The sequence below is a fragment of the Streptomyces sp. NPDC107528 genome, from assembly GCF_055639295.1.
In genome coordinates, this window is sequence record NZ_JBVKAV010000011.1 from 305,951 (window position 1) to 421,293 (window position 115,343).

Sequence of the window (115,343 nt, forward strand, 5' to 3'; positions counted from 1 at the left end):
CTCCACGAGGGACGGCGCCGGCGACGGGCGGAGTCTCGACAGGGCGTACAAGCCCGGTCAGTCCGTGACGGGACATCTCATCCTCGACGTCGGCGACGAGGGCGGGACCGTCAGCTACAACGGGTCGGAGGACCCCGACGCTGACGGCCCGGTGTTCTCGGTGAACCTCCCGGAGTAGCGGCGGCTTGGTGTCGCGCTGCCCGATCTTCCGTGTGGGCCGGTACTGAGCGCATCTGCGTCACCGCGCGACCAGCAGCACCCCGGCGTACGAGACACCTGCCACGACCAGCCATGCCGAGAGGCCCAGCAGGGCCGTCCGCGCGCCGGTGCGTGCGAGTGAGGGGAGGTCGACCGCGCTGCCGAGCCCGAACAGGGCTGCGGCAAGCAGGAGTTCCTGCCCGGTGTGAGCGGCCTCCAGGAATTCGCCCGGCAGCAGCCCGGTGCTGCGCAGGGTCACCGCCGCGAGGAAGCCCACGATGAAGAGCGGTATCAGCGGCGCCCGTTTGCGGCCCGGCTCGCCCGGCCCGACCACGTCACGGCTCGGGCGCCGCGAGCACAGTGCGACGGCGGCGACGAGCGGCGCGAGCAGCGCGACCCGCACCAGCTTCACCAGCACTGCCTCGCCGAGGGCCGCGTCCCCGGCTGTCTGCGCCGTGGCGACGACCTGGCCGACATCGTGCACGCTCGCGCCGACCCAGCGCCCGAACTCGGCGTCGCTCAGTCCCAGTGGCCCCTGGAGCAGTGGCAGTACGGCGATGGCGAGCGTCCCGCAGAGGGTGACCAGGGCCACCGAGGTGGCCGCGTCTCGCTCGTCGCTGCCCCTGGCCTCACCCACGGCGCCTATGGCCGAGGCGCCGCAGATCGCGTAGCCCGCGGCGATGAGCAGGGGCTGGTCCCTCGGCAGTCCCAGACGCCGTGCCAGCCACCAGGTGCCGGACAGCGTGGCCAGGACGACAGCCAGGGTCATGACGACCGTCGCCCAGCCGAGACGGGCCACGTCGTCGAGGCCGAGCTGGAGCCCGAGGAGGACGATGCCGACACGCATCAACCGCCTGCCCGCGTAGGCCAGTCCGGGGCGGGCGGATCCCCGCACCACCCTTCGCAGCCGGGGGAGGTGCGCGGCCAGGATCCCGAGTACCACGGCGACGGTGAGCATCGGCATGGCAGGAACGAGCCGGTGGATGGCGAGAGCGAAGGCGAGGCCGCATGCCGCGAGGAGGAGCCCCGGGTGCAGGGCGGGCGCTTCACGCTCCCTGCTCCGTTGCGCAGGACGTTCCCTGAGGAGAGCCATCAGCAGTCGGCGGGCAGCTGGTAGACCCGCCGGACGCTGCTGCCGAGGCGGGAGATGTCCGCGCCGTAGACGTGCAGTGAGATCGCCGTGGATGGGCCGGCGTTCCAGACCCGGTGGATGTCTCCGGGAGGGGCGAAGCCGCAGAACTCGCCCTGCTTGTTGAGTACGTCGGTGGTGGCGACGAGCCTGGCGGCGCCGTCCGCCGCCGGGAGGAGCCGGTAGCGCCGCTCGCGTTCCTGGCCCTGGTGCACCCCCGTGGTGCACCAGGACACATGGTCGTGGACGGAGGTTCCCTGGCCAGGCAGCCAGACGAGCGCGACGACGGAGAAGCTCCCGTCGTGCTCCGCGTGCAGCAGGTGCTGCCGGTACTGGGTCGGGTCGGCCTGCTGTTGCTCGTCGGTGAGCAGATCGGGCGCGCCCAGGTGGGGGGCGAGGCGTTCACCGACGAGGTGAGCGGTCAGGTCGGGCGGGAGGCCTCGCCCGACGTCTTCTCGTAATCCGGCGAGCAGCGCTTCAAGACGGTCGGTGGTGCGGGCCGCCGTGAAGGCGCCAGGAGCGGTCGAAGCAGAAGTCATACGCAGAGCGTCCGACCGCTCCTGTCATCACGTCCAACGACAGTTTCTTCGCATGTCCCAAGGAGCGCTTATGGATTGAGCGGTCAACAACCCATCTTGCTCGCGGCCACGGCCTTCAGTTCTTGGAGAACCAGCGCCGTTGCGGGGATGCGCAGATGCTCCCGCAGGACGTAGGCAGAGACCTTGCGCCGGGAAGCGGGCTGAAGCGGCCGGCCGGCCACCTTTGCGCGGTGCATGAAAGCCAGCACGAGTGCGGGAACCATGGCCACGCCGAGCCCTTCCGCCACCAGGCTCTGCACCGCCATGTTGTCGTCCGTGGTGAAGGCGATGTCAGGTACGAAGCCCGCCTCCTCGCACTCGTGCAGCAGGTTGGCCCGGCAACGCGGACACCCGGCGATCCAGCGTTCCCCTGCCAGGTCGGTGAGCTGGACGACCCTGCGCCGGGCGAGCCGGTGTCCGCTGGGCAGCAGTACGGTCAGCTGGTCTTCCAGGAGCGGGGTCTCCACCAGATCGTCCGGGACGTGCTCGTGCAGTCCCGGGTAGGTGAACGCCAGGGAGATGTCGCACTCGCCCTGCGCCAGGCGGCGAAGGGATTCGGGCGGCTCGTTCTCCAGCAGATCGATGCGGATACCCGGGTGGGCAGCCGCGAGACGGGCCAGAGCCTCGGGCAGGAGCGTGGAGTTGGCACTCGGGAAGGAGCAGACACGGACCCGTCCCGCATGCAGCCGGGCGAGGGCGTTCATCTGCTCCTGCGCCGCCGACAAGGAACCGAGTATGTCGCTGGCGTGCCGCGACAGCGTCTCGCCCGCCTCGGTGAGCCGTATCCCGCGGCCCACCCGGACGAACAGCGGTATGCCGACGTCCCGTTCAAGAGCCTTCATCTGCTGGGTGATCGCCGGTTGGGTGTAGCCGAGAGCGCGTGCGGCAGCCGAGTACGAGCCGGTCCGCACCACTTCGTGAAAGGTTCTCACGTACCGGGAATCGAACACCGCTGCATCATAGGGAATACGAGGGCGCTGCGCTGCCGTCACCGTGCGGGCACCCCATAACAGGAGCGCCACATTCTGTCGGCTCGTGTAGTAGACGGTGCTGGTCCTCTTCTCCGGGTGGTGTGGCTCGCCGGCGTGGAACCGTGATCCAGTCTCTCCTGGACAAGCTCTTCGTTGACGCCGATGGGATCGGTGAGGGGCACGGCAAGAGTCTCTGACGAAGCCGACCGCCGAGCCATCCTGGGCGCTGGGACCTGGCCGGCGAGGGCGAGGTTGCGCATCCGGCGAAGCCGGGCGTGGCGTGGTGGACTCCGTCGCCTATGAGGCGGCAGTCGCGGAGGCTCGTCCACGTTTCCATGCGGGCGAAGACGTGGACGACGCGGGCTCGGACCTGCTTGTGGGACTTGTTGCGTTCCTCATTCCGGTCCGGGAGTTCGCGATGGCCGCGACCGTAAGGGTCTGGCCGACGTAAGGGTCTGGCCGACGGGAGTCGGCGGAGTGCTCAACCCCCGGGAGCGGCCGTGTCCAACCACGGCCGCACAGCTTCGAAGTACAAGTGGCGGGATCTCCAGTCCAGGGATGAAGGACGGCGTGGTCATGCCGGGCAGACTGCCGTAACGGCGTCCGGCCAGTCGAATGCGGACACGGCCCAGCGCCGAAGTGTTGCGTGCAGTCGCGTCTTGGCGTCGTGCCGGATCGGACGAGCGCCGCCGCGCGGAAGGGCCGCGCGGCGGTGGTTTCGTCGCCGCGGGAGCCGTCAGGGATGACTGGTGAGGTACCCGCCCATGGAGGTGAAGTACTCGGTCGCACCCAACTCGCGGCCGTCCTCGGTCCGTACGCGTGTGATGGCCAGGCCGTGGTTGCGGCCAGTGCGGGCGTCGGCTCCGGTGACGATCACCACGCCGTCGCCCTCGCGGTAGAAGATGCGGCCGGGCGTGCCGCCGTAGCGGGCCTCGGAGACCACGGCGGCGAGGACCTCAAGTCGCTTGCCCTTGTGGAAGGTGAAGGTGCTGGGGTACGGCTCGGACTGGGCGCGGATCAGGCGCTGGAGGTCCTCCGCCGGCCAGGTCCAGTCGATTCGGCTGTCCTCGATGGACCGCTTGTGGAAGAAGCTGGCCTGGGACCGGTCCTGCTTGGTGAATTCCGTCTGTCCGGCGGCGATGAGGTCGAGCGCGCCGATCGTGACGGGGGCGATGAGGTCCACGGTCTTGTGGAAGAGGTCGGTGGCGGTGTCCGTCGGTCCGACCGGCACCGCCTCCTGACGGACGATGTCGCCGGCGTCGAGTTCATCGTTCATCATGTGCGCGGTGACGCCCACTTCGGGTTCGCCGTTGATCAGGGCCCAGATCAGCGGGGAGAAGCCGGCGTACTTCGGCAGCAGCGAGTCGTGCACGTTCAGGGTGCCGTTGCGCGGGAGGTCGAAGATGCGCGGAGGGATCCACGTCCGCCAGTTGTTGGCCACGATGATGTCCGCGTCGGCCTCCTTGAGGCGCTCGAACAGCTCGTCGTCGTCCGGGCGGTTGCGGATCACCACCGGGACGCCGTGTTCCTCCGCGAGGTCCGCGACGGAGTCGCTCCAGATCTTCTCGTACGCGTGCTCACTCTTGGGGTGCGTCACGACCAGGACCACGTCGTGTTCGGAGTCCAGGAGGGCTTGAAGGGTGCGATGCCCCCAGGTCTGGTAGCCGAACATGACGACCCGCATGGGCTTCCTCCTCGAGGCAGGGATTTACCGAGGTCAAGTAAAGCAAGGCTTGCCTTAGTGCACAACGGGGCTATGTGGCCCGCCACTTGAGTCGCCACTGATGCTCCGATAGCCGCCTCGCCCCTATCGACAGCTTCAAAGGATTAGCTTAGGCTCACCTAAGTTCCCGGTTTGCCGCTCCGCCGGCGTGCCCGCTCCTCGTACTTTCCCCACGCCTGACAGGCGACTGCCCCGCACGATGGGAGAGACATGTCACAGGTTCTTCCTGGTGACGCAACACCGGTTCACGACCTCATTGGCATCGGCTTCGGACCGTCCAATGTCGCCATGGCGATCGCCCTCAGCGAGCACAATGCACGAGCCGCAGGACAAGAGGTGATCACCGCTCACTTCTTCGAACAGCAGCCCTCCTTCGGCTGGCACCGTGGCATGCTCATCGACGACGCGACCATGCAAGTGTCGTTCCTCAAGGACCTGGTGACGCTCCGGAACCCGGCCAGCGACTACAGCTTCCTCTGCTACCTGAAGAGCAAGGGGCGGCTGATCGACTTCATCAACCACAAGAACCTGTTCCCGCTGCGGGTGGAGTTCCACGACTACTTCGAGTGGGCGGCTGCCAAGGTCGAGGACCTTGTCTCCTACGGTCATGAGGTCGTCGGCGTCGCGCCGGTCGTCCGTGACGGAACCGTGGAGTACCTGGAAGTGACGGTCCGTTCGGGCGAGGGGCTTCTGGTCCATCGGGCCCGCAACCTCGTCATCGGTACCGGCCTGCGTCCCCTCATGCCGGAGGGCATGGAGCGCGGCGAACGCGTCTGGCACAACTCCGAATTACTGGCGAAAGTCGATGAGTTGGAAGGCGCGCCTTCTCGGTTCGTCGTGGTGGGCGCCGGGCAGAGCGCCGCCGAGAACGTCGCCTACCTGCACCGCCGCTTCCCCGAGGCCGAGATCTGCGCGGTCTTCTCCCGATACGGCTACAGCCCCGCCGACGACAGCAGCTTCGCCAACCGGATCTTCGACCCCGCGGCGGTCGACGAGTACTTCGCCGCACCAGAGAACGTCAAGCGCCGACTGATGGACTATCACGGCAACACCAACTACTCCGTGGTGGACATCGACCTGATCGAGGACCTGTACCGGCAGATGTACCAGGAGAAGGTCCTCGGCACCGAGCGGCTCCGCTTCCTCAACGTCTCCAGGCTCACCGACGTCAAGGAGACGCCGGCCAAGGTCCGTGCCACGGTGACGTCCCTCGTCACCGGCGACGAGACGCCCCTCGACGCGGACGTCGTGGTCTTCGCCACCGGCTACAGTCCCGCCGACCCCATCGGCCTCCTCGGTGAGGTCGCCGATCACTGCCTTCGCGACGACGAAGGCCGCGTCCGCGTCGAGCGCGACTACCGCATCGCGACCGGCCCCGACCTGCGCTGCGGCATCTATCTGCAGGGCGGCACGGAGCACACCCACGGCATCACGTCGGCGCTGCTGTCGAACACCGCCATCAGGGTCGGCGAGATCCTGGAGTCCCTCGTCGACCGGAGCCTCAAGTCGGCTGCCGACGAGGCCCGGACGGTCGCCGATGGAACGGGCAGCACCGCCGCCCGCTAGTACGCCCACTTGCCGTAAGCCCCAACAGGGCTGAATGTAGGGCATGTTGTGGGTGTGATCCTTCCTGAACCAAAGGGATAACGTACGTCGAATGGGCACGACCGCAGTCGAGCGCCCCGCGCTCAGGGGTACAACACCGGCCCGTCGGCGACGGGTTGTGGGCTTGGGCACGCTGCTGCTGATCCTCGTGATCGCGGGGTTGGCGTCGTTGGCCGTCGGTGCGCGCGCGTTGAGTCCTGCCGAGGTGTGGCACGGACTGTTCGCGGCGCCGGACTCCGACCAACGGCTCACCGAGATCAGGCTCATCGTGCAGACCGTGCGGGTGCCCCGGACGGTGCTCGCGATCGTCGCGGGCATCGCCCTGGGCGTCGGCGGGGCGTTGATCCAGGGATACACACGCAACCCGATCGCCGACACGGGCCTGCTGGGGGTGAACACCGGCGCCTCGTTCGCCGTGGTGTCGGTGATCGCCCTGTTCGGGTTCAATGATCCCTTCCAGTACGTCTGGTTCGCCTTCCTGGGGGCTGCGGCCGCCGGTGTCGTCGTGTTCGGGCTGGCGAGCATCGGCAGGGGGGCGGGCAACCCGTTGACCCTCGCGCTGGCCGGGCAAGGGGTCGCGGTGTTCCTCATGGCGATGACCACCGCGGTCGCGCTGGCGGACAAGGAGTCGCTGAACGCGCTGCGATTCTGGAACGCGGGCTCCGTGGCCGGCGTCGGCTTCGACGTCATCTGGCCGGTCACCGGATTCATCGTGGTCGGGCTGGTGCTGGCGCTGACCACGTTGCCCACCATCAACCTGCTCAACCTGGGGGACGACGTGGCGCGAGGGCTGGGCGTGAACATCGCGCTGAGTCGGACCATCGGCATCACGGCCATCACCCTGCTGGCCGGCGCGGCGACGGCCGCGTGCGGCCCCATCGCGTTCCTGGGGCTCATGGTGGCCCATGTGGCCCGCTATCTGACCGGGCCGGACTACCGCTGGCTGGTGCCGTACGCCGGTCTGCTCGGAGCGGTGATCCTCCTCGTCTGTGACATCGTGGGCCGCTTGGTGGTGCGGCCGAGCGAGCTGGACGCGGGTGTCCTCGTCGCTCTGCTCGGCGCCCCGTTCTTCGCGGTTCTGGTGTGGCGCGGAAAGTTCAAGAACGCATGAACGGGGAGGACTTGAGGGCGAACGGGCCGGACTTGAAGCCGAGCGGGGCAGACGTGCAGTCGAACCGGACAGCCATGAAGTCCGCGGTGACGCCTGGCGTGCGTCTCGGAAGCGTGTCGTTCGTCTGGCGCCCCTGGATCGTCCTCGTCACGCTGCTGCTCGCCGTGGCGACCTTCCTGGTGTTCTGCCTGTCCATCGGCGTCGGGGACTTCCCCATCGGGCTGGACCAGGTGATCGCCACTCTTCTCGGCCGGGGTGAGCAGGTCGACGAGTTCGTCATCATGGACCTGCGGATGCCGCGTGCCCTGGCCGGGCTCGTCGTCGGGATCGCGCTGGGGGTGTCCGGGGCGATCACGCAGTCCATCGCCCGCAATCCGTTGGCCAGCCCGGACATCCTGGGGATCACCGGGGGCGCCAGCGCGGTCGCCGTCTTCCTGGTGACGGTGTCGGGCGGGACCGCCGCGGCGATCGTCGACTCAGTGGGCCTGTCCGCGGCGGCGCTCGCGGGCGGGCTCGGCACGGGTCTCCTGGTGTACTTCCTGGCGTGGCGGCGCGGGATCGACGGCTTCCGGCTCATCCTCATCGGCATCTCGGTGAGCGCCGTGATGGAGGCGATCACGACCTGGCTGCTGGTCTCGGCCGACATCAGAGACGTGGCCCGGGCTCAGGCGTGGCTGGTCGGATCGCTGGACGACCGGTCGTGGGACGAGGTGCGGGTGGCGATCTGGGGCACACTCGTCCTCATGGTCGTCGTGGCCTGTGTGTCCTTCCAGTTCAAGCCGCTGCATCTCGGGGACGACGTCGCCGCGGGCCTGGGCGTCCGGTTCACGAGGGTGCGTGCGGTCCTCCTGCTGTGCGCGGTGCTGCTGGCCGGCGTGGCGGTGAGCGCGGCGGGCCCGGTCCCGTTCGTCGCGCTGGTGGCGCCGCAGGTGGCCATGCGACTGGCGAGGTGCCCGACGCCGCCGATGGTGGCGTCCGGTGTGACGGGCGCCCTGCTGCTGATCGGCGCGGACCTGGTCGCGCGCACGGCGTTGCCGATCAGCCTCCCGGTCGGCGTGGTCACCGCCGCGATCGGAGGCCCCTTCCTTGTCTATCTGCTGGTGCGGGCCAACCTCAGATAGCCGGAGCAAAGGTCAGGAAGCGTGAACGGAGGGGGCATGGTGGGCGCTCAGCAGACAACAACCAAGACCGAGACCGAAGTCGTCGACGACGCACGGCTGGCAGCCAAAGGCATCACGGTCGGGTACGGCGCCCGGACGGTCATCGAGGATCTCGACGTGGCGATCCCGTCCGGCGTCGTCACCACGATCATCGGGCCCAACGGCTGTGGGAAGTCGACCCTGTTGCGGACGTTGTCGCGGCTGCTCAAGCCGGTCCATGGGACGGTCGTGCTGGACGGCGACGACATCGCACGGCTCAGGACCAGGGACGTGGCGAAGAAGCTCGGCCTACTGCCGCAGGCGCCGGTCGCGCCGGAGGGGCTGACGGTGGCCGACCTGGTCGCCAGGGGCCGCCATCCGCACCAGAGCTGGCTGCGGCAGTGGTCGTCGGACGACGCCGACGTCGTGGAGCGCGCGCTGGCCATGACCGGGGTGGCCGACCTGGGCGACCGCCCCGTCGACTCGCTGTCCGGCGGCCAGCGTCAACGTGTCTGGATCTCCATGACGTTGGCACAGGGAACCGACCTGCTGCTGCTCGACGAGCCGACCACCTACCTCGACCTGGCGCACGCGATCGACGTGCTCGACCTGGTGGACGATCTGCACGAGTCGGGGTGCACCGTGGTCATGGTGCTGCACGACCTCAACCTGGCCACCCGCTACAGCGACAACCTCATTGTGATGAGGGACGGTTCGATTCTGGCGCAGGGGCACCCACGCGACGTGATCACCGCCGAGCTGCTGCACGAGGCGTTCGGTCTGCGTGCCCTGGTGATCGAGGACCCGGCGGGCGACAGGCCGCTCATCGTGCCGATCGGTCGCACTCACGTCCAACTCCCGTAGATCCCGATAAAGTTGGAGAAGTTAGGCTAGGCTTACCTCATCTGCTCACGCTAAGGTTTGCCTGCCCTTAGACGGGGGTGCAGTGGAAAGCGCGAAAGCAAGGGGAATGCGGATGCTCCTCACCAGAACGACGCGTATGAAGCCCTGGCGGCGGCTGCCAGCCGCATTGTCCGCAGCGGCTCTCGGCGTCGGCCTCCTCGCGGGGTGCGGTTCAGACTCCTCCGACTCGGCGGACAATGCGAGCGACAACAACTCGACTGCAGCCGCCGGCGTATTCCCGGTCACCGTGGAGCATGCATTCGGATCCACGAAGGTCACCAAGTCTCCCGAACGGGTCGTCACCGTCGGCTACACGGACGACCAGACCGTCCTGGCATTCGGCATCAAGCCGGTCGGCATGACCGACCAGTACCCGAACCCGGCAGGCCAGAGCCCCGACATCAACACCCAGTGGCCCTGGGTGAAGGACAAGTGGGGCGACACCAAGCCCGAGGTCATCATGAAGAACGGTGACTCCGGCCCCAACTACGAGAAGATCGCCGCCCTGCGCCCCGACCTGATCATCGCGGTCTACTCCGAGGTCGACCAGGCCGCCTACGACAAGCTCTCCAAGATCGCTCCCACCGTCGGTCGTACCAAGACCGAGAAGGAGCCCTTCAGCGCGCCCTGGCAGGACAACGCGCTGCAGATCTCCAAGGCCCTCGGCAAGGCCGACGAGGGCGAGAAGATGATCGCGGACGTGCAGGACAAGCTCGACACGGCCAAGAAGGCACACCCCGACTTCGGGAAGGAGACCGCCGTCGCGCTGTCCTGGTACGAGAACTCGGTGGCACCGTTCACCTCCACCGACGTACGCGGACGGCTGGTGTCGGGCATCGGCTTCAAGTACCAGACCGAGATCGACAAGGTCGCGGACGGCAGCTTCTACACCAAGCTCTCACCCGAGCGCATCGACCTGGTCGACGTCGACCGCATCTTCGTGATCAACGACAAGGCGGACACGGAGGCGCTGAAGAAGTTCAAGCTGTTCACCAACCTGGACGCGGTCAAGAACGGCAAGGTGTCGTACCTGCTGGACAGTGAGGGCCCGGCAGTCGGGGCGGCCATCTCCCAGGGCACCCTGCTCTCCATGCCGTACGCGATCGACGAACTCGTCAAGTCGGCCGGCTAGGTGTGAGCATCACCGACACGCGAGTCGCCCCGGCAACACTGCGCACGGCGACCGGACGCGAGGCCACCCGATGGGTAGCGGCGCACTGCCGCGAAGTGTCCTGGCTTTCGGTCGCCACCGTGCTCACCACGGTGGCCGGGGCGGCGCTCCAGGTGCTCCCTGTGCTCCTGCTCGGCCGCGTGGTCGACGGGGTGGTCGAGGGCGATGAGCGTTCGATCCTGGTCACGATCGGGGCGTTGATGGTGGCCGCCGCACTGCTCGGCGCGGCGGCCACCGCGGTGTCGACCTACCTGATCGGGCGGCTGGGGGCGGATCTGCTCGCGCGGTTGCGCGAGGGCGCCGTCCGGGCGGTCCTCGGGATGCCGAGCGCCCGGATCGAGCAGGTCGGCCGGGGAGACGTACTCTCCAGGGTCGGTGACGACGTGGCCGTCATCTCCAAGGGCATCCGTACGGCCATCCCCACGGTGTTCTCGGCGGGCGTGCTGGTCGTCATCGCCACGGTAGGCATGTTCGGACTGGACTGGCGGCTCGGCCTGGCCGGCGCCGGCGCGCTGCCCGCCTACGTGCTGGCCCTGCGCTGGTACCTGCCCCGGTCCGCCCCGCTCTACCAGCAGCAGCGGATTGCCCAGGCCGACCGCGCTCAGGCGTTGATCAGCGGTCTGAACGGGATCGACACGGTCCGGGCGTACCGCCTGGAGGACGCCTTCCGCGAGAAGGTCACCAGCGAGTCGTGGCGGGTGCGCAATCTCGGCATCGAGGTGTTCCGGTTCTTCGGCCGGTTCGTCGGCCGGGAGAACCGCGCCGAGTTCATCGGGCTCACCCTGATCCTCCTGGTCGGATACGCCTTGCTGGAGACCGATGCCGCCACCCTGGGCGAGGTGTCGGCGGCCCCGCTGCTGTTCCATCGGCTGTTCGTCCCGCTCGGCGCCATCATGTTCACCTTCGACGAGGCACAGAAGTCGGGCGCGAGCCTGACCCGCCTGGTCGGGGTGCTGGACGAGCCCACGGAGGACCGGCTGGTGGGTGACACGGCCGTTGCGGCGGCCGGCGCCGGGTCGTACCCGGTGACGGTGGAGGGACTGACGTTCCGCTACCCCGACGCCGAGGAGCCGGTTCTGCGCGATGTCAGCCTGACGATCCCGGCCGGCGGTTCGCTCGCCCTGGTCGGGGCGACGGGCGCGGGCAAGACGACGCTGGCCGCGCTGATCGCGGGCATCGGCACCCCGCAGTCCGGGTCGGTGTGCGTCGGGTCGACCGACCTGGCCGGTCTGGACGAGGCAGGGGCGCGCGCCTTGGTGAGCATCCTGACGCAGGAGACGCACGTCTTCTCCGGCCCGCTCACCGACGACCTGCGGCTGGCCGCACCGGACGCGACCGACACCGAGCTGACGGACGCCTTGCGCACGGTCGGCGCCCACGGGTGGGTCGACGCGCTGCCCGACGGGCTGAACACCCTGGTCGGGGAGGGGGGCGAGCGCCTGGACGTCACCAAGGAAGCCCAGATCGCCCTGGCCCGACTCGTGTTGGGCCGCTCGCCCGTCGTCGTGCTCGACGAGTCGACGGCCGAGGCGGGCAGCGAAGGCGCCGCGGAGCTGGAGCGGGCGGTGCTGGCCGCGTGCTCGGGCCGGACCACGCTGTTCGTGGCGCACCGGCTGACCCAGGCGATGGCGGCGGACCGTATCGCGGTGCTGGACGCGGGACGCGTGGTCGAGCAGGGCACGCACGAGGAACTGGTGGCTCTGGGCGGCCGGTACGCACGACTGTGGCGGGCCTGGCGCGAGGGCAGTTGAGCAACCCCTGATGTGAGTTGGGCCGACTTTCGTACGGTGGAAGGAACGCGGAGTCTTCGATGATGGAACCGAGCGCTCGTCACGTCCTGCTGTCCCCGGAGCAACTGGCCGCCGTATGCCGGCGAATCGGCGACCAATCCGACCGGACCATTGCCGAGGCGTGCGCCATCGGGCTGTCGTACTGGGCGACGGGCCTCGGCCTCGAAGGCATCGACCTCACCCCCGGCACGCTCTTCACCGAAGTCCTCGGATGGGTAGACAACGGAGGGGGCGGGCCCGGAGGTTGGGAGGTCGGCGCGGACGGTCGGAGCATCGCCGTCCCGGACGGCGTGGCACTCGCCGAGGCACAGCTCGCGCTGGACGACCTGGCCGACTTCCCGGACCGGCCACTCGGGACCATCGGCCCGTCCAGTGTGGCGGCGAGGCTCGCAGCGCTGGCCGAGTGGAACGACACCCAGGCAGAGCGGGTCCGCCCGACCATCGTGGAAATGTTCCACGAGCAGGCGAGGACCCGGCCGGACGCGGTCGCCATCGTCGACGAACACCGCTCACTGACTTACCGGCAGGCAGCCGAGCTCTCCGGGCAGTTGGCCCACCACCTGATCGATCGAGGACTCGCCGCCGAACAGGTCGTAGGCATATCGCTGGACCGCTCCGCCGACATGGTGATCGGACTGCTCGGCGTCCTCCAGGCGGGCTGCGCCTTCGTACCGCTCGATCCGCAGTGGCCCGCCCCGCGCCGGGCCGTCGTCATCCAGGACGCCCGCGTCGTGGTGCAGCTCAACGCCTCGGGGGAGCACGACCCGGACGAACCGGAAGCCGTGGCCATCGACTTGGGCGACTGGAGGTTCGGCTCCCGTCCCACCGAGGGGCCCGAGGTCGCCGTCCCCGGAAACGCGCTGGCATACGTGATCTTCACCTCCGGGTCGACCGGGCGGCCCAAGGGCGCGATGATCCGGCACGAGGCGATCAGCGAGCGTCTGCTGTGGCAGGTCAACGAGATCCTGGGCTTCGGTCACGACGACGCGTCGCTGTTCAAGGCGCCGTTGTCCTTCGACATCTCCATCAACGAGATCTTCCTGCCCCTGGTGAGCGGCGCCCGGCTGGTGGTGCTGCGGCCCGGCGGCGAACGCGACCCGCACCAACTGCTGAGCGTGATCGCCGAGCAGCGCGTCACCTTCACGTACCTGGTGTCGTCCATGCTGGACGTGCTGCTGGAGATCGCGGGCGACTCCGACCGGCTGGACAGCCTGCGGCACGTGTGGTGCGGCGGAGAGGTGCTGACCCCGGAGCTCTACGAGCGGTTCCGCACCAAGCTCGACATCCCCATGTACCACGGCTACGGCCCGGCCGAGACGACGATCGGCGTCTCGCACGTCATCTACCGGGGCGCGGCCGAACGCCTGTCGACGTCGATAGGCAAGGCCAACCCGAACACCCAGCTGTACGTACTGGACGACGAGTTGCGCCCGGTCCCGGTCGGCGTCGGCGGCGAACTCTATGTGGGCGGATTCCTCCTGGGGCGTGGGTACGTGGGCGCCCCGGGCCTCACGGCGTCCCGTTTCGTCGCCAACCCGTTCGCCGGCGACGGCTCCCGGCTGTACCGCACCGGTGACCTCGCGCGGTTCGCCCCGGACGGGTCGCTGGACTTCCTCGGTCGTGCCGACAACCAGATCAAGATCCGCGGTATGCGGCTGGAGATCGAGGACGTGGAGGTCGGTCTCGCGGAGCACCCCGGTGTACGGCACACCTGCGTCGTCGCGAAGAAGAACACGGCGGGCGGCACCTACCTCGTGGGATACGTCATCCCGGCCGCCGGGAGCGAGGACCTGCGAGCCGACGGGGTCAAGGCGTGGGCCACTGAGCACATGGTCGAGTACATGGTGCCCGCCCACATCGTCGTCATGATGGAGTTCCCGCTCACCGCGAACGGCAAGCTCGACCGGAGCGCACTGCCGGAGCCGGTGGTGGGAACGGGCTCGCTGACGCAGCCCACGACCGAGAACGAGCGCGCGGTGTGCGCCTCGGTCGCGGCAGTGCTGCGGCTCGAAGAGGTGGGCGTCGACCAGGACTTCTTCCAGCTCGGTGGGGACAGCATCCTGGCGATCTCGCTGCTGAGCGCGCTGCGCGATGCCGGGCTCTACGTCACGGCACGGCAGATCTTCACCAACAGCACCGTAGGGGCGCTGGCGGCGGTGGCGAGCCGTGAGGACACCTCCACGGTGGACCGCCGTGATGTCGCGACCGGTCCCGTCGTGGGCTCGCCCATCGTGCAGTGGCTCGGCCGGACCACGGACGCGATCGACGGCTTCGTGCAGTCGGTGGTCCTCAACACCCCGACGGACCTGACCGCCGACGCCCTCGACGAGATTCTCACCGCCCTGGTCCGGCGCCACGACATGCTGCGCGCCAAGCTGGTGCGCGGTGAGCGCTGGAGCTTCGACATTCCGGAGGCCGAGGAGGCCGTCGCCGGGTGGCAGGAGAGCGACCGGACCCTCGACGAGTGCGTCGCGCTCGCCACCACCGGGCTGGACCCGGTGGGCGGGGCGATGCTGCGGGCCGTCTGGCGCCGCACGGCACGACAACTGGTCCTGGTCGCCCACCACGTGGTGATCGACGGCGTGTCCTGGCGAGTCCTGATGGAGGACCTGGCCACCGCCTGGCGGCAGTTCGCGGCGGGTACGCCGATCGAGCTGCCCCCGGTGGGCACGTCGTTCCGGCGTTGGACGCAGATGCTGGAACGCGCCGCGTTCGACGCGGACAGCTCCTACTATCGGCGGGCCCTGCCAGGAGAGGACGGGCCGGTGAGCAGGCGTGCGCTGTCCGCGGCCGACACCGTCGCACGCGAGCGAATACGCACCGTCTCGGTCGGCCCCGACATCACGGCCAGGCTGCTGGGCGAGATCCCCGCGAAGTTTCACGCGGGCGTCAACGACATCCTGCTGACCGCGCTCGCCGTCGCCCTCGCCCGATGGCGCCGCGACCTCGGGCAGTCGCAGACCTTCGCGCACATCGAACTCGAAGGCCATGGCCGTGAGGGACAGTTCGTGGCGGGCTCCGCCGGTTTCGAGCCCGAGTTGTCACGGACCGTGGGCTGGTTCACCACGCTGTTCCCGGTGACCGTGGACCCCGGTGCGGCGGCCGACTTCACGGCACCCCACTACCTGGCCGCCGCGCTCAAGGCGGTCAAGGAGAATCTCGCCGAGGTGCCGGACAACGGGGTCTCGTACGGCGCGCTGCGCTACCTGACCCACACCGAGTTCGACGCCCCGGCACCGCAGGTGCTCTTCAACTACCTGGGCCGCTTCGACGCGGGTGCCTCGGGCGACTGGCAACTGGCGGGCACCACAGAACAGTTGGGGGAGAAGCGTGACCCGAGGATGCGCCTGCCGCGTCCCCTGGAGTTCAACGCCATCGCCGAACCCGCACCCGCTTCCACCGGCGAGTACGAACTCGTCACCAGCATCTCCTGGCCCGAGGGCATGTTCACCGACGCGGACATCTCGACCCTGGGCGATTACTTCCGGGTGGCCCTCACGGGTCTGGCCGCGCTCGAACAGGGCGGCCACTCGCCCAGCGACTTCGCCCTGCTCACGCTCACCCAGGCTGATGTCGACGACCTGGACAGCCCGGCACTGCGGGACGTCCTGCCGCTGACCCCGCTGCAGGAGGGCCTGTACTTCCACTCCGTCTTCGATGACGACTCCGCGGGCGCCTACGTCGAACAGCAACTCCTGACGCTCGACGGCGACGTGGACGCCGACCGGCTCGCGGCGGCGGCAACCCGCTTGCTCATGCTGTACCCGAACCTGGCGGCCAGGTTCGTGGCACTGGCCGACGGCCGTGTCGTCTCCGTGCTGGAGCGCGGTGTGGAGGCGCCCTTCGCCACGCTGGACCGCCCCGGCATCACCGACGCCGAGATACGCGAGTACGCCGAGCGGGACCGCCGCGCCGGGTTCGACCTGGCCACCGGCCCGCTGATGCGGTACACCCTCATACGCGCCGGCTCCGCCCGCACCGTCCTGGTGCAGACCGTGCACCACATCATCGCCGACGGCTGGTCGGTACCGCCGATGCTCCGCGCGCTGCTGGCCGAGTACCACGCGCCGGGCACCGTCCACCCGGTCGGCGGCTTCGCCGACTACGTTGGCTGGCTCGCCGGACAGGACGCCGCCGAGAGCGACCGCGTCTGGGGCGAGCAACTCGCCGAGCTGCCCGGCCCCTCGCTGGTCGCCGAGGGGCACACGCCGTCCGACCGGTTCACCGACATCGCCGTGGAGCCGGAGGGCGACATCGACGCCGCCGCCCGCTCGGCCGGCGTGCCGCTGAGCGTCGCCGTGCACAGCGCCTGGGCGGTGACGTTGGGCGGCATCCTGCACAGCACGGACGTGGTGTTCGGTTCGACGGTGTCCGGGCGGGACGCCGATGTGCCCGGCATCGCGGACATGGTGGGTCTGTTCATCAACACGATCCCCGTGCGCGCCGGTTGGGCCGGTACGACCACGGCGGGCGACCTTCTCGCCTCGGTGCGGGAGCATCAGAGCGCAGTACTGCCGCACCAGCACGTGTCGCTGGCGAGGATCGGCCGGCAGGCGCGCTCCGGCTCCCTGTTCGACACCCTGGTGGTGTTCGACGTCGCCACGGACGTGGAGGCTTTGCGGCGGCCCGGCGACTCGCTGATCATCGCCGACATGGTGAACGAGGGCGCTCCGCACTACCCCTTGATGCTGGTGGTGGAGCGAACCGTCGACGGCCGTCCGATCTTCAACCTGATCCACGACGGTGAGCTGCTGCGGAAGGCGACCGCCCAGGCGATCCTGCGCACGTTCTCCGCGACACTCACCGGCCTGCTCACCCGCCCGGACGCCCTCGTCGACGACCTGGCGCCCGAGAACGACCGGCTTCCCGCGGGGATCACTCCGACGACCCTGGGAGGACTCTTCGACGCCGCCGCGCACCGCGACCCGGCGGCCGTCGCGGTCACGCAGTGCGGTCTCGACGGTGGTACCCGGTCCTTGACGTATGGCGAACTGGCCGCGGCCAAGGACCAGTTGGCCTCGGCCCTGTGCGCGGCGGGGGTCGGGCCGGGCAAGCGGGTCGCCGTCGCCGTCCCGCGCTCCGTCGAGCAGGTCGTCGCGCTGGTCGCCATCGTCAGCGCCGGCGGCGCGTACGTCCCGCTGGACCTGGCGTACCCGGACGAACGGCTGGAGTACATCCTGGCCGACGCCGCCCCGCAGGTCGTCCTCGTGGACCGCGGACAGCGGGACCGCTTCACCAAGCTGCTGGCCAGGGCAGGTGCGCAGGCCCAGGTGCTCGTCCTGGGAGACGAGCTGCCGGCGGGGCACGCCGCTGAACCCGAGGTGAGCCGGCACGACCCCGCCTACGTGATCTACACCTCCGGATCGACCGGCCGGCCCAAGGGAGTCGTCGTCCCGCACTCCAGCGTGGTCACACTCCTCGCCAACACTCAGCCCGACATGGACTTCGGCCCGCACGATGTATGGGTCCAGTTCCACTCCTTCTCCTTCGACTTCGCGGTCTGGGAATTGTGGGGCGCTCTCGCGTACGGCGGTGAGCTGCTGGTGCCGGAGTACGGGCTGACCCGTTCCCCGGTCGAGTTCCACCGGCTGGTCCGCGAGCGCGGGGTGACCGTCCTCAACCAGACTCCGTCGGCGTTCTACCAGTTCATCGAGGCCGACCGGCATGCCGACGAGTCGCTGCCCGCCCTGCGTCGGATCATCTTCGGCGGCGAGGCGCTGGAGCTCGGGCGGCTGCGCGGCTGGATCGAACGGCACGGCACGGGCTCGCCCGAACTGGTCAACATGTACGGGATCACCGAGACCACCGTCCACGTCACCCACCGGGCGCTGACCGACGAGGACTTCGAACTCGGCGACGACGTCAGTCCGATCGGCGGCCCGATTCCCGGCCTGGCCACCTACTTGCTCGACGACCGGCTCCGGCCGGTGCCGCCGGGCCGGGTGGGCGCCATCTACGTCGCCGGTGACCAGGTGTCGCTCGGCTACCTGGGCAGGCCGGGGCTCACCGCGGGCCGGTTCGTGGCGAACCCTTTCGCGGGGGACGGCTCCCGCATGTACCACACCGGCGACCTCGCCCGCCGCACGCTCGACGGCGAGCTGGAGTTCGCCGGACGCGCCGACGATCAGGTCCAACTCAAGGGATTCCGGGTCGAGTTGGGAGAGGTGGAGTCGGCGGTCAGGGAACTCGCCGGCGTGGTCGACGTGGCCGTCACCGTGGCGGACAGCGGCGACCACCTGGTCGCGCACGTCGTGGGTGGGGTTCCGGGTGACTTCACCGAGTTGCTGTCCAGGAAGCTGCCGGTTCACATGGTGCCCGGTCGGGTGTTGCCGGTCGACGCCCTGCCGTTGACGGTCAACGGGAAGCTGGACCGCAAGGCTTTGGAGCTGCGCGCCCAGGACAGTGCCTTCACCGGTGCGGCGTTGTCCGCGGCCCTCGACGGACCTGGCGGTGACTCCGCGCTCGCAGCGCTCGTCGGCATCTTCACCGAAACCCTGCCCGGCACCACGGTGGACGCCGACACCGACTTCTTCCGCGCCGGCGGCGACAGCATCGTCGCCATCACGGTCGTCAACCGGGCCAGGGCGCTCGGCCTGACGATCGCGCCCCGCGACGTCTTCCTGCTCAGGACCCCCCGCGCGCTCGCCGAGCACGTCGCCACGAGCGCACCGCAGGCCGCCCCGCCCATCGCGGCCCGCCGGGACGACGGCCCCCTCATCCCGACGCCGATCATCCTGCGCCGACGCGAACTGGGGGGCTCTCTGGCCCGGTTCGCCCAGGCCAGGACACTCGTGGCCCCGGAGGGCACCGGCTTCGCCGACGCCGAGCGCGCGGCGAACGCCGTCGTCGCCGCGCACCCGGCCCTCCGGCTCCGCCTGCGAGCCGAGCACGAGGTCTGGTCCCTGCGCACCGAACCCCACCACGACGTCACCGTCGTACAGCCGGACACGCCCGATGCCACGACAGTGGCGAACGAGGCCGCCGAGCGCCTCGACCCCGAGTCCGGGGAGGTCATCGCGTTCGCGTGGCTGCAGTCGACCCGGACCCTGGTGGTCACCGTGCACCATCTCGCCATCGACTCGGTGTCCTGGCTGATCCTCCTGGACGACCTGGCCACGGTCCTGCGCGGGGAGCCACTGGCGCCGCCCACCACGTCCTACGCCGAGTACGCCGAAGCCCTGACGCTTCACTCGGCCCACGCGATCGGCGACCTCGGGCACTGGGTCACCACGCTCCACGCGCCCGCGTTGCTGCCCGCCGTCAATGGGCTGCGCGAGACGACGGTCGTCCTCCCGCCCGAGGTGAGCGACCGCGTCACCCGTACCGCACCCGCCGCACTCGGAGTCGGTATCACCGAGTTGCTGTGCGGCGCCCTGCGCACCGCGCTGACCCGCATCCAGCCGACGCCCACCGACCTCGCGATCGAACTGGAGCGACACGGCCGGGTCCCGGCCCTCGACCACCACGACTACACCCGCACCGTCGGCTGGTTCACCTCCATCGCGCCCGTACGGCTCACCGCGCACACCGACCCCGTCGCGGCGGCCCACGAGCTCGCCGACCGCCAGCCGGACGAGCGCGCACACGTCGCCTACGGGCAGCTCCGGTACCTCAACCCGCAGACGACCCCGCTGCTCACCGCCCGCCCACAGGTACTGTTCAACTACCTGGGCCGGGGCAGCGAGTCCCAGGCGCTGCGGATCACCGCTGGTGACCAGGGCAGCCCGTACGCCGTCGAGGTCAACGCATGGCTCGACGAGGCGACCGGTAGCCTGCACACGGCCTTCACCCTCGCCGAGGGCATCCCCGACGAGATCACCGAACACTGGCACAGCGCACTGGAACGCATCGCGCACGCCTCCACGACGGCCGAGCGCACCGCGCCCGTCACCCCGCTCCAGCGCGGCCTGTTCTTCCAGGCCCAGATGGCGGGCTCGGCCGGACACTACGTCGCGCAGAGCTGGTTCACCTTCGACCGGCGTCTGGACACCGACGCGCTGGCCGAGGCGATGGCATACGTGATCGCCCGGCACCCGGTCGTCGGCGCAGGCTTCACCACCGACGACGACGGCAACCCCGTCCAGACGCTCGCGGCGGGCCGCAGCGTCGAGGTCCGTACGATCGCCCTGTCCACAACGGCGGAGGTCGACGCCCTGCGCGTGCGTGACCGCGACACGGGATTCGATCCCGGCGAGCCGCCGCTGATCCGGATGACCGTGGTGCGGCTCCCCGACGACCGCGACGGCCTGCTGCTGAGCTACCACCTGCTGCTGTGGGACGGATGGTCCCGCGAGATCGTCCTCAGGGACCTGTTCGACGCCTATCAGGCCGTCCTCGCGGGCGAGTTGCCGGTACCGACCCCGGCCACGCCGAGCTTCGAGGATCACGCACGGGCGCTCGACGCCAGGGACGCCGCCGTATCGGAACGCTTCTGGTCGGATCAGCTGGCCGGCCTCCCCGGCCCGACACTGCTCGCCGGACCGACACCGACTCTCTCGGACGACCTGCCGCGCGCGCTCGTGCACACGCTGTCCGCCGAGCAGTCGGAGCTGCTTCGGGAAGCCGCCAGGGTGCACGGCGTCACCTTGAACTCGGTGCTGACCGGCGGGTTCGGCCTGCTGCTGGGCGGCCGCACGGGCCGCAGTGACGCCGTGTTCGGCGTGACCGTCTCCGGCCGGGAGGGCGAGGGGCTGTCCGACATCGTCGGCGTGCTGCTCAACACCGTGCCGATGTGGACGCGGGCGAAGCCCGAGGACACGGTCCGGGAGTACCTGTGGGCCGTGCAGACGGCCAGGGTCGAGGCGATGGAGCACGAGCACCTGGGGCTCGGCGAGATCCAGCGGGCCAGCGGGCACGACACGCTGTTCGACAACCTGTTCGTGCTCCAGAACTTCCTGGACATGGACGCGTTCGCGGAGATGAACGCCCGGCACGGCATCACCTCGGTGAAGGCGGATGACTCCACCCACTATACGTACACCTGGGTCGTGACCCCTGGCGACCGGCTCACGGTCAAGCTGGAGTACGGCGACGAGGACGACGAGAGCGCCCGGCGTCTCCTCGACGACTACCTGCGCGTACTCGAAGACCTGGCCCGGGCGACCGGAGCGGTCGGGGCGCTGCGAGGGCTGGGGCCGCGGCCCACGCCGGGCGAGCGTACGGACGTGGGCACGGACACCGTGGTCGACCGGTTCGACCAGGCGGCGGACCGTGCCCCGCAGCGGGTGGCGCTGGTAGCCCACGGCTCGAGCATGACCTTCGCCGCACTGCGGGACCGCAGCCGCGCCGTGGCCGGTGTGCTCGCCGCGCGTGGCATCGGCCCCGAGACGACCGTGGGTCTCGCGATCCCGCGCTCCCTCGACTGGATCGTCGCACTGTTCGCCGTCCTGCGCGTGGGCGCCGCCTACGTGCCGCTGGAGCTGGACCACCCGGACGAGCGGATCGCCGCGATCGTCGAGGACGCCCGCCCGGACGTGATCCTCACGGTGAGTGCCGTATCTCCCCGCCTGACGGGCGAGCTGCTCGAGCTGGACCGCCCCCTGCCGGCGGCCGAGCCGTTTGTGACGTTCGCGCCGGACGACCCCGACCGGCTGCGGCATCCCGCGTACACGATCTACACCTCCGGATCGACCGGGAAGCCCAAGGGCGTGGTGACCGAGTACGCAGGGCTCACCAACATGCTGATCAACCATCAGCGGCGGATCTTCGAACCGGTACTGGCCGAGCACGGGCATCGGATCTTCCGGATAGCGCACACCGTGTCGTTCGCGTTCGACATGTCGTGGGAGGAACTGCTGTGGCTCGCCGACGGGCATGAAGTGCACATCTGCGACGAGGAGTTGCGCCGCGACGCGCCCCGTCTGGTCGAGTACTGCCTGGAGCACGGCATCGACGTCATCAACGTGACGCCGACCTACGCTCAGCAGCTCGTCGCCGAGGGCCTGTTGGACAGTCCCGACCGGCGTCCGCCGCTGGTGCTCCTCGGTGGTGAGGCGGTCACGCCGACGCTGTGGCAGCGGCTCGCCGAGACCGAGGGGACGGTCGGCTACAACCTGTACGGACCGACCGAGTACACCATCAACACCCTGGGCGTCGGCACCTTCGAGTGCGAGGACCCGGTGGTCGGCGTGGCCATCGACAACACCGACGTGTACGTGCTGGACCCGTGGCTGAGGCCGCTGCCGGACGGCGTCCCCGGCGAGCTGTACGTCTCGGGCATCGGCATCGCGCGGGGCTACCTCGGGCAGCCCGCCCAGACCGCGCACCGCTTCGTGGCGTGCCCGTTCGGCGAACCCGGCGAGCGCATGTACCGCACCGGGGACCTCGTGCTCCGGCGGCCCGACGGCAACCTGACGTACCTGGGCCGCACCGATCAGCAGGTCAAGATCCGGGGACACCGGGTCGAACTCGGCGAGGTCGAGGCCGCCTTCGCCGCGCACCCGTCGGTCCGGTTCGTCGCCGCGGTCGCCCAGCCCGACCCGCAGGTCGACGGCGCGTACCGGCTGGCGGCCTACCTCGTGCTGGGCGGCGCGGACCTTGCGACGGTGGCCGCCGAGGTGGGCGCCGGGCTGCCGGACTTCCTGCGCCCGACGCACTACGCCCAGGTCGACAGCATCCCGCTCACGGTGAACGGGAAGGCTGACACGAAGGCGTTGCCGGAGGCCAAGCCGCTCGGCGCGTTGACCACGGCAGGGGAGCGCGGTCCCGAGACCGAGACCGAGATCGTGGTGTGCGAGTTCTTCGCCGAGGCACTGGATTTGGACGATGACGAGGTGAGCGCGGTGAGCGACTTCGTGTCCCTGGGAGGGCACTCCATGCTGGCGGTACGGCTCAACGGACTGCTCCGCCGCGAGTACGGTCCTGTGATCACGATCCGAGACCTGTTCACCTTGCGAACCCCGGAAGCGATTGCCCGCCACCTCGATGACAACTCCTGACACACAGCGACCCCGCGCGGGGTCCGACATCCTCCGGACCGCTCTGCGCCGCAACCTCGGCGCCATGGTCTGGGGCAGCGTCCTCATGGGCCTGTACCAGGCGGGCGAGACGGCCTTCCCGATCGCTCTCGGCCTGATCGTCGAGCACACGATGCAGGACCGGAGCCTCGGCTCGCTGGGCCTGTCGATCGCCGCGCTGGCCGTGATCATCACGACCGTGTCGCTGTCGTGGCGGTTCGGGATGCGCGTCCTGCAGAAGGCCAACACGACAGAGGCGCACCACTGGCGGGTGAGGGTCGCGGCCTGCGGACTCCAGCCGGTGGCCAGGGACGTCGACCTCAAGTCCGGCGAGGTACTGACCATCGCCACCGAGGACGCCGACCAGACCGCCGACATCATCGAGGTGGTGCCGCTGCTGATCAGTTCGCTGGTCGCGGTGGTCGTCGCGGCGGTCGCGCTGGGCCTGGCCGACCTCCGGCTCGGTCTGCTGGTGATCGTGGGCACCGTCGCGATCATGTCGATCCTGAGCGTCTTGTCCAGGCGGATCGGCTCCAGCACGCAGGAACAGCAGGCCCGGGTGGCGCGGGCGGGTGCCAAGGTCGCCGACCTGATCACCGGCCTGCGTCCGCTGCACGGCTTCGGCGGCAACCATGCGGCGTTCCGGTCCTACCGGAAGGTCAGCACCGAGGCGAAGGTCCAGGCGATCACCGTCGCCAAGGTCAACGGCGCCTACGCCGGCACCGGGCTGGCCCTCAACGCGGTCCTCGCCGGAGCCGTGACCCTGACGGCGGGCTGGCTGGCCTTCGACGGGCAGATCAACATCGGGGAACTCGTCATGGCGGTGGGGCTGGCGCAGTTCATCATGGAACCGCTCAGGCTCTTCTCGGAGATGCCGAAGTACGTGATGATCGCGCGTGCCTCGGCCGAGCGGATGGCGCTGGTCCTGACCGCGCCGCCGGTCACGACGCCGGGGCCCGGACGCCCGGCCGCGGACGGGGACCTGGAGCTCGACTGCGTCCGATACGGGACATTGCGCGACCTGAAGTTCCAGGTGTCCGCCGGGGAGTTCGTGGCGATCGCCGCCTACCAGCCGCGTGCGGCGGCCGATCTCGCTTCGATCTTGGCCGTCAACGTCCCGCCCGACGGGTACGAAGGTGCGGTCCGGGTCAGCGGACAGGAGCTCGCGGACCTGTCGATCGAGGCGGTCCGCGCGCACATGCTGGTGAACCCGTACGACGGCGAGATCTTCGCCGGCACGCTCCGCACGAACATCGACCCGTCCGGCACCAGCCGGTCGGTTCCCGAGGCCGTCGAGGCGTCCATGCTCACGGACGTCGTCGCACTCCACCGCGACGGACTCGACTACGGCGTCCGCGACCGCGGCGCGAACCTGTCGGGCGGGCAGAGGCAACGGCTGTCCCTGGCCCGGGCGTTGGCCGCCGACACCGACGTCCTCGTGCTGCACGACCCGACGACCGCCGTCGACGCGGTCACCGAACAGCTCATCGCGCGCAACGTCGCGAAGCTGCGCCGGGGCCGCACCACCGTCGTGATCACCAGCAGCCCGGCACTCCTTGACGCCGCCGACCGTGTCCTCGTACTCGACGACGGGGTCATCACGGCTGAGGACACGCATCGGAACCTGCTGTCCACCGACGCGGACTACTGCCGGGCTGTGGCCCGGTGACCCGACCGGCTAACCAAGGGCCCAGGCGACATCCCTGAGCAGGGCGTGTCGCCAGCCCGCTCGGTCGTGGCCGGAGGCTGATCGCGAGACCCGTACGGTCGCACCGGCCTGTTCCGTCAGGGACTCGGTCAGTTCGCAGTGGGGCAGCATCCGTGTCTCGTGTTCCCCGACGTCGAACGCGACCCGCAGGCCGGACAGTTCGGGGCGCTCCCGCAGACGCGCGGCGATGGCGCCGCCGACCGGGCCGTCCATCGGGTCCGGTAGGTCCATGGCGTCGGGAGTCCACCAGAACGAACCCGACTGGCAGGCGACGCGGGACACCAGGTCCGGGAACTCCAGCGCCGCGTACATCGCGCTCAGTCCGCCGAGGCTCTGCCCGGCGACCACCAGCCGGTCCGGGTCGGCGCGTACGCCCGACTCCGCCACCAGCGGCAGCAGTTCGTCCCGAACCGCCTCCCACAGCTCGGGCCTGCACGCGAACTCGGCCGCCCTGTCCTTGGTCGGCAGGAACACGAGGGTGACCGGGGGTATCTCGCCGCTGGCGACGGCTGAGTCGAACGCCGTCATGGCCGGATGCAGATACAGCCAGTCGTCCCCGTCGAGCAGCAGGACCACCGGTCCACCGCCGCCCGCCGGATGGACGCGTACGGTGCGCCGCCCGCCGAGCCCTTCGCCGGCCCAGCGGATCCGGGTGCGGGGCAGGGGCAGGACGTCGTCGGTGCCGACGACGGGCCAGTGCGGCTGGCCGGGGGCGTCCGGGGTCGCGGCGATGGACCGGTCACCGCCCGCGCCCACCGGGTTGAACGGGTCGGCGTACGCCGAATCGTCCGCGAGCAACTGGTAGGTCACCCGCAGCCGCGCGGGCATCCTCACCTCGGCGTACCAGCAGTCCGTTTGGCCCCACCGGCGCAGGGGGACCGGCTCCGACCAGCTCTCGAAGCCGATGCTCGCCTCAGACCCGCGGCACAGGAACAGGGTCACCCAACCGCCCCCGTCGGCAGGTACCGACGGGGGTGCCCCCACCGCTGCCCAGAACGCGTCGGTGCCGGGTTTGCCGGGCAGTCCGAACTCGGCGAAGGCGTGCTCCATGTCGGCCCTGACTAGGCGCACGAACGTCTCCTTGTGAGAGGGAAGCGGCGACGGCTAAGCTCCTGTCAATTAGGCCAGGCTAACCTAATGTTGACGTTCCGAGGAGGCAACTCGCCATGAGCACCAACCCCTTCGACGACAACGAAGGCCGATTCCTCGTCCTTGTGAACGACGAGGGCCAGCACTCTCTTTGGCCGTCCTTCGCCGACGTGCCCGGGGGATGGACGATCGTCTTCCATGAGAGCACCCGGGCGGCGTGCCTGGAGTACATCGAGGCTCACTGGACCGACCTGCGCCCCCGGTCCCTCTCGGCGTAACACCGTGTACAGAAGGTCGGGGCCCAAGGGGCTCACACCGCTTCGTGGGCCGCGTCCGGTGCGGTGGAAGAGGCCGCACCTCCGGTCGCGTCTCGTCCGGTGCGCGGCAGAGCACGGAAGAGGCCGCCCGGCCACCAGAACCAGCGACCCAGGTCGAGGACGAGGGCGGGCACGAGGACGGTCCGGACGAGGAAGGTGTCCAGGAGGATGCCGATGCCGAAGAGGACTCCCATTCGGGCCACCGTCACCAGCGGCAGGTCGGCGGAGATCGCGAAGGTAGCGGCCAGGACGATCCCGGCCGAGGTGACGACGCCTCCGGTGCTGGTCAGGCCCTCCAGGACGCCGCGTTCGTGGCCCAGCCTCCCGGTTTCCTCCCCCTAGGGTGCCGAAGCCGCTCAGGGTGGAGCCGAAGCACGAGGCGGAGGCGGTGTTCACCGACGACCAGCTCGCGCGCATGGTCGTCGATTCCAGTGAGGCCGGACTGCTCTCGCCCGCCGACGGTGAGCCGCGGGGTGCCGTTCCGGCTGCTGCGGGCGCCGGCGACGCGAGCGTCCCCTGTTCGGCCGGGCCCTTCTCACCCACTGGGCGGCCGGTGCCTCGGCTCGATGGTCTGCGACAGCTCTTGAGTGATCCGTTGCCATACCCGGCCCAGAGGCGCGACGGGCAGGTCGGCCGCGTCGACGCTGCGCGCGAGGGCCACCACCCGTGTCATCCGCTCCAGTTGCTCCCGGCAGGGGCGACAGGTGGAGACGTGCTGGTGGGCATGGGTCTCCTCAGTGAGCGTGGCGCTTCCCAGGGCCAACTCCACCAAGCGCGCGGACTCGAGGTGTGCCACCGTTTCCTCCGGTTCCCTTGCTGTGTCTCGTCGCCGATTCCGGCCGCACGCAGCGACACATCGCTTGGGGCCGTCTCAGGGCTGTGGAGGCTTGGCGGTGACGATGAGATTGGACTGGTAGCCACCCAGCGCGGGCCTGAACGGTGGCGCGCAGGTGATCAAGGTGAGGACCGGGGAGCCGGCCCTGCGGAACACGGAGGACGGGAGCTCGTCCTTGGGCACAGTCGAACGTGAGACGACACGGTACGTGGTGGGCTCTGCGCCGACGCGCTGCACTTCGACCCGGTCGCCGGGCCGTACCTCGTAGAGGGCCGCGAACTCGCCGAGGGCGCCGGTGTCGCTGTCCACGTGCCCGACGAGCACAGCCGATCCGTGGGCGCTCCCCGGGGCGGGGCCGAAGCGATACCACCCGGTCACCGTGGGATCGCCGGGTATGGAGAGGGCGCCATGTTCATCCACGCCGACCGGACGGACCGCCGCGTCGATTCCGACGCCGGGAACCTGCACTCGTTGCGGCGGCGGGTCGTGACGCGAGCGTTCGGGCCGGTGTTCGGGGTCGTCGGCAGGCCGTGTCGGTGCGGCTGCCTGAACCGGCGAGGGCGCGGCGGGTCCGAAGTCGGCAGGACGGGAGGCCGGACCCGACGGTGACGGTTGCAGGATGAGTACTGCTGTCAGCGCGGTAGCCGTCACCGCCAGGCCGGTCAGCCGTCGAGCGGCGTCAGTCACGCCGGCCGGCGACTCGGCGGGCCGCAAAGACGCCCGCCGCTGTCACTGACGCTGCGCCGACGGCAGCCCAAGCCAGCCACTCGTTGGAGGAGTTGACGGCGAGGGCGGCGCCGTTGCCGCCCGCGTGGACGGCATTGGGGGCCGATTCCATGCCGGTGAACGTCTGGGTCTTCAGCGCCAGGTTCTTGTCGTCGGCGCTGCCCCAGGCGTAGACGACATTGCTGGTGCCCTCCTTGAGGTTCAGGTCGGCCGGGCCGATGGCGACGGTGTCCGTGCCGGCGAGCACCACATCCGCGGAGATCGTGCCGGCGTCGACATCGGCGGTGGCCTCCTTGGGATTTGCGAGGTCCTTGAAGACCGGTTGTCCGTCGGCACGCACGTCCACGGTGGGTGCGGCGGCGACGTGACGTACGGTCAGCCGCGCCTCGCCGGCGGGGACGCCCGACACGTCGTTGACGAAAGCTGTCAGCTGCGGCTGTCCGCCGGCGGAGAGATGGGCGGCTACGGTGGCGTTCGCTCCAGCGGGTACCTCGACCTTCTTCTCGATGGCCGGTGTGCCGTCGGGGCCCTGGCCGGCTTCGAAGACCTGGATGTTGTAGGTGCCCGCGTCAAGGGGCTGGGGGGTGGTGACGGTGCCGGGTTTGAAGTCGCTGAGGAGCTCGTCGCCGTTGGCGTAGACGTCGACCGTCAGCCCGGGAACGCCATGGAAGACGGACACCATGGCCTTGTCGTCGGTGCTGGCGGCGTCAGCCGCCAGGGCCGGTGCGGTGACGCCGAGCGCCAGGGCGCAAGTACCGGCCGTGGCGGCGATGGCGAGGGGGAGCCGGGAGGTCATGGGGATCATCCCTTCGGGGAGTGGGTCCGCCGAGTGCGGGGACTCATCCGTGGTTCCTGCGCCGGCGCCGAGACGGATGCGGGCGGAGCCGTTTCGGCGACCCGTCTGGTGCGTGCGGTCCGTCGGCCTCATGCCTGCGGTCCGTCGGCGCGGCTCTGTTCCAGTGCCCCGTGCAGACGGTGCAGACCGCGGCGGGCGTGGCTCTTCACGGTGCCCAGGGGCATGCCGGTCCGCTCGGCGATCTGGGCGTGGGTCAGGTCGTCGTAGAAGGCCAGACACAACACCTGTCGTTGGGTCTGGGGCAGCCGTGACAGTTCGTCCACCAGCAGGACACGGTCCACGACGTCGTCAGGTGACCGTCCGTCGGGCAGCGGCGTTCCGGCTTTGTGGGCCGATGCGTCGATCAGGGTCAGGCGCCTAGTCCTGGCCGCCAGCGCGTCGACGATCTTGCGGCGGGTGATGCCGACGAGCCAGGCGCCCAGAGGGCCGCGCTCCGGCTGGAATCCGGCCCGCCCGCGCCACGCGCCGATGAAAACCTGCTGGGTGACGTCCTCGGCCTCGTAGGAGTCGCCCAGCGATCGGGTGGCCATGGTGTGGACGAGAGCGCCCCAGCGCCGGTAGATCGCGGCGAATGCGTCCTCGTCGGCGGCTTTCAGACCGCGGGCGAGTTCGTCCTCGTAAACGGGCTCCTCCGGTGGCGGCGCGCCGATGGGTGACGCGAGGGAGGTGGCTGATCGCGTCTTCGTGCTCATGACCCGGTTCCTCCTGCCGTTCGTCATGTGCCAGGGGTCGGGCAAGCCGTCCAGCGAGTCGCACGGGTCGCCGTGCGTGCCGTGGTGCCCGGCGCGTGCCTGCCAGTCTTGGAGGCAGAAACGACGCAAGCAACATGCGTCGTTTGTGCGTCGTACACTGCGAATGTGAGCAGCAGCGACGACGCGGACCCGGGGCGCGCGGCCGGACTGACGACCGGCGAGGTGGCCAGGCGGCTCGGGGTGGCGCCCACCACGATCCGCTCGTGGGACCGCCGCTACGGCCTGGGTCCCGACGCCCACACAGGCGGCAGGCATCGCCGCTGGAGATCCGCGGACGTGGCCCGGCTGGAGCGCATGTGCGCGTTGACGGCGACCGGGCTGCCCCCCGCCGAAGCCGCGCGCCTGGCGCGTGAGGAAGAGCCGCTGCGCGATGATGCGCCGCTGAAGGGCGACGAGCTCCGGCGGCGTGTCGCCCCGCCGCCACGACCGGCGGCCCGCGGGCACAGCCAAGCAGGCAGCGGCCTGCGCCTGGGAAGCGTGCGTCAGGAGTGCAAGGGAGTTGCCCGTGCGGCGCTGCGCCTCGACGCCACCGCTCTGCAGCAGCTGCTGGCGGACACGATCGAGGAGCACGGCCTGGTCGCCGCATGGACAGAGGTGATCATGCCGACGCTGCAGGCGGTCGGCCGCAAGTGGGAGAGCTCGGGCGAGCGATACGTCGAGGTCGAACACTTCCTGTCGTGGCATGTCTCCGGTGCCCTGAGGCGCAGTGCACCGCCCGACGTGGCCGACCGGCCGGACGCCGTCACGTTGCTGGCCTGTGTGCCGGGGGAGAACCACACGCTGCCGCTGGAGGTGCTCGCCGCCGCACTGGCCGAGCGTGGCGTCCCGGTGCGCATGTTCGGCGGAGCCGTGCCCGCCGAGTCACTGGTGGCGGCGGTGCGCAGGACCGGACCGTCCGCAGTGTGCCTCTGGGCTCAGTCGCGTACGACCGCCAGCTGGCCGCTGGCTCACTACGTGTCCGGCATGGAGTGGGGGATGCGCGGTGCCCGCAGGAGGCCGGCGGTTCTGACGCTCGGGCCCGGCTGGGCCGGCCGTACCGTGCCCGGTCTGTTGCCGCGCCCGACAGGGCTGGCGGAGGCCGTGGCGGCGGTGGAGTCCCTCATGCCGGGGTGAAGTGCACATCTGTGGGCGGGCTGGAGTGGGGGCGCACCGGATCGCAGCGAGGTTGACGCCGCGGTGAGCAGGTGCGGTCTGCGTGCATCCAGGAGCGGTCGGCGAACGGAAGACACGGCATGGAAGAAGTCAGGGTTCCTGTCCATGGCCTGACGTCCGCGACGACACTCACCGTCCGGAGCGAGGCGTGAACATCGACGGCGCGCGGGTGCTGGTGGCCGGCGCCACCGGTGTCCTCGGCAGCGCCCTTACGGCAGAACTGGCCGCCCGGGGAGCCCGTCCGGCTCTCGCCGGACGCGACGCGACCCGGCTGGCTCGGACGGCTCGCGCCTACCCAGGGGCTCCGACGGCAGAGTTCGACGCGTACGACCCGTCGTCCTGCACACGTGCGGTGCACGCCGTCGCCGCCGAGCTCGGAGGCCTCGACGCCATAGTGACAGCCTTCGGCGCCGTGGGGTTCGGCACCTCTCGCGAGGTGGACGACGCGGTCGCCGAGCATCTGATGGCAGTCAACTTCCTTGCCCCCGCCGCATTCTTCCGTACCGCGCTCCAAGTCCTCCCGCGCCACTCGGTGATCGCCGCCATCACCGGAGTGGTGGCCGAGCACCCGCAGCCACGGATGGCCGACTACAGCGCTTCGAAGGCGGCACTGAGCGCTTGGCTCGCTGCCGCGCGACGCGAGACGCGGGGCACCGGCGTCCAGGTGCTGGACGTGCGGCCGGGCCATCTGGACACCGGTTTCGCCGACCGGCCCGTGGCCGGAACAGCCCCGCCCTTGCCCCCGGGAGGCGACCCCGGCCACCTCGTCAAGGCGGTCGTCGACGCGATGGAGACGGACGCCGAACTCGTGCGCACGACTCCCGGGGAAGCGCCCGTCGTCGAGCGGCGGGCCAGGTGAGCGGGCACCCCAGTCTTCCCGATCAGAGGTCCGACGTGGTCATCGTGGGCGGCGGGGCGTCCGGTCTTTGCCTCGCCCAGCAACTGACGGCGACCACCACCCGCTCCGTCACCGTTGTGGAGCCGCCTGACGGACCGGCACGGCCTCCTGAACGCACTTGGTGCTTCTGGGAAGAAGGGCCGAGTGCCTACGAGGGAGCCATCAGCGCCACCTGGTGCCGCCTGCGAGTCCGCGGCGCGGACGGCAGTGGGCTCACCCTCGATCCGGCTCCGCAGCGCTACCGCATGCTGCGATCGACGCAGTTCGAGCAGCTCGTACACGCCAGGCTGGCCGCGCATCCCGGCGCGACCGTCCTGCGTGCGACCGCCGGCGCCGTACGGGACACCGCCGACGGGGCTGCCGTCAGCTGCGTGGCACCCGACGGCCGGACGCTGACGCTGCGCGCCCGCCACGTCTTCGACTCCCGCCCCCCGCACGTCCTGCCGCCGGCCCGCACCAGCCTGGTGCAGCACTTCCGTGGCTGGTTCGTGCGCACCGCCGCGGAGCGGTTCGACCCCGCGGTCGCGGACCTCATGGACTTCCGGGTACCGCAGCCACGCCACGGCCTTGCCTTCGGCTATGTGCTGCCCCTCGCGCCCGACCGGGCCCTCATCGAGTACACCGAGTTCTCCCGTGTCCCGCTCGCCACCACTGCGTACGAGGCGGCGCTCGGCCACTACTGCCGAGAGGTCCTCCGCCTGGGCGCGTTCACCGTGGAGGCGGCGGAGCAAGGCGCCATCCCCATGACGGACGCACGCTTCCCGCGTCGGATCGGCTCCGCTGTCTTCCGTATCGGCACGGCCGGCGGCGCGACCCGACCCGCAACCGGCTACACCTTCGCCGCCGCGCAGCGCCAGAGCCGGGCCATCGCCGCCGCCCTGGACGCGGGGCGCCCTCTCGTGCCCCCGCCCCACGGACGCCGGGCGCTGGCCATGGATGCGGTACTCCTGCGGGCCTTGGACACCGGGCGGATCGACGGCCCCGCCTTCTTCACCGGCCTGTTCAGCCGGATTCCCACGGAGCGGCTGCTGCGTTTCCTGGACGGGGCGACCACGCTGCGGGAGGAGTGGGGCATCGGACTGCGCACCCCCCTCGGCCCGATGCTGCGCACCGCCGTCGAACTTCCCTTTCTGCCCCGCTACTTCAGTCCCGCATCACGATCCGCGGAGAGCGCCTCATGACACTGCTGCGCGATGACGACCTGGCACGCGCCTTCGACCACGCGTCCCACACCTACGACCGTCTCACGGCGCTCAACCCCGGATACCGCACCGAACTCCTGCGCTCTGCGCGCCGACTGCGTCTGCCCGACGACGGTGACGGTCTGCACGTACTCGATCTGGGCTGCGGCACCGGCGCCTCCACCCGGGCCCTGCTGCGCGCCGCGCCACGAGCACGCGTCACCGCGGTCGACGCCTCGTCCGGGATGCTGCAACGCGCGCTGGCCAAGCCGTGGCCCGCGAACGTGCGCTTCCGCCACCTGACCGCCGAGGACGTGGCGACGGCCGGCGAAGGGCACTTCGACGCGGTCTTCGCGGCCTACCTGTTCCGCAACGTCACCGATCCCGACGAGGTCATGCAAGCACTCAGGAGCCTGCTGCGACCGGGCGGGCGCCTGGCCGTCCACGAGTACAGCCTCAGCGGCTCGCGCGTCGACCGCGCCGTGTGGAGTGCCGTGTGCCGAGGGGTGATCCTCCCCGCGGGCACACTCACCGGGGACGCCACCCTGTACCGCCATCTGTGCCGCAGTGTCCGCGCCTTCGACACCGCACCCGCCTTCACCGACCGGCTGACCCGCAACGGGTTCACGGACGCGCGCGCCGTCCGGGTCGCCGGGTGGCAGACCGGCATCGTGCACACCTTCCTCGCCCGCAACGGCCGTGCCGCGCACGCGGAGCCGGCCCCGTGACGGGCATGCGACGCGCCGACGCCCGCAGGGGACGGGACCGCAAGGCCGAGCGGCTGATGCCCGCACCCGGGCGGGACCGGTTCGAGCGCGGGGACGAGCCGTCCGTCGCCGTGATCGGCGGCGGTATCGCGGGTCTCGCTGCGGCAACCCTGCTGGCCGAACGGAGTGCCCGCGTCACCCTCTACGAACGGGAGGAGTCCCTCGGCGGCCGTCTCGCCGGGCACCGCACCCGCCTTGCGGACGGCTCCGTCGTGACCATGAGCCGCGGCTTCCACGCGTTCTTCCGGCAGTACTACAACCTGCGCGGTCTGCTGAGGCGCACCGATCCCGCCCTCGCGAGGCTCAGCGCCCTGCCCGACTACCCCCTGCGGCACAGCGGCGGCCTGACCGACAGCTTCGCCCGCGTTCCACGAACACCTCCCTTCAGCGCCCTCGGATTCGTCGCGCTCAGCCCCACGTTCGGCTGGCGTGACCTCGCCGCCATGGACGCCCGGGCGGCGCTACCGCTGCTCGATGTGCGCGTGCCCGAGGTGTACGACCGCTTCGACCACGTCGGCGCGACGGAGTTCCTGGAAGGCGTCCGCTTCCCGCGGGCCGCGCATCACCTGGCGTTCGAGGTGTTCTCGCGCAGCTTCTTCGCCGACCCGCGTGAGCTGTCCGCCGCTGAACTGCTGCTGATGTTCCACATCTACTTCCTCGGCTCGGCCGAGGGCCTGCTCTTCGACGTGCCGAACGAGCCCTTTCCAAAAGCGCTCTGGGACCCACTGGCCGAGTATCTCCTGCGCCTCGGAGCCGTCGTCCGCACCGGCACCCCCGTCGACGCCGTCCACCCGCGCGACGGCGGGGGAGCCACGGTGCGGACCGGCACCGCTGCCACCGCTCACGACGCGGTGGTGCTCGCCCTCGACACCGCGGGCCTGCGCCAGGTTGTGGGCGCATCCCCTGCCCTGGGCACCGCCCCCTGGCGGGACAACATCGCCGCCCTGCGCAGCGCCCCGCCGTTCCTCGTCTCCCGGATCTGGCTGGACCGGCCCGTCCGCGCCGACCGACCGGGATTCCTCGGCACCAGCGGCTACGGCGGCCTGGACAACGTCAGCGTCCTGAACCGATACGAGGGCGAGGCCGCCCGCTGGGCCGCCCAAAACGGGGGAGCGGTGGTGGAGCTGCACGCCTACGCCGTCGCCGATGCGCAACGGGGCCGGGTGGAGGAGCGGCTCGTGGAGCAACTCCGTGAGGTGTACCCGGAGACCTGCGAGGCGCACATCATCGACGCCCGGCACGAATGGCGCTCCGACTGCCCGCTCTTCCCCGTCGCCTCCCATCAGCAGCGCCCCACGGTGCGTACGCCGCACCCCTGGCTGACGCTGGCCGGTGACGCGATCCGCTGCGACCTGCCCGTCGCGCTGATGGAACGAGCGGCCACCACCGGCTTCCTGGCCGCCAACGCGCTGCTCGCTCGCCGGGGCGTACGGGGACAGGCGCTGTGGACGGTGCCCCGGGCCGGCCGCTCCCCGGTGCTGCGCGCACTCGGCGGCCTGGCGGCACGTTGAACCGCGCCCAGCATGCTCACCGCCGCACCGCCGAAGGACTCAGCCCGGGAACCGGCCCGTGCTGCGCAGCGCCCAGCGCCGTTCGGCGTAGGCCAAATCGTCCCGCCACAGCCGGCCGGCCGTACGGCGCATGAGCGGGCGCAGAGCCGGGGCCGCGGCCCGTGCTAGCGCGAACCCTCTGCGGTCGGAGGCGGCGACGATCGCCTCGACCACGGCGGTCCGCGGCTGCCCGTCCCCCTCACCGGTCAGCGGCGTGGCATGGGTCTCCACGACGGAGGTGGCGCCCTCGCCCTCGGTGATGCGCATGACGACCGTGCGCGGCTCGGGTGCCGTGAACTCGGCGCGGACCGGCACCACCAGAGCGCCCGTCACCCGGAAGGAGACGTCGACGACGAACGCATCGTCACCGCCTCCACCTGGCGTGCTGGCGACGGTCAGGTCGACGAACGAGTACGGGTGGAACCACGAGCCGTGCCAGGGGTCGAGCCGGTTGGCGACCACGTCCTGCGGCTCGCATCGCCCCACCGCCGTGAACACGGCGTCCAGCCCGTGGCCCGTCGCGGGACGCACCGGCACCACCGGCATGTCCAACGGCTCCTCGCCACCGATCTCGTCCAGCCGTACCCACAGGAGAACTCCGTCGTCGTGGACGGGGTAGGGCTCCCAGCCGGCGAACGCAGCGCCGTCCAGGGCCAGTCCATGCCAGTGGCACACCAGCGTGCCGCACACCACGCGGCTGTCCCGCAGGGGTGCCCCGAGGTGCGGGCAGGCGCCGGGACCCGCGTGCACCAGACCCGTGTCCGAGCGCCACAGCACGATTTCGACACCGCCCACTGTTCTGCCGTGGGGACGCTCGCCGGCCCTCACATCTCGGGAGGCGCCCACGACGAACCAGTTGCCGGAGGGACGCGCCGAGGCCGTCTTGAGCGCGCCGGCGATCAAGCTCGGCCGGGCGTCCTGCCAGGTGGGGGCCTGCGTCGCCCAGTCCGGTGTGCGGCGGCGCCGCAGCGCTGGTGTCCAGCGGGGCTTGTGGGATCGCTCGGTCATCCTGCCTGCCCTTTCCGCTGAAGTGCGGGGCTACGCGCTGTCAGGGCCGGGCTCGTGCCGCGGGCGCGCCATCGGGCCTCGACGACGCGCGCGGCTCCGGACGCGGCCGTGGCCGCACGGCGCCCGCGAGGTACCACCGCGCGGGTGTGCAGGACGGCGTAGTCCTGTTCGGCGATCGCGTCGAGAATGCCGCCGTACAGGGTGAACGCGGTGCGGATGCAGGGCCGTACGCGCGGGTCGAGCATGGCGATTCCGGGTTCCGCCGCCCGGTACACGCCGCGGGTCATGACCTCGACGGCGACGAGGGCGGCACGGATCCGCCGGTCCTGACAGCCGGTGCGGCGGCTCCACTCCAGCAGCGGCCGGTCCACGCCGTGGGCGGTGAGCAGGTCGGCCGGCAGGTAGACGCGGCCCCGGTCCAGGTCCTCGCCGACGTCGCGCAGGAAATTGGTGAGCTGGAAGGCGACTCCGAGGGCCGCCGCGTGAGGTGCGGCCTCCTCGCGGGGTACGACGGTGCCCAGCACCGGCAGCATCTGCAGTCCGATCGCTGCCGCTGATCCGTGCATGTAGGTGCGCAGGTCGGCGTAGGTCGGATAGTCCGTGACGGTCAGGTCGGCCCGCATCGAGGCAAGGAACTCCGAGAACAGACTGTGCGCGATGTCGTAGCGTGCGGCCGTGTCGGCCACGGCCCGGACCACGGGCTCGCCCGCACCGCCGGTGTGCAGTTGGTGCGCGAGGTCGCTCTCCAGGCGGCCCAGCATCCGGTCGCGTTCGTCGGGTGTGCGGTCCCGGTCGACGTCGTCCACGATGTCGTCCGCCCAGCGGGCGAAGCCGTACAAGGCATGCACCGCGGAGCGTCGTTCCACCGGCAGCAGGCGCGTGGCCAGGAAGTAGGTGCGGCCGTGGCGGGCGTTGAGCAGCCGGCACCGGGTGTAGGCGGCACGCAGCGCGGGATCAGTGATGCCGGCGGCGTCCAGTTCACGACGTGTCATCAGGAACCTTCCGCGGTCGGGGCGGATGGAGCGCCGACGGCCGACGGGGCCGGCCGGGCAGGGCGGATGGCGTGGGTGACGCGGCCCGCGATGACCCCGGTGATGCGGGCGGCGGCGAGTTTGCCGCTGATGAGCACCGTCGGCACGCCGACCCCGGGAGTGGTGCCGCAGCCGGCCAGCACGGCGTTGTCCACGCCGCGTACCAGGTTGCGCGGCCGGAAGGGGCCCGTCTGGGCGAAGGTGTGGGAGACCGAGAAGGGACTGCCCGCCGCGTGACCCCGAGCCGCCCAGTCCAGCGGAGTCACCAACAGCTCCTCCTGGATGCTGTCCGCGAAACCGCCCATGCCGCGCCGTTCCAACTCGGCCACCAGACTGTCGCGGTAGCGCGGGCCGAGGTCTCGCCAGTCGGCGGCGGAGGGCCCGACGGAGGTGTTCGGGCAAGGGGCGAGCACGTAGTGCAGATGCCGGCCGGCCGGTGCGAGGGTGGGGTCGTGGGTCGTTGGGCGGGTGATGAGCAGGGAAGGGTCGCGCATCAGCGTTCCCGAGCGGGTCAGTTCCCTGAACGTGCTCTCCCAGGCGCTGCCGAAGGAGAGGGTGTGGTGGGCCAGGCCGGGCCAGGTGCGGTCGGTCCCGGCGTGCAGGACCACCGCGGACGGTGAGTGACGCAGTGGAACGGGGCGCCGGGGAGCGCGCCCCAGCAACTGGTGGGCGGTGGACAGCTCGCAGGTCAGTACGACCGCGTCGCAGGCAATCCGCTCGCCCGAGGCGAGGCGCACGGCACGCACCCGGCCGCCCGGCCGTTCCAGTGCCCTGACCTCGGCCGACCACCGCAGGTCGCCTCCGGCTTCGGCGATCGCGTCGGCCATCGCGCGGGGCAGCGCGTGCATGCCGCCCTTGGGGAACCAGACACCGGCCACGGTGTCCATGTAGGCGATCACGGCGTAGGCCGCGAGAGCTCGGGCGGGGGCGACGCCGGCGTACAGGGCCTGGAAGGAGAAGACCCGGCGCAGCCGCGCGTCGGCCAGGAAGCGGCCGACGCGCCGGTCGAGCCGACCGAAGCCGCCGAGAGCCGCCAGCCGGGCCAGGTCGGCGTTCAGGAGCTGGAGCGGCGAGTCGAAGTTGGCGTCGATGAAGCGCCGCATCTGGGCCTGGTAGAGGCGCTCCAGCCAGTCCCGCAGGTCGCGGTAACCGGCTGCCTCGGCGGATCCGGCGAAGCGCCGCACCTCCGTCTCCATCGCCGCGCCGTCGGTGTGGACGTCCAGCGACGTCCCGTCCGCGAAGCACGCCCGATAGGCCGGATGCAGTGCCACCAGCTCGACACGCCGGGCGAGGCTGTCACCGACCGCCGCGAAGGCCTCGTCGGCCAGGTGCGGCATGGTCAACACCGTGGGACCGGTGTCCAGTTCGTAGCCGCCGAGGCGCGTCCGGCCGGCCCGGCCGCCCGGGCCTGCCTCCCGCTCGACGAGCGTGACCCGGCGGCCTGCGCCGAGCAGATGGAGGGCGCAGGCGAGGCCGGACAGACCGGCGCCCACCACCACGACATGGTCGGTCGGTCCCGCTACCGTCCTCACGCGTGCTCCTCGGCGCGGTCCAGGGCGACGCCTGCCGCCCGTTCGAGCAGCGAGGCGAACTCCCGCCGTACGTGGGCTGCCGCGCCGGTCTGCTCGAAGTGCCGCAGACTCATGGTCGCCAACTCGGCGATCTTCGACTCCGTGACGACCCGAGCCCCGGTCCGCTCCAGTGCCGCACGCATGCGCTCGACGGCGAGCTGCGACCGGTGGGCCGTGCCAGGGGCAAGCGCTTCGACGGCCGCGTCGTCCCCGGAGGCGTCCGCGAGCTCGACCGCGACGGCGAGGAGGTAGGTGAGCTTGCGCGACCGCAGGTCGTCGTCGACCGGTTTGCCGGTCAGCGAGGGGTCGCCGAAGGCGCCGAGGAGGTCGTCGCGGAGCTGGAAGGCCAGCCCCGCACACCGTCCGGCGGATCGCAGGGCGCCGAGGACACGCGGGTCGGCTCCGGCCAGTGACGCGCCCAGGGTCAGGGGCCGCTCGACCGTGTACCGGGCGCTCTTGAGCGTGGCGACGCTCAGCGCCTCGGCCGCATCGGACGAGCCGGTTGCCTGCGCGTACAGGTCGCGGTACTGCCCGGCGACCATCTCGCCGCGCATGGCCCGCCACTCGGCGTACAGGCGCGAACCGTGCGGTGAGCGCAGCGCCGTTTCCGTCAGCAGGTCGTCGGCCCAGGTCAGCGCGAGATCGCCGGCGAGTATGGCGGCGCAGGCCCCGAACGACCCGGAGGATCCGGTCGCCCGTGCGGCCCTGTGCAGGCGCGCCAGTTCGACGTGCACCGCCGGGCCGCCGCGACGCAGCGGTGATCCGTCCATCACGTCGTCGTGTATGAGGGCGCACGCCTGCAGAAGCTCAAGGGCGGCCCCTGTGCGCATGAGGGCCCTGGTGTCGCCCGAACCACCGGCGGCACACCATCCGCACCACACGAACGCGGTACGCAGCCGCTTCCCGCCCCGCCGAATCAGCCCGGCGACCCGTTCGGCCACATCCCTGGCGAACACCGGGTCCACCTCGCGGGCCTGGCACAGCCGCGCGTCGAGGACCTGCTCCAGGAGTGCTTCGACGCTTCTGGTCGCGTCGAGGGCCGTCGCGGGGGAGTCGACGAGTCCGGCCGGTTCGGCCACCGTCGGCCTCAGTCCAAGCATGCGCGGCCCCTTTCACTCTCCGTCACCTGCACGCGAGTACTTCTGCCGTGGCGACGGATGTGGATGCGCCGGGTTCTTCTCTGCGGGAAAACTCTGCCCGGGGGTCGATCACTCACGGGCCGTGCGCACCTAGGGAGCGGTGTCGCCGCGCGACCGTTCCTGACGCCGAATTTCGTCGAGGTCGGCCAGGCGGTCCAGACCGCGCACGGCCTGGGCCATGCGGTGGTTGTGCTCCAGCCGGGAACGGTGCCGGTCGAGGAAGGCCCAGTAGCCCGCCGTGTAGGGGCAGGCGTGTGCGCCCGTACGGTCGCCGGGACGGTAGGCGCACGGCCCGCACAGGTCGCTCATCCGGTTCACGTATGCACCACCGGACGTGTACGGCTTCGTGGTCATGCGCCCGCCGTCGGCGTACTGCGACAGGCCGACGACGTTGGGCACCATCACCCAGTCGTAGCCGTCGACGAAGCACCGGTGGAACCAGTCCGTGACCGCGGCCGGATCCCAGCCGCGCTGAAGGGCATAACTGCCGAGGATCATCAGCCGCGGGATGTGATGGGTCCAGCCCGTGTCGCGTACCTGGGACAAGACCGTGCGCAGGCAGTGCGCACGTACGTCGTCCGCGTCCAGGTCGTTCCACCAGCCGGGCAGGGCGGCGGTGTGGTGCAGCGTGTTGGAGTGCCGGTAGTTCTCGCCGAAGTGCCAGTACAACTGCCACACGTACTCCCGCCAGCCGGCGATCTGCCGGACGAAGCCCTCCACACTGTTCAGCGGAGCCCGTCCTTCGCGCCACGCCGACTCCGCCTGCTCCACGCATTCGGCGGGATCGAGCAGGCCGAGATTGAGCGAGGACGACAGCAGGCTGTGACTCATGACGGGGTCGGCGGTGAGCATGGCGTCCTCGTACGGCCCGAACGTGCCGAGCCGGCGTTCCACGAACCGTCGCAGGGCTGCCCGGGCCTCGGTGCGGGTCGCGGGAAACAGGCGTGGCCCGTCCCGGCCGACGAAGGCGACGTCGCCGTCCTTCTCCCAGCGGTCGAGGTCGTGGCGGACCTCGTCGTCGATGTCGTCCTCGCGAGGGCGGTAGGGACGGTCGACCGGCAGGACGGTGGCGTCGCGGGGCGGAGGCTGCCGGTTGTCGTGATCGAGGTTCCACCGGCCTCCGGCAGGCTGGTCGCCGTCCATCAGCAGGTCATGTTCGCGCCGGACCCAGTGGTAGAAGCTCTCCTGACGCAGACTCTTGCCGCCCTGTGCGTCCGCCCATCCGGCGAAGGCGTCCATCGGCACCAGGAACCCGCGCGCCGGCCCCATTCTGACGTGCGACAGCGAGCGCACCAGCCGTACGGCGGCGTGAGAGGTGGGGTGGTGCACGGTCAGCGGGTCGTTGCCCGCCGATCGGGCAAGTCCTTCCCGGTAGGTGTCGCAGCGGACGTAGGTGACCCGGTCGCCGAGTTCTGCCGCCCGGTGACGCATCGCGGAGAGGACCAGGTGGGCCTTGGCCCGGTGAAAGCGCCGGCGCCGGAACACCGACCGGGCCTCGATCATCAGCAGCGGCGAATCACGGCCGAGGCCGCTGTCCTCGGACGCACGCAGGAAGTGCGGACCGAGCTGATCGCCGAAGAGCCAGTGCATGAGGCGCTCCCGCCGTCAGTCCCGGCCGCGCGCGCGTTTGAACCGTGCCAGTCCGTCCCCGAGATCGATCAGCCGCTGCGGATAATCCACCCGCGCCCGTTCGTCCTCAGGCATTCGCCAGGGCTCATGGATGCGGGCGTCCGCCACGTCCCGCACTTCCGGCACCCAACGGCGCACGTAGCCTCCTCCCGCGTCGAAGCGTTTGCCCTGGACCACCGGATTGAGGACGCGGTGGGGACGGGTGTCGGTGCCGGTTCCGGCGACCCATTGCCAGTTGAGCTGGTTGTTGACGACGTCGCCGTCCACCAGCAGATCCAGGAAGTGACGGGCGCCGATCCGCCAGTCCACGTACAGAGTCTTGGTCAGGAAACTCGCCACCAGCAGACGCGCCCGATTGTGCATCCAGCCCTCGTGGCGCAGCTGGCGCATGGCCGCGTCGACGATCGGGTAGCCGGTGCGGCCGTCCCGCCACGCGGCGATGTCCTCGGCCGCCTCCTTCTCGGTCCGCCATTCGTCGTTGCGGGTCCGGTAGTCCCGGCTGGAGGCGTCGGGGCGCGCTGCCAGAACCTGATGGTGGAAATCGCGCCAGCACAGCTGCCGTACGAACGCGTCCGCCCCCGCCCCGCCGCGTTCGCGGGCCCGCTGGACGAGTTCCACGGGGGAGAGGGCACCGAAGTGCAGGTAGGGCGACAGTCTGGAGGTCGCGTCGCCCGCCAGATCGTCGTGCCGGTCCGCGTACTCGGACAACTCCTCGCGAGCCCACCGGTTGAACCGGTCGCGGCCCGCCGCCTCCCCTCCGGTGGGCAGACCCGGCGAGATGCCGGACAGCTCTTCGCGGGAGGGCAGCGGCTCGCCCTGCACCGCCTCAGGGACGTGCACGGTGAGTGGCGCCGGACAGATGTCCCTGAGCCGCTCATGGGACCACTTGCGGAAGTACGGGGTGAACACGGCGAAGTGATCGGAGCCGGCCGGTGTCACAGCACCGGGTGCGACGGCCGTGATCACCGTGTCGTGTACGTGCAGTGCCATGCCCTGAGCGCGCAGACCGTCCCGAAGCTGCTCCTCCCGCCGGTGGGCGTATCCGGTGACGCCTGCGGCCATGTGCACCTCGGCCGCCTCGCACTCCGCGGCGACCGAGCAGACCTCCTGAACGACTGGTCCCTTGCGCACGACAAGCCTGCCGCCGCGTCGGCGCAGCGAGGCGTCGAGGTCGGTGAGGCAGTCGGCGAGGAAGGCGCTGCGGTTGGGCACGTCGAAGCCGGCCGCGTGCACCCCCGGATCACGGACGAACAGCGGCACCACCTCATCGGCCGCCGCGAGGGCCGCGCGCAACGGCGGATGATCATGCAGACGCAGGTCCGAGGTGAACAGGACGACCGCGACGGTCATGGCGATGCTCCTGACAATGCGATCCGGTGTTGAGTGTCACTGCCCGCTTCTTCCGTCGCGCCGCGCAGTACGGATGCGGTCCGGGTGAGAGGTTGCCCGCCGCGCGCTCATGCCCTTGGCGGCTGCTTGGGTGATGTTGCAGGCCATACCCCCGAAGACGACCGCGTGGAACGGAGACACGGACCATCAATAGGCGTGCCCGAGCAGCCCGCGGGGGTGGAACAAGGCGCGCTGCCGGTAGCGGGTGCGGCCCGCTTCTTCCGTCGCCGCGTACATCTCCATCCATGCCAGGCCCGGGAGCCGCATCTCGGCCCGCAGCCGCAGCAGCGGGCCCGGGTCGATCTCCTCGACCCGCCAGAAGTCCAGTGAGTCGCCCACCCGCAGGCGTTCGGCGTCGCGTCGTCCGCGCCGCAGGCCGACCCCGCCGACGAACCGGTCCAGCCAGCCCCGGACCGCCCAGGCCAGGGGGAAGGAATACCAGCCGTTGTCGCCGCCGATGCCCTCGATCACCTTCCACAGTGATTCCCCGGACGCGTCGAGAGTGAGCTGCCTTTCGTCCAGGTAGAGGCTGCCGCCTGCCCAGTCCGGATCGGTGGGCAGCGGGTCGCTGGGCGCCCCGGGTACGGCGGCGGACGACCAGCGCGTGACGACTTGCGCCTCCCGCACCCTGCGCAGCGCCAGCGCCAACGCCTCATCGAAGGGCAGGGGCCGGCCGACAAGGTCGGGCACGTACCGGACGATGTCGTGCTCCTCGCATACGACCTCATGACGCAGCGACTCCGTCAGGGGCCTGGCGATGGAGGCGGGCACCGGTGTGACCAGGCCGACCCAATGACTGGTCAGCCTCGGGGTGAGCACCGGCACCGGCACGACGAGCCGCCGCCGCAGCCCCGCGACGACGGCGTAGCGGCGCATCATCTCCCGGTACGTCAGCACGTCCGGCCCTCCGACGTCGAAGGCCCGGTCGACGTCGTCCGGCATGGATGCCGAAGCGATCAGGTACCGCAGCACGTCCCGTACGCCGATCGGCTGAGTGCGGGTGTGAACCCAGCTGGGAGTGCCCATGAGCGGAAGTCGCTCGGTCAGATAGCGCAGCATCTCGAACGACGCCGAGCCCGAGCCGATGACGACGGCCGCCCGCAGCACGGTGGCGGGCACAGGCGCGTCGAGGAAGATACGTCCCACCTCGGCCCGCGAGCGCAGATGGGGAGAGAGCGACCGTTCGGGAACGTCATGCGGGGTGAGCCCCCCCAGGTACACGATCCGCCGCACCCCCAGGGCGTGCGCCTGCTCGGCGAAGGTGCGGACCGCCGCGCGGTCGGTGTCCTCGAACCACGACCGGACCCGAGAGCGTGCACCAGGTAGTACGCGACGTCGATGCCGCGCATGGCGGAGGCTACGGAACCCTGGTCCGTGACATCGGCCTGAACCGTTTCGACGTCCACTGCCCAGGGGTGGTCGCGGAGCTTGCCGGGGGAGCGGGCCAGACACCTGACTCGGTGGCCTCCCCGCAGCAGTTCAGGGACCAAACGCCCGCCGATGTACCCGGAGGCCCCGGTGACCAGGCAATTCAGCGGCTTCACGGTCGGCTGTCCGGATGTCTCCACCATCGACTCCTCCTCGACCCGGGCCTACTGCGATGGCACTCAAGCGTCGTAACCAAGCGCCGGCGCCGTGGCGTTGCCCGTGGCCCGTCCCGAAGGCCCGACCCATCACCACCTCCATGCGCCTCCTGAGAGAGGGGCGGACGCCGTCCCTCACATGACCACTTCGCACGCGGCGCCGTCGACGGATGCACGACACTGCCGGCCGGGCGTTCAACCGGGCGAAGTATGGGCACCCGCCGCTTGGTCGGCGCGCCCTCCGGCACCGAGCAGCCCCGTGGCCGTGAACGGCTCATGGGCGGCCAGACGTGGCAGTTCACGTCGCGACAGCATCGTGACGACCGGCGGCATCGCCGCCCGCACCAGTTGGGTGCAGCGCAGCCAGCCGGGCACGTAAACCGACGGTCGGCGCCGCTCGACCGCGGTGACCAGCCGTCCGGCGACGTATGCGACGGGATACACCTTGCGTGCCGGCGGCGGCATGTGGCCGCGCAACTCCCGCAGCACCGCGTGCGCGTCCGCGTCGCGGACCATGTCCGTGTCCGTCCAGTTGATGTAGGCGATTCCCACGCCCACGTGCTGATGGGCGACTTCCGCCTGCAGCGCGTGGGCGAACGACTCGACTCCCGCCTTCGACGCGCAGTAGGCGCTCATCATGGGCGAGGCCCCGATGGACGCGAGCGATGCGACTTGGAGAAAGTAGCCCCGTGTCTTCAGCAGGTCCGCCAGGAAAGTCCGCGCGGTGACGGCACTGCCGATCAGGTTCACCTCGACCACCCGACGCCAGGTCGAGAGATCAGCCTCGGCGAACGGGCCGCCCTCGGCCAGCCCCGCGTTGGCGACCACCACCGAGGTGGGGCCGAACCGCGCACGGATCTCGTCAGCGGCACGAGCCATCCCGTGCTCGTCGGTGACATCGACCTCCCAGCACTCGGACACGCCCGGAAGTGCGTCCCTCACCTGGGCAAGGGTCCGCTCCTCACGGCCGAGCAGCGCCACCCTCGCGCCCCGGCGGCTCAGCTCCTGGGCCATCGCTTCCCCGAGGCCGCGCGCGGCGCCGGTGACGACGGCGGTCCGACCTTGCAGCGGGCTCCGACTGACCGGCATGGAACGACTCCTCTCCGCGGCGGCGCCGACCCGGCCCACGCTAGACGCGGGCCGGGCCGACAGCACGCCGGCCACCACTACGCAGGGTGCCTCGCCTGTGCCTCATCAGGTCCGTGCCCGCGTCGCGCCAGGGCGCTGGGCCACCACGCCCGGCGCCCGATGTCGATGACCAGCGCGGGTACCAGCAGTGAGTGGACCACGAGGGTGTCCAGGAGAACGCCGAAGGCGACGATGAATGCGATCTTGACCAGGAACGCCGGCGGAATCACCATCAGGGCCGCGAAGGTCGCGGCGAGCACCACACCTGCGGACGTGATCACTCCGCCGGTGGTGGTCAGCCCGCGCAGCACCCCCTGCCGACTGCCGTGCACGAGGGCCTCCTCCCGCACCCGGGACATCAGGAAGATGTTGTAGTCGACGCCGAGCGCCACCAGGAAGACGAAGCCGTACAACGGAACCGACGCGTCCGTGCCACTGAATCCGAGGAGGTGCTCGAAGACGAGCGCCGACACCCCGAGGGTCGCCAGGAAGTTGAGCGCGACGGTCGCGACCAGCAGTACGGGCACGAGCATGGAGCGCAGCAGCAGCATCAGGATCAGCAGGATGATGGCGAGCACGACCGGCACGATGACCGTCCGGTTCCGGGCTGCGGTCTGCTGGGTGTCGTACTGCTGCGCCGTGTATCCGCCGACCAGCGCGCCGGCCCCGGAGACCGCGTGCACGTTCTCGCGCAGCCGCTCGACCGTCCCCTTCGCCGCGTCGCTGGTGAGGGGAAAGACACTTCTCGGGCGTGATTACCGAGGGCCGGACCGAGAGCACGCGTGAGGAAGCCGAGCTGGTCGGCCAGCGCGCGCTGCTGCCAAGGGCCCTGGTAGACGTCGAAGTAACCGAGGGTACTCGCGCAGGTGCGCCCACCGACCGGCCTCACTGGCGGTACGACGCCCAGCGCCGGGCGGTGCGACCAGGTCCTCGGTGCCGACCTGGAGCAGGACCGGGCAGCAGATCGCGGCGCACGACCGCTGGCCCTTCGAACAGACCGAATCTCGGCTCGCCGCAGTCATGCGCGACCTCCACACCCAGTGCCGCGCCACGGCCGAGGCATACGGTGGGGACCCCGACGACTCTGTCCTCGGCGCCAATGTGGCCGGGTTCCTCAGGGTGACGAAGGCCATGATGGAGCAGGGCGTCATTCGAGCAGGACGCTGCCGCGGTAGGCGGCGTACGACCGGATGCCGAATCGAAAGGTGTGAAGACACGGACATGCCAGCCACGGGATACACAGCGGTCGAGTACGGCGGCGTCAGCGTGCTCGTCGGCCCACGACAGGGTGCCTATCCGTACGGCAACTCACTGCTCGTACGTGGCACGAGCACAGCCCTGGTCGTGGATCCGTCGCTGTCGCTCGTCGAGGCCGCGCCGCCTGCGGACCTGGTCCTCGTCAGCCACGCGCACGAGGACCACATCGCCGGTCTCGGCAGCTACGACGTACCCGTCCACATCCATCGCGGCGACCTCGACGCGCTGCGCTCCCGCGCGGCGCTGGTCGCCGGGTACGGCCTTCCGCCCGGTGACGTGGAGGAGGTCGACCGGACGATGCGCGACCAGTTCCACGTCCACGGACGTGCGGATGCGAAGGCATTCGACGACGGCACGGTGTTCGACCTGGGTGGGCGCACGGTGACGGTCGTACACCTCCCCGGCCACACCGAAGGCCACAGCGGCTTCCTGGTCGAGCCGGACGGTTTCCTGTTCATCGCCGACATCGACCTGACGTCGTTCGGCCCGTACTACGGCGATGTCGGCAGCGATCTCCCCGACTACGAGGCCTCCATGCGCCGTTGCCGTGACATCGATGCCCGCTGGTACGGCACCTCCCACCAGAAGGGCGTGATCGAGGGCCCCGCGGAGTTCCGCCACCGGCTCGACGTCTTCGCCGCTGTCGTCCAGAAGCGGGAGGCAGCGCTCCTGGACTTCCTCAGCGAGCCACGCACGGTCGAGGAAATCGTCGACCACCGCCTGGTCTACCGACCCCACGTCGAAGGCCCACACGTGCGGCCGGTCGAGCGCAGAACCGCCGTACAGCACCTGGACCGACTGGCGAGCCTGGGGCGAGTCGAGCAGGTGGAGCAGGGGGGATTCCGTGCGAGATAGCGGAGCGTGACCGCCAGCGAGTTGCGGGACTTGGTCGGCTCCCAACGGAATGGGGACGGCGCCACCGCCGTCGTACGCGCCTACCGCCGTCGTATGCACCTACCGCCGCACCTATCGGCCTCGCTCCCAACGGCTGACAAGGACGAGGAAAGAGCCCGGAACAGGAACCGAACAACCAGGCCACGGTCGGCATACCGGCGGGCTGAGGAACGACAGACGTGGCCTCGGCTGCGGTCGGCTGCGGCCGGGCGCACCCGAAGCGGTCCTCGGCGATGCTCGGGCGTGCCCTGGGTGAGCGGGCGCTGCGGCGTCGGACTCATTCAGCCGATCTGCGGTTGCGCCGGACCGAGGAGAAGAAGGACCAGGCGATCAGGACGACGCCGACGAGGCCCGTGATGACCTCGTGGATCTCGTACCGGATGGTGACGAGCAGGATCACGGCCAGGGCGCCGATGGCGTAGTGCGCGCCGTGCTCCAGGTAGACGTAGTCGTCGAGGGTGCCCTGGCGGACGAGATAGACCGTGAGTGAGCGGACGTACATCGCGCCGATGCCGAGTCCGAGCGACATCAGGACGATGTCGTTGGTGATCGCGAAGGCGGCGATGACGCCGTCGAAGGAGAAGGACGCGTCCAGGACCTCCAGGTAGAGGAACATGAAGAACGCGGCCTTGCCGGCCATCGCGACCGCCGAGACCTTCTTGCCGCTCCTCCGGGCCTCTTCCTCGGCCTCGTGCTCGCGTTCCTCCTCTTCCTCGAGCTTGTTCTCGAAGTAGCCGGAGAGGCCGCCGACGATCAGGTAGGTGATCAAGCCCGCGATGCCGGCGATCAGGACGGTCTCGGCCTTGTCCGCATGGATGCCGCCGTGCTGGTGGGCGTTGGTGGCGAAGGTCATCGCGGAGACGAGCAGTACGACGAGCGCGATGCAGACGGAGAGCATGTCGACCTTGCCCAGCTTGGCGAGCGGGCGTTCCAGCCAGCCGAGCCACTTGATGTCCCGGTCCTCGAAGATGAAGTCGAGGAAGATCATCAACAGGAACATGCCACCGAAGGCGGCGATCGACGGGTGGGCGTCGGTCACCAACTGCTGGTACTTGTCCTTGTCGTCGAGCGCGAGCCGCACCGCTTCGATCGGGCCGATCTTGGCGCTGACGGCGACGATCACGACCGGGAAGACCAGGCGCATGCCGAAGACCGCGATCAGGACGCCGATGGTGAGGAAGATCTTCTGCCAGAAGGCATTCATCTTCTTCAGGATCCCGGCGTTGACCACGGCGTTGTCGAAGGACACCGAGATTTCGAGGATGGACAGGATCGCCACGATCCCGAAGCCGGTCCACCCCCCGTACAACACCGCCGCGACCAGACCGAGCGCGGTGACCGCGAACGACCAGCCGAACGTTTTCAGAAGCACTGGCTACCCAATCGTCTTGTACGGGGCTCCCCGCGCCGTACCTGGCTTTACGAATCATTGACCTACGTAAGTGAGGCCATCCTACGTAGAGGAGCTGCTCAACTACCGTCCCTGACTCGGGAGTTAGGCCGTGGACCGGCGCTGCGGAGGTGGTGTTCGACGAGTACGGCCTGCTCGACCGTGGACGTGTAGTGCAGGCCGGACCGAGGGAGGCGTGTCCCCAGGAGCCGCAATCGCGGCCGGCGTCGCATGTCCAGAGGGCCGTCTTGGCCGGCTTCTTCAGGAGGGCTCCGCGGCCCGCGTCGTCCTCGTGGATGTGCTTGATCTCGTCGCCCCCTGGTCCCCGACGAGACGGTACTGGACGTGATTTGAGTGCATGCCGTCGAGGCAGTGCTGGACCAGGCCGTCGGCCGCCGGCCGGCTCTTCGGAGCCGCCTCCCGCCGGAGGTTCTCGCCGCGCATCCTCACGCCCGCGAGGCCCTACCCCCCGCCGCAGACGGTGGCGCCGTCGGCAGTCTTAGTTCTGCCGCATACGCAGGCTCACGGACGTCTCCGTCCACAACGGGCAAGCCCTCAACACGCCGCGCATGCAAGGGAAATGCCCAGATCGCAGTCCTCCGCCACACGCTCTGGACGTCGTTCAGTGTCGAGCACCCAGCGCCGTCAGCGCCGCCACAGTCATCGCCGTGGTCGCCGACGGCAGGGCGAGGGGCAGGTGCGGGGCGAACTCGGGGGAGTGGTTGGCCGGGAGTGCCGCGAAGCGCTCCGCCGTGCCGCCCGCGCTCGCCGTCGCGGCCCACTGCCGCGGGCCCACCACACCGACCATCCAGTAGCCGAGCGGTACCCCCTGACATCCGTGGATCTCCCGCCCGGCATCGCCGTACAGACCGAAGTCCTCCGTCGCCATCGACGGCGGCCACGCGGCCACCCGCTCGGCGCCCAACGCTTCTCGGTGGGCGTCTCGGATCGCCGCAGTGAGCTTCTCGTCCGGGAGGGTCACCGGTGAGCGGGACACCATGGTGATCTCCGGTTCGCGCGGACAGCCGGACGCGGCTGCCTCGGCCCGGACGATCCGCTTGACCGCCGCCACGGCGCGGTCCAGCGCCGCCGGGGTGAGAGCCCGCACGGTGATGCCGAGTGCTGCGCTCTCCGGTACGACGTTGCTGTGCGTGCCGGCATGGAGCGAACCGACCGTGAGGGTCGTCTGCTCGGCCGGCGCGCTTTCGCGGGCAACGATGCCCTGCAAGCGCATCACGACCGCCGCGGCGGCCAGGACCGGGTCCACCGTCAGTTGCGGCGCGCCCGCGTGACCGCCGCGCCCGTGCAGGGTGACGTCGAGGCCGACGCTGCCCGCCAGCACCGGCTGCCCGTGCCCATGGGCCACCATTCCGCCCAGCAGCGGCGCCGTGTGCTGCGCGAGCACGGCGTCGGGGCGGCCGAAGCGGTCGTAGAGACCGTCCGCCAGCATCGCCCGCGCGCCCGTCAGGATCTCCTCCGCCGGCTGGCCCACGACCACCACCGTGCCCCGCCAGTGCGCACGCGCACGCGCCAGCAGCGTCGCCGCGCCGAGCGCCGCGGCGATGTGCAGGTCATGCCCGCAGGCGTGCATGTGGGGGCCGTCGGCTGCGTACGGCAGTCCGGTGCGTTCCCGGACCGGCAGTGCGTCGAGTTCGGCGCGCAGGTACACGCGCGGGCCCTCGCCGTTCGTGAGGACGCCGACCACACCGTGTCCGCCGATGCCGCGCGTCACGGTGAACCCCTCCGCCTGGAGCGCGTCCGCGAGACAGGCCGCAGTCCGGGTTTCGGCGCCGGAAGGTTCCGGGTGCTGGTGCAGGTCCATGGCGAAGGCGACGAGTGGGCGCAGCATGCTGTCCAACTGGCGCAGGACGGACTCGTGTCGGCCGGTGGGGGCGGTCGCGGTGGGGCTCATCCGGGCATGGTCCGGCGGACCGGCAGCCAACCGCCGTCACCTCGCTGGCAGGACGGTGGCAGATCACTCCCAGATCACTGACAGGTCGCTGTCACTTCGCTGACCGATCCCCGGCGCGGTGCTGGCGCGGGCTGTCAGCGCCCTGTCAGTGCTTCGCAGCCGGTCGCGTCAGTGGTGCCCGGTCCAATGAGGGGGCCCAACACCCCGGGAGGAGCCCGGTGGTGTGACCACGTCAGGAGTCATCATGGCTGACAAGTCGACCCTCGCCGCCCTCGCCGACGAGATCCTGGAACTCGAGTCGGAGACCTTCGAGATCTCGGACTACTCGGACGCCAGCGAGGTCGTGCTCGCCGGTTCCACCAGCTGCTCCTCCACCTCGACCTGCTCCTCCACCACCAGCACCACCTCCTGCAGCGCCTGATCCCACGGATTCGGCACGCGGCGGACGGCCGGGTGCCGCTCGTCACTCTTTGAGGAGCGGCGAGCGGCACCCGGCCGTCGGCGTGCGGTCGCTACGGAAAGGGATGCGGCACCCGCCGGATCTCCCCCTCCGCGAGATCGGTATCCCGCAGTCCTGCCCGGCGTGCGGCAGTTCGCAGGCGCGGCATCCGCAGGGCCCGTTGGCGCGACCAGCCGAAGTCGATGGGCAGCAGACCGGGCGCCAGGACGCAGACCGTGCGCAGGCCGATGCGTTCCTGCTCCGGAGTGGTCTGGTCGACCACGACGACATCGAGGCCGGCTCGTGCCAACTCGTCGCGGCACAACGCCACATCGTCCAGCAGATCGCCGGTGCGAGGCCGTCCGCCCGCCTCCCAGGACGCGTACACCTCCGCCATCGGACGGACAGCCGTGGGCTCGTGGTACGGCGTCACGTGCGTCGCCGTCCGGGGCAGCCCGTACAGCTGGGCGTGGTCCTTGAGGTGCAGCACCTTCGTGAAGTCGGCGGCCATGGCCTCCAGTTCGGTGCGCCGGTCGCGTACCTGGCCCGGCAGGTGCGGAATGTACGTCAGTACCTCCGAGAGGGCGCCCTCCAGCGCCGCCGCCGGGTCGAGGGAGGCGCCCGCGCCGAAGGAGTGGATGCCGGGGCCGCCGTCCCGGCGGACCGCCAGGCCCGTCACCACCGGTACGGCGAGGTCGATCCGGTTGTCGAAGGCGTGCACATCGTAGCCCTGCAACGCGGCCCGATCGATCATCGCGCGGACGGTGGCATCGGTGATCGTGGCCAAATCGATCTCCGTGAGCCGGATGCCGCCGTACCAGGCAAGGAGGAAGGCGTCCCGCTCGATCAGTTCGAGCAGCCCGCCGAGCACCGCTTCCTCCAGACAGCTGCCGATCGCACAGCCGTTGGAGCACTCGAAGACGAAGTTGTCCGCCGCGAGCCCCGCGCTGTAGTGGACGAGCCGGGCCGGAACCAGGAGCGGACGCTCGTCGCGCAGGGAGTACCCCCAGACCCACGGGATCGGCCGGTCCGGGTCGAAGGGGTCCACGAGCGGATCGTCGCGGTAGGTCTCGGGGGCGTAGAAGCCGCAGTCGGCCGGGTCGAGCGCGTCCTCACCGAGGCTGTTGTACGACGCCGTCAGCAGTCGTGTGCCGCGCCGCCGGTGTGTCCCGGCGTACCGCTCCAGGCCCTCCAGGTAGGCCAGGTTCCGGCTCGCGGAGAAGCCGTTGGCCTGCCCGCTCCAGGTCACGTCGGTCAGGCCGGCGTACCCGCGCATGAACACACTGCCCGCGACGGGCGCCGTGGTGGGCGAGGTGATGTTGAGCCAGGTGCCCGCGCCGAGCAGTCCGGTGACCGGGTTGGCGAGCGCCGCCGGCGCGAGCCGGTACGAGGACGCCGGGCGCAGCCGGTAGCTGTCCTCGTCCGGCTTCGGCCGCTTCACCAGGGTGAGTTGGGCCGACTCCCGGGTGTCCGAGCCGCCGGTGCCGCAGTGCGGGCACAGCGGGTCGGCGTACAGCGGGAAGGTCCGTACGCTCAGCGTCGTGAGGTCGAGGCAGGACACCTGCGGCAGGGCCCGATCGGATGCCGTCTCGCCGGGTGGCTCCGTGTTTCCGAGGATGACCGCCTCGTACAGCGCGCGCACGGCGGTGGTGACGAAGTCCGGCAGCTCCGGCCAGGCCGGGGCGAAGCTCCACGGCGAGCCCGTCTCCAGCGCGTCCCGCTCGGTGCGTGAGCGCAGCCGCTGCCAGCGCATCGCGAGGCAGGTGCCGCACGCCCGCGCGTCCGCGTCGCCGCCCCAGGGGCCCACCAGCACCTGCCGGGACGTCAGATGCACCAGCGCGCCGGGCCGCACCTCGGCATACGGGTCGTCCCGCACGGCACGTGTTCCGAGCGGTACCACCTCGGGCCCGGGGCCGTCCGGCCGCGACGTCCGCGTTCGACGGGTCGAGGCAGACGGTGAGCCGGCCCGCTCCTCCAGCGCCGACCGCAGCCGCAGTCGTGCCTGCTCCAGCGGCAGGCCCTCCAGCACGGGTGTCATGCGCGGTTGCTCCAGCGGAAGGTCTTCAGCCCGATCGCCGCGAAGACCACGGTGAAGCCCACGAGCGCCGCGCACCCGATCCAGATGTCGCCGAGGCTGCCGTTGCCGGTGAGAGCGGCGGAGACGGCGTCGTTGAAGTAGCGCAGCGGCAGCACCCGGGAGATCGTCTGCAGCCACGACGGCATCAGGTCCAGGGGGAAGAACGAGCCGGACAGGAACGCCATCGGCACCATCATGAAGTTCGCGATCGCCGCCACCGCCTCCGGTGTGTCGGCGTACGAGCCGATGATCACGCCGATCGACAGGAACGCCGTGATGCCGAGCACCAGCACGGGCAGGGCCAGCGGCCAGCGGGCGTCGAGTTCCAGGCCGAAGCCCGGCAGCATCGCCACCGCGATGAACAGCACCGCCTGGACCGCTCCCACGGCCAGCGCCAGCACGTACCTGGAGGCCAGGACCGTCGGCAGGCTCGTCGGCGTCATCCGGATCAGCCGCAGCAGATCATCGCGCCGCCACTGCATCAGCGTGAACGCGATGCCGAACACCGCCGCGTTGGCCACGCCCCACGACATCACGCCGGGCGCGATGTAGGAGATGTACGGCCTGCGGGTCTCCTCCACCTCCTGGCCACTGAAGATCAGCCCGAACACCAGCAGGAACACCAGCGGGAAGGCGAACGTGAAGAAGAGTGTGGCCGCGTCGCGGACCTGGGCCCGGTAGCCGGACGCCGTAAGTGCGCCGTATGCGCTCATGCCTGGTGCTCCGTGTTCTGCGCGTGCGGGATGTCGCCGGTGGTCGCGTCCGACGTGAGCTGGAGGTAGACGTCCTCCAGAGTGGCGCTCCGGGTCTGTACGCCGTCGAGGCCGCCGAGGGCGTCCAGCGCCGACATGACCTTCCCGGACACCTTCGTCTCCAGGACGAGGCTGCCGCCGCGAACTTCCGCGCGGTCGACGCCGGGGACCGCCTCGGCCTCCGCCACCGTCATCCGCTCGGGCGGCAGCAGCACTGACGTCAGTGCGTCCGCCGCGCCGACGAGTCCGCGCGGGGAGTCCAGCGCGGCGATCCGGCCCTCGACGAGGATCGCCACCCGGTCGCAGAGCGCCTCGGCCTCGTCCAGGTGGTGCGTCGTGTACACGATCGTCCGGCCGGCTTCCTTCAGTCCGCGCAGCACCTCCCACAGATCGCGTCGGGCCTGCGGATCGAGGGCGGCGGTGGGCTCGTCGAGGAAGATCAGCTCCGGGTCGTGGACGAGCGCGGAGGCGATGGCGAGCCGCTGGCGCTGGCCGCCCGAGAGGTTCTCCACACGGGTGTCTCGCTGGTCCACCAGGCCGACGGCGGCCAGCGTGCGCTCGACGGCCGCCGTGTCCGCGCGGTACAGAGCGGCCACGGTCGCCAGGTGCTCGTACGCCGTCTGCCGTACGAAGAAGGCCGACGACTGGGTCTGCACACCGAGCCGGGGCAGCAGCGCGACATTGCGGGGCCAGGGTGTGCCGCCCAGCACCTCGACGGTGCCGGCGTCGGCCTGGCGCAGGCCCTCCATGATCTCCACCAGCGTGGTCTTGCCGGCGCCGTTGGGCCCGAGCAGGCCGAAGAACTCTCCGCGGTTGATGCGCAGCGACACTCCGCCCAGCGCCTGGCGGCTGCCGTAGCGCTTGCTCACCGCCTCGACGTAAATCGCGGTGTCCGCCGCGCGGTTGCCGGGGTCCGCCGGCACGGTTTCGGTCTCCGTCATGAACAGCTCCTCGGAACAGGTCCGTCAGGGGGCGAGCAGGACAAACGCGGCCGTGGCCAGGCCGGCCGCGATCAGACAGACCAGAACGGACGAGCCGATCCCGTATGCCGTGTACAGGGTCCGCGCCCGGCGCGGGTAGGCAGCCGCGGCCTGCCGGTCGCGCAGGCGCAGCCTCAGGTAACGCCCGCTCTCCGGGGCGAGGTTGGACACACCCAGTGCATGACCGAGCATGGTGTATCCGTCGAGGGGCGGGAGTGGCACCAGGTTGACCAGTGCCTGAACGCTGCCCAGCAGAAGCAGCCCCGAAAGCACCCGGCGCGTCGGGTCGCCGGGGTCGAGTGCCGCCCACCAGGCGGCGAAGGGCAGCAGGAACATCAGGTTCGCGAAGGCCCCGGCCGCGCCGACCACCAGCTGGTGCCGACGGCGCGCGAGGAAGCGGTAGTTGTCGACCCGGCAGTACATGATCGCCACGGGCAGCCGCCAGCGCAGGCCGATCTCGCTCACCGTGCCGCCGTGGTGCCGGGCGGCCACGCCGTGCGCCAGCTCGTGACAGGCGGTGCTCAGCCACAGCAGGGTGAACACGCCGACCAGGGGCACGGGTTGCCGCAGCAGCCACCACGTGTCCCGTACGAGCGGGCCGGCGCCCGCGGCCAGGACGACCTCCATGGCAAGGCAGAGCGTCAGCAGGACGATCAGGACCGGCGGGCGCAGCAGCGGACGCAGGGCCCGGTGCAGTCGCCCGGTCGTCGCCCCGGCGTCGGCGACCAGTCGCAGGCTGCCCCTGTAGAGGTTGCCGGTGACGGGGGAGGAAGGCGGGGCCGCGGGGACGTGGCGGACTGGCGCGCCTTCAAGGAGCCGCTTGGCGCCCAACAAGCCCAGGAGCTGCTGCCAGTTGGCCTCGCCGAGGCGTCGCCCGAAGGCGGCGGCGTACTCGGCGCCGATCTCCTCCAGGCTGCGGTCCCCGTCCAGCCGGGAGATCAGGAAGTACTCCTTCGGCCCCACCTCGAACGACGAGCCGTCCGCCGGATCCTTGATCAGGTGCACGGTGGCAGGACCGCGCAGCAGGGGCGCGCTGAGGAGGATGTCCGGCCGCATCCGGGGCCGGTGGGTGGAGACGTCGGGTTTCATGAGAGGGCCTCCGACGCGGCTCCCGTGCCCGAGCGCAGCACCCGGCCGAGGATGTGGGAGAGGTACGCCTCGTCGCGGATCGTCACATGCAGCCGGTTGTTGGTCATGTGCATGTACGGCGAGAGGAGCAGCGGCAGGGCGAGCGCCGGGTCGGTGACCTGCTCGTCGCGGGTGCCGTCCCAGGACCGGAAGATCAGGTCGCCCGCCTCGGCCAGCTCGACCGCCTGCTGCCGCAGCTCCAGGCAGTGCGCCGCCCAGCCGCGCAGAAACGCGGGCAGCCGGTCGAGCCGCTGCGCGGCGACGGCCCGGCGTATCTCGTCGAAGCGGCGGCCCAGCCGGGGCGCCATCTCGGCGTAGCTGCGGTCGTACTCCGAGGAACCGATGAATCCCGTGCCCGGGAACGCGCGGTGCCAGAACTCGTAGTACCGCTCCAGATAGTCGGCGAGGTCGTCCTCGTCGGGCAGGAAGCAGCTCGCCATCACCATCATCAACTGGGCCGACGTGCCGAGCAGTACGGTCCTCAGGTGCAGGTTCATCGAACCCAGCGCCTCGATGACCAGATCGCTGGAGTGCGCGAAGTGCCACTCCGCCAGCGCGACTCCGGCCGGCCCGCCGTACTTGCCGTACTCGGGCTCGTACGGCTCGTAGGAACGTGAGTTGTTCGGGCGTAGCCGCATCCGGCCGTCCTCGCCCATGAACTCCCCGCGGTCGCCCTCCGGGAACTCGATCTCGAAGAGGGCGTTGTAGAACTCGTTGAGGAACCCCGAGTCGACCTCGTACAGCGCCGGACGGCTGCGCAGGAACGCGTCGACGGCGTCCTCGGCCCGGCGGCGCACCTCGGCCGTCGCGTCCTCGCTCGCCGGCCGCAGCCGGAGCCGCACATGCGGGCCCTCCAGCCAGTAGTTGATGAAGAAGTGCCCGGCGAGCAGCCCGTCGCCGGTGAGGTCCCGGATCAGCGGGCCCACGCACTTCACCAGCAGGGGCTGCGGGTTGGCGGCGTAGAAGACGTGCATGGCCTGCCACGCGCCGGGGGTGGGGGTCAGGTCGGTCATGCGGGGCTCTCCTCGAAACGGCTGTGGGAGGTGAAGGTCTCGACCGACAGCTCGGCCACGTGGCTGCCGCGTTCGGAGACGACGTGCAGGCCGCTCTCCGCCGGGAGCATCTCGCGCAGCTCGATCCGGTCGTCCGGCGACTTGACCAGCGCCTCGAACGCGGTGAGTGACAGCGGGCTGTCGAAGTCGAGGTACTGCGGCTTGGCGCCCGCCCCGCCCCGGGGGCCGCTGGAGACGGTGACGAAGACGCGGTCGGGCAGCCCGTGCACGCGGCGCCAGCGCCGCCAGGCCAGGAACGCCTGGTCGTCCGGCGTGCCCGCCGGTCGGGCGGGCAGCGCGGCGGCGGTCGTGGACCAGCTGCGCCGGGCGAGTACGAGGTTGCCGTGCCGCACCCGGGGCCGGCGGGTGACGCCCTCGTGCGCCGGGCCGTGCGGGACACCGGCCCAGACGTCCAGCGGGGCCATCGAGGTGGGCGACAGAAGAAGCAGTGTGCGCGGGGTCTCGGGGAGGGCGAGCGGCACCAGATAGCCGAGGTACACCGGGATCACCTCACGGCCGAGCCGCTCGGAGCGCAGCAGCAGCCGGTCCTCGTCCTCGTCGTGTTCGAGGCGGAGGTCCTCCAGGTGGATACGGCGGTCCTCGGGGACGCCGCTCGACTCGCCGGGGCAGACGATCTGGTACTCGGTCAGGCGTCCGTGCAGGTTGAGGTTGGTCGTCACCGACCCGCCGGTCAGCTCGGCGAGCACGGCGCCGGGCGGCGTCAGCCGGGTGGCCTGTTCCCGGAGCGGTTCGGAGAGGCCGGGGCCGGCCGGCTCGTCCCAGACGTGCGTGAACCGGCTGAACGGGAACGACAGTCCGCCGTAGGAGCGATTGAGCACCATCAGCGGCTCACCGCCCTCCGTGGTGAGCTGGAGGTGGTGGCTCTGCGGGGTGAACGGGGCTCGCAGGCCGTCCAGTTCGGCCGCCACCTCGTCGAGGTGCGCGTCGTCCAGCACGACGTCCGTCTCCCCGGCGTGCCCGGCCCACAGCGCGCGCATCCGGTCGATGAACGTCCGGCGGGCCCGGTCCAGGGACTTGATCTCCGCCAGCCCGAGCCAGTTCTCCTCAGGCACGTACTCGCCCCGCGCGTCGAACGGGGATCGCTTGGCGGCGAAGGAGAGGTACTGGTCGAAGAAGTCCTCGTGGAAGTCGTGCACGAGACCGAGCAGGTCGTCGCAGCGGCCGCCCTTGCCGTAGCGGGCCAGGAAGAACCCCTTGAACGTCACCCGCTGAGGCAGCGTCAGGTCGAACGCCGGCAGGATCCGCTCCACCGAGCGCAGCGCGCCGCCGTCCGTGCCGGTCCAGGCACCCAGCCCGCAGGACACGTCGTCTCCGGCGTCGGCGTCCTCGTAGAGCAGGGTCTGCGGCAGGGACGGCTCCTCGACGCCCAGCAGCTTCTGGGCCCCGCCCAGACCGGCGCGCAGCCGGCGCAGCAGCCGCGCCCGTCCGGCCGTGTCCGCCTGTGGGTAGGCGTCGATCAGCCCGGCCGCGTTATCGAGCTCTCCGGCAAGGTCGTGAGCCCACGGCCGGTCCAGTGCCCGCAGCGCGTCCTGGAAGGAGCGCAGCGGGTCGGCGGTGTGCACGTCGGTGTCCAGGCTCGGGACACGGATCATGCCGAGCTGGAGCAGCGCCGACACATACGTTTCGCACAGGGAGGCGTCGGCGTCGTACTCGGCGCACAGCCAGTCGACCACCTCGCCGTAGCGCAGGTCACGTTCGCTCAGCAGGGCGATGAGGCGGTCGAGCGTGCCGCTGCGGCGCAGGAAGAACAGCCGGTCCTTGACCGCGTCGAAGGTGACCGCCGCGTCGTCGTCGCCGGTCGTGACCCAGCGCCGCACGTACCGCACCCGCTGATCGTCGCCGCCCCACCCGGACGCGAGCCGCACCGGCAGGTCGGCGCGCAGCGCGGAAGAGGCGAGGATCTGCTCCGCGAACCGCGCAAGGACCACGACGTTCAGCCGCACCCGCCCCCGCCACTCGGCGCGCAGCGCAATCGACGGGTCGTCGCCGTCGCCGAACGTGCCGAGGCCGACACCCGTGAAGGTGCTGAACGGGCTGGTCTTGCAGGCCGTCCGGTACAGGTAGGACAGCACCGAGCGCTCGATCTTCCGCAGCCGCTTGTCCGGCCGTTCACCCGCGCCGAGCCGCACATACGACTCCAGCCGCCCTTCGAGCGTCGGTGACGCGAGCAACAGCCCGTGCCGCAGCCGGTCCTCGTCGAGCAGCGCCCGCAACACGCCCCTCGTCCCGGCGAGTTCGTCGCCGAGCAACATGGCCCCTCGGCGGTGCAGCACGTCGAGTGCCCGCCTGCCCTCCAGCCACTGCCCGGTCCGCTTGGCCACGGCCGGGTCCAGCGCCTCGATGAGGTCGAGCGCGGGCGGGTCGCCCTTCGGCAGACGGTTGTTGAAGATGTCCCGGCGCAGCGCCAGCAGGTGCCGGCGGCGGCCGTCGTGGGGGAAGAGCCGGTCGGCGGCCGGGACGAGCGCGTGCAGTACGTCGCTCAGCTCCCGGCCCCGCCCCAGCAACTCCTCCTCGGCGGCCAGCACCTCGTCGGCCCAGCGGGCGGTGTCTGGGCAGCGCAGGGCACGGACGGACTCGACGGGCAGCCCGGCGATTCGCAGAAGGAAGCGGTGCCCTGGTTGCCAGCTGGTAATCGGTGTCACGGCGACCCCCTGTCAGACGATCTCGGAACGGAAGTCGGCAGGACACGGACGCTCGTTGCCGAGCAGCATGATCAGCAGCGGCGCCTCGCCGGAGTCCGCAAGCCCCAGCTCCTCGATGTACGAGATGTTGTCGAAACCGAGGGCCACACCGGCGCCCAGCCCGAGCGCCGCCGCGGCGGTGTAGAAGCTCTGCGCGATCGCCCCGACGGTGGCGTTGACCAGCCGGTAGCCCCGGTCGCCGACCGCGTCCAGCACCGCCGTCGTACGCAGGGTCGGCACGATGACGGCGCCGGCCTGTTCGAGGTTGTAGTTGGACAGGAAGTAGTTGCGCTGCAGGAACGAGCCCGGCGCGCCGGGCGCCACCAGGTGCAGCGTGTGCGTGTCGGGCTCGTAGGCGTAGGCGCCGGGCGCGACGCCGTCGACGTGGTTGACGAATGCGTACAGCCGGGCCTGACGCGGGGTGCCGGCAGGTTCCGCGTCGCCGTCGAGCCGCGTCCCCGCGCAGGCGGCGAGCGTGGTGGCCAACTGCATGGCCGTCACCGGGACCGTCGCGTCGAAGCGGCCGAAGCTGCTGCGCCGGGAGCGCAGGGCCGTACGGACGCTGACGTCCGGGAACCCCGCGGGAGGAAGGGCGACCGGGTCGGTGGTCGTGGCCGGAGGGGCGGGCGCGCTGGGCCGGAGCGCCCCGGGCCCGGGCCGGTCGGTGGCGTACTCGGCGGTGGCGCGGTGGATCCGGCGCAGGGTCTCGAAGTCGAGGACGGTCCGGGACCGCTCCTGGTCACGCCTACGGACGGCCGCGCCCGGCGCCCCTGCCGACGTGCCCTGCGCCTCTGTACCGTCCCACAGCAGCGGAACGACCGCGAACAGCCCTTCCTCGTCCTCGCCCAGCCCCAGCAGCCGGGCCAGCTCCGCCTCGTCGAACCACAGCGCGGGGGCCACCCTCAGCCCGCGAGCACGCGCCCAGACACGCCAGGTCTGGAGCAGCGCGCCCACGTCCATGCTCACGGCGTGGAAGGAGAAGCTGTTGTACTTGAACGCGTTCTGCCAGTACTTGACGCCGAGGACCAGGAACTGGTCCGTCGCCGCCCCGTACGACCCGAGCGCCGCGGCCACTTCCCCGCTCACGTTCCCGGCCAGCAACCGTTGCATGGCGTGGCGCGGCGGTGAGTAGTAGTGCACGCCGGGCGTGAGCGGACCCGACGGACCGGAGACCCAGTAGATGGTCACCGGGTAGAGACCACCGCCCGAGGCGGTGCCCCGGGACCAGTTCGCCTGCGTGTAGTGCGGGAGCGCACCGAGGTCGGTGTTGGCCTGGACACCGAGACGGCGGCCGGTCAGGCCATAGGAGTCCAGCAGCATGCCGGAGAGCAGGGGCAGCGAGAAACGCCCCGCGTTCGGCATGTCGTCGGCCAGTAGGCCGGCCGTGACCGTGGCGTCGGCGGGGTAGGGCGCGTCGGGCAGCGGGAACGAGTCGGCGCCCGGGTAGTACTTGGCCTTGCGCGGACGGTCCGCCCAGTCGGGCACGAAGTCGGCCGGCTCCATCGGGATCCGGCCCCGGTGCATGATGGCCGTCGCGTATTCATGGGCGTAGCCCATGGGACTCTCCTCTGCTGGGCGTGGAGGGTTGCGGGGGATTGGGAGATCGCGGATCGTCAGGGGAAGGGGTGCGGAGCCGGATTGAGGTCGGCGGCCTCCAGGTCCCGGTCGCGCAGCCCCGCCTCACGCAGAGCCGTACGCAGCCGCGGCATACCGAGAGCCCGCTGGCGCGACCAGCCGAAGTCGATCGGAATCAGGCCGGGTACGACGACGCTGAACGTGTGCAGTCCCAGCCGTCGTTGTTCGGGCAGCGTCTGGTCCACGACCACGACGTCGAACCCGGCGCCGGTCACGGCGGACACACACCGTTCCAGGTCGTCCCGCAGATCGGGCGAGACGGGCGCTCCGGTCGCGTCCGGCCAGGCCAGATCGGAGACCGCGAGCCGTTTCGTGGTCGTCGGGCCCCGCAGCAGGAAGTCGGCGTGCCCGCCCATCTCGGGGATGCCGTAGACGAGCGGATGGTCGTGCAGGTCGGTCACCTGTGAAAAGTCTCCGGCCATGGCGCGCAGCCGGGCCTCGTCGCGCTCGGTCCGTCCCTGGAGGTTCACCGCGTCGGTGGCGATCTCGCACAGTGCCGCGTCCAACGCGGACTCCGGGTCCAGACCGGCACCCGCTCCGAAGCACATCCGGCCCGGACCGCCGTCGACGCGTTCGGCGACGGCAGTGACGACAGGGATCGGGAACGTGACGCGGGTGTCGAAGAAGCGGGCCCGGTAGCCGTACATGGCCAGCCGGTCGACCATGCTCCGGATGGCGGGGCGGGTGCTGGTCGCCGGGTCGATCTCGGGCAGGGACTGCTGCCCGTACCAGGTGAGCAGGAAGGCGTCCCGCTCGACGACCTCCATCAGCCCGAAGTAGACGGCCTCTTCGGCACAGCCGCCCGAGGCGCAGCCGTTGGAGCTCTCCTGCACGAACCGGTTCTCCAGACCGGGCGCGTGATAGTACGTCAGGATCTCCGGCACCAGCCGAGGCGCCCGGTCCCGCAGCGACCAGCCCCACACCCAGGGGATCTCGCGTTCGGGGGAGAAGGGCACGACGTGCGGGTTGTCGCGGTGGAAGGCCTCGGAGTACAGGCCCACTTCGCGCGGATCCACGGCGTCGGCGCCGAACTCCGCCGGCGTCCCCGCCACCAGGGTCCGCTTGCCGCGCGCCCGCATGCCGGCGTACCGCTCCAGCCCCTCAAGAACGCCGATCCGCGCGCTGGCCCCGTAGGAGGCCGCGTGCCCGCCCCAGAACGTCTCCCGCAGGTACTCCCCGGAGCGCATCGAGAAGCAGCCGATGGTCGCCGACGTCGACGTGGACGACACGTCCTGGACGAGGGACGGGCCGAGCGCGCCGCACACCGGGTTTGCGAAGGCCGCGATGTCGATGCCGTACGCCTCGACCGGGCGCAGCCGAAAGGACCCAGGCGTGTGCTTGGGCGCGGAGCCGAGCGAGACGACGGCACCCTCGGGCGTGTCGGCGACCGGCCGGGAACACGCCGGGCACTGCGGGTCCGGCACCAGCGGATAGCCACGCACCGACAGCGACTCCAGATCCAGCACCCGTACGTCCGGGAACGGCTCGCGCGCCGGGGCCGCATGCGCCTGCGCCACGACCACGGCGAGCGCGTCGGCCGTGAACGGGACGGCGTAGGGCCACACCCCCGACTCGTGGGTGCGACCGCCGAGTTCCAGCGCGTCACGCAGCGGAACCGAACGTACCGCCTGCCAGCGCCGGCCCAGACACCGCGGACAGGGCGAGTCGCCGACGGGGCCGACGATCGCGTGCCGCGCGTAGAGGTGCACGGGCACCGGTCCCGGCTCGGGCGCGCCATGCTCCTCGGCGAAGGCGTCGTCGAACCCCAACGCGCGCACCGACACTTCGATGTGGCCCTGCCCCTGCCGGCCGAGGGCCGCCCGCAGCAGGTCGGTCATGAGACGGACGGCACTCGGCACGCGGACCGCCCGAGTCGTCGTCTCAACCGACACGCCGTGCCTCCGACGTCAGTAGTACGCGCACGACGTGGATGCCGGCGCGTTCGAGGTCCGTGGAGCCGGTCGGTACGACGAGTGCGTCCCGGGCCTGTTCGCCGAGCCGGCGCAGTACGTCTGCCCAGGATGTGACGGCGTCCGGGTCGGCGGTCACAGTTCCGATCACCGTCAGGGCGCGCGGGTCGAGATCGCTGAGCACCGGATCCCCGAACGACGTGTCGTCGGCCGGCCCCTGCTGCTCCAGCTGAACCTGACCCAGCAGCTCACGCAGCGCCGCCACGGCCGCGGCCCGGTACGACAGCTCGGCCCCGACCGACCAGCGGGTCCCGGCCCGGGCGAGGACGACCGACACGCCGGACCGCTCCCGCTCACCGAGGTCGAGCAGCTCGGTCTCGACACCGAGGTTGACGGCGGAGCGCATCAGGAAGGTGAGTTCGGGATCGGCGTCGGCGGGCACGGTCACGCCGGGCACGGCGGCACCTCGGACCGCCCGCCGGAGCGCGTCGAACGCGAGCGCCGACAGCATGCCCTGCGCGGCGGCGTCGGCCACGCTCGCGCCGGCCCGCATCCCGGCGCTCGTGGCCTCGAAGAGCCGCTCCGGATTGCCGGCACCGAACGGGCGCACGGCCTCGCCCGGCACCAGGAACCGCTCCTTGGTGAGCAGCGAGACCGCCGCCTCCCACGCCCGTACGTCCGCCTCCGCGCCCCCGATGCCGGTGGCGGTGGCCAGCTCGGCCGGGGCGAGGCGCACCGCGTGTTCCGGGGCGATGGTGCGGGCGTGCGGGACGACGTGCTCGGCGTACGTCTCGGCGGCTCGGTGCAGGGCCCGCAGCCGGGCGCCGGCCACGTGGTGGACGTCGGCGGCGGCGATCCGCCGGGGGCGGCCGTGCCCGACGCCGAGTTCGACCACGCTGAGCTTCAGCGGGGTCTGGGTGATGTCCTCGTCGTCGTAGCGGCGGAAGACACCGGCGTGCGGCCGCAGCAGCACCGAGCGGCGGTTCAGCTCCGCCACCAGCTCGTCCGCCTCGCGGGCGGTGTCGACGGTGGGCAGTGCGAGAGCGCCGGTGTCCCCGGTCGCCACATCCACCTCGGGCACCTCGGCGGGTGTGTCGTCGGCGCAGAACGGGCAGCGGGGGTGCGGGAGCAGGGGCTCCGAGGCCACATCGAGCGACTCCGTGTCCTGCACGATCAGCTGCCCGGCGGTCTCGGCGGGCAGCGCGCCGGTCGCCGACTTGAAGACCTCGAACCCGAGCAGGTTCCCGAGCATCGCGGACAGCGGACCGCCTGGAACCGGCGTGCCGGCCGGCAGGCCCAGAGCGAGCGCACTCCACACGTCGGCGGCCTGAGCGGAGGCCCCGTTGGCGCCGAGACGCAGCACCGCACACGCCCAACACCCTGTTGTCTGAGCCGACATGGCCGGTCCGGCGACCGAATGCCGCCCGAAGGACCAGGCCGGCAGGAGCGTGCGGCCCGCGGGCACGCCGGCCCGCAGCAGCGCAAGAATCACCCGAGGCGCGTCCGGCCCGCCGGTCACGACGACGACGTCGTACCCGTCGAGGCTGTCCCAGGTCATCGGCCCGTCCGCGAGATCGCGGACCTCGACCGGGCAGCCCTCGGCAGCGGCGGCCGCCGCCTCCTCCGCGATCGCCTCCCGGTCGAGGCCGGGCAGTACGCCGACGGCCGCGTTGCCGTTGCGGATCAGGCTCAGCGCACACCAGCGGGCCACCAGGCCCGTGCCCACGACGGCCACGCGCGTGTCCCGGAACCGCTGGAAGCGCCGCGTCGCGTCGTCGGCGTAGTGGTCGACATAGGCGATCTGCGCCTCGAATCGGCGGGCCACGTCGGCGGACGGCTCCGCCTCGGCAGGCGAGTCCGCCACGGGTCCGGCCGGGGCGTCACGCGCGAAGCCTCGCTCGTACAGCGTGCCGACAAGCTCGCCGACCATGGCGCGCTGCCGGTCGCCGAACCCCTCGCAGATCTCGGCGACCGTGTGCTCGCCGTCGAAGTGGGGCACGAGAAGCCTGGCGAACCGGTACGCCGACTTGGCCGTCAGCCGGAATCCGCCGTCGGCGTTGTGGAAGAGGACACCGTCGGGGGCCTCGGTGAACAGGACGTCACGGCGGATCCGGGGGCGGGTCGCGGCGACGGAGTCGTACCGTGCGGAAAGCATGCGGATGTCACCTCGGGTCGGAGGGTCGGAGGGTCGGTGGGGGCGGGGGACCGGGTGGTACGGGGTAACGGAAAGCGGTCAGCCGGGAGTTCGGGCGGGCGCGGCGAGCTGACGCGCGTAGATTCTGAGCAGTTCGTGGATGCGGTACGGCTTGGGCGGGCCCTCCTCGACGAATCCGGCGTCCGCGAGCTGTTCGAGCACCTCGTCGGGCGGCGGCGACTCCGGGTTCCCGCCGCCCTCGAACTGCGCGGCCAGCCGCAGGAAGGCCTCACGCAGATCGGGATCGAGCCGCCCCAGAGCGGCTTCGAAGACATGAGGTACGGACATCAGCGGCTCGTCGGCGAGGGAGAGCCGGGTAGGCAGGTCCTTGGCCAGCCAGCTCACGCAGTCGGCGATGCCGAGGCCCGGCCGGGTCAGCAGACGGGCGGCGGCGATCCGCAGGCTGAGCGGGAAGTGCCCGCAGATGCGGGCGAGTTCGCGTGCGGCGTCAGGTTCCTGGCCGACTCGCTCGGCGCCCAGGGTGGCGACCAGGAGGTCGTAGGACTCCCGCTCGTCGAGCGTATCGAGCCGGTGCACGACGCCGCCGTGCGTGGCGACCAGGCCCGCGAGCCCGCGTCTGCTGGTCACGACGGCGGCACCTTCGGCGGGGGAGGGGAGCAGGGGCCGTATTCGCCCGGCGCTCGCCACGTCGTCGAGGACGAGCAGCCGACGCCCCGGTCGGCTCGGGGAGGGAAGCCGTTCCAGGGCCTCCGCCGTACTGAGCGCACTGCCGTCAGGGTCGGTCATGGCCAGGGTGAAGCAGCCGCCGGGAAAGGCGTCCTGCACCAGATGGGCCGCCTGCAGCGCGAGGGCGGTCTTGCCGATGCCGGGGGCTCCGGAGATGACCACGAGGCCGGCCTGCGGGTGGTGGGCGGTCAACGCGCGTTGAATCGCAGCAAGTTGAGTGGTGCGTCCGGTGAAGCAGGGGACGGGGGCGAGGGACGGCACGGAGGCGACGGTGTGGCCGGGGGTGGTGACGGGGAGGCCGCGAGTGGTGTCTGTGGCTCGGGTGGACGTCGGGTCGTGCGCGGGGTCTTGGGCCTTGTCGTGAGCCGTGGGGGCGCCGGGTGGAAGGGCCGCGACAGCCGGTGCCTGTTCCTGTGCCGGCGTTTGGGCCGGTGACTGACTCGGCAGATCGGCCCTGGCGACCCCTGCCGGCAGTGCGGCCGGTCGCGTGGGTGTCCGTGCCTCGATCGCGGGGAAAACCTTGGGGCCCTGGGCGGTATCCAGCTCCTCGCCACGGAGGATGGCCATCTCCAGCCGCTGGAGAGGCGCGCCCGGATCGATGCCGAACTCCTCCTTCAGCCGCTCCTTGACGGCCCGGATCTCCACAAGCGCTTCTGTCTGGCGGCCGGTTCGGTACAGCGCCTCGATCAACTGCTCAGCGAAGCGTTCTCGCTCCGGGTGGCGTCGGGCCGCGTCCCACACATCGGTCAGGACCTCGCGACATCGCCCGCGCGCCAGTTCGATGTCGCACAGCCGCTCCAGCGCGCTGAGCCGTTCCTCCGACAGCCGGGGGGCCTCGTCGCGGTGGAGCATGTGCGAGGAGACGTTGGCGAGTACGGGACCCTGCCACAGGGCGAGGGCCTCGCGCAGTACGTACGACTCCGTCTCGGCGTCGCGGGCGGAGTCGGCCGACTGGACCAGGCCGCGGAAGCGGACGAGGTCGAGGGTCTCGTGGTCCATCCGCATCCGGTAACCGCCCGGTACGGCCTCGATGGTGTCGTTGGCTATCCCGTACTTCGCGAAGATCCTGCGCAGTCGCAGGACACAGCTCTGCAGGGCGGCCCTGGCCGTGGCTGGGGGCTCGGTGTCCCAGACGGCACGTAACAGATAGTCGGTCGAGACCACCGCGCCGGAGTGAATGAGCAGGGCGGCCAGGAGATTCGTGGGCTTGGAGGGCTGCAGGACGGCGGCGTGCTCACCGTCGGTGATACTCAGGAGCCCTAACAGCTGGAACCGCATCCTACTTATCGCTCCGTTGTGTCCTCTGGCGGTCCTGGCGCGCGACTGATCGAGCTCGCTCCTGGGCCCGGCAAAATACGGTTGCGAACGTCGGCGCCGTTGACTGATTAGGGGACGCGCGACGACCGGAAAGAAAGCCATTTCTGCGGCGGCAATGCCCGGAAGCCTATTGCGTTGGCGTCCTTGCCTGTGCCAGCGGATACTTTAAGCGTGAGATTGCGGCAAGTCGATCCCCTGGTTTAAGAATATTGCCCAGGTGTCGGAATTTCGGCTGTATTCCATGAACGTCTCACATGGGCTCTTTGTCGGCCCTGCGTGGATGGTCAAGTCGGACCGCTCTCATAAACTCGCAGGTCAGTGTCGGTGAGGCGGCGGTTGCTGGCCCCGCCGCGACGCTTCGGAGGGGCGGATCCCGGTCAGGATCGGAACGTGAACGGTCTTCTTCTTTACGTGCGGAAGCGATTGTTCCGTCATTGGTTCAATCCAATTCGGCGCGTTACCTGGGGTAACGCATAACTATACGCGCGAACGAAATCAGAGCCCCGACTGTCATGTGAAGTGGGACCGGTTGAATAAGGACGCCTGAATTCCTTCTGACGGTCCGGGTGCGCGGGGCTGTCCGTCCGGGACGGCCTACCACGACGACGACTCGCCTTCCTCCTCGCGAGCCACGCCTTGGTCGGGAGGTCCGAGACCGCTAACTCCATTGCGTACACCGACAAATCGCGGGCAGGCGGATGTCAAGGAACGAGTGAACAGCACGTGTTTCTTACGGCGGCGACGGAGGTGGATACGCCATGGACGCGAAGGTGTTGGAGCGGTTTCCAGCGGGAGCTCCGCGCGGATCGTGGCCGGCGGAGGAGTGCGCGGCCCGGCTGCGGGATGAGGGCGAGCCGGACGCGACCGTAGTCATGGACCTGCAGTCGGACGCGTTCCTCGTGGTCGTCGGGGACCGTGGCAAGGACTGACGTGCCGTAGGGCTTCACGCGACGTGGGCTTCGGTTGGCGGACCCGTCCCCTAGCGGCCGATGTAGAACCGGATGACCGTGCCATCGGCGTCAGTGTGCACACGCACGAGGTCTGCGACGCAATGCACCAGCAGCAGGCCCCTGCCTCCCCGCTGGTCACGAGCGGGCGGACGGCGCCCGACCAGCGGATCGCTCAGATACCCGCGGTCGCTGACCTCGCACACCACCTGAGCGTCCTGCGCCCACACTCGCACGGTGCCGGAACCGCCCCCGTGTATGACGCTGTTGGTGGTGAGCTCGGCCACCGCCAGCGCCAGATCTTCCAGACGCACCCCCTGCAGCCCGAGTCGCGCTGCACACTCGACGGCGAAGTGACGCGTGGCCGACAGCTCCTGCACACCGTACTTCCGCGCCTGGGCCGACGTGGGCGCAGGACCCAGCGGCTGGTTGTACAGCTCCACGATGTGCCCGGGGGCAAAGGACGGGCTCGGATGCTGGGATGGGCCGGAGACGATCAGCGGGTGGGTGGCGTAGGCGTCGGCGAGGACGCGTTCCTCAAGCCGGTCAGCGTCGTAGGGACACAGGATGGTCGCTTCCCGGCCTTGGAAGGCGGGGTTGATCAGTGCCTCATGTTGGGCGCAGGCCGGGTACTCCAGGCCGCTGCGGCCGGGCCAGATCGGCTCCCCGATGATCCGGACCCGCTTGCCAGGGTGTGCATCGGCGAAGGCGCGGAGCACGTTCGGGATGATCCGCCCCGGATTGCGGCCGGCTTCGGTCATGTCGAGGAAGCGTACGGATCCCGCGTCAGCGCCCAGAGATTCCTTGAGCATGGCCAAGTTCGGGCCGGGCACGGCGACCGCCACCGGCTCCCCGCCTTTGAGTCCGTCGCGGATGAAGGGGACGGTGCCTTCGAGGTACTCCTGCTCACCCCGGTAGAACAGCGCTGGGTGCACGAACGGTTCGGTGGCAGCCGACGCGGTGATCATGACACCACCTCGATCGCGTGCAGCTTCGGCCACACCCCTGCAACGTCGGCGAAGGTCACTGCGGACCGTTCCAGATGACACACCGGCGCATCGCTCCGAACGAGTCCGTCCCGCATCTGCTCCCCATCCCGGTGCGTGGCCGGCGTGATCTCACCGGCCACCCGCCACCCCGTATCACCGGTCAGAGGTGACACAGGCAGCTCACCGTCCAGCGGGGTGGGCAGTGATGTCGTTCCCTCAGCCTCCGGTGAACCACGCATTTTCTGTCACCTCCAGTCACATGCCGGCCGGAGACCAGTCTCTCGCGCGCAACAACATGGCGTGAACCGTTCACCATAACTTACGGGTGCCGACTGTTCTGGAGTGAAGCGGGGAGTGGTGCGGGAGGTGCCAGGCGATGGTCCGGGGCGTCCGGGTCTATGAGGCTCGGGGACGTCACTCGGATCTCGCGGAGCGAACGCCCGCCATGCCGATCCCGGCCCTCAGCCCTTGCTGCTTCCATCCGGCGGGGCGGCTGCGGGCGGCGGCTCGAAGCAGGCTGTGACGTCCTTGCCGCGAGGGCAACGGCGTGCCGCCACGTCATGGGCGAGGGCGTCGACCAGGAACAGCCCACGTCCGCCGGGGGCTTCGTTGCCTGCGTGGCGCTGTTCGGGTAGCTGAGCCGAGGCGTCATGCACTGTCACGTGCAGGCATTCCTCGTCCCGCGTGAGGATGAGTTGTGCTGTGGTGTGGGCGTGGATGTGCGCGTTGGTGACCAGCTCGGACACGGCCAGGACGATTGAGTCCACCAGATCGGGTGCTGTCCGTTCCCACCCGAGGGCCGCCAGATGACTGCGTGTCCAGTCCCTGGCCGTCTTCACTCCACTGCTGATCGGCAGCGAACGCGCCCATCCCGCAGCTCTCATGTCCTGCGCCACTGTTTCTCCTCCAGGCCGATTGAGTGCGTGGTCCGTGTGCCCGGAAAGTGCAGCTCCTCACCCTCATGACGCCGAACCCGTGCGTGGGTTCGGGCCGTGTGAGCCGCGGCTTGAGCCGGCGCGTCTGCATGCTGCTCCACGCCGCGCCGGGTTTGGCGGTGGTTCCGCGCTTCGCACGGTGGTGGGTGTGAGCGCGGAACGACGGGGTACGCGCTGCTCGTCAGCCGTTTCAAGCGGCAGCGGCTGCCGCGCTTCTGGGAGAGGAACATCATGGCGATCACGAGCACGCCTGCAGCGCATACGCAGACCAGCGAGCTGCCGGAGGTCGCCGATCCCTCTCAGGTGGCACCGAAGGATGCCCGCGAGCTGTCCAAGGTGTTCTTCGATCAGCTGGCGGTGTTGGAGGAAGGCACTCCGGAGCACCAGTACGCGCGGAACACGCTGATCGAGATGAACATGTCCCTGGTCCGCTTCGCGGCCGGCCGGTTCCGCAGCCGAGGACCGGAGGAGATGGAGGACATCGTCCAGGTCGGCATGATCGGGCTGATCAAGGCGATAGACCGCTTCGACCTCTCCCGGGAGGTGGAGTTCACCTCGTTCGCCATCCCCTACATCGTGGGTGAGATCAAGCGGTTCTTCCGCGACACCACCTGGGCCGTGCACGTGCCCCGTCGGTTGCAGGAAGCCCGCGTCCAGCTCGCGCGCGCCACGGAGGAACTGCGCAGTCGTCTGGGGCGCACTCCGACGGTGACCGAGCTGTCGGAGCTCATGAGCCTTTCCGAGGAAGAGGTCCGCGAGGCCCGCCTCGCCGCGAACGGCTACAACTCCTCTTCTCTGGACGCCACCCTCAGCGGCGGCGAGGACGGCGAAGCGGTGCTGCAGGACTTCATCGGCGCCGAGGACGAGGCTCTGGAGCTGGTGGAGGACTTCCACGCTCTGGCCCCGCTGATTGCCGAACTCGATGAGCGGGACCGGCAGATCATCCACATGCGGTTCGTGGAGGAACTCACCCAGGCCAATATCGGCGAGCTTCTGGGCGTCTCGCAGATGCATGTGTCCCGTCTGCTGTCCCGTACCCTCGCCCGTCTGCGTGAAGGCATGCTCACGAATCAGTGAGTTGCCCGCCCTGAGCGTGGCCGGACTTGGGGTCCTCGCCAGTGACCAGCCACTTCCTGAGTCTTCAGTCTTCGGGGTCTGCGCTGCCGACGCCTTGCACTACCTCGTGCGCGGGCCGGCGTCCGCTCGAGAGCGGATGTCGGCCTGACGTTTCGTAGTGGCGTTTCGTAGTGGTGGCGCGCGCGTGTGAGAGAGGCCCTTCGCCCAGGCCTCGACACCCCACGCACGCTGCCTCTCGATCAGCGCGAAGGCGCTGCCGCCTTGAAGGCGGCAGCGCCTTCGCGCTGGGCGGGGGCAGGGTGCCGGGAGTGTCAGATCCGACCGCCGGTCATGCGGGTGATCGGGCCCAGTGTGCGTCGGCCCGCACGCCGGCCCGCCGCGTACGACACCGCGCCCAGCGCGGTCAGCCCGGCGCCGGCGCCCGCGACCACGATTTTGCGGTTGGCGATGAGCGTCCAGGTCGTCTTGGCGAGGGCGACGGCCTGCCCCGAGGCGGCGACGACGGCCTGGCGGCCGGCTTCGACGCGCTCGGCTGCCGTGTGGGCGACCGCGGTGGTCGCCGCGGCCGTCCGCTCTGCCGTGCCCGCGGCGGCTGATGCCGCGTCACCGGCCTTGTCGGCAGCCTTGCCTGCCGCTTTCGATGCCGGAGCGGTCGCCCGCGACGTGGTGCGACGAGCCTTGGCCGCCGCTTCCTTCGCGGATACGGAGTCTTGACTGGTGTCATTGTTCGATGGGCTCATGGACATCGCGTTGCCGTATCCACCGGCAGCAAACATGTTCGAGCATGGCCGTGTTTCCGGACTGGGTCCCGCTCGACTCTGGTTCACCGGGTACCGCCCGGGCACCCTGCGCCCCGCGGTATGTCATGAGTCCGCCGCCTGGTCGCCGCCCGCCGGTGAATGACCGGGCCGAACGCCGGCATCACTCCAGTGTGACGTAGGCGCCGACCGACTCCACGCGGGCGGCGGCGGCGACCAATGCGGCGGCAACGGCATCCTGGACGGCCACCCCAACTGACTTGTACAGGGTGATCTGGGTGGGTGAGGTGCGGCCCGGTTTGTGGCCGGAGATGAGTTCGCCCAACTCGGCATGCACGTGCTCGGGCGTGATCACGCCGTGCCGGATGGGCAGCAGCAGGTCGTTGCTGCCGGCCGGGAAGGGAGCCAACGCGGCTTGGCGCGATTCGACGCACACGAGCGCATCGGCGATCGTGGCGTCGTCGATCTCACGGCCGTCCGGGTTGTAGCCCACTGAGGTGACGTGCACTCCAGGAGTCAGCCAGGGACGGCGGACCACGGGTTCGAGGGCGTGGGTGGTCGCCGCGGCGATGTGGGCACCGTCGAGCGCCTCGACGTAGGTGGGCACTGCCCGCACTTCGATGTCCAACTCGGCTGACAGCTCTGCGGCGAGGTGAGCGGCTTTCGCCGGGACCCGGCCGGCGATTCGGACCTCGCGGACGGGGCGGACTCGGCACATCGCACGGATGTGGGATCGGGCCTGTACTCCGGTGCCCAGGACCGCCAGTAGCGTCGCATCCTCGCGCGCGAGCAATCGCGCCGACAGAGCCGAACAGGCAGCGGTCCGTGCTGCGGTGATGGCCGTACCGTCCAGCAGCGCGGCAGGCGCGCCGGTGGCCGAATCGAACACGAGGATGGCCGCTTGATGGGTCGGCAGTGGAGTCCCGGCATTGTGCGGGAAGAGGGAGACCAACTTGGCCATGAGCGCATCGGCCGATGGCACGTAGCCCGGCATGGCGGCCAGGAAGCCTTCCTGCTCGGGCACGAGCGCCGCGATCCGGGCCGGCGCCGAGGCGCTGCCCGAGCTGAGGTCCGCCATGGCTGGGGCCAGGGCGTCGATCAGCGCGTCCAAATCGATGAGGGCCTCGACCTGCGAGCGCCCGAGCACAAGCATCCTGCAAGACCTCCTGAGGGGCAGTCGCGCCCCACACGACGGCTGGTCGGTCAAGCGTTGTCCTACGGCTCCTACCCCTGCCGTGACACGCCGTCCCCCTTGAGCATGTTCATCCGTACACACTGGGCAGGATCGTTCGTCTGCATGCTGCGCCTACCCCCTGCTCACTGGCCACTCGGCCCGGCGGCATACGCCAGCGGCGGCGCGATCGCCTGAGCATCCGCCCCTTGGCCGACCCACAGGGCGATGAACAGCGCGGCGGTCGCCTCCAGGAGTCCCGCACGTTCGAGACCGCCGGCTGCTACGGGCTCGCAGCCCACATCCCGCACCAACTCGCTTACCCGCGCGAGGGCTGCCTCATTGTCCCCGCACACGGGAACGGCCAGAGGCCGCCCCTCGAACACGGGCGGCCGCATGCGCCACACATCCTCGTGACAGAGATTGAACGCCTTGACCACATGAGCTCCGGGAGCCGCCGCGGCCAACTGCTGCGCCGCCGAGGGGCCTCCGTCCGTCAGCAGTCGGAAACCCGGCCCGACCGGATTGGAACAGTCCAGCAGGACCCTGTCGTCCAACGCTGCCCGCAGCTCTCCGACCACGACCGCTCCTGCCCCGAAAGGCAGCGCGGCCAGCACCACCTCACCGTACTCGGCCGCCGCGCGCAGACCGGCAGGCGCCGCGCTGCCTCCGATACGCGTCGCCAGTCGCTGCGCCTTGTGCGCGTCCCGCGCCCCGATGGTCACCTGGTGCCCGGCCCGCGCCCACTGGGTGGCGAGTGCGTCCGCCATGTTCCCTGCTCCCAGCACGCCGATTCTCATCACGTGTTCCTCTCCCCGCCTGCTTCGACCGTTCAGCACGACGTTATGGAGCCTCTCGGGCACCATTTGGTAAGTGACGACCGATGCCTTCCTCGCCGACTGCCGCGCCCGGCTCGCCTTCGACCTGTTCTCCAACACGTGGAACGCCGTGGTGCTCTGGGCGCTGCGCGACGGCCCAATGCGCCCCGTCGAACTGCGGGAGCGGATCGGGGGCATCAGCTCCAAGGTCCTCAACGAGACGTTGCGGCGCCTGCAGTGCAACGGCCTGGTGGCACGGCACACGCGTCCCGGGGCACCACCTCGGGTCGAGTACCAACTCACCGCTCTGGGACGGACCTTGTTGGTCCCCATCGACGCCGTCGGGGCATGGGCTTTCGAGCACGGCGACGAGGTCATGGCGGCCCAGGACGCGGAATGCACCGCCGCCACGCAGCAGTCCCCTCACACCCGCTAGAGGGGGCTGACCCGGACTATCGGGCCGGCCGCTGTCACCGCTGCCGGCCGGGACGGCTCAGGACCCGCCGCGTTCGCGGGGGATCTTCTGACCCGCCTCGATCGCCACCGGCAGCCGGTTCTCGGCCGGTGGCAGCGGGCAGGTGGCCAGGTCCGTGTAGGCGCACGGCAGGTTCGTGGCGCGGTTGAAGTCCAGGACGACCGTGCCGTCGGCGGCCGGCGGCTCGACGGCCAGGGCCCGGTTCGCGGCGTAGGTGGTGACCCCGGAGGTCGCGTCGGTGAACAGCACCGTCAGCGCGCCCGCACCACGTCCGGGGAACGCGGTGAGGGACAGCCGACGCCCGCCCACCTCGAACTCGATCCTGCCCGGAGCGTCGTACACGTGCTCAAGGCCCTCGACGGCGGCGCCCACGGTGGTCGGACGCGGCTCGTCGAAGGGGATGTACCGGCCTGTCACGGCCCAGCGCGGGTCGGGGGCGTAGACCGGTGTGCCCGTGAAGGACGTGAGCAGTGGCGCGTCCGGGTGCCGGGGGCGCACGATGTCGTTGCCGCCACGTTTGGCGACCTCGATGACGGCGTCTCCCCAGACCGCGTCGACGCCGCCGCGCTCGGGGAGGACACCGAAGCGGTGTTCTCCCCGCACCGGCGTTCCGTCCACGACCAGCTCCTCGCCGTCGCCGAGATTCACGACGACCCCGTCGGGGCCGGTGTGCCACGCGCCGGGTGCGTCGGGGAAGCGCTGCGGCCGGTCGTCGAGCCAGTGCAGACCGGTGATCGCCAAGAACCCGTGCGCGTCGGCGAGCCGGGCCTCTTGGGCGCGGTGCCACTCCAGCCAGTCCTCGGTGAAGGCACTTAGGTCCTTTGCGGTCGCCTCGCGGGTCATGTGTCCTCCTTCGTCACGCGAGGTTCTGCCTCGCACGGGGGTACGGGAAAGATGTCGGCCCGTCGGCCCGACGGGCGTACTCAGCCGGCCAGTTCACCGAGGAGTGCCCAGGTACGCAGGCGGTCCGCTTCTCCCGCGATCTCGGTGCCCGAGAACACGACCTCGGCGGCACCGGCGTCGCGGTAACGCCGTACCTGGGCTTCCACCGCCTGCTCGTCGCCGATCACGGCCAGGTCGGCGGCCCGTCGGCCGCCGGAGAGTTCGATGACCCTTGCGTAGGACGGGATCTGCTCGTGGAACGCGAGGTTCTCGGTGGCCCTCGCCCGTACCGCATCCACGTCGGCCGTGACCACGCCATGCACCAGGGCCACGATCCTGGGCGTGGGCCGGCCGGCGGCCTCGGCAGCGGCCGTGAGGGCGGGAACGATGTGCTCCGCCAGGGCGCGCGGTCCCGCCAGGTAGGGCAGGATCCCGTCCGCCAGCTCCCCGCTGACCCGCAGCGCCTGCGGCCCCATTGCGGCGACCAGTACGGGGACGCCGCTCTCGGCGCCCGGTACGCGCGCCGAAATCGGAGTGGCGGCGGTGAGCAGCTCGCCGTGGAAGTCGGCCGTGCCGGTCTGTGTCAGCTGCCGTAGTGCGGTGAGGAATTCATGCAGACGGGCGATGGGGCGCTCGAAGGGCAGGCCGAAGCCGGTCTCCGTCAGGAGTTTCGTACCCAGGGCCAGCCCGAGGTGGTATCGGCCGTGGGTCGCCGCCTGGGCGGTCTGGGCCTGACTGGAGACGATCAGCGGGTGGCGGCCGAAGACGGGGATCGCGGAGCTGCCCACCTGCAGTCCGGGCACCGCGCGCCCGACGATCGCCGCGAGCTGTGGTGAGTCCGCGCCGAAGGTCTGCCCGAACCAGGCCGACCGCAGACCAGCGGCCGTGGCCTCCTGGGCCAACTGCACGGTGGCGTCGACCTGGTTCTGTGCGTCGGACGCGTTGAGCACCACTCCAACAGTCATGCCAGTCACAACGGGCCCCGGCCGAACACGCATTCCGGTCCGTGCGTGACAGCTTCTTGTCAGTCATGTGTACAGGAGTCGGGCTGAGTCGGGCTGCGCACCTACGTCCCGATGGGTCGGTCTGAACATGATGAAGAAGCGCGTCAAGGACAAGGAGGACGCCGGCGCCGTCGCGAAGGAGTGGCTGACGAAGGCCGGCCTCGCGGCCTGACCCGTTCGGCCAGGCGGACACCGTCCCCCCGCACTCCTCCCCACACGCCGGACAGGAGTGCGGGGACCGAGCACGACCGGCGGGCCCGCCATGAGTGCGATGCGGCCGACGACCAGGGCTCCGGCCGACTCAATCCGCAGACCGTCGTGCCTTGTCACTGGGGAAGCGCGGCTGATAGCTGCCGGATACCTCATGCACCTTGCGCAGGCCGAGGAACCCCAGGACGACCGCGGTCACGATGGCCGTGGCGCAGGCGACCAGGGTCCGCAGGGTGTCCCCGGCGCCGGCGGCCTCACAGACCACCGCGGCCAGAACGGCGGTGACGACGGCATTGATGACGCCGACGACAACGGGTGAGCCGGACAGCCAGTGCGTCACCCCGATATGGCGGCGGAAGCTGTATGTCGTCCAGATCCCCGGTGGGTCGTCGTGGTGGCTCGCGATGAAGTACGGCTCGAGCTCCGGTGCGAGCTCGACGTACGCGTGCCGCAGCCGGTTCATGCCGATGATCAGCCAGGCGTCCTCGATGTCCGCCTCGATCAGCCGGAAGTACGTCCCGAACCCGACGAGCAGGACGACTGGCAGCACCAGCAACGCGAACGTCGTGAACTCGGACCCGAACCCCGCCGCGTTGGCCACCAGTGAGAGCGCCACCACCGCGGCCGACAGCACTGTCAGATACGTCCCGGTCCGGCTGAAGATCTCCTGCCACGTCATGCTCCGCGTCGCCAGCAGACTCCAGTGCTCCGTGGCCAGAAACTGCGCATGCGGTGTCCCGGCATCAACACCCTTGAGTTCTCTCATCCCCCGAGTGTGGGACCTCAGCCGTCGACGAGTTCGAAGGGCCCGCCGGTGGTGTGAGCGGTGAGTTCGACGAATTCCCGCGGGTGGCCATGCACGTGCGAAGGGGGAGTCGTTCGTCGAAGGGTTCGGGAGCCATGGCCAGGTCCGGCGTCACGACCGAGGCCGTTGACTTCTGGAGTCTGCCCGGACCCGCATGCTGACGGGGCGGTCGGCGTGCCGGCGTCTTCTGCGCCAGCTGGTGCACCCTGGCGCTCACCGCCCTCCGCATGCGCTCCGGACCTGACGGGCATCCATGCGGAAGGAAACCTGGCACAGGGGAGGACACGGCGTGAATCAGGCATCCCGCCTCATGGTCAGACGACCTCGACCGCCCGGCGTGGACACCCTTCACTACACCCCGCGCAGCTGCCTCCAGGCCATCCGCGAGCCGGGCCACCACAGGATGGTCGCGAGTGTCCTGGCCTCCGGCCTCGTCGACCGGATGATCGCCCTCACCGAAGGCTTCGAGCCGCCGGTCGACATACAACAGGCCCACGTCGACGCGAAGCAGCTCGCGGCCGAGTTCGCTGCGTACGGCGTCACCGTACCCGTCGCCACGACGCGTCACATCACGATGATGCGGGCCCTGATGCCATCATGCGGGCCGGCATGCTGACCGCGCCGCCCGGATCATCGCCGAACACGCGCTGCATCCGGCACATGTTCAACGAGATCGCCCCTTCAGCGAATCGACTTCCTGGCGGGCGACAAGACGTTCTCCTACCAGGCGATCAGCGGCGTCCTCATGGAAGCGGAGTTCACACCCCCCGACCTCGGACGAGCCGAACAGCGACTACGTCCGCATCTTCGACGGCTTCTCCCAGTTCTGGTTCACCTCACTGCAGTTCACCGATGCCTGTCTCGACGCAGGCTTCCAGCGAGCGTTCTGGTCGGCGGCCCTGAGTCCCTGTGCCACGTTCCTCAATGACATCAACGACGTCCTGTCCTTCTACAACCGCCGCTCGGTCAAGGAGAACGTGCACTACCTGGCGGTCTACCGAGATCCTCGAGAGCGGTCTGACGGCCTACCGCCGCGTCCTGGTCCTGGCCGACGACGAGCAACGCCGTCATCTCGACCGCTGCATGCAGGCGTTCATCCACTGGCACTTCCGCAGCCCCCGCTATGGCTGGCAGAAGATCTACCCGGGTCTGACCCCGATCCATGTCTGACGCATGATCTTGCAAGGCGCGGTCGGGCCGGCTGGTTCGATCCGGACCGTTTCCGGAGCCGACGCGATCAGTCGGCGATGCGCAGCAGCAACTTGCCCGTGGACGTGCGCCCGCCCATGAGCCGGTGGGCCTCGGCCGCTTCCGACAGGGGGAACTCCGCGGTGACCGGAAGGCTCACGCTGCCGTCGGTGACCGTACGGAAGGCACGCTCGGTGAGCGAGCGCAGTGCCTCGGGCGCCGACTGCGCGAGAGCGAGGATGGAGAAGCCCCCGACGGAACGGCCCCGCGCGTAGAGCTCGGGCTGCCCGACGTGCCACGGCTCCGCCCCGCTCGCGTTGCCGAAGGACACGAGGCGCCCGAAGACGGCCAGCGTGTCGAGGCCGCGGCGAAGGGTGTCGCCGCCCACCGGGTCGAGGATCAGGTCGACGCCCCTGCCCCCGGTGGCGCGGCGGACGTCCTCGGAGAAGGTATCGGTGGTGAACACCTCGTCGTAGCCGTGCTTGAGGGCGTGGCCGGCCTTGGCCGTGGAGGAGACAACGCCGTACACGGCATCGGCGCCCGCCGCTCGCGCCAACTGCCCCGCCACCGTGCCGATGCCTCCTGCGGCGCCGTGGACCAACACGCTCTCTCCAGCGCGCAGTCGACCCACTTCGTGGAGCAGGGCATGCGCGGTCGGAAGCACGGTCGGCAGCGTGGCCGCGGTCCGCAGGTCCAGGCCCTCGGGGAGCGGGAAGACGGTGGTGGTCTCGGCGACCACGACCTCCGCGTAGGCGCCGGTGTTGACGAGGGCGGCGACCTCCTGGCCCGGGTGCAGTTCCTCGACGCCGGGGCCGACGGCCCGGATCCGTCCGGAGACTTCCAGACCGGGGCGGAAGGGCAGCGAGTCCACCCGGTACCCTTCCGCGCGCGCCTTGAGGTCCGCGAAGTTCACGCCCACGTAGGCAGCGTCGATGGTGACCTGGCCTGGCCCGGGCTGTGGGGTTTCGGCGGTCACGAGCTGCAGCACCTCGGGATCGCCGTACTCCTGGAACTCGACTGCACGCATAAGCGGAACACGCCCCTCAGTGAAGTGTTCAATGGAAAGCGAACACTGGCACTGTAAGATACGGATCGAACACTAGGCAAGCAGCTGGGACACTCCGTGAGGGTGACCCAGCGAGGATGCGCACGGCGGGGAGAGGGGCATGTCGAACCAGGCTGTCGGCAGGAGTCACCGTGCGGCACCGGTGCACACGGATCCCGAGGAAGTCTCCGTCCTGACCGCGCTGTCCGCGCTTGCCGACCCCGTACGTATCCAGCTGATCCGCGAATTGGCAGGATCCGCCGACTGGACGCGCAGCTGTGGCAGCTTCGCCGTGCCCGTCGGCAAAGCCGCACTCAGTCACCACTTCTCGGTCTTGCGCAGTGCCGGACTGGTCGAGCAGCGTGACGAGGGGCCCAAGCGGGTCAACCGACTGCGTCGCCAGGAGTTCGATGCACGCTTCCCGGGGCTTCTGGACCTGCTCCTCCGCCCCGACGGCGCCGACTGAACAACTGGCCCGTGTGCGACCAGGGTGTTGAGCACGGGCGATCCGTCCGTCGGCCGGCGGGAGTGCCTGGACGAGCACGTCGGGGATGTCGCGTGTGTCGTGCCTGTCGTGCGTGGCCGTCGGCTCATGTGCCCAAGTGCAGGGCGTCCGAGATCGACTTGGCGCCGCCGTGCGCGGTGAGGCCGCCGTCGACCGGGATCTCGGCCCCAGTCATGAAGGACGCGTCGTCGGAGAGCAGGAAGGCGACGAGCGGGGTGATCTCGTCGACGGTTCCGGTGCGGCCGAGCGGTGGCTCGCGGACGTTCGCCTCTCGGAACGCGGGCGCCGCGGAGGCGGACATGTCCCTCTCGATGAAGCCGGGGTGGACGTGTTCACGCGGATCCCAACGGGCCCCAGTTCCATGGCGGCGGCCCGCGACAGGCCGCGCAGCACCCACTTGCTGGCTGTGTAGGCGACCGGACAATGGCCGGTGAGTGCTGCGGACGAGCCGACGTTCACGATCGAGGAGCCGGGCGGCATCAGCGAGGCCAGATGCTGGATGTCCAGCAGCGGGCCGGTGGCGTTGACCGCGTGGACCCGGGACATGTCCTCGGGGCGTACGTCGTCGATTCGCGCCCGCCAGGTGACGCCCGCGTTGTTGACCGGCAGTGCACCTGGCCTTATGCCTCACGCAGGTCGGCGGTGAGTTCCGCCCAGTCTTTCTCGCTCGTGACGTCGAGACGGCGGCAGCCGGGTGACTCCGTGACGTCGGTGGCAATCACCCGGGCGCCCTCGCGGGCCAGCGCCGCGGCCTCCGCGGCGCCCTGGCCACTGGCCGCGCCCGTGACCACGACGACCCTGCTGAGCAGCCGTTCGGGACGGAGGTCGGTCACGGCCGTCCCCTCGTGCGGCGTCGGGCGACGGGAATGGACATGGGGCCCGGGCCGGCCACCACGGTGTGGGAGACGGAGCCCCTGCCTTCGACGGTGAGGGTGACCGTGTCGCCAGGCTTCAGGGAAGGCCGGGACTGCTCACCCCGTACACGCCACAGCTCGGCGAGGCAGCCGCCGTTGCCGCAGGTCCCGGAACCGAGGACGTCGCCGGGGCGGACGACGGTGCCGCGTGAGGCGTAGGCGGCCATCTCCTCGAAGGTCCAGCTCATGTTGAACAGCCGGTCCCTGCCCACGACCTCGCCGTTGATCTCGGCGGTGAGCGCCAGGCGCAGGAAGCCGTCCGCGTCGCGGTACTTGGCCAGTTCGTCGGCGGTGACCAAGTAGGGACCCGGCGTCGTGGCGGTGTCCTTGCCCTCGCAGGGGCCGAGGCCGACCTTCATCTCGGTGGACTGCAGGTCTCGGGCCGACCAGTCGTTGAAAACGGTGTAGCCGACGATGTGGTCGCGAGCCTGCTCGGGCGTGAGGTTGCGGCCCTCCCTCCCGATCACGGCGGCGACCTCCAGTTCGAATTCGAGCACGCTCGACCCCGGGGCGCGGCGATGCCGATCGGCCGACGTGGATCACTGGTACCCCTCAGCCTGCCCCGCCGGTTACCGCCCCAGCCCTCGAAACGACCGGTGCAAAAGGCCACTTGGACAGGAAAAACGCAACTTCGACATGGCGCGCAGAGACAGCTACCTTCACCTGGTCTTCGGCGATCGCCCACGGTCGTGCAGGAGTTCCTTCAGGCTGAGCCACCCGCGACGGCATGAGTTGGCCCTGCCCCACGAACCCTCGCTCCGATGCGTAAGCCACCGAACCGGGTCCACACCAGGCAGCCCCAACCAGGGAGAGACGCATGCCCCATCTTGCGCTGTACACATTCGGCGTCCTGAAGTCACCTCTCGCCGAACCCGCACCTCTCACGCGCGAGTTCTACGACATTGGTGAGGCCGTCTACCGGAAGATCAGTCAGCGCCCCGGATACCTCGCGCGTGCTGAAGCGGCAGACGGTGACCGGGGCCTGCTCTTCGAGGCGGACTGGGGTGCATGGGGGGAGTTCGCCGTACCGACTTGGTACGGAAAGGGCCGTACTGTGGAAACCACAGCCTTGGCCGCGACCCTCTCACTCTGGACCGATCTGCGCCCCGCCTTCGACGCCGTCTACACCGGTCTGCACCGTGAGGCGCTGAACAGGCGTTACGACTGGTTCGAGAGGGCAGGACACCCGAACTACGTGTGCTGGTGGGTCTCCGACGGCGTGACACCCACCTGGCAGGACGGGGTTTCCAGGCTGGAACACCTCCACGACCACGGCTCCGCGCCGCGCGCCTTCACCTTCCACCACGCATTCGCCCCGGACGGAACTCCGACCAGGATCAACGGCATCGGGCCGAAGAGCGACCAGGTTCGCTGACAAAGGAGCCTGAACGACTGGGTTCGCTTCAACGCCCCGATTGAATGACGGCGAACATATGCGTCTGCGCCACGGCGGATCCGCCAGCACCTGGGGCTTCGCCCGCTACCTCACGACTTCCAGGGGATCGTGTCCGTGGAGGGCGACCGCGAGGTGGACCTCGATGTGTCGGCCGAGTGGCGTCATGGCCCGCCACCTGACCGAGCGGCTTCAGGCACGGCGGTGAGGCGGGCGACGCCCGAAACACCCGTCACGACGTCCGCGAGCTTGCCGACGGGCCCTTGCATGAATCCTGACTCCCTCGGCGGGGGCAAGCCTCGCGAGACCGCCACTTCCGGCTCCGGCCTCACGGCCCCCGTTGCGTTACCCGACATCACGTCTGGGCCCGGGGCCCTCATGGAGATCCGTGACGCGTGGGCCAGCTGTCACGGCGGCCAGGCCGAGCCCTTCGGCGGCCGCATTGAGCACAGTGCTCCTCAAGCGCTCGGCGCTCTCGGGGCAGCGGCTGCCCGAGGGATGCACACCCGAGGGCCCGGACGGCCCCTTCTCGGTGATCCATGTCCCGTCGTCGGGCCCGCCGAGCGTGAGCAGCAGGCCACGGCCGAGCTGGTGCCCCGTGGTGAACTATTCGGGCAAAGGTGCTAAAGCGCCAGTAATCTGAATAGTGAGTGCCAGGTGCGCCTGTGACAGGAGGATTGGGTGATGACTGAGAACGCCGGCGCAAAGTATGGCGGAGCGCCCGGTTCTCGTGGCCGGACGACCGTCGCCGATGTGGTGGTGGAGAAGATCGCCGGAATGGCGGCACGGGACGTGCTCGGTGTCCATGCCCTGGGCAGCGGATTCGCGCGCTCGATGGGATCCATGCGGGAGCGGGTGCCTGGCGCCGGTAGCGGCAAGTCCGTCACACGTGGCGTCAGTGTCGAGGTCGGAGAGCTGCAGGCGGCCATCGATCTGGAGATCGTCGTCGACTACGGCGTCTCGATCACGGACGTGGCCGGTACGGTCCGGGAGAACGTGATCTCTGCGGTGGAGCGGATGGCCGACCGGGAAGTTGTGGAAGTCAACATCACGGTCAGTGACGTGAAGCTGCCCGACGAGGAGGATGAGGAGGACGAGAGGCAAGAGCGGCAGCGGATCCAGTAGCCGGGGCGGAGCAGCTCGCTTGAGTAAGGGGGCGCGTGATGAGCAGGGCCGTGGTGGGCTTGGTAGCCGGAATGACCCTGGGTTTCGCCGCGTATTTCGGTGACTTCTGGGCCTTTCTGCTGGTGCTGGGGCTGGGTGTCGTCGGTCTCGTGGTCGGGCGGCTCATGGAAGGCGATCTCGAACCGGGCGACTTCGTCCGCCGTCGAGACCGACAGGATCGGATCCGCGATGACCGGCGACGGGCTCGGGGAGACTGGCGGCAGTGACCGGTGAAACAGATCGGCGTCCCGGCATCCCTGCGGGGGGCGCGGCACGATCACCGTCACCGTCGCCGACCGGGTCGTTGCGAAGATCGCAGATCGGACGAGTTGCACCTTGCCTGCGCGCGCTCGCTTAGCTGTCGCGGGGCACAGCAGCAACCAAGGTCACCGCACCGGCCTGCTACACCCTGCGGGCCGAGGCCACCCGCCATCTCTCGCACGCCACCATCCTGAAGCATCAACTCCGCCCTTCTCGACCAGCGCATGGGCGAGCGCTTCCTGAGCTCCGTCTACGCCACCGCCGCGCCGCCCCTGGCAAGCATCGCGGGCCGCCTGTGCACGGCAGGCCACCTTCCGGCCCTGACCCGCCGCACCCATCGCACGGAGGTGCACCCCGTTTCCAGCCGAATATCCAAGCGCAGTAACCAGGGGCGGGTGCCCTGTCTGCGTGTGTACGTCGGCGGATTGTAAATTCACGCGCTTAGGGGGATATTTGCTGGGCAGGCAGTGGTTCGGAGGCTATAATCCCGACCCCCCTCATTCTTGTTCTCTCGCCGGCCCTGATCCTTTGGCGCGGGATTCGTGCTGAGATTTCTGTGGTGGATCGCGATCACCGTTCCTGCTCTTGTGGCTGGTCGGCTTCGTGGCTCGCCCGATGGGGGGAGTGGCCGCTGATATCGCTGGTAGGCGAGCGACATCGGTAGAGCGGGAGCCTCCGCAGGTTTTCGGTGCCGGGTTGAGAATTTCCCACTCAAGAATCAGAGAACCTGGCTTGATTTAGGGCGTGGAACCCTGAACGCAGGGCACCCGCAAACGGAGGAACAGCGGGGGACCCTGCTGTTTTCTGTTTACCGGAGGAGTTGTTTTTCGCGTGACTGAAAATGTGTGGAGCTACAAGCCGACGGCGCGGCTGACGGACGCCGACCTCACCGGGTACAAGGTCGAGGCGACGGACGGCAGCATCGGCAAGGTCGACAAGCACTCCGACGAGATCGGTGACGCCTACCTGGTGGTGGACACCGGTGTGTGGATCTTCGGCAAGGAGGTTCTGCTCCCGGCGAGCACGGTCGTCAGTATCGACCTGGAGGAGCAGAAGGTCTTCGTCGACCGCACCAAGCAACAGATCAAGGATGCTCCCGAGTTCGACCGCGACAAGCACCTCGGCGACGACCGCTACCGTCACGACCTGGGCACGTACTACGGTCCCACCGGCCCGCTGGTCTGATCCAACGCCTGTTCTGAGGAACACGACCCTGGGACTCCGCGAAGAGTCCCAGGGTTCATCTGTGCCGAGGCAGATCACTTAACAAGGCCTCAAGAGCCTCGGCCACCGCGTCGTGGTCAAGCAGCTGCCCTCGCTCCAACGCTCCCTCGCTCTCCAGGCGCCCCGGCATCCCGACCGAGATGCCCGTTATCCAAGCCGGCCGTTCGCACCTGTGGGCGCCCCGTTCGCTGTGCGCACTGGTCCGCTGGGGAGCGGCCCCATCGGCGCCTCCGTTCCCCGCGAGGCCATCGGATCCGGGGCGGCCGCCATGGAAGCCCTGGGTACCTCCAGCCAACGCCCCCAGACGCGACGAGAACAGTTACCAAGCGCTCACCGACGCGCTGTGGAACCACCTCGACCACCTCGACTCCGCAAGCTGACGCCGACCCGCCACGGGTTCCGGTACAAGCCGATGGGCAGTCCCGCTCCGCAGCGTGCCCGTACTGACACGGGCGGCGCGTGCTGGATCTCTGGGGAGATGCGCGCTCGCAAATGTGGGAGGAGGGTGGAGGGAGGGGTGCAGCCTCCGAGACGGGCGCTGGGGCGAAGGCAGGCGCTGGGGAGCTGGGGGCGAAGGCAGGCGCTGGGGCCGGGCGGCGTGGCCGCGCGCGACCGGGCAGCCTGATTCCGCTGACTTGACTTGAGGCCATCTATGGAAACCGAAACAAAAGCCACTCTGGCCGCAGCCCTCGCGACCGGATACGTGTTGGGCCGCACCAAGAAGGGCAAGCTCGCCATCGGTGTCGCCTCCGTGCTCGCCGGTCAAGGACTACTGACCCCCAAAGAGTTGGTCAACCGAGCACTGCGCATGGCGTCCGAGAGCCCTCAGGTCGCCCAACTGCTGGACCAGGTCCGCGGAGAGCTGATGGACTCCGCCCGCGCCGCGCTGTCCGCCACCGCCGACCGCCAGCTGGGAGCGCTGGCCGACTCGTTGCAGCAACGCATCAGCACTCCTGGGGACGAGCCCGACGACGAGGAAGAAGAGCCGCTCGACGAAGGGGAACCGGACGACGAGGAAGAGGCAGCGGAGGAAGAGGAGCCGGAGGAAGAGGAGTCGGAGGAAGAGCCGGAAGAGACACCGCCCCCTCGCAGCCGAGCGAAGAAGAAGACTCCCGCAAGGCGGTCCGGAGCCAAAACACCTCCAAGGAAGAAGGCTCCCGCTGGGAAGAAGGCCGCCGCGTCGAAGCCGACGGCGAAGAAGGCCGCCGCGTCGAAGTCGACGGGGAAGAAGGCCGCCGCGTCGAAGCCGACGGGGAAGAAGGCCGCCGCCGGCAAGACACCCACTCGCGGCAGCCGTAGGAGGTAGCCATGGCCAAGACGGAGGAGAAGACCACTCCGACTGGAACCTCCGGTATGGACCAGCTCAAGGAGCAGCTGTCCGCGTTCGCCGCAGCACAGGGCCAGCGGCTGGTGGACAAGGCCGGAGACAAGATCAGTGATCTCGCTCAGGGCCTGGGAGAGGTCGGCGAAGGCAACGGCACGTTGCTCAACGTCGGCAAGCGCGTACTGGGCGGTGGGGAGTCACCGGTCAAGGCGTTCCTCGGCGAGAAGGCAGGAAACGTGAAGGACAAGGTGGTCGACACCGTCAAGGGAGCCTTCGGGGGCGGCGGCGGCGGCAAGGCGGGGAGCGGGAAGGTCACGAACATCGTCGAGGTCATCGACGTCGGCAAGCCACTGCGCACCGTGTATGACCACTGGACCCAGCTCGAGGAGTTCAGCTCCTTCGCCAAGGGTGTCCAGAGCGTCTCTCAGTCGGACGAGATCGAGAGTGGCTGGAAGGCCAAAATCGCCTTTTCCAGCCGTAGTTGGAAAGCCACCGTGCAGGAGCAGATTCCCGACGAGCGCATCGTCTGGAACTCCGAGGGGTCCAAGGGCTCGACGCGCGGTGCCGTCAGCTTCCACGAACTGACTCCGGACCTCACGCGCGTCGTCGTCGTGGTCGAGTACTACCCGTCCGGCTTCTTCGAGAAGACCGCCAACATCTGGCGCGCGCAGGGACGTCGCCTGCGACTCGACCTCAAGCACTTCATGCGGCACGTCACGCTTTCCGACGACGAGGACCTGGAGGGCTGGCGCGGCGAGATCCGCGACGGCGAAGTGGTCCGTTCACACGAAGAAGGTCTTGAGGACGACGCCGAGGAGGGCGAGCCCGAGGAGGGCGAGCCCGAAGAGGGTGAGGTGGACGACGGCGAGGCCCGGTACGAGGACGAGGACGAGGACGAGGACGAGGACGAGGAGGAAGACGAAGACGAACTGGAGGACGGAGACGAATACGAAGACGAATACGAAGAGGAGGACGAGGAGGACGAAGCGGACCGGTAAGCGGTAGGCGCAACCGGACCGGCGGGGCAGCCCATCACCGGGCCATGTCACGCATGTCGCGGCCCGCCCCGCTGGCCGATGACCAGACCGGTCAGGCCCAGGGCGACGACCACCAGGAACGCCGCGAACTCACCTTGACTGTCGCGGAGTCCGTAGACGTCGGACCTCGTTCACTTTCGTCATGTGAAAGGGCCAGGCCGCTACTGCAGTGCGCGGACCGCGGCCGAGAACACGGGGGGCATCCGGGACGCCGCAGGGACGATGAGACGGGCGGTGCCAGGACGACGGCTCGCGGCCAACAGGGCCCCGGTCAGCAGCCGGTGGCGCCGGGTCAGCCGAATCCAGGCGCTCTCGTATGCCGCCGGTTGTCCGGCGGCCAGGCAGCGGATTGCGGCCCCGGCGGTTGCCACTGCGAGGGCGATGCCTTCGCCGGTGAGGGCGTCCACGTAGCCCGCGGCGTCGCCGACGAGCAGGACACGGCCGGCGGTTCTGTGCCGCACGCGCTGTCGCAGTGGTCCGGCGCCGCGTACCTCAGTCGCGGCCGGGCCGCGCAGCGACGCGGTGAGGGTCGGGAAGTCGGCCAGGTGTGCGTCGTAGCCCCTGCGGCTGCGGCTGAGGACCGCGACGCCCACCAGGTCGTGGCCGATCGGTGTCACGTAGGCCTCGCCGTGCCGGGACCAGTGGACCTCCACGTAGTCCGTCCACGGTTCGACGCGGTAGTGGCGGCGCAGTCCGTAGCGGCCGTGCGGGCGGGCCGGCAGTTCCAGCCCCAGGCCGCGGCGCACCGGGGAGTGCAGGCCGTCGGCGGCGATCAGCCAACGGGCCGTGGTGCCCGCGGCGGTGACCGTGTCCGCGCTCTGGTGCACCTCGCCGACCTTGCCCGGCAGCATCCGTACGCCTAGGTCGAGCGCGCGCCGGTGCAGTGCGGAGTGCAGCGTCGTACGGCGGATCCCCAGCCCACTGCGGCCGCGGAAGGACGCTTCGGCGCGGGTGGTGCCGTCCACGTAACGGATGCCGCGCAGTTCGCGGCCGCTGACCTCGACGCCCAGTGCTCGCAGCGCGGCGACTCCGCCGGGCATGACTCCTTCTCCGCAAGCCTTGTCCACAGGAGTGGTCCGGGGTTCGACGACGGCGGCCTCCAGTCCGGCGAGTGCGGCGTGGATGGCGGCAGCCAGTCCGGCGGGGCCGCCGCCGGCCACCAGTACGTCGATCATGCCGATGCGGGCATGGCCGCGGTGGCCAGTGCCCGGTTCTCGCAGCGGATGCGCACGGTGAGCAGGGCGGCGTTGAGTGCCGTGAACACGGCGGCGGTGGCCCAGGCGGTGTGGACGAGGGGCAGCGCCACGCCCTCGGCGACGACGGCCACGTAGTTCGGATGCCGCAGCCACCGCCACCGGTAGGGGCCGCCCGCCACCAGCGGTAGACCGGGTACGACGATCACCCGGGTGTTCCATCGAGGGCCCAGGGTGTGGATGCACCACCACCGCAGTGCCTGGGCGCCCGCGAGCACGGCCAGCATGGGCCAGGCCAGGGCGGGTACGAAGGGCCGGTCGGCCAGCCATACCTCGGTCGGACAGGCGATCAGCAGGCTGGTGTGGAGGGCGACCATGGCCGGGTAGTGGCCCTGCCCGGTCTCGGTGGCGCCGCGGGCGGTGGTCCAGCGTTCGTTGCGGCGGGCGACGACGAGTTCGGCGACGCGCTCGGCGGTGACGGCGGCCACCAGCAGTCCGTACCAGATCATGTGTCCTTCGTGTCCCTCATGTTCCTCGTGTTCCTCGTGTTCCTCGTGTTCCTCGTGTTCCTCGTGTTCCTCGTGTCCTTCGTGTCTTTCGTGTCCTTCGAGGTACGAACTACCAGCGCAGCAGGACGAGTTCGCAGGCGAAGCCGGGCCCCATCGCCAGCAGCAGGCCCGGCGTGCCCGGCGGCGGGCGGCGTTGGGCCAGGGTGTCGCGCAGTACGTGGAGCACTGACGACGAGGACAGGTTGCCCACGTCGGCCAGGTGACGCCAGGTCACATCGAGAGCCTCCTCGGGCAGGTCGAGGGCCTCGGTCACGGCCTGAAGGACCTTGGGGCCGCCGGGGTGGCACACCCAGGCGGTCACGTCCTTCGGCTTGATTCCGTGGTCGCCGAGGAACCCCTCGACGTCATCGGCGAGGTAACGGCGCACCACATCGGGGACAGTCGGGTCGAGGATGACCTGGAAGCCGGTGTTCTTGATGTCCCAGCCCATGACGCGCCCGGTGTCCGGATACAGGTGACTGCGGGAGTCCACGATCGTCGGGCCCACGGTCTCTTCCGGCCGGCCCGGCGGTCCCGGGCGCTCCCCGCCGTACGCGACGACCGCGGCGGCGCCGTCGCCGAACAGCCCCGTGGCGACCAGGTTGGCCATGGAGGCATCGTTTCGCTGGAAGGTGAGCGAGCACAGTTCGACCGACAGCAGCACCGCCACCTGGCCCGGACGGCCCAACAGGTAGTCGTGCATACGGGCCAGGCCGGCGGCGCCGCCGGCACAGCCCAGGCCGAACAGGGGGAGCCGTTTGACGTCCGGCCGTAGTCCGAGGCGGCCGGCCAGCCGTGCGTCGATCGAGGGGGTGGCGATGCCGGTGACTGAGGTGAAGATCAGCAGGTCCACGTCGGCGGCGGTCAGGCCGGCCATGTGCAGAGCGCCTCGGACGGCCTTGGCGCCCAGGTCGGTGGCGGCGGCGATGAAGACGTCGTTGGCGGCGCCGAATCCGTCCAGTTCCCCGTATCGCTCGAGCGGCAGGGTCATGTGCCGCGAACTGACTTTCACGCTGCGGTGCAGCCGGTCCAGGACCCGGCGGTCGCTGCCCTCCGGCAGACAGGTACGGGCCACCATGTCGGTGATCTCGGGCTGGGTGCGACGGTGCGGTGCGAGGGCACCGTGAACGGCGACGATCCGCGTCATGTGGTTCCCGTCCGGTGACCGACTGGGGTGAGTTGCTTCCCACCCTTTCCCCGGACCGGGCCATCATCACCATGGATCGCCCGTCCGGCGGTCCGGCCGTTCGCCACGAGGGCGCGTGGTCCAGCCGGGTGGGGCCGGGACGCCTACGATCGGCCGGGTGGGCACTCCCGAGCAGTCGACGGTCGGCGGCCCGGCCGCGAGTTGGTCGGGCCGGGTGGGCGGCCTGGCCGGATCGTGCCACCCCGGGCCTGTCGCGGCGGTCACCGCCCTGATGGCAGCCCTCGCCGTCACCGCCGGCCAGGACGCCGCGCGTTGTGTCCTGACCGCCGCCGCTGTGCTGACCGGGCAGTTGTCCGTCGGCTGGTGCAACGACGCGTACGACGCGCGCCGGGACATCGCCGCCGGCCGTCGGGGCAAACCCGTTGTCGACGGCACGGTCGGCGTGACGGAGGTGTGGGTGGCCGCGTGTGCCGCGCTGGCGCTGTGCGTGCCGCTGTCGTTCGCCTGTGGGCTGTGGGCGGGCGCCGTTCACCTGACCGGGGTCGCGGCGGCGTGGGCGTACGACCTGCGACTCAAGGCGACGGCGTGGTCCTGGGCGCCGTACGCGGTGGGGTTCGCCGCGCTCCCGGCGTTCGTGGCGCTGGGGCTGCCGGGGCAGCCATGGCCGGCCTGGTGGGTCGTCACCGCCGGGGCGTTGCTGGGAGTCGGCGCGCATCTGGGCGATGTGCTGCCGGACATCCGCGGGGATCTGGCGACGGGCGTACGGGGCTGGCCGCACCGGCTGGGCCCGGACGGCGCGCGGCTGCTGCTGCCGGTGCCGCTGGTGGCCGCGTCCGCGGTGCTGGCGCTGGGGCCCGCCGGACCACCCGGCAGCTGGGGAATTGCAGCGCTCGCGGTGGCCGGCCTGGTCGCGGGGGCGGGCACGGTGCTGGGACGCCGGTGGGAGCGAGCGGCTTTCGCGGCAGCGGTCGCCGTGGCGGTGGTGGACGTGGCGTTGCTACTGCTGCGCGGCACCGGGATCGCCTGACCGCGCCGCCTGAGTCCTACGACCGCCGCATGCCGATCGTGGCGACCACGCTGGACCTCCTGCGCGAACACGGCCCGGCCGGACCGGCGTTCTGGCGCTTCGGTCGTGACCACCGCGAGCCGTTGCCGGACGCGATCGGCGATCCCCGCCAGGACGCCCTCCGTTCGCACCGCCCCGCTGCCCGACCTTGCCCTCACGAGGTAACTCCCGCCCCGTACGAGACCAGAGAGGTCCAGGGGAGGCGGCTCCCCGCCTCCCCGGCTCGGATCTCCGGCTCGGAAAACGCTCAGTCGATACAGAACTCGTTGCCCTCGATGTCCAGCATCGGGATGCACGCATCATTGCCGTCGTACAGCGTTCGCACGTGTACCGCGCCGAGCGGGACCAGTCGGGCGCATTCGGCCTCAAGCGCGGCAAGGCGCTCTTCACCCACGAGCCCGGTGCCGACCCTCACATCAAGATGCAGCCGGTTCTTGACGGCCTTCCCTTCGGGGACGCGCTGGAAGTACAGTCGCGGGCCCACACCGGAGGGGTCACTGCAGGCGAACCATGAATCCCGCTGCTCAGGTGGCTGCGAACGCCTGAAATCGTCCCAAGTGGCAAACCCTTCCGGTGGCGGCGGGACGACGTACCCCAACACCTCGCACCAGAAACGAGCGAGGCGCTCAGGTTCTGCGCAATCAAAGGTGACTTGGAACTTCTTGATCGCTGACATCGGCGCACGATAGCAGGGCACTCTGCTGCTCATTCCCCCCTCGGATCCAATCGAGCCGGGCTCGCAGTGCCCTAGCTGCGCCGGATCCGGGAGGCGCCCTCCTGACGGATCACTGCGGGTGCGGGTGCCTGCCGTTCAAGGCCTGTTCGACGGTGAGGTGGCAGTCGATGAAAGTGTCTACGCCGACGAGCCGGACGACGCGCTGTACGGGTTCGGTGAGGGCGGCCAGGCGGAGCCAGCCTCCGTCTGCGGCAAGGCTGCGGTGGGCGGCGATGAAGATGTTGATGCCGGTGGAGTCCATGAAGCTGACGCTGCCCATGTCGACCACCACGCGGGAGGGGGCAGGTGTGGTGGTGTTGAGGGCCTGCTGCAGCGGTTGGCTGGTCTGCTGGTCGATCTCCCCGGTCACGGCGACTACGCGGATTCCGTCGTCGACGGTGGTGGTCACCGACAGCCGGCCCAGTTGCCCGGTCCGTTCGGTCCCCGTCATTGCTTGCTCAGCCATGCCTGTGATCCTGGCACGCCTTGTTCGTGGACCCAAGGCCTGCCCGTACCGTGTGGGTGAAATCTGTGGATGGTGGAGCCGGCAACGCGCGTTCTGGCGTCATCGTACGCGGGGGGAGTCAACCGGCCGCCCCTGGGTAGGCGCGGGCCTGTGAAACGAGGGCGACGGTATTGATAAGGGAAGTGGACCCGCTGGGCGAGGACGGCAACGCCCAGGACGGACGTTCCCACGTGCAGACCACGGTGGCCCTGGAGGGCGGCGGTGCGACGATCGCGCAGGCCCGTCACCTGGCCGTCAGCTTCCTCTCCCAGGCGCAGGGCCGGTACGGGGTGCCGGTGTCGCAGCGCGCGATGGAACTGACGCAACTGGTCGTGAGCGAGCTGGTCACGAACGCCCGCAAGTACGCTCCGGGCCCGGTGCTGATGCATTTGGGCATTGCGGGGGAGTGGGTGGAGGTCGTGGTGTGGGACTCCGACCCGGCGCTCCCGGTGGCCCGGGCCGCCGATGCCGGCCGCATCGGCCAGCACGGTCTGGAGATCGTCATGGCGGTCGCCGAGAGTTTCGAGGCGTATCGGGAGCCGGTCGGCAAACGCATCTCCGTCCGCATCGCCCTGCACGATGATGCCGACACCTCCGCGAGCCGGCCCCAGTAGGCCACCCGCCGACGCGTCGACCCGTCGGCGCGTCCATCGCACCGCTGCCGGAGCCGGCCGGCACTCTGGACCGCGTCCGGCGGATCACGGGCAGCCCCGCTGCGGCGGGCGTCCGCGGCTGTGGCCGTACATCCTGTCGGATGCACTTGTCGAACGTCGGGCGTGCTGGACCGGTGGGAGGCGAGTCACCCCCGCTCACGCGGAGAGCCTGTCGTCGACGAATCCGGCTGATTGCTGACGCCTTCACGTCGGGCTTGACGGGTCGGCTGCCTCGTCGTCCAGGGGAGGGTCTGCGTCAGCCGGGCTCGGGGCGGGCTGCTGTGTGACCTCGGGCAGGGCTTGTTCGGCCCAGATCACCTTGCCATGCGGGGTGTAACGGGTGCCCCAGCGATCAGCCATCTGTGACACCAGGAACAGGCCCCGGCCTCCCTCGTCCGTCGTCGCGGCGTACCGCAGGTGTGGTGAGGTGCTGCTGCTGTCGGCCACCTCGCAGATCAGCGCGCGGTCGCGGATCAGCCGCACGTGGATCGGCCCGGCGCCGTAGCGGATGGCGTTGGTGACCAGCTCGCTCAGAATGAGCTCCATGGTGAAACCGAACTCTGAAAGGCCCCACGTTTCGAGCTTCTGGGAAACAGCGTCGCGCATACCCGCGACGGCGGCCGGGTCCGGTGGCACATCCCAGTCGGAGATCCGATCGGGCGGCAGTTCTCTCGTGCGGGCGACGAGCAGGGCGACGTCGTCCTTGGGGCGCCCGGGGAGCAGGCTGTCCAGCACGTCCTGGCAGGTCTCCTCGGGCGGCCGGCCGGGGTGGCCCGCCAGCGCATCCCGCAGCAGTTCCATTCCCACGTCCAGGTCGCGCTTGCGGTCCTCGATCAGGCCGTCGGTGTACAGGACGAGCTGAGTTCCCTCCGCGAGGCACAACTCCGCGGTCTGGAACGGCATGCCGCCGAGGCCCAGAGGTGGACCGGCCGGCACGTCCGGGAAGGTGACGGTTCCGTCGGGGTGGACCAGCGCGGGCGCCAGATGCCCCGCACGTGCCAGGACGTAGCGACGCGTCACGGGGTCGTAGATCCCGTACAGGCAGGTGGCGCCCACGACGCCCGCTGCACTGTCTGCCGTCTCGTTCTGGTCGATGCTCCCGACCAGGTCGTCCAGATGGCTCAGCAACTCGTCGGGTGGCAGATCCAGGGCGGAGAAGTTGTGGACCGCGGTCCGCAGCCTGCCCATCGTGGCGGCGGCGTGCAGGCCGTGGCCGACCACGTCGCCGACGGCCAGTGCCACCCGGCTCCCCGGCATGGGAATCACGTCGAACCAGTCTCCGCCCACGCCCGACTGGGCGGGCAGGTAGCGGTAGGCGATGTCGAGGGCGTTCTGCACGGGCATCGCCTGCGGCAGCAGACTGCGCTGGAGGGTGACGGCCAAGGCGTGCTCGCGGGTGTACCGGCGGGCGTTGTCGATGTTGACGGCGGCACGGGCCACCAGCTCCTCCGCCAGCGACAGGTCCTCCTCGTTGAAGGGCTCATGCTGCTGCCCGCGCCAGAAGCTGGCCATGCCCAGCACGACGCCACGGGCCTGGATGGGGGCGGTGATGAGCGAGCGGATGCCGTAGTCAATGATCGCCTGGGCACGCTCCGGGTCCTGCACGCGCCAGCCCGTTGCGGTCGGCAGATCGCTCACCAACTGGGAACGGCCGCTGCCGTAGCCGCGTGCCTGGGGAGTGGAGGGAAGGTAGTCGAAGAGCCGGCCCCGTTCGGAGAGCGGGTGGTCGTCCCGGATGCCGCACACGGCCGCGCGTCGCATGTCCGTCCCCGTGGGGGCCGGCTCATCGCCGCGCAGGACGGTGTCGGCCAGGTCCACGGTGACGAAGTCCGCGAAGCGAGGAATGGGGACCCGCGCCAGCTCGTCGGCGGTGCGCAGCACGTCCAGGGTGGTACCGATGTGGAGCCCGGCGTCGTACAGCAGCCTGAGCCGCTCCCGTGCCACCTCCGCCCTGCCGGTCACTGCCTGCAGCTCGGTGGAGTCACGCAGCGTCACCACCGTTCCCTTGGGGCCTCCCTTGCGATCCGTGGGCCGCTGGTTGATCGCGAGCAGCCGGTCTCCCGCGAGGTGCACCTCGTCGGTGGCCTCGCGCCCGGAGGCGAGCAGCGCCTTCGTCTCGGGATCGAGGCCGGGCAGTCCCGAGACGAGCCGTCCCTCTACCTCCGGGGGCAGCTCCAGCAGTCGTCTGGCCTCATCGTTCGCCAACATCAGGCGCCCGTCGGCGGCCACGATCAGGACCCCTTCCCGGACGGAGTGGAGCACCGTGTCGTGGTGCTGGTACATCAGGGTCATCTCGTCCGGGGCCAGGCTGTGTGTCTGCCGTCGCAGCCGCCTGCCCACCAAGACCGTCACACCGATGGACAACGCGAGCGCCCCGGCCCCGGCGCCCAGGATGATCGGTAGTTGCCGGGTCAACTGACTTTCGACGTTCTTGACCTTCATCCCTGCCGAGACCAGGCCCACCACCTTGTCGTCGGCGTTCTCGATCGGGACCGTCGCCTGCACTTCGCGACCGAGCGGGCCGTCGACGCTCTCCACATAGACCCTCCCAGCCAGCGAGGGTCCGATCTCGCCCACGAACTGCTTTCCGATTCGGTCCGGCAAGGGGTGCGTGTACCGGATGCCCTCGGTGTTCATGACCACGATGAAGTCGACATCGGCGGCCCGGCGCGCCGCCTCGGTGAGCGGCTGGAGAATCTTGCTCGGATCCGGGGTCTTCAATGCCTCCAGGACGCCTGGGGAGTGTGCGAAGGTCTGTGCCACGGCCGTGGAGCGGCGTCTGGCCTCGGCGTTGGTATCCCGCTCCGACTGCAGGATGAGAGCGAAGACGCCGCAGGCCACGAGCAGCACCACGAGAGCAACCTGGAAGATCAACACCTGCCCGGCCACGCTCCGCGTGCTCTTGCTGATCACGCGCTTGACCGGTGGGTGTCGAAAACGGGCGAAGCGATTCGCCATGCGCCCTTTTTAACACTGGTGATCCCGACCGGCCAGGCCCCGACTGATCCTCGCCTGGCCGGCCCAGGGAGTCCGGGCGGCCATGTGTTGCATGTCATCGCTCCTCCGGCAGGGCCGTCCGCCGCAAAAGCCGGCGTGCGGTGCATGATTTTCTGCGCGCCCGATGACCATTTAGGCCGATATGATGCATTTTGTGATCACGTCTGCACGGCTGAGGCGCCGCCGCCCCGCCTATAGCGGCCGATGGGAAGCTGCCCGGCTGTCACCCGTGGTCCTGACCGTCCTCATCGCCGTCCTGGCGTTCTCCACACCCCGGGAGATCGCTATCAGCCGCCTTCTGCCCGCCGCACCCGCCCTTGCCGCCGCGATGTGGCCCGTGCTGCCCACGGTCCTGTTGGGGGCGTTCTGCCTGCTGCTCATGACAGTCCTCAGCCTCTTCTACACCGATCTGGGGACGCAGTACACGTCGGCCGCAATCGTCGCGGTCACCTTGGCGGCCGCGTACGGGAGTCATGTCCGACTTCAGCGAGAGGAAATACTCTTCCAAGTCCGGCTCGTCGCCGACGCAGCCCAGAAGGTGCTGCTGCGCCCGATGCCGCGCCGCATCGAGGACGTCGAGATCGAGTCGTTGTATCTGGCGGCCCAGGAACAGGCGCGGATCGGCGGCGACTTCTATGAAGCGATCGGTACACCGCACGGGGTCCGGCTGCTCATAGGTGACGTACGGGGCAAGGGCCTGTCCGCAGTGGGGGTGGCCTCGGCGGTGATCAGCTGCTTCAGGGAGGCCGCGTACGACGAGCCCGACCTGCTGGGCATCATCCGTCGCCTGGAGGCCACCGTCACGCGCCACAGTGCTGTGTTTCCGGCCCAGGACCAGCCCGAGCACTTTGCCACCGCTCTCCTCGCCGAGATCCCGCCCGACGGCGGCAACATACGACTTCTCAACTGCGGACATCCACCACCGCTGATCGCGCATTGCGGGAAGGTCCGGGTCCTGGAGCCCGCCGTCCCCTCCCCGCCCCTCAACCTCGCAGCGCTTATCGGTGACCGCTACTGGGTCGACAGCGTCGCCTTCGCCCCGGGTGACCAGTTGCTGCTCTACACGGACGGCGTATCGGAGGCCCGGGACCATGCCGGCCAGTTCTTTCCGCTCCCGGACTGGATGCAGCGGCAGGGCCTGGAGCAGCCCCGCGAACTGCTCGACCAGCTGCACCGAGCTCTGCTGCGGCACAGCGGCGGAAGGCTGGACGACGACATCGCTGCCCTCGCGCTGAGGCGCTCAGGCGCTCAGGATCGGGGGGCCGTCGGCGTAGAGGGCTGATGACGATGCGGGTTCGCTGCTGATTCGCGCGCCTGAGATCAACCAAACTGCCCGTTCAGTACGGCGTAGTCGAATTCCCCTGCGCTGCGGAAATATGCATTCAACTATTTACGTGCATGAAGAGGGTTCCGCGGGGCACCTGATTGCGCGGAGGTTGATAATCATGGTTCCCCTGCTTCTCGTTCTACTTCTCGCCCTGATCCTTTTCGGTGCCGGATTCGCCCTCAAGGCCCTGTGGTGGATCGCGGTCGTCGTCCTGGTGGTCTGGCTGCTGGGCTTCGTGGTCCGGCCGGCCGGCCACGGCGGCCGCAGGAGCCGCTGGTACCGCTGGTAAACAAAACCCAGCGCGAAGGGCCCCGCCGAAGATCGCCGGCGGGGCCCTTCGGTATGTCACCGCGGCGCACGCATCCACGGAGTTCCCCATCGGACTAATGCGGGCATATTTACGGGGCGAGGGATCATGCCTGTGACGGGCACTCGCAGAAGCCGCCTCTCCGGCAGTTGCCGGGGCTTCCCCGGGATGCCCCGCCGCGCCGCTACGGCCGCGACGCCGCCCGGGTCTCCTCATGGGCATGCGGGTACTCCGCGGAGCGGTGCCGGAAGGCGAGCACCTAGGGGTTCTGGACAACGCCCTCGCGGATCTCGATGGCGTGCCGGATCGTGTCGTCGGCGTCCCAGCCGTCGGGGCCCTGGAGCACGGTGTCCAGATCCGGCAGTAGGGCCTCGCTGTTCTCCCAGGTCGCGGAGTTCCACAGGTAGGAGGGGCTGTGGTCCACCCCGTAGTACCTGACGTGGTCAAGGGGTCGTCCCGCCAGAGGTCGCCCGCCAGTTGCGGATCAGCTCGAAGTCGGCCTACCAATGGCAGCAGGCTTGGCGGGAGGGCGGGGCCGAGGCGTTGGGTTCCCGGGGTACGAGCGGGCAGCGCTGCAAGGTGTCGCCGCAGTGCCGGGAGAAGCCGGCTCACTGCCTGGAGCAAGGGCCGGCTGCGCGCGGCTGGGACCAGAGCCAGGTGTGGACCGAGGCGCGGGCGGTGACGCTGATCGGCAGGAAGTCTCACGGTCTGCGGCGGCTGGATCTGATTCGAGGACGAGGCGGGGTTCACACGCAGGTCGCCGACCGGACGTACCTGGGGACGGCGCGGTATCACCCCGGTCGTGAATATGAACGGCCGCGGCTTCGGGCGGGTCTCGGTTACGTGCTGATCGCGATGCGTCCGGGCTCGCGGACCCGGCGGCGCCATCGGCTGCGACGCCACACCGGACGTGAGGGCGAGCGCCGCAGCTTGTCCGAGCGCGACTGCATCGCCCTCGTCGACGGCGTGCACCAACTGGTCAAGGCACCGATCGTGCTTGTGCGGGACCGCCTGAACACTCACGTGTCCGACGAGATGCGCGACCTGACCAACGCACGCGCCTGGCTGACGGTGTTCACGCTGCCCGTCTACGCGCCCGAGCTGAACGCGGTCGAGTACCGATGGGCCCACGTGAAACACAGCCTCGCGAACCTCGCCGGCGTTGCCCTCGACCGACTCGCCGCGCTCGCGCGCAACCGCCTCAAGCGCTCCAGTACCGCCCCGACGCCCTCGACGCCTTCCTAGCCGGGACCGGACTCGCCATCCATGGACCTCCTGCCACCATCACCCCTAAGCGCCTGGTCAGTTAATCGGTTGCATGCCACCGAGACGGAGTGTCTGATCCCGGCTATGACGATTGTGCTGAGGACGCCGACGGCCGACGGAGTGCGCGAGGCCAGTGCGGCGCTGCGGGAGTGGCAGCACGACGAAACGCCGATGCAACTGCATCCCGGGGACATCGGCTGGAACTACCGGTTCGGGGCGGCCGCGGCGGCCGCGGCGGTACGGACCTGGAGCCGGGACGGACGGATCCTCGCCGTCGGGATGCTGGATACGCCGACGCTCGTGCGCATGACGATCGCTTCCGACGCTTTCCACGACGAGGACCTGGCACGGCGACTCGTCGAGGACTTCTCGCTGCCCGAGCGCGGCGTACTGCCGAAAGGAGCGGTGTCCGTCGAGGCGCCACAGGGCCTGCTGCTCCACGACCTGTTGACCAAGCAGGGCTGGGACGTCGACGAGCCGTGGACGCCGCTCTTCCGCGACCTCGCCGAAGCGGTGGAGGACCCCGGCGTGCGCATCAGGGAGATCGGCCTGGAGCAGGCACAGGACTTCGCCGACGTCCTGCGGTCCGCGTTCAACACCACGAAGCCCACCCGCGAGTACCGGCACAACATGTCCGCGGCACCGTTCCACGCCGACGCCCGCTGCCTGGGTGCTTACGACGACCAGGGCAACCCCGCGGCGGTGGTGACGGTCTGGTCGGCGGGCCCGGGGAAACCAGGACTGGTCGAGCCGATGGGCGTCCACACGGACCACCGCGGCCGCGGCTATGGCCGGGCGATCACGGTCGCCGGGGCGGCCGCACTGCGGGAGATGGGTTCGTCAAGCGTGCGCGTGTGCACACCGAGCTCCAACGTCGGCGGCGTCGCCACGTACAAGGCGGCCGGGTTCGCGGCGCGGCCGGAGATCGCCGACCGGATTCGGAAGGTCTGACGTCGGGTCTGCGGACCTTCTCACCATGCCGCAGCACCTCGTACGGCGGCTGTGCGCGCCAGAGCCTCGTGCGGCAGCCGTACGAGGCTCTGCTCTCGGCTCGATCGGACCCCCACTGCTCCAACTCCGAGGGAGCCCGGCAGATGAGGGCGGTTCGCCCGCGGGGAGATCCGAAGCCCTGTTGTCGGACCACGGTCTCGACCACCCTTCCCACGCGGGGGAGAGGGGCCCTTGTGGTTGCTGTCGACACGGGCTGGGGGGATGGCGACGCAGTACGACCAAAGGGCCCCGCGGGTGGGGCGTCTACTGATTTGTGGGGCTCAGAAGGCGAACGCCGACGCCCCCTGCGTTTCCTTTATGCAGGAATTGGCGAAGGTGTGCTCGTAGTTCACCCGCGTACCGCGCCATACACCTTCAACGGTGACGACAATGGGGCGGTATTCCTTGGTGCAGGGCCGTCCCGTCTCGTTTCCCCGGAGGGTGGCTAAGCGGTCGAGGTCCCCGTTCACGCGGTCCAGGTCCGCACAGGCTTGTCGCGGATCGGTGTGAGTTCCCGTAGTGGTGTACGCACAGTTCACGGTGACCGCGCGCTCCGGTGCTGTCATGGCGGCCTTCTCGCCATGACCGGTGGTCATGACCAGGGACGAAGGGGTGTACAGCGAGGCTGGGGCGCTGTGGGCGGGCTCGCTCAAGGGACCCGCGAGGGATGCGGTGAGCAGGGCTCCTGTCATTGCCCAGCGTGTCATCGGTTGCATGGTGTATCTCCTTTCTGTTTGCGGTGCTCAGTGCCTCGTAGTACCCGTCTTGTTGCGCCCATCCCATGGTGAGGCAGTTGTCGTCGTTGCTGTCGTGGCAATTCAGACCAGATTGCGTATTCAATCAGTGGCTTGATTGGCTGACCCCTCTTCACGGTTGAGGAGGTGGGCGGCTTTTCATTCGGTTCGTCGGTTGCAGGTGTGGCCGATGTACTCGCGTGCGAATTGGCCTGAAATTGGGAAGGGTGTTTTCGGCCCGGGGTTCGCGCGCTGGCTTGAGCCGTCTCGGACGGGGGCTGGCCCCAAGGAGCCGTCCAGCCGGCCGCGGGTTGGGTGAGCCGGCCGAGTCGTGGGCGGAACGCCCTGCCGAAGTCCGGCCGGCCCAGTGCGGCGAGGTCGATGCAGCGGATCTGAAACGCGGGTGACCGGCTCAAGCAGCTGACATTCGATCAGCGCATGGTCGGCGACTGGACGTTGTGCAAGGGGCGGGGCGCGGCGTGTGTGTGCGGTCTTGCTCCCCGATCACATCACACTCGACGTGTGGGGCAATCCGTTGGTCGACGGGATACCGATCCCGGCTCGCCCGGTGAGACGCACACGTCGTGCAGTCGCCAACTGCCGTAACTCGCCTCGAAATTCACGGTTGGGTGGGGCCCCGGCGGCTGTCGGCTGCGCGGACCACGGTCCGTCCGTAGCGCCAGAACGACGGGGGCGGCCCCCGCCGCGGAGCGCACGCCGCGCACGCCGCTGCCGTGGCGGGGCCTCACTCAATCGCTCAGGGCGTTTCCGTTGGCTGACACGCTCGGACTTGGTGCGGCCTGCCGGTTGTGGAGGTCCTGGCGTGTGCCGGACTCGACTCCCCGATTTTGCTCTCCTCCCTCTTGGCGTGGAGCCCTGCCACCAGGAGTCTGTGCTGGACACGTCAAAGTGGCCTTGATGTAAAACCGTGGCTTGCTGGAGGACTTGGTGCTGAAGAGTGGACGGATCCGAAAGGCTCCGGTGATCGTTGCGGGTGCCTTTGCCTTGGTGTTCGCGGTTCCGGACGTTGCTTTCGCCGCTCCGCCGCCAGCGCTACCGGCCAACGCGGACGCCCTCGACCGCGCCTTCCAGCCCGGGTACGACTACGACAGTGACGGCTGTTACGCGGTGCCCGCGATGGGCCCCGACGGCTCCATCAACGGCGGGCTGAAGACCACCGGGTCCCTCAGCGGGAGCTGTCGGGATGCATCGGACCTTCTCAACACCAACGGGTATTCGCGCTCCAAGTGCAACAACGGCTGGTGCGCCGTCATGTACGCCTCGTACTTCGAGAAGGACCAGGCCATCCCGGGCTGGGACCCGTTCGGGCACCGGCACGACTGGGAGCACGTCGTGGTGTGGGTGCAGGACAACGAGGCGAAGTACGTCGCCACCTCAGCGCACGGGGACTTCGACATCTACCCACGCGACAGGATCCCCTGGGACGGCACCCACCCCAAGGTCGTCTACCACAAGGACGGCGTGTCCACGCACTGCTTCAGACCCGCCAACTCCCAGGACGAGCCGCCGGAAAACCATCAGCGGACCTGGCAGTACCCCGCCCTGATCGGCTGGAACGGCTACCCGGCCGGCCTGCGCGACAAGCTGGCCGCCGCGGACTTTGGCAGCGCCCACTTCGGGCTCAAGGACGGCAGCTTCGAAAGCAACATCGCCGAGGCGAAGCCCTCGGGGATCCCGTTCGACCCCCACGCGTGAGCTCTCGGGTTCTGGACTTCGTCCCCCTCGGCATTCTGACCGTTCAGGAACGGCCTGGCGTCTGGAGCTTGTCCCACAACGATGCGCGAGACGTTGCAGCAGAGCGGGCGAGAGAGGCAACGAAGCCGGCGAGGGCGGTGAAGTCGTCCTGCCGCAGACCGATGTGTGGGTTGACATGGTGGAGCAGCGCCGGGGCGGGGTGGGTGGCGGAGATCTGGGCGTGGTCGGCGACTTCCGGTGGACTCCGTCCGGCCGCTCTCGCATCAGGTTGTCGCCGATGTCGACGAACGGCAGTGGCGGGAGGCCGAGGACTTGGCCGATCCACTGGTTGACCTCGCCCATCCAGCCGCTCGCCCAGCACAGATCGAAGCCGAGGTCAGCAGGGCCTTGCCGTGTCCGGGGTCCAGCCACATCGTCTCCGGCCGCCTGTACGACCGCGTCCTGACGGCGGTAGCGCCCAAGGCCAACGGTAGGCCCGGATAAGCTTCCTGGGAGGCTGGCGTGTAACAAGGCGTTACGGAAATCATGAAGGATGGCGACGAATGGGCCTCAATCCTGATCATCGTCGCACAAGTGCGACGGACATGGATTCGAGACGGCTGGACCCCGCAGAATTGAAAAGGATCCCCGAACAAGATGTCAGCCTGCGCGATATCAGATGGCTCGCTGCGGTCGATATCGACCGTGCGTCCCTAGAGGAGCGCTGGGGCAGGCCGGAGACTGTCCGCGACAGCCTCGCAGAGTGGGTTTGCTTTGCCTTCTCTCCAGCAGAGGGAGAGGCGTTCTTCCTGCAGCGGGAGGTGGACAACTCTCCGACGCCGCAGTTCGGCCTCAGCGTGACTCGGGCTCTCTTTTCCGCAAAGGTCGCCGAGCAGATCGTCGAGGTCCTGGGGATTGCCGGGGCACGGGTGACACAGCTGAACGACGAGGCCAGTCAGTAGTCTCCACCGCGATCGAGGCGGCGTCGATTGTTGGTCACTTGCCGGTGATCCCGGCATCGTCCCCCCGCCTCGATGTCCGGCAGGAATGGCTCGATGTGTGCCCGGGCATCAGTCAACGACACCTCAACAAACGATCAGTTGATCCGAAGCAAGGTTGTTCTTGATACGGCCCATCCGGCTGTCTATCCGCCAGTAGGCCCACGCAGTAGCGGTCCGGCGTATGACACTTCAGTCGGCCTCGGGGGCGCGGGTTGGAGACGACGGTTCGGCGGTGGCGGCGAGCAGGGCGGTGTCGTCGTCGACCCGGTCGGGGGTGTTCAGCAGTTCCAGGGCTCGTTCGGTGATCTGCTGGGGGTTGGTGCGGGCGGCGGCGGGCAGCGTGGCGCAGGTCTGACGCAGGGCCTCCATGCGGCCGTCCAAGGACAGCGCCCGGTTCTCCACCAGGCCGTCTGTGTACATCAGCAGGCTGGTGCCGGGCGGGAACGCCACCTCGCGGTCGACCGGGGTGCTGCCCAGTCCGAGCGGCAGCGCCGGGGGCAGGTCCAGATAGGCGCTGTCGGTGGCTATCAGCAGGGGCGGCAGGTGCCCGCTGGCTGCGTAGCGCAGGCGGTGGCGGTGTGGGTCGTAGACCGCGTACAGGCAGGTGGCGAAGTGTTCGGCGGTGAGCGATTGCATGTAGGCGTCCAGCCTGGCCAGTACCTGGGCCGGGCCGGCGCCCTCCATCGCGAGGCTGTGCAGGGCGGAGCGGAGTTGGCCCATCATGATGGCGGCTTCCACGTCGTGGCCCATGACGTCGCCGATGGCCAGCCCCACGGCACCGTCGGGCAGGGCGAGCACGTCGTACCAGTCGCCGCCGACCTCGGCGCCCCGGTTGCTGGCCCTGTAGTGGGCGGCCAGGCGCATCCCCGGCACCTGGGGCAGGCTGTGGGGCAGCAGGGCGCTCTGCAGGGTCAGGGCGAGGCGGCGCTCGTTGTGGTACCGGGCTGCGTTGTCGTAGGCCAGGGCCAGGCGGTGGGCGAGGTTCTCCAGATATTTGTGTTCCACCGCGGAGTAGTCGGTGTGCCGGACCAGTACCAGGGCTCCCAGTGTCTGGTCGTGGGCGTGCAGTGGCAGGGCCAGTACGGATGCGGGCGGCGGGTTCGGGTCGGCTGGGGCCGGGGCGGTGCCGTTGATCGCGTGGGTGGCAGCGGTGGCCAGGGTCTCGCGGGCAAGAACGGGGGCGCCGGCGATGTATGCCGGGGGCGACTGTGCCGGGGCGTGGTTTGCGGTGGTGAGGTGGATGCTGATCTGGTCGGCGAAGTCGGGCAGCAGGATCTGGCCGACCGTTTGAAGTATCCGGTCCGGGTCGAGGGTGGCGGACAGCCGCAGGCCCGCGTCGGCCAGCGAGCCCAGTACGGCCAGTTGGTCGCGGGTCTCGGTCAGGACCTGCTCCCGCAGCCGGGACAGTTCCAAGCCGGTGCGGACGCGCGCCAGCAGCTGGCGCGCGGAGAAGGGTTTGGCCAGGTAGTCGTCGGCACCGGCCTGTCGGCCCCGCACGGATTCCTCTTCGCCGGCGCGGGCGGTGAGCAGGACGATGGGCAGGCGGGCGGTGCGCGGGTCGGCGCGTAGCGCCCGGACCAGCTCGAAGCCGTCCATGTGGGGCATCATCACGTCGCTGAGCACCAGCTCCACCGGCTGCGCCAAGGCCAGCTCCAGGGCGGCCCGGCCGTCGGCGGCGAGCAGTACGTCGTAGTCGGGTTCCAGAAGCTGGGTGAGGTAGGCGCGCATGTCGGCGTTGTCGTCGACGACCAGCAGGCGGGCCCGACGGGGGCCGTTGGGTTCGTGCGGCCCAGGGGCGTGGAGGGCATCGCGGGCCGCGGGGGCGGGCGGCGTGCGCGCCCCGGGGGTCGCAGCGGCGGGGACGGGGTCAGCCGTCAGCCAGCCCAGCGCCTCGTCCACGTAGGCCGTGACTCGGCCGGACCGGCCGCCCCCGCCATCCCGGGGGCCATCCCTGGGGGTTTCCCCGGGGGAACCGGCGCCGGCCGCGGGCGGGGCCGGGTGGGGCCGGTGGGCTGCGGCGAACGGGAGGTCCACGGTGACGCTGGTGCCCTGGCCGAGCCGGCTTTCCACGCTGACGGTGCCGCCGTGCGCTTCCACCAGGTCCTTCACGAGCACCAGGCCGAGGCCGCTGCCCTCGTGGGAGCGGGAGCGGGCGCCGCGGACCCGGTAGAAGCGTTCGAACAGGCGCGGCAGCTCGTCCGCGGGGATGCCGGTGCCGGTATCGGTCACGGTCAGGCGGGCGCGGTCGCCGGCCGCGGTCACCTGCACTTGGGCGCCGCCGGTGAAGGTGAACTTCAGGGCGTTGCTGAGAAGGTTGAGGATGATCTTCTCCCACATCTCCCGGTCCAGGGACACCGGCTTGGAGAGCGGCGGGCAGTCCACCTCCAGCGTCAGCCCGGCCGCCTCGAAGGCAGAGCGGAACACCCCGGCCAGCTCGGCCGTGGCACCGGCGAGGTCGACCGGTTCGAGGGCCGGACGTATCTGCCCGGCATCGGCCCTGGCGACCTCCAGGAGGGTGTTGACCTGCTTCAGCAGGCGCAGGGCACCGCGCTCGGCCAGCTCCAGCTGCTCGCGCCGCTCGGGCCGGTCCTCGTCGGCCAGGGCCTGCTGGAGCGGGCCCAGGAGCAGGGTGAGCGGTGTGCGCAACTCGTGACTGACGTTGGCGAAGAAGGTGGTCTTGGCCCGGTCCAGCTCGGCCAGCGCCTCCGCCCGCCGGCGCTGCTCGTCGTGGGCGAGGGCACCCGTGAGCGCCCCGGCCACGGCGGCTGCGAGCACCTCCAGAAAGTCCCGGTAGGTCCCGGCAGGCGGGAAGCAGGGGTTTATGCCCACGACCAATACGCCGCCCACCTGGCCCGCGCTGTCCAGCGGCAGAGCCAGCGCCTCCTCGACCGGAAGCCGGGAGGACGCGGCGTGCCGGCCTGTGGTGTTGCCGCCGGTGAGTGCGGCGGCCGACAGCGTGGCAGGGGCACCGTCGGCGACGACCTGCGCCAGCCGAGCCGCGACCTCCGATCCGTCGGCCGCATTCAACGAGACGGCCTCGGGTGCCTGCTGGAGCCCGGTGGAGGCCGCCGGATGCAGCATGCCCGGCTCGGAGGCCAGGTACAGGCTCAGGAACGGGACCTCCTCGGGATAGGAGCCCAGCACCTCCGCGACGACGCGGGCGACCTCGTCCGGAGTGAGCAGCCCGGCGGTGCGGGCGCCGGTCTCGCTCAGCAGGCGCAGCCGGCGCTCGCCCAGTACCCGGCCGGTGGTCTCGGTGATGATCTGCAGCACCCCGCCGGAGGTGCCGTCCTCCAGCAGCACGGGCTGGAAGGAGGAGTCGAAGTAGCACTGTTCCGGAAAGCCGTGGCGCTCCATGATGAGCGGCTCATCGGGGATCAGCAGGGATTTGCGGGTGTCGGTCACATAGTGGAAGTGGGCGCTCACGGGGTGGGCCCAGACCTCGGGGAACACATCCTTGTAGGGCCTGCCGAGGGCCCAGGGATGCTTGGCGCCGACAATGGGTGAGGAGCCCAGGTTGTACAGCGTGGCGAATTCAGCGCCCCAGTACAGAGCCATCCCGTGCTCTGAGGTGAGCATGAGTCGCAGGGTGTCCACCAGGGGCCCCGGCCAGAACTCGGGGGGCCCGAGCGGCGTCGCCGCCCACTCGATCCCGGCCAGCAGCTCGCCGAAGGCGCCGGCCTCGGCGAACATCCGGGCCGCCGCGGTGCTCGGGTCATCGGGCCGGGTCATCGAGAATCTTCCTCCTGGCGCCTATGTGCTTCGCCCGCGCCCTCCCGTCGCTGCCGACAGCCGCTCCCGTCGGATCTTCCGTGCGGATCGGACGTCAGATCCGACGGTTCTGGCTGCACTGCTGCCCAAAATGCACTATCAAAATAGCCCAAACTGCGATTTTCTAAGAAGTGTAAACTTTCACGTTCCGTAATGCCGGGGCCCCGGCCCCCAGCCAGACGCTTCCGCCGTAGGGGCACCGGCCTCGCGTGCTGCCGGGCCGGCTCGAACATCCACCGAAGGGAGTCGGTCGTCCGTCGCGCATGCCGGGTACAGCGTCCCCTCTCGACGCGGTGGAATGAGGGCGAGGGTCGGGATGTCGCTGCGCTCCGGCGGGGGTGACTCAGCCGTCATGCCCGAAGCAGGCGGCGCGCTTCGTTGCCGCCGCGTCGTCCGCATGCACGTCCTCGGACCACGCCGTAGCGTGGAATACGTGCGTTCCGCCAACACCGCCTCGGCGTCGCCCGGGAGGCCCCGTGGCTGTCGGTAGGGAACGGGATCACATGGCAGAGCGCAGCTTCCTTATCGGGGCGCCGGCTGCCAGGGCGTCCTGGTCCTTCCGGCAACTCGGCCCGGTGCCGACCGGCGCCGCATCACGGCACACCGGTAGCGGCGCGTCCGCAGCGGACTTGATGACCTCAACCCTCCGAGTTCGAGATGGCACTGAGCCGATCTCGTTCCGGTGGCGAAAGCAGGTGGTGTCCGTGAATCGGATGGCGTCGTTGTGTCCCGCCGAGGGCGCCACGGCTGCGGTCGCACGGGCCCGTGTCGTGAAACCGCAGGTCTACGCGAGCGGCGATGACCGGGCAACGCGCATCGCGGAGGTGCTCCAGAAGCCGGTGCCTTCCCAGGGCGGCCCGGGCTGTGCGGCAGCGGTCGGCGTACGGGGAAGCCTTGGCGGGGAGGCGGGGAGAGGGAAAACCGATCTGCCGACAAGGCGCGCCATTACCTCGAAGACGGTCCTCGACATGTCCTCCAACTCCGGGCAATACACCGCAGACGCGGTTCTGTTGCTGGCGAGGCGGCGCCAAATCGCGCTCAACGACCCCCTGTCCGACTACCTCGACAACCCTCCGGTCTGGGCGCGGGACGTCACGCTGGGCGACCCGATGCGCCACACGAGTGGCATTCCCGACTACCAGGATCTGCTGGAGGCCAAGGGCCTCGAGCTGACGTATCCGGCCGGCCAGGCAGACCCACCCGACAACTTCCCTGCGGCCAACCAACTGCTGGGCATCTGGACCAAGTGATGCGTCAGGGCCGTCCGGCACCTGCCGACTCGCCTCGCCCGCGACGCTTCGGAAGGTCCATCCTGCCCGTGCTCATCCTCATCGCCTTCTTGATCGTGGCGGCGGTGGCCGTTGGCTCGTGGCTGCAGTTCACCGAGCGCCAGGCGGTCGACACGGTGCACACCGTCGGTTCCTCGGCCCCCGACCGGGTGGATGTGGAGGCCGTTGTCCAAAGCGTCGATGCCGCGGGCAGAGAGCTGGTACTGCGGGTCTGGGTGACCCCGCGCGGGACCCTCGGCGAGGCGAACGGGGCGGCCCCGGTGGCCGACCTCAGCCTTCAGACCTCAGGGGCGACCGTCAACGACCTGGAGTTCGCAGCGCATGAGCGGCTCGCGACGAGCGACGTGCACGTTGCGCTCACAGGCGGATCGATCAGTGACTACCCGTTCGACACCTACGAGACCGACATCGCGTTCCGGGCGCAGCTGGGCGGCAAGCAGGTGCCGGTACGGATGCTGTTCTCCAACGCCGACACGCTCTTCTCGATCTCCGCGGAGCCTGCGCCTTCCCGGCAGGAGGCCGTGGTGGCGCTGGAGCTGGCACGATCGGGCAGCCTGCTCGTCTTCGCGGTCTTCATGATGGTGGTGATGTGGGCGCTGGCGGCGGCCGTGCTCATCGGGGCCTGGTACTTGACGACCAGCAGCGAGGGCCTGGTCTGGCCCGGCCTCGCCTGGATGGCCGCCACGCTGTTCGCCCTCGCCGCGTTCCGCAACACCGCCCCCGGCACACCCCCGATCGGCTGCGTGCTGGACTGGTTCGCCTTCCTGTGGGCCGAAACCATCATCGCCCTCTGCCTGATCACCGTGGTCATCACCGGCGTCAACAAGGCACTTCACCGGGACGTGCCGCCCACGTAGTGGCTCCGCCAAACTGGGCCGGCCACGCCCACGATCAGGCGTATGTGGCGGCATGCCAGGATCTGAGGCGGGTCTACGGCATCTCCCTTCCGGGCCCACCGCTGGGCTCCGACCGTGTCCTGGGTCCCGCTGGGCGCGCCGGGCACCCGGAGTTGGTCCTGCCGACCGAAGTCGAGCACACGGGCCCTGCCTACTTGCAGCGCAGGAACACCCACCACACGCCGTGCGCGCTCGACGAAGCACTGGAGCGGCTGCACCTCCCGGGCCCCGAGCCGGCTCGGCCGGCTCACCAACCACGCGCCCATGGCCGTCGAGGCGCCGGCAGCGCACGGCCGGTCCGATGCCGTGCGCCGCTGGCTCCACCTCTACGAGCGGAAGTTGGAGGAGTTCCCGGCCGCTGTGGCTCCGATCCCGGTGCCGGATGGCAGGAGGTGCTGGGGGCTACCCCGTCGACTCACCGCGCGCAGGGCGGAATCCTCTTGGCGGCGCGGCCGTCAGAGACTGAAGTGGTTAGGCCGCGATCTCGCAGTCGGCGCAGCGAATCCTCGGCCGCGCGGATGATCCAGCGGCGGGAGTTGCCGCGCCGGTTGTGATCACTGCCCGGAGATGGCCGTGCGGCGGGCACCGGAAGAGCGCCGTTGCCCGCCGCATGGCTCTCGCCGGATCAGCTGTACGGGATCACCAACACGGACTTGTCCGTACCCGTCTGCAGTTTTGAGGCGCCGTTGCCGATGGCGTTCCAAACTTCGAGACGTACGGTGCCGCCCTTGAGGGTGCCCGGTGTGCCCGTGGACGCCTTGAGACCTCGCGCCTGCGTGTACTCCTCCCACCCGGCGACCGGGTCGGTGGCGAAGTAGTTGTAGGTCTCGGTCCGGTCGAAGGTGCCATCACCGGTGAGGTCGTAGCTGACCCGTGCCTGTTGGCCGAGACCGACCGTGGTGCCGGCGTCCACCTGGAGCCGGAACGTGGTTCCGACGCCCGGGGTGAGCGTGCCGTTGACTCCGCGGACCTCGTAGACGAGGGGTTGGTGCGGGGTGCCGTCGTGGTTGGTGCCGCCGGCGGAGGCGATCGTGTCGCTGCCCAAGGTGCCATCGGTCGCTGTGGTCAGGACACCACCGCTGCGCAGCTGGAAGGTGTTCCCGGTCGGCGGATCGGGGTCGGGGTCCGGGTCCTGCGACCCCGACCCGGTGCCGGTCGCGGTGGAACGAGCCGGCACGGAAAGGGTTTTGCCGTCCGAGAAGGTGACGGTTCGGGCCGACGATCCGTGGTTGTGGGCGACGTAGGTGCGTGTCGTCCCCTTGGTGAGGACAGCGGAGGTGGGGATGTCGCCGGTCACTGTTGCGTCCGGGGCGCCGAGCGCGTCGAGGGTGTTGATCCAGTGGTAGGTGTGTGCCTTGGACTCTCCCTGCTCGGGGGTGTATCCGGCGTTGCCCGCGTCCCACTTCACCTTGGCCGTGGCCGGGTCTGCCAGGGACTGGAACTCCCAGAGGATGTCGCGCCATTCGACGGCCGGCCCTCCGTTCTCCCGCTCCATCTCGGCGATGTTGCGCCGTATGGCGGCCTTCTCACCGCCGAGATGGAGTGATCCGCCGGTGACGGGCAGGACGTTGATGCCGTGGATCTCCTCGGGGTTGGCGGTCCACCAGGTGGCGTAGGCGGCGCCGCTGCCCCAGACCATGCCTGCTGTGTCGTGGCCGAACGAGGAGGGGAAGACCTGCTCGTCGGCGTCGAACCAGTACTGGGCGATCGATTCCGACTCGGTGGTCAGCAAGTAGGTGCCGAGGTCACGCAGCGAGGTGTCGCCGGTGGCGGAGCCCCAAAGGACAAGGGCCGCGCTGAGGTTGGTGGACTCGGAGGAGGACTCCTGGTTGTTGCCGGCCGCGAAGCCCTGGTGGCCGGATGCCCAGCTGTGGCCGGCGTAGACGTCGAAGCCGCGCAGGAAGGGGAACGAACCGTCCGTGCGGCTGGGGTTGGCGGTGTCCCGCACGAGGGTCTTGACCATGCCGCCCCACGCGGAGTCGGCGGCCCATCCCTGGTCGTACTGGGCGACGATCGCCGCCGCGTAGACGTAGTAACTGTAGTGGAAGTGGTGGTCGTTGAGCTCGGTGTCGCTGCCGTAGGACGCGGGATAGCCGGTGAGGGTCTTCCAGTCCTTGTCGTAGCTGAACTCGTTCGCGCCACCCGCCGTGAACCATTCCTGGAGCTTGCCCTTGATCAGGCCGAGAAGCCTGTCGCGGATGCCGGTCTCACCGATCTGCTCGGCGACCGGAACGAGTTGGGCGAGGCGGCCGAGGGCTTTGCCGGTCCAGTAGGTGTCGGTGGCCCCGGAGAAGGGGTCGGCAGCGTTCACGACCTCGTTCAGGTATCCGCGTAGCCGGGCGGCTTCCACACCCTTCGACTTCGGCAGTGCGGGCAGGACCGCCGCCGCCTTCTGGGTCGTGGTGAACGAAGCCGACTCGCGGACCTTCATGGTTCCGCGCGGTGAGACGTACGTGTAGGAGGTCAGGGCGTCCGTGGTGTTCAGCCACTGGTGGCGGTAGAGCGCTTGGAGTGCGCCGCGCTCGGTGCCTTCCTTCGCCTCCGTGGTGAGGGTGTAGGTGGCTTTCACCGTGCCACCGGTGTAGCTCCAGGTCACTTTGGAGTCGGTGACGAAGCTGTAGGCGTACTTCTTGAAGGTTGCCAGCGCGTCGGTGTTCGGCAGTACGGCGACGGAGAAGTAGTCCTTGGAGCCGAGACCGGCGGTGATGGTGGAGCCCGCGACGTTCCAGTCGCTGCCGGTCGGCGCGAAGAGGGCGTAGTGGTGCCCGCCGACGGTGATGCCGAGGACGTTGGTCTGGTCGGCGAAGACGGTGGGCGCACCGGCGGTGGTGACCTGGGCGTTGCCGCCGGAGCCCTTCGCGTATACGAACGGGGAGCCGTGGCCGATCGTGGTGCGCAGGGTGCGGGCACCGTCGGACCACAGGGGAGTGACCGTCCAGTCGGACCAGTCGTCGGCCTTGGTGTCGGGGGAGTTGAGGCCGGTCAGTCCGATGGTGAGGTCGCGCTTGTGGGCGTACTCGTACTGTCGGCCGTCACCGACGATCGCGGGCGACGTCGGGTAGCCGACGTCGAGCCCGCCGGCGGTGGCCTGGTAGGTGAGGGGATGCCCGTACATGGGGGTCGACCAGGGGTTGTCGCCGTAGCGCTGGAAGGCGAGGGAGGACCACCAGTCGTTGGTGGGCACAGGCCGGTTCCGGGCGGCGGTGGTCAGCTTGGGTGTAACGGGTGTGCCCGTGTTGGTCGTAGGGCCCGACGTGCCGGCGGGCCGGGTGTCGGAGTAGCTGCCGGAGCCTACGGGAACGGTAGCCGCGGCCGCCGGTGCGGCGGCCGGGACCAGGCCGACGACGGCGAGCGCCGAGGCCAGCAGGAGTATGACGGCCGGTCTGGTGCGTGGGGATGGCATGCGGCACCTCAAGTCTTCACAGAAGAGGAGTCTGAGAGCGCTCTCAGATGGCCGGAACGTAAAGCCTCTGTAATGCACGTGTCAATGCATTGAACGCGCCTGGGAGTTGACGACGAACCAAGTCCGTTATGTCTTCGTCCCTTGATGATGTAGCTCGGTGTAGCTCGGTGTAGCTCGGTGTAGCTCGGTGTAGCTCGGTGTAGCCGGCTCCCGGCGGGCGCGGACCAGCGCTGCGGCTGCAGGTTCCGTTGTGGCGGTCGGTCCGGCTGAATGTCCCGTGCCTGTGACCAGGGTTGCCGCCGTCTGACTCCGTGCGGCGGAACGTTCCCAGGCGCACGACCGCGTCGGTCACCGACGCGACGTAGGAGACGACTGCTTGGTGCAGTTGCTGATTGTCCGCGCTCAGCCGCCACCTCAACCCGCCGATTGCTGTCTGCGGCGGGGGCGGGGGCGGGGGCGGGGGCGGGGGCGGGGTGGTGGTGGGCGGGGCTGGTCAGAGCCATGAAGCCCCGGTCACCGCGGGCGCGGTGACCGGGGCTTCACTCCGTACCCGTCCCGGGTGAGCAGCCGGCGCTCGGGTCATTCAACCCGAGCCTCGCGACATCCCAACAGACGGGGTGAGGGCCCGGGGCCCGACGTTTGGCCAAGCCGGGCCCTCACCGGGGGTGTTACTCGGTGATCTTCAGGAGCTTGTTGGGTGTGCCCGCACTTGGGCTGGTGATCTTGTCAGGGGTGGCGCCGTTGGTCAGGGCGGTGGCGACGTCCGCCGGAGCGGCGTCCTGGTGCCCGGCGAGGTAGACCGCGGCCGCTCCGACCACGTGGGGGGTGGCCATCGAGGTGCCGGAGAGAACCTTGGTGCCCTCGTCGCTGTCGTTCCACGCGGAGGTGATGTCCGAACCCGGCGCGTAGATGTCCACGACCTCACCGAAATTGGAGAAGTCGGACTGGGCGTCTTCCTTCGTGGACGAAGCGACGGTGAGAGCCTCCTGAACGCGGGCCGGGGAGCCCTGGCCGGCATCGGCGGAGTCGTTGCCCGCGGCGACAGCGAAGGTGATGCCCGCCGCGATCGCCTTGCGAACGGCCGCATCGAGGGCCTCGTCGGCGCCGCCGCCCAGGCTCATGTTGGCAACGGAGGGTCCCTGGTGGTTCTGGGTTACCCAGTCGATGCCCGCGACGACCTGCTCCGTGGTGCCCGATCCGTTGTCGTCGAGGACCCGCACGGCAACGATCTTCGCCTTCTTCGCCACGCCGTGCGCGGCACCGGCTATGGTGCCGGCCACATGCGTGCCGTGACCGTTGCCGTCGTCGGCACTGTCGTCATTGTCAATCGCGTCGAACCCATGCGTGGCGCGACCCTCGAAGTCCTTGTGCGAGATGCGGACACCGGTGTCGATGACGTAGGCGGTGACGCCCTCCCCGGCGGCGTCAGGGTAGGTGTACTTGCTGTCACCGGCGGTGTCGGCCTGATCGACGCGGTCCAGGCCCCACGACGGCGGGTTCTGCTGCTCCGCGTTGATCGTGAACTTCTTGTTCTGAACCACCTTTGCGACGGCCGGGTCGGCGGCCAGGCGCTTGGCCTCTGTCTCTGAAAGACCGCTGGCCGAGAAGCCGTTGATGGCGGAGCGGTAGGTGCGCTTCAGTGTGCCGCCGTACTCCTTGGCCAACTCCTGCTTGTTGGCCTGCTGGTCGAGCATGACGATGAAGCTGCCCGCGACGGCGCCGTCGGCGTTCGCTCCGTAGATCTTGCCCTCCGCGGGCGCCGCGGCGCCGGCGGAGAACGGGTTCAGCAACGTGACGCCTGCCGCG

Annotated in this window: 85 protein-coding genes and 10 pseudogenes (2 of these 95 running past the window's edge); 40 read left to right on the top strand and 55 right to left on the bottom strand. The window is 70.0% G+C overall.

Features of this window, described 5'->3' with window-relative positions:
- A protein-coding gene (locus ACZ7L5_RS32760) for a DUF4352 domain-containing protein (protein WP_471521340.1) crosses the window boundary here: on the top strand, positions 1-178 show its final stretch. The gene continues 452 nt to the left of window position 1, outside the view; the window shows 178 of its 630 coding nt (coding positions 453-630); its start codon lies beyond the left edge, outside the window; the stop codon is at positions 176-178.
- A 60-nt stretch (positions 179-238) separates the two neighbouring features.
- Here ACZ7L5_RS32760 and ACZ7L5_RS32765 read toward each other — a convergent pair whose 3' ends face one another.
- From ACZ7L5_RS32765 to ACZ7L5_RS32785, 5 genes and pseudogenes are all read right to left on the bottom strand, one after another.
- Positions 239-1,291 carry a YeiH family protein gene (locus tag ACZ7L5_RS32765; RefSeq protein WP_471521342.1) on the bottom strand — a complete coding sequence of 351 codons (1,053 nt, stop codon included), beginning with the start codon at positions 1,289-1,291 and terminating at the stop codon, positions 239-241.
- The gene (locus tag ACZ7L5_RS32770) at positions 1,291-1,866 is read right to left on the bottom strand and encodes a cysteine dioxygenase family protein (RefSeq protein ID WP_471521344.1); all 576 of its coding nucleotides are present in this window, start codon (positions 1,864-1,866) and stop codon (positions 1,291-1,293) included. The genes ACZ7L5_RS32765 and ACZ7L5_RS32770 overlap by 1 nt, the downstream gene beginning before the upstream one ends.
- 83 nt (positions 1,867-1,949) lie before the next feature.
- The gene (locus ACZ7L5_RS32775) at positions 1,950-2,855 is read right to left on the bottom strand and encodes a LysR family transcriptional regulator (protein ID WP_328884082.1); all 906 of its coding nucleotides are present in this window, start codon (positions 2,853-2,855) and stop codon (positions 1,950-1,952) included.
- A gap of 257 nt (positions 2,856-3,112) precedes the next feature.
- Positions 3,113-3,303 (bottom strand): annotated as a pseudogene (locus ACZ7L5_RS32780) (IS5/IS1182 family transposase); the annotation flags it as partial.
- A gap of 309 nt (positions 3,304-3,612) precedes the next feature.
- The gene (locus ACZ7L5_RS32785) at positions 3,613-4,560 is read right to left on the bottom strand and encodes a methionyl-tRNA formyltransferase (RefSeq protein WP_471521346.1); all 948 of its coding nucleotides are present in this window, start codon (positions 4,558-4,560) and stop codon (positions 3,613-3,615) included.
- 249 nt (positions 4,561-4,809) lie between these two features.
- Between ACZ7L5_RS32785 and ACZ7L5_RS32790 the strand changes: the two genes are divergently transcribed.
- The 8 genes from ACZ7L5_RS32790 (at position 4,810) to ACZ7L5_RS32825 (ending at position 24,942) form a co-directional block, all read left to right on the top strand.
- Positions 4,810-6,165 carry a lysine N(6)-hydroxylase/L-ornithine N(5)-oxygenase family protein gene (locus ACZ7L5_RS32790; protein ID WP_471521348.1) on the top strand — a complete coding sequence of 452 codons (1,356 nt, stop codon included), beginning with the start codon at positions 4,810-4,812 and terminating at the stop codon, positions 6,163-6,165.
- A 91-nt stretch (positions 6,166-6,256) separates the two neighbouring features.
- On the top strand, positions 6,257-7,315 hold the full coding sequence (locus ACZ7L5_RS32795; protein WP_471521350.1) for a FecCD family ABC transporter permease: 1,059 nt from the start codon (positions 6,257-6,259) through the stop codon (positions 7,313-7,315).
- Between the two features lie 74 nt (positions 7,316-7,389).
- Positions 7,390-8,436: a FecCD family ABC transporter permease gene (locus tag ACZ7L5_RS32800; RefSeq protein WP_471521352.1), complete on the top strand. Its 1,047-nt coding sequence runs from the start codon at positions 7,390-7,392 to the stop codon at positions 8,434-8,436.
- 36 nt (positions 8,437-8,472) lie between these two features.
- Positions 8,473-9,318, top strand: coding sequence for an ABC transporter ATP-binding protein (locus ACZ7L5_RS32805; RefSeq protein ID WP_471521354.1), 846 nt, complete (start codon positions 8,473-8,475; stop codon positions 9,316-9,318).
- 112 nt (positions 9,319-9,430) lie between these two features.
- On the top strand, positions 9,431-10,489 hold the full coding sequence (locus ACZ7L5_RS32810) for an iron-siderophore ABC transporter substrate-binding protein (RefSeq protein WP_471521356.1): 1,059 nt from the start codon (positions 9,431-9,433) through the stop codon (positions 10,487-10,489).
- 2 nt (positions 10,490-10,491) lie between these two features.
- Positions 10,492-12,279: an ABC transporter ATP-binding protein gene (locus ACZ7L5_RS32815; RefSeq protein ID WP_471521358.1), complete on the top strand. Its 1,788-nt coding sequence runs from the start codon at positions 10,492-10,494 to the stop codon at positions 12,277-12,279.
- 59 nt (positions 12,280-12,338) lie between these two features.
- Positions 12,339-23,255, top strand: coding sequence for a non-ribosomal peptide synthetase (locus ACZ7L5_RS32820; RefSeq protein ID WP_471521360.1), 10,917 nt, complete (start codon positions 12,339-12,341; stop codon positions 23,253-23,255).
- A complete protein-coding gene (locus ACZ7L5_RS32825) occupies positions 23,242-24,942 on the top strand; it encodes an ABC transporter ATP-binding protein (RefSeq protein ID WP_471521362.1) in 1,701 nt (566 codons plus the stop codon). The genes ACZ7L5_RS32820 and ACZ7L5_RS32825 overlap by 14 nt, the downstream gene beginning before the upstream one ends.
- Before the next feature lie 9 nt (positions 24,943-24,951).
- Here the strand turns inward: ACZ7L5_RS32825 and ACZ7L5_RS32830 are convergent, their stop codons facing one another.
- Positions 24,952-26,031, bottom strand: coding sequence for an alpha/beta hydrolase-fold protein (locus tag ACZ7L5_RS32830; RefSeq protein ID WP_471521536.1), 1,080 nt, complete (start codon positions 26,029-26,031; stop codon positions 24,952-24,954).
- Between the two features lie 116 nt (positions 26,032-26,147).
- Here ACZ7L5_RS32830 and ACZ7L5_RS32835 point away from each other — a divergent pair, with 116 nt between their 5' ends.
- Positions 26,148-26,348, top strand: coding sequence for an MbtH family protein (locus tag ACZ7L5_RS32835; protein WP_471521364.1), 201 nt, complete (start codon positions 26,148-26,150; stop codon positions 26,346-26,348).
- A gap of 32 nt (positions 26,349-26,380) precedes the next feature.
- Here ACZ7L5_RS32835 and ACZ7L5_RS32840 read toward each other — a convergent pair.
- The 5 genes and pseudogenes from ACZ7L5_RS32840 to ACZ7L5_RS32860 all read right to left on the bottom strand — a co-directional run.
- Positions 26,381-26,722, bottom strand: a pseudogene (locus ACZ7L5_RS32840) (MMPL family transporter); the annotation flags it as partial.
- Between the two features lie 200 nt (positions 26,723-26,922).
- Positions 26,923-27,183, bottom strand: a complete 261-nt coding sequence (locus ACZ7L5_RS32845; protein ID WP_471521552.1) for a hypothetical protein — start codon at positions 27,181-27,183, stop codon at positions 26,923-26,925.
- 75 nt (positions 27,184-27,258) lie between these two features.
- Positions 27,259-27,909 (bottom strand): class F sortase, encoded by a 651-nt coding sequence (locus ACZ7L5_RS32850; RefSeq protein ID WP_471521366.1) that lies wholly within the window; start codon positions 27,907-27,909, stop codon positions 27,259-27,261.
- Positions 27,902-28,744, bottom strand: coding sequence for a DUF4397 domain-containing protein (locus ACZ7L5_RS32855; RefSeq protein WP_471521367.1), 843 nt, complete (start codon positions 28,742-28,744; stop codon positions 27,902-27,904). The genes ACZ7L5_RS32850 and ACZ7L5_RS32855 overlap by 8 nt, the downstream gene beginning before the upstream one ends.
- 128 nt (positions 28,745-28,872) lie before the next feature.
- Entirely contained in the window at positions 28,873-29,496 is a 624-nt protein-coding gene (locus ACZ7L5_RS32860; RefSeq protein ID WP_471521369.1) for an RNA polymerase sigma factor, read from the bottom strand.
- Between the two features lie 165 nt (positions 29,497-29,661).
- Here ACZ7L5_RS32860 and ACZ7L5_RS32865 point away from each other — a divergent pair, with 165 nt between their 5' ends.
- The 5 genes from ACZ7L5_RS32865 to ACZ7L5_RS32885 all read left to right on the top strand — a co-directional run bounded on the left by ACZ7L5_RS32865 (position 29,662) and on the right by ACZ7L5_RS32885 (position 35,065).
- On the top strand, positions 29,662-30,669 hold the full coding sequence (locus ACZ7L5_RS32865; protein WP_471521371.1) for a MerR family transcriptional regulator: 1,008 nt from the start codon (positions 29,662-29,664) through the stop codon (positions 30,667-30,669).
- A gap of 187 nt (positions 30,670-30,856) precedes the next feature.
- Positions 30,857-31,567, top strand: a complete 711-nt coding sequence (locus tag ACZ7L5_RS32870) for an SDR family NAD(P)-dependent oxidoreductase (protein ID WP_471521373.1) — start codon at positions 30,857-30,859, stop codon at positions 31,565-31,567.
- A complete protein-coding gene (locus tag ACZ7L5_RS32875) occupies positions 31,564-32,787 on the top strand; it encodes a lycopene cyclase family protein (RefSeq protein ID WP_471521375.1) in 1,224 nt (407 codons plus the stop codon). Before ACZ7L5_RS32870 ends, ACZ7L5_RS32875 begins: the two co-directional genes overlap by 4 nt.
- Positions 32,784-33,515: a methyltransferase domain-containing protein gene (locus ACZ7L5_RS32880; protein ID WP_471521377.1), complete on the top strand. Its 732-nt coding sequence runs from the start codon at positions 32,784-32,786 to the stop codon at positions 33,513-33,515. Before ACZ7L5_RS32875 ends, ACZ7L5_RS32880 begins: the two co-directional genes overlap by 4 nt.
- A gap of 5 nt (positions 33,516-33,520) precedes the next feature.
- Entirely contained in the window at positions 33,521-35,065 is a 1,545-nt protein-coding gene (locus ACZ7L5_RS32885; protein ID WP_471521538.1) for an FAD-dependent oxidoreductase, read from the top strand.
- A gap of 39 nt (positions 35,066-35,104) precedes the next feature.
- On the opposite strand, the gene ACZ7L5_RS32890 is transcribed toward ACZ7L5_RS32885, so the two are convergent.
- From ACZ7L5_RS32890 to ACZ7L5_RS32930, 9 genes and pseudogenes are all read right to left on the bottom strand, one after another.
- Positions 35,105-36,112 carry a DUF5914 domain-containing protein gene (locus ACZ7L5_RS32890; protein ID WP_471521379.1) on the bottom strand — a complete coding sequence of 336 codons (1,008 nt, stop codon included), beginning with the start codon at positions 36,110-36,112 and terminating at the stop codon, positions 35,105-35,107.
- On the bottom strand, positions 36,109-37,104 hold the full coding sequence (locus ACZ7L5_RS32895; protein WP_471521381.1) for a phytoene/squalene synthase family protein: 996 nt from the start codon (positions 37,102-37,104) through the stop codon (positions 36,109-36,111). The genes ACZ7L5_RS32890 and ACZ7L5_RS32895 overlap by 4 nt, the downstream gene beginning before the upstream one ends.
- Positions 37,104-38,675: a phytoene desaturase gene (locus ACZ7L5_RS32900; protein ID WP_471521383.1), complete on the bottom strand. Its 1,572-nt coding sequence runs from the start codon at positions 38,673-38,675 to the stop codon at positions 37,104-37,106. The genes ACZ7L5_RS32895 and ACZ7L5_RS32900 overlap by 1 nt, the downstream gene beginning before the upstream one ends.
- Entirely contained in the window at positions 38,672-39,814 is a 1,143-nt protein-coding gene (locus ACZ7L5_RS32905) for a polyprenyl synthetase family protein (protein WP_471521385.1), read from the bottom strand. The genes ACZ7L5_RS32900 and ACZ7L5_RS32905 overlap by 4 nt, the downstream gene beginning before the upstream one ends.
- A 129-nt stretch (positions 39,815-39,943) precedes the next feature.
- Positions 39,944-41,443, bottom strand: a complete 1,500-nt coding sequence (locus ACZ7L5_RS32910; RefSeq protein ID WP_471521387.1) for a cryptochrome/photolyase family protein — start codon at positions 41,441-41,443, stop codon at positions 39,944-39,946.
- A gap of 15 nt (positions 41,444-41,458) precedes the next feature.
- Positions 41,459-42,832, bottom strand: coding sequence for a cryptochrome/photolyase family protein (locus ACZ7L5_RS32915; protein ID WP_471521389.1), 1,374 nt, complete (start codon positions 42,830-42,832; stop codon positions 41,459-41,461).
- A gap of 36 nt (positions 42,833-42,868) precedes the next feature.
- Positions 42,869-44,442 (bottom strand): annotated as a pseudogene (locus ACZ7L5_RS32920) (SDR family oxidoreductase).
- A gap of 207 nt (positions 44,443-44,649) precedes the next feature.
- Positions 44,650-45,543, bottom strand: coding sequence for an SDR family oxidoreductase (locus tag ACZ7L5_RS32925; protein ID WP_471521391.1), 894 nt, complete (start codon positions 45,541-45,543; stop codon positions 44,650-44,652).
- A 77-nt stretch (positions 45,544-45,620) separates the two neighbouring features.
- Positions 45,621-46,307: pseudogene (locus tag ACZ7L5_RS32930) on the bottom strand (MMPL family transporter); the annotation flags it as partial.
- 295 nt (positions 46,308-46,602) lie between these two features.
- Between ACZ7L5_RS32930 and ACZ7L5_RS32935 the strand changes: the two are divergent.
- Positions 46,603-46,668 (top strand): annotated as a pseudogene (locus ACZ7L5_RS32935) (hypothetical protein); the annotation flags it as partial.
- A gap of 135 nt (positions 46,669-46,803) precedes the next feature.
- Complete coding sequence (locus tag ACZ7L5_RS32940; RefSeq protein WP_471521540.1) at positions 46,804-47,694, top strand: MBL fold metallo-hydrolase; 891 nt, start codon at positions 46,804-46,806, stop codon at positions 47,692-47,694.
- A gap of 316 nt (positions 47,695-48,010) precedes the next feature.
- Here ACZ7L5_RS32940 and ACZ7L5_RS32945 read toward each other — a convergent pair whose 3' ends face one another.
- Entirely contained in the window at positions 48,011-49,105 is a 1,095-nt protein-coding gene (locus ACZ7L5_RS32945) for a DUF475 domain-containing protein (RefSeq protein WP_471521393.1), read from the bottom strand.
- Between the two features lie 640 nt (positions 49,106-49,745).
- Entirely contained in the window at positions 49,746-50,972 is a 1,227-nt protein-coding gene (locus ACZ7L5_RS32950; protein ID WP_471521542.1) for an amidohydrolase, read from the bottom strand.
- A gap of 307 nt (positions 50,973-51,279) precedes the next feature.
- Here ACZ7L5_RS32950 and ACZ7L5_RS32955 point away from each other — a divergent pair, with 307 nt between their 5' ends.
- Positions 51,280-51,456, top strand: a complete 177-nt coding sequence (locus ACZ7L5_RS32955; RefSeq protein ID WP_053760578.1) for a thiazolylpeptide-type bacteriocin — start codon at positions 51,280-51,282, stop codon at positions 51,454-51,456.
- Positions 51,457-51,547: 91 nt separating this feature from the next.
- Here ACZ7L5_RS32955 and ACZ7L5_RS32960 read toward each other — a convergent pair whose 3' ends face one another.
- The 10 genes from ACZ7L5_RS32960 to ACZ7L5_RS33005 form a co-directional block, all read right to left on the bottom strand.
- Positions 51,548-53,512 carry a TOMM precursor leader peptide-binding protein gene (locus ACZ7L5_RS32960; RefSeq protein WP_471521395.1) on the bottom strand — a complete coding sequence of 655 codons (1,965 nt, stop codon included), beginning with the start codon at positions 53,510-53,512 and terminating at the stop codon, positions 51,548-51,550.
- Positions 53,509-54,264 (bottom strand): ABC transporter permease, encoded by a 756-nt coding sequence (locus ACZ7L5_RS32965; RefSeq protein WP_471521397.1) that lies wholly within the window; start codon positions 54,262-54,264, stop codon positions 53,509-53,511. The genes ACZ7L5_RS32960 and ACZ7L5_RS32965 overlap by 4 nt, the downstream gene beginning before the upstream one ends.
- Complete coding sequence (locus tag ACZ7L5_RS32970) at positions 54,261-55,244, bottom strand: ABC transporter ATP-binding protein (RefSeq protein WP_471521399.1); 984 nt, start codon at positions 55,242-55,244, stop codon at positions 54,261-54,263. The genes ACZ7L5_RS32965 and ACZ7L5_RS32970 overlap by 4 nt, the downstream gene beginning before the upstream one ends.
- A gap of 24 nt (positions 55,245-55,268) precedes the next feature.
- Complete coding sequence (locus ACZ7L5_RS32975; protein ID WP_471521401.1) at positions 55,269-56,372, bottom strand: peptidase M50; 1,104 nt, start codon at positions 56,370-56,372, stop codon at positions 55,269-55,271.
- Entirely contained in the window at positions 56,369-57,424 is a 1,056-nt protein-coding gene (locus ACZ7L5_RS32980; RefSeq protein ID WP_471521403.1) for a lantibiotic dehydratase C-terminal domain-containing protein, read from the bottom strand. Before ACZ7L5_RS32980 ends, ACZ7L5_RS32975 begins: the two co-directional genes overlap by 4 nt.
- Positions 57,421-60,126: a lantibiotic dehydratase gene (locus tag ACZ7L5_RS32985; RefSeq protein WP_471521405.1), complete on the bottom strand. Its 2,706-nt coding sequence runs from the start codon at positions 60,124-60,126 to the stop codon at positions 57,421-57,423. Before ACZ7L5_RS32985 ends, ACZ7L5_RS32980 begins: the two co-directional genes overlap by 4 nt.
- Positions 60,127-60,138: 12 nt before the next feature.
- Positions 60,139-61,722, bottom strand: coding sequence for a nitroreductase family protein (locus tag ACZ7L5_RS32990; protein WP_471521407.1), 1,584 nt, complete (start codon positions 61,720-61,722; stop codon positions 60,139-60,141).
- A gap of 56 nt (positions 61,723-61,778) precedes the next feature.
- Positions 61,779-63,638, bottom strand: coding sequence for a TOMM precursor leader peptide-binding protein (locus ACZ7L5_RS32995; protein ID WP_471521409.1), 1,860 nt, complete (start codon positions 63,636-63,638; stop codon positions 61,779-61,781).
- Between the two features lie 43 nt (positions 63,639-63,681).
- Positions 63,682-65,865: a TOMM precursor leader peptide-binding protein gene (locus tag ACZ7L5_RS33000; RefSeq protein ID WP_471521411.1), complete on the bottom strand. Its 2,184-nt coding sequence runs from the start codon at positions 65,863-65,865 to the stop codon at positions 63,682-63,684.
- Positions 65,866-65,943: 78 nt separating this feature from the next.
- Positions 65,944-67,869, bottom strand: coding sequence for an AfsR/SARP family transcriptional regulator (locus ACZ7L5_RS33005; protein WP_471521413.1), 1,926 nt, complete (start codon positions 67,867-67,869; stop codon positions 65,944-65,946).
- A gap of 797 nt (positions 67,870-68,666) precedes the next feature.
- On the opposite strand from ACZ7L5_RS33005, the gene ACZ7L5_RS33010 reads away from it, so the two are divergent.
- On the top strand, positions 68,667-68,837 hold the full coding sequence (locus ACZ7L5_RS33010) for a hypothetical protein (protein ID WP_391405131.1): 171 nt from the start codon (positions 68,667-68,669) through the stop codon (positions 68,835-68,837).
- A 50-nt stretch (positions 68,838-68,887) separates the two neighbouring features.
- Here the strand turns inward: ACZ7L5_RS33010 and ACZ7L5_RS33015 are convergent, their stop codons facing one another.
- Together ACZ7L5_RS33015 and ACZ7L5_RS33020 are read right to left on the bottom strand one after the other, a co-directional pair.
- The gene (locus ACZ7L5_RS33015) at positions 68,888-69,823 is read right to left on the bottom strand and encodes an anti-sigma factor RsbA family regulatory protein (RefSeq protein WP_471521415.1); all 936 of its coding nucleotides are present in this window, start codon (positions 69,821-69,823) and stop codon (positions 68,888-68,890) included.
- A gap of 482 nt (positions 69,824-70,305) precedes the next feature.
- The gene (locus tag ACZ7L5_RS33020) at positions 70,306-70,728 is read right to left on the bottom strand and encodes an ATP-binding protein (RefSeq protein WP_471521417.1); all 423 of its coding nucleotides are present in this window, start codon (positions 70,726-70,728) and stop codon (positions 70,306-70,308) included.
- A 282-nt stretch (positions 70,729-71,010) separates the two neighbouring features.
- Between ACZ7L5_RS33020 and ACZ7L5_RS33025 the strand changes: the two genes are divergently transcribed.
- Positions 71,011-71,856, top strand: a complete 846-nt coding sequence (locus tag ACZ7L5_RS33025) for an RNA polymerase sigma factor SigF (RefSeq protein WP_471521419.1) — start codon at positions 71,011-71,013, stop codon at positions 71,854-71,856.
- A 311-nt stretch (positions 71,857-72,167) separates the two neighbouring features.
- Here ACZ7L5_RS33025 and ACZ7L5_RS33030 read toward each other — a convergent pair whose 3' ends face one another.
- From ACZ7L5_RS33030 to ACZ7L5_RS33040, 3 genes are all read right to left on the bottom strand, one after another.
- Positions 72,168-72,602, bottom strand: a complete 435-nt coding sequence (locus ACZ7L5_RS33030) for a hypothetical protein (protein ID WP_471521421.1) — start codon at positions 72,600-72,602, stop codon at positions 72,168-72,170.
- Between the two features lie 175 nt (positions 72,603-72,777).
- Entirely contained in the window at positions 72,778-73,767 is a 990-nt protein-coding gene (locus ACZ7L5_RS33035; protein ID WP_471521422.1) for an ornithine cyclodeaminase family protein, read from the bottom strand.
- 164 nt (positions 73,768-73,931) lie between these two features.
- Positions 73,932-74,585 carry an NADPH-dependent F420 reductase gene (locus ACZ7L5_RS33040; protein ID WP_471521424.1) on the bottom strand — a complete coding sequence of 218 codons (654 nt, stop codon included), beginning with the start codon at positions 74,583-74,585 and terminating at the stop codon, positions 73,932-73,934.
- 73 nt (positions 74,586-74,658) lie between these two features.
- Here ACZ7L5_RS33040 and ACZ7L5_RS33045 point away from each other — a divergent pair, with 73 nt between their 5' ends.
- Positions 74,659-75,039, top strand: a complete 381-nt coding sequence (locus ACZ7L5_RS33045) for a winged helix-turn-helix transcriptional regulator (protein ID WP_471521426.1) — start codon at positions 74,659-74,661, stop codon at positions 75,037-75,039.
- Positions 75,040-75,096: 57 nt separating this feature from the next.
- Here the strand turns inward: ACZ7L5_RS33045 and ACZ7L5_RS33050 are convergent, their stop codons facing one another.
- On the bottom strand, positions 75,097-75,921 hold the full coding sequence (locus tag ACZ7L5_RS33050) for a DUF1684 domain-containing protein (protein ID WP_471521428.1): 825 nt from the start codon (positions 75,919-75,921) through the stop codon (positions 75,097-75,099).
- Between the two features lie 80 nt (positions 75,922-76,001).
- Positions 76,002-76,925, bottom strand: a complete 924-nt coding sequence (locus tag ACZ7L5_RS33055; RefSeq protein WP_471521430.1) for an LLM class F420-dependent oxidoreductase — start codon at positions 76,923-76,925, stop codon at positions 76,002-76,004.
- Positions 76,926-76,992: 67 nt separating this feature from the next.
- On the opposite strand from ACZ7L5_RS33055, the gene ACZ7L5_RS33060 reads away from it, so the two are divergent.
- The gene (locus ACZ7L5_RS33060) at positions 76,993-77,136 is read left to right on the top strand and encodes a hypothetical protein (RefSeq protein ID WP_471521432.1); all 144 of its coding nucleotides are present in this window, start codon (positions 76,993-76,995) and stop codon (positions 77,134-77,136) included.
- A gap of 129 nt (positions 77,137-77,265) precedes the next feature.
- Here the strand turns inward: ACZ7L5_RS33060 and ACZ7L5_RS33065 are convergent, their stop codons facing one another.
- On the bottom strand, positions 77,266-77,940 hold the full coding sequence (locus tag ACZ7L5_RS33065; RefSeq protein ID WP_471521434.1) for a hypothetical protein: 675 nt from the start codon (positions 77,938-77,940) through the stop codon (positions 77,266-77,268).
- Positions 77,941-78,316: 376 nt separating this feature from the next.
- Here ACZ7L5_RS33065 and ACZ7L5_RS33070 point away from each other — a divergent pair, with 376 nt between their 5' ends.
- Positions 78,317-78,595, top strand: coding sequence for a hypothetical protein (locus ACZ7L5_RS33070; protein WP_471521436.1), 279 nt, complete (start codon positions 78,317-78,319; stop codon positions 78,593-78,595).
- 621 nt (positions 78,596-79,216) lie between these two features.
- Here ACZ7L5_RS33070 and ACZ7L5_RS33075 read toward each other — a convergent pair.
- Positions 79,217-80,194, bottom strand: a complete 978-nt coding sequence (locus ACZ7L5_RS33075; RefSeq protein ID WP_471521438.1) for a quinone oxidoreductase family protein — start codon at positions 80,192-80,194, stop codon at positions 79,217-79,219.
- A gap of 139 nt (positions 80,195-80,333) precedes the next feature.
- Between ACZ7L5_RS33075 and ACZ7L5_RS33080 the strand changes: the two genes are divergently transcribed.
- Positions 80,334-80,678, top strand: a complete 345-nt coding sequence (locus tag ACZ7L5_RS33080; protein WP_363042875.1) for an ArsR/SmtB family transcription factor — start codon at positions 80,334-80,336, stop codon at positions 80,676-80,678.
- 124 nt (positions 80,679-80,802) lie between these two features.
- Here ACZ7L5_RS33080 and ACZ7L5_RS33085 read toward each other — a convergent pair.
- Together ACZ7L5_RS33085 and ACZ7L5_RS33090 are read right to left on the bottom strand one after the other, a co-directional pair.
- A pseudogene (locus ACZ7L5_RS33085) lies at positions 80,803-81,550 on the bottom strand (SDR family NAD(P)-dependent oxidoreductase).
- Positions 81,547-82,140: pseudogene (locus ACZ7L5_RS33090) on the bottom strand (fumarylacetoacetate hydrolase family protein); the annotation flags it as partial. The pseudogenes ACZ7L5_RS33085 and ACZ7L5_RS33090, both read right to left, overlap by 4 nt.
- Before the next feature lie 308 nt (positions 82,141-82,448).
- Here ACZ7L5_RS33090 and ACZ7L5_RS33095 point away from each other — a divergent pair.
- The 6 genes from ACZ7L5_RS33095 (at position 82,449) to ACZ7L5_RS33120 (ending at position 87,995) form a co-directional block, all read left to right on the top strand.
- Complete coding sequence (locus tag ACZ7L5_RS33095) at positions 82,449-83,006, top strand: DUF3291 domain-containing protein (RefSeq protein ID WP_471521440.1); 558 nt, start codon at positions 82,449-82,451, stop codon at positions 83,004-83,006.
- Positions 83,007-83,708: 702 nt separating this feature from the next.
- Positions 83,709-84,149 (top strand): Asp23/Gls24 family envelope stress response protein, encoded by a 441-nt coding sequence (locus tag ACZ7L5_RS33100; RefSeq protein WP_471521442.1) that lies wholly within the window; start codon positions 83,709-83,711, stop codon positions 84,147-84,149.
- A 38-nt stretch (positions 84,150-84,187) separates the two neighbouring features.
- Positions 84,188-84,415 (top strand): hypothetical protein, encoded by a 228-nt coding sequence (locus ACZ7L5_RS33105; protein WP_471521444.1) that lies wholly within the window; start codon positions 84,188-84,190, stop codon positions 84,413-84,415.
- 865 nt (positions 84,416-85,280) lie between these two features.
- A complete protein-coding gene (locus ACZ7L5_RS33110; protein WP_363042899.1) occupies positions 85,281-85,634 on the top strand; it encodes a PRC-barrel domain containing protein in 354 nt (117 codons plus the stop codon).
- A gap of 691 nt (positions 85,635-86,325) precedes the next feature.
- Positions 86,326-86,979: a hypothetical protein gene (locus ACZ7L5_RS33115; RefSeq protein WP_471521446.1), complete on the top strand. Its 654-nt coding sequence runs from the start codon at positions 86,326-86,328 to the stop codon at positions 86,977-86,979.
- Positions 86,980-86,981: 2 nt separating this feature from the next.
- Complete coding sequence (locus ACZ7L5_RS33120) at positions 86,982-87,995, top strand: SRPBCC family protein (RefSeq protein WP_471521448.1); 1,014 nt, start codon at positions 86,982-86,984, stop codon at positions 87,993-87,995.
- A gap of 200 nt (positions 87,996-88,195) precedes the next feature.
- On the opposite strand, the gene ACZ7L5_RS33125 is transcribed toward ACZ7L5_RS33120, so the two are convergent.
- The 3 genes from ACZ7L5_RS33125 to ACZ7L5_RS33135 all read right to left on the bottom strand — a co-directional run bounded on the left by ACZ7L5_RS33125 (position 88,196) and on the right by ACZ7L5_RS33135 (position 90,922).
- Positions 88,196-89,209, bottom strand: a complete 1,014-nt coding sequence (locus ACZ7L5_RS33125; protein ID WP_471521450.1) for an NAD(P)/FAD-dependent oxidoreductase — start codon at positions 89,207-89,209, stop codon at positions 88,196-88,198.
- Positions 89,206-89,736, bottom strand: coding sequence for an isoprenylcysteine carboxyl methyltransferase family protein (locus ACZ7L5_RS33130; RefSeq protein ID WP_471521452.1), 531 nt, complete (start codon positions 89,734-89,736; stop codon positions 89,206-89,208). The genes ACZ7L5_RS33125 and ACZ7L5_RS33130 overlap by 4 nt, the downstream gene beginning before the upstream one ends.
- Before the next feature lie 109 nt (positions 89,737-89,845).
- Positions 89,846-90,922 carry a type III polyketide synthase gene (locus ACZ7L5_RS33135; protein WP_471521454.1) on the bottom strand — a complete coding sequence of 359 codons (1,077 nt, stop codon included), beginning with the start codon at positions 90,920-90,922 and terminating at the stop codon, positions 89,846-89,848.
- Between the two features lie 157 nt (positions 90,923-91,079).
- Here ACZ7L5_RS33135 and ACZ7L5_RS33140 point away from each other — a divergent pair, with 157 nt between their 5' ends.
- A complete protein-coding gene (locus tag ACZ7L5_RS33140; RefSeq protein WP_471521456.1) occupies positions 91,080-91,949 on the top strand; it encodes a UbiA family prenyltransferase in 870 nt (289 codons plus the stop codon).
- 286 nt (positions 91,950-92,235) lie between these two features.
- On the opposite strand, the gene ACZ7L5_RS33145 is transcribed toward ACZ7L5_RS33140, so the two are convergent.
- Positions 92,236-92,664 carry a VOC family protein gene (locus tag ACZ7L5_RS33145; protein WP_471521458.1) on the bottom strand — a complete coding sequence of 143 codons (429 nt, stop codon included), beginning with the start codon at positions 92,662-92,664 and terminating at the stop codon, positions 92,236-92,238.
- Between the two features lie 109 nt (positions 92,665-92,773).
- A complete protein-coding gene (locus ACZ7L5_RS33150) occupies positions 92,774-93,169 on the bottom strand; it encodes an STAS domain-containing protein (protein ID WP_471521460.1) in 396 nt (131 codons plus the stop codon).
- A 182-nt stretch (positions 93,170-93,351) separates the two neighbouring features.
- On the opposite strand from ACZ7L5_RS33150, the gene ACZ7L5_RS33155 reads away from it, so the two are divergent.
- Positions 93,352-93,822, top strand: a complete 471-nt coding sequence (locus ACZ7L5_RS33155) for an ATP-binding protein (RefSeq protein WP_471521462.1) — start codon at positions 93,352-93,354, stop codon at positions 93,820-93,822.
- Between the two features lie 243 nt (positions 93,823-94,065).
- Here the strand turns inward: ACZ7L5_RS33155 and ACZ7L5_RS33160 are convergent, their stop codons facing one another.
- Positions 94,066-96,819 (bottom strand): SpoIIE family protein phosphatase, encoded by a 2,754-nt coding sequence (locus ACZ7L5_RS33160; protein WP_471521464.1) that lies wholly within the window; start codon positions 96,817-96,819, stop codon positions 94,066-94,068.
- A gap of 193 nt (positions 96,820-97,012) precedes the next feature.
- On the opposite strand from ACZ7L5_RS33160, the gene ACZ7L5_RS33165 reads away from it, so the two are divergent.
- Together ACZ7L5_RS33165 and ACZ7L5_RS33170 are read left to right on the top strand one after the other, a co-directional pair.
- Positions 97,013-98,140 (top strand): PP2C family protein-serine/threonine phosphatase, encoded by a 1,128-nt coding sequence (locus ACZ7L5_RS33165; protein WP_471521466.1) that lies wholly within the window; start codon positions 97,013-97,015, stop codon positions 98,138-98,140.
- Between the two features lie 163 nt (positions 98,141-98,303).
- Positions 98,304-98,474, top strand: a complete 171-nt coding sequence (locus tag ACZ7L5_RS33170; protein WP_328884133.1) for a hydrophobic protein — start codon at positions 98,304-98,306, stop codon at positions 98,472-98,474.
- A 202-nt stretch (positions 98,475-98,676) separates the two neighbouring features.
- Here the strand turns inward: ACZ7L5_RS33170 and ACZ7L5_RS33175 are convergent.
- A pseudogene (locus ACZ7L5_RS33175) lies at positions 98,677-98,925 on the bottom strand (alanine dehydrogenase); the annotation flags it as partial.
- An 11-nt stretch (positions 98,926-98,936) separates the two neighbouring features.
- On the opposite strand from ACZ7L5_RS33175, the pseudogene ACZ7L5_RS33180 reads away from it, so the two are divergent.
- Positions 98,937-99,802: pseudogene (locus tag ACZ7L5_RS33180) on the top strand (transposase); the annotation flags it as partial.
- Between the two features lie 40 nt (positions 99,803-99,842).
- Entirely contained in the window at positions 99,843-100,709 is an 867-nt protein-coding gene (locus ACZ7L5_RS33185) for a GNAT family N-acetyltransferase (RefSeq protein ID WP_471521468.1), read from the top strand.
- A 320-nt stretch (positions 100,710-101,029) separates the two neighbouring features.
- On the opposite strand, the gene ACZ7L5_RS33190 is transcribed toward ACZ7L5_RS33185, so the two are convergent.
- Positions 101,030-101,464, bottom strand: coding sequence for a subtilase-type protease inhibitor (locus ACZ7L5_RS33190; RefSeq protein ID WP_471521470.1), 435 nt, complete (start codon positions 101,462-101,464; stop codon positions 101,030-101,032).
- Positions 101,465-102,430: 966 nt separating this feature from the next.
- Here ACZ7L5_RS33190 and ACZ7L5_RS33195 point away from each other — a divergent pair.
- Positions 102,431-103,198: an NPP1 family protein gene (locus tag ACZ7L5_RS33195; protein ID WP_471521544.1), complete on the top strand. Its 768-nt coding sequence runs from the start codon at positions 102,431-102,433 to the stop codon at positions 103,196-103,198.
- A 43-nt stretch (positions 103,199-103,241) separates the two neighbouring features.
- Here ACZ7L5_RS33195 and ACZ7L5_RS33200 read toward each other — a convergent pair.
- A pseudogene (locus ACZ7L5_RS33200) lies at positions 103,242-103,626 on the bottom strand (hypothetical protein); the annotation flags it as partial.
- 114 nt (positions 103,627-103,740) lie between these two features.
- On the opposite strand from ACZ7L5_RS33200, the gene ACZ7L5_RS33205 reads away from it, so the two are divergent.
- The gene (locus ACZ7L5_RS33205; RefSeq protein ID WP_471521472.1) at positions 103,741-104,139 is read left to right on the top strand and encodes a hypothetical protein; all 399 of its coding nucleotides are present in this window, start codon (positions 103,741-103,743) and stop codon (positions 104,137-104,139) included.
- Between the two features lie 228 nt (positions 104,140-104,367).
- Here ACZ7L5_RS33205 and ACZ7L5_RS33210 read toward each other — a convergent pair whose 3' ends face one another.
- Positions 104,368-107,910: a SpoIIE family protein phosphatase gene (locus tag ACZ7L5_RS33210; protein ID WP_471521474.1), complete on the bottom strand. Its 3,543-nt coding sequence runs from the start codon at positions 107,908-107,910 to the stop codon at positions 104,368-104,370.
- Positions 107,911-108,452: 542 nt separating this feature from the next.
- On the opposite strand from ACZ7L5_RS33210, the gene ACZ7L5_RS33215 reads away from it, so the two are divergent.
- Both ACZ7L5_RS33215 and ACZ7L5_RS33220 read left to right on the top strand, forming a co-directional pair.
- Positions 108,453-109,199, top strand: coding sequence for a serine hydrolase (locus ACZ7L5_RS33215; RefSeq protein ID WP_471521476.1), 747 nt, complete (start codon positions 108,453-108,455; stop codon positions 109,197-109,199).
- A gap of 62 nt (positions 109,200-109,261) precedes the next feature.
- Positions 109,262-110,095, top strand: a complete 834-nt coding sequence (locus tag ACZ7L5_RS33220) for a DUF4436 family protein (protein WP_471521546.1) — start codon at positions 109,262-109,264, stop codon at positions 110,093-110,095.
- 664 nt (positions 110,096-110,759) lie between these two features.
- On the opposite strand, the gene ACZ7L5_RS33225 is transcribed toward ACZ7L5_RS33220, so the two are convergent.
- Together ACZ7L5_RS33225 and ACZ7L5_RS33230 are read right to left on the bottom strand one after the other, a co-directional pair.
- Positions 110,760-113,537 (bottom strand): glycosyl hydrolase, encoded by a 2,778-nt coding sequence (locus tag ACZ7L5_RS33225; protein WP_471521478.1) that lies wholly within the window; start codon positions 113,535-113,537, stop codon positions 110,760-110,762.
- Between the two features lie 668 nt (positions 113,538-114,205).
- Positions 114,206-115,343: the 3' portion of a S8 family peptidase gene (locus ACZ7L5_RS33230; protein ID WP_471521480.1), read on the bottom strand. 59 nt of this gene lie beyond the right edge of the window; only the last 1,138 of its 1,197 coding nucleotides appear in the window; the start codon falls outside the window, past its right edge — the gene reads right to left on this strand; it ends in the stop codon at positions 114,206-114,208.

What these genes read in the sequence shown, in the direction of transcription:
- ACZ7L5_RS32950 (WP_471521542.1), bottom strand. Translation starts at nt 50,972, where the DNA reads ATGCTGCGCCCACTCGTCGCCTTCGCCATGGACCTGCACCAGCACCCG.
- ACZ7L5_RS33015 (WP_471521415.1), bottom strand. Translation starts at nt 69,823, where the DNA reads ATGATCACCGCGTCGGCTGCCACCGAACCGTTCGTGCACCCAGCGCTG.
- ACZ7L5_RS32885 (WP_471521538.1), top strand. Translation starts at nt 33,521, where the DNA reads ATGCGACGCGCCGACGCCCGCAGGGGACGGGACCGCAAGGCCGAGCGG.
- ACZ7L5_RS32880 (WP_471521377.1), top strand. Translation starts at nt 32,784, where the DNA reads ATGACACTGCTGCGCGATGACGACCTGGCACGCGCCTTCGACCACGCG.
- ACZ7L5_RS32855 (WP_471521367.1), bottom strand. Translation starts at nt 28,744, where the DNA reads ATGACCTCCCGGCTCCCCCTCGCCATCGCCGCCACGGCCGGTACTTGC.
- ACZ7L5_RS33205 (WP_471521472.1), top strand. Translation starts at nt 103,741, where the DNA reads ATGGGCCTCAATCCTGATCATCGTCGCACAAGTGCGACGGACATGGAT.
- ACZ7L5_RS32975 (WP_471521401.1), bottom strand. Translation starts at nt 56,372, where the DNA reads ATGAAACCCGACGTCTCCACCCACCGGCCCCGGATGCGGCCGGACATC.
- ACZ7L5_RS32915 (WP_471521389.1), bottom strand. Translation starts at nt 42,832, where the DNA reads ATGACCGTCGCGGTCGTCCTGTTCACCTCGGACCTGCGTCTGCATGAT.
- ACZ7L5_RS33190 (WP_471521470.1), bottom strand. Translation starts at nt 101,464, where the DNA reads ATGCAACCGATGACACGCTGGGCAATGACAGGAGCCCTGCTCACCGCA.
- ACZ7L5_RS32940 (WP_471521540.1), top strand. Translation starts at nt 46,804, where the DNA reads ATGCCAGCCACGGGATACACAGCGGTCGAGTACGGCGGCGTCAGCGTG.
- ACZ7L5_RS33000 (WP_471521411.1), bottom strand. Translation starts at nt 65,865, where the DNA reads ATGCTTTCCGCACGGTACGACTCCGTCGCCGCGACCCGCCCCCGGATC.
- ACZ7L5_RS33130 (WP_471521452.1), bottom strand. Translation starts at nt 89,736, where the DNA reads ATGATCTGGTACGGACTGCTGGTGGCCGCCGTCACCGCCGAGCGCGTC.
- ACZ7L5_RS32810 (WP_471521356.1), top strand. Translation starts at nt 9,431, where the DNA reads ATGCTCCTCACCAGAACGACGCGTATGAAGCCCTGGCGGCGGCTGCCA.
- ACZ7L5_RS32910 (WP_471521387.1), bottom strand. Translation starts at nt 41,443, where the DNA reads ATGCACTGGCTCTTCGGCGATCAGCTCGGTCCGCACTTCCTGCGTGCG.
- ACZ7L5_RS32895 (WP_471521381.1), bottom strand. Translation starts at nt 37,104, where the DNA reads ATGACACGTCGTGAACTGGACGCCGCCGGCATCACTGATCCCGCGCTG.
- ACZ7L5_RS33225 (WP_471521478.1), bottom strand. Translation starts at nt 113,537, where the DNA reads ATGCCATCCCCACGCACCAGACCGGCCGTCATACTCCTGCTGGCCTCG.
- ACZ7L5_RS32805 (WP_471521354.1), top strand. Translation starts at nt 8,473, where the DNA reads ATGGTGGGCGCTCAGCAGACAACAACCAAGACCGAGACCGAAGTCGTC.
- ACZ7L5_RS33170 (WP_328884133.1), top strand. Translation starts at nt 98,304, where the DNA reads ATGGTTCCCCTGCTTCTCGTTCTACTTCTCGCCCTGATCCTTTTCGGT.
- ACZ7L5_RS33005 (WP_471521413.1), bottom strand. Translation starts at nt 67,869, where the DNA reads ATGCGGTTCCAGCTGTTAGGGCTCCTGAGTATCACCGACGGTGAGCAC.
- ACZ7L5_RS33010 (WP_391405131.1), top strand. Translation starts at nt 68,667, where the DNA reads ATGGACGCGAAGGTGTTGGAGCGGTTTCCAGCGGGAGCTCCGCGCGGA.
- ACZ7L5_RS33135 (WP_471521454.1), bottom strand. Translation starts at nt 90,922, where the DNA reads ATGACGCGGATCGTCGCCGTTCACGGTGCCCTCGCACCGCACCGTCGC.
- ACZ7L5_RS32820 (WP_471521360.1), top strand. Translation starts at nt 12,339, where the DNA reads ATGATGGAACCGAGCGCTCGTCACGTCCTGCTGTCCCCGGAGCAACTG.
- ACZ7L5_RS33025 (WP_471521419.1), top strand. Translation starts at nt 71,011, where the DNA reads ATGGCGATCACGAGCACGCCTGCAGCGCATACGCAGACCAGCGAGCTG.
- ACZ7L5_RS32890 (WP_471521379.1), bottom strand. Translation starts at nt 36,112, where the DNA reads ATGACCGAGCGATCCCACAAGCCCCGCTGGACACCAGCGCTGCGGCGC.
- ACZ7L5_RS32925 (WP_471521391.1), bottom strand. Translation starts at nt 45,543, where the DNA reads ATGCCGGTCAGTCGGAGCCCGCTGCAAGGTCGGACCGCCGTCGTCACC.
- ACZ7L5_RS33160 (WP_471521464.1), bottom strand. Translation starts at nt 96,819, where the DNA reads ATGGCGAATCGCTTCGCCCGTTTTCGACACCCACCGGTCAAGCGCGTG.
- ACZ7L5_RS32980 (WP_471521403.1), bottom strand. Translation starts at nt 57,424, where the DNA reads ATGACCGACCTGACCCCCACCCCCGGCGCGTGGCAGGCCATGCACGTC.
- ACZ7L5_RS33050 (WP_471521428.1), bottom strand. Translation starts at nt 75,921, where the DNA reads ATGACCCGCGAGGCGACCGCAAAGGACCTAAGTGCCTTCACCGAGGAC.
- ACZ7L5_RS33075 (WP_471521438.1), bottom strand. Translation starts at nt 80,194, where the DNA reads ATGCGTGCAGTCGAGTTCCAGGAGTACGGCGATCCCGAGGTGCTGCAG.
- ACZ7L5_RS33105 (WP_471521444.1), top strand. Translation starts at nt 84,188, where the DNA reads ATGAGCAGGGCCGTGGTGGGCTTGGTAGCCGGAATGACCCTGGGTTTC.
- ACZ7L5_RS33145 (WP_471521458.1), bottom strand. Translation starts at nt 92,664, where the DNA reads ATGTCAGCGATCAAGAAGTTCCAAGTCACCTTTGATTGCGCAGAACCT.
- ACZ7L5_RS33020 (WP_471521417.1), bottom strand. Translation starts at nt 70,728, where the DNA reads ATGAGAGCTGCGGGATGGGCGCGTTCGCTGCCGATCAGCAGTGGAGTG.
- ACZ7L5_RS33150 (WP_471521460.1), bottom strand. Translation starts at nt 93,169, where the DNA reads ATGGCTGAGCAAGCAATGACGGGGACCGAACGGACCGGGCAACTGGGC.
- ACZ7L5_RS32790 (WP_471521348.1), top strand. Translation starts at nt 4,810, where the DNA reads ATGTCACAGGTTCTTCCTGGTGACGCAACACCGGTTCACGACCTCATT.
- ACZ7L5_RS33125 (WP_471521450.1), bottom strand. Translation starts at nt 89,209, where the DNA reads ATGATCGACGTACTGGTGGCCGGCGGCGGCCCCGCCGGACTGGCTGCC.
- ACZ7L5_RS33055 (WP_471521430.1), bottom strand. Translation starts at nt 76,925, where the DNA reads ATGACTGTTGGAGTGGTGCTCAACGCGTCCGACGCACAGAACCAGGTC.
- ACZ7L5_RS33215 (WP_471521476.1), top strand. Translation starts at nt 108,453, where the DNA reads ATGGCAGAGCGCAGCTTCCTTATCGGGGCGCCGGCTGCCAGGGCGTCC.
- ACZ7L5_RS33210 (WP_471521474.1), bottom strand. Translation starts at nt 107,910, where the DNA reads ATGACCCGGCCCGATGACCCGAGCACCGCGGCGGCCCGGATGTTCGCC.
- ACZ7L5_RS32785 (WP_471521346.1), bottom strand. Translation starts at nt 4,560, where the DNA reads ATGCGGGTCGTCATGTTCGGCTACCAGACCTGGGGGCATCGCACCCTT.
- ACZ7L5_RS32955 (WP_053760578.1), top strand. Translation starts at nt 51,280, where the DNA reads ATGGCTGACAAGTCGACCCTCGCCGCCCTCGCCGACGAGATCCTGGAA.
- ACZ7L5_RS33080 (WP_363042875.1), top strand. Translation starts at nt 80,334, where the DNA reads ATGTCGAACCAGGCTGTCGGCAGGAGTCACCGTGCGGCACCGGTGCAC.
- ACZ7L5_RS33095 (WP_471521440.1), top strand. Translation starts at nt 82,449, where the DNA reads ATGCCCCATCTTGCGCTGTACACATTCGGCGTCCTGAAGTCACCTCTC.
- ACZ7L5_RS32960 (WP_471521395.1), bottom strand. Translation starts at nt 53,512, where the DNA reads ATGACACCCGTGCTGGAGGGCCTGCCGCTGGAGCAGGCACGACTGCGG.
- ACZ7L5_RS32800 (WP_471521352.1), top strand. Translation starts at nt 7,390, where the DNA reads ATGAAGTCCGCGGTGACGCCTGGCGTGCGTCTCGGAAGCGTGTCGTTC.
- ACZ7L5_RS32905 (WP_471521385.1), bottom strand. Translation starts at nt 39,814, where the DNA reads ATGCTTGGACTGAGGCCGACGGTGGCCGAACCGGCCGGACTCGTCGAC.
- ACZ7L5_RS33030 (WP_471521421.1), bottom strand. Translation starts at nt 72,602, where the DNA reads ATGTCCATGAGCCCATCGAACAATGACACCAGTCAAGACTCCGTATCC.
- ACZ7L5_RS33040 (WP_471521424.1), bottom strand. Translation starts at nt 74,585, where the DNA reads ATGAGAATCGGCGTGCTGGGAGCAGGGAACATGGCGGACGCACTCGCC.
- ACZ7L5_RS33120 (WP_471521448.1), top strand. Translation starts at nt 86,982, where the DNA reads ATGGCCAAGACGGAGGAGAAGACCACTCCGACTGGAACCTCCGGTATG.
- ACZ7L5_RS32860 (WP_471521369.1), bottom strand. Translation starts at nt 29,496, where the DNA reads ATGAGCACGAAGACGCGATCAGCCACCTCCCTCGCGTCACCCATCGGC.
- ACZ7L5_RS33185 (WP_471521468.1), top strand. Translation starts at nt 99,843, where the DNA reads ATGACGATTGTGCTGAGGACGCCGACGGCCGACGGAGTGCGCGAGGCC.
- ACZ7L5_RS32970 (WP_471521399.1), bottom strand. Translation starts at nt 55,244, where the DNA reads ATGACGGAGACCGAAACCGTGCCGGCGGACCCCGGCAACCGCGCGGCG.
- ACZ7L5_RS32995 (WP_471521409.1), bottom strand. Translation starts at nt 63,638, where the DNA reads ATGACCGACCTGCTGCGGGCGGCCCTCGGCCGGCAGGGGCAGGGCCAC.
- ACZ7L5_RS32795 (WP_471521350.1), top strand. Translation starts at nt 6,257, where the DNA reads ATGGGCACGACCGCAGTCGAGCGCCCCGCGCTCAGGGGTACAACACCG.
- ACZ7L5_RS32990 (WP_471521407.1), bottom strand. Translation starts at nt 61,722, where the DNA reads ATGGGCTACGCCCATGAATACGCGACGGCCATCATGCACCGGGGCCGG.
- ACZ7L5_RS32765 (WP_471521342.1), bottom strand. Translation starts at nt 1,291, where the DNA reads ATGGCTCTCCTCAGGGAACGTCCTGCGCAACGGAGCAGGGAGCGTGAA.
- ACZ7L5_RS33035 (WP_471521422.1), bottom strand. Translation starts at nt 73,767, where the DNA reads ATGCTTGTGCTCGGGCGCTCGCAGGTCGAGGCCCTCATCGATTTGGAC.
- ACZ7L5_RS32825 (WP_471521362.1), top strand. Translation starts at nt 23,242, where the DNA reads ATGACAACTCCTGACACACAGCGACCCCGCGCGGGGTCCGACATCCTC.
- ACZ7L5_RS33115 (WP_471521446.1), top strand. Translation starts at nt 86,326, where the DNA reads ATGGAAACCGAAACAAAAGCCACTCTGGCCGCAGCCCTCGCGACCGGA.
- ACZ7L5_RS32965 (WP_471521397.1), bottom strand. Translation starts at nt 54,264, where the DNA reads ATGAGCGCATACGGCGCACTTACGGCGTCCGGCTACCGGGCCCAGGTC.
- ACZ7L5_RS33065 (WP_471521434.1), bottom strand. Translation starts at nt 77,940, where the DNA reads ATGAGAGAACTCAAGGGTGTTGATGCCGGGACACCGCATGCGCAGTTT.
- ACZ7L5_RS32830 (WP_471521536.1), bottom strand. Translation starts at nt 26,031, where the DNA reads ATGGAGCACGCCTTCGCCGAGTTCGGACTGCCCGGCAAACCCGGCACC.
- ACZ7L5_RS32835 (WP_471521364.1), top strand. Translation starts at nt 26,148, where the DNA reads ATGAGCACCAACCCCTTCGACGACAACGAAGGCCGATTCCTCGTCCTT.
- ACZ7L5_RS32770 (WP_471521344.1), bottom strand. Translation starts at nt 1,866, where the DNA reads ATGACTTCTGCTTCGACCGCTCCTGGCGCCTTCACGGCGGCCCGCACC.
- ACZ7L5_RS33100 (WP_471521442.1), top strand. Translation starts at nt 83,709, where the DNA reads ATGACTGAGAACGCCGGCGCAAAGTATGGCGGAGCGCCCGGTTCTCGT.